General features: G+C 61.9%; 100 protein-coding genes, 4 tRNA genes and 1 pseudogene (1 of these 105 only partly in view). 19 read left to right on the top strand and 86 right to left on the bottom strand.

Annotation, left to right across the window (positions count from 1 at the left end):
* Both priA and gltX read right to left on the bottom strand, forming a co-directional pair.
* Positions 1-1,646 carry the 5' portion of a primosomal protein N' gene (gene priA / locus CHY22_RS01260; protein WP_089571825.1) on the bottom strand. Its footprint begins 808 nt before the window's first position, so only the first 1,646 of its 2,454 coding nucleotides appear in the window; the start codon lies at positions 1,644-1,646; its stop codon lies beyond the left edge, outside the window.
* Positions 1,647-1,856: 210 nt separating this feature from the next.
* Entirely contained in the window at positions 1,857-3,332 is a 1,476-nt protein-coding gene (gltX, locus tag CHY22_RS01255; RefSeq protein ID WP_089571824.1) for a glutamate--tRNA ligase, read from the bottom strand.
* 286 nt (positions 3,333-3,618) lie between these two features.
* Here gltX and metK point away from each other — a divergent pair, with 286 nt between their 5' ends.
* From metK to CHY22_RS01225, 6 genes are all read left to right on the top strand, one after another.
* Entirely contained in the window at positions 3,619-4,899 is a 1,281-nt protein-coding gene (gene metK / locus CHY22_RS01250; protein ID WP_089571822.1) for a methionine adenosyltransferase, read from the top strand.
* Positions 4,900-5,210: 311 nt separating this feature from the next.
* Positions 5,211-6,818, top strand: coding sequence for an L-serine ammonia-lyase, iron-sulfur-dependent, subunit alpha (sdaAA, locus tag CHY22_RS01245; RefSeq protein ID WP_089571820.1), 1,608 nt, complete (start codon positions 5,211-5,213; stop codon positions 6,816-6,818).
* 149 nt (positions 6,819-6,967) lie between these two features.
* Positions 6,968-8,683 carry a L,D-transpeptidase family protein gene (locus CHY22_RS01240; RefSeq protein WP_158551195.1) on the top strand — a complete coding sequence of 572 codons (1,716 nt, stop codon included), beginning with the start codon at positions 6,968-6,970 and terminating at the stop codon, positions 8,681-8,683.
* A 132-nt stretch (positions 8,684-8,815) separates the two neighbouring features.
* Positions 8,816-10,228, top strand: a complete 1,413-nt coding sequence (locus tag CHY22_RS01235) for an efflux RND transporter periplasmic adaptor subunit (protein ID WP_158551196.1) — start codon at positions 8,816-8,818, stop codon at positions 10,226-10,228.
* Entirely contained in the window at positions 10,228-11,001 is a 774-nt protein-coding gene (locus tag CHY22_RS01230) for an ABC transporter ATP-binding protein (protein ID WP_089571814.1), read from the top strand. The genes CHY22_RS01235 and CHY22_RS01230 overlap by 1 nt, the downstream gene beginning before the upstream one ends.
* A complete protein-coding gene (locus CHY22_RS01225) occupies positions 10,998-12,212 on the top strand; it encodes an ABC transporter permease (protein WP_089571812.1) in 1,215 nt (404 codons plus the stop codon). Before CHY22_RS01230 ends, CHY22_RS01225 begins: the two co-directional genes overlap by 4 nt.
* A gap of 232 nt (positions 12,213-12,444) precedes the next feature.
* On the opposite strand, the gene cobK is transcribed toward CHY22_RS01225, so the two are convergent.
* The 17 genes from cobK to cobM are packed head-to-tail and all read right to left on the bottom strand — an operon-like array spanning position 12,445 to position 28,872.
* Positions 12,445-13,218 carry a precorrin-6A reductase gene (cobK, locus tag CHY22_RS01220; RefSeq protein ID WP_089571810.1) on the bottom strand — a complete coding sequence of 258 codons (774 nt, stop codon included), beginning with the start codon at positions 13,216-13,218 and terminating at the stop codon, positions 12,445-12,447.
* Complete coding sequence (locus tag CHY22_RS01215; RefSeq protein ID WP_089571808.1) at positions 13,215-13,856, bottom strand: precorrin-8X methylmutase; 642 nt, start codon at positions 13,854-13,856, stop codon at positions 13,215-13,217. The genes cobK and CHY22_RS01215 overlap by 4 nt, the downstream gene beginning before the upstream one ends.
* Complete coding sequence (locus tag CHY22_RS01210) at positions 13,857-14,372, bottom strand: cob(I)yrinic acid a,c-diamide adenosyltransferase (protein WP_089571806.1); 516 nt, start codon at positions 14,370-14,372, stop codon at positions 13,857-13,859.
* Positions 14,369-15,868 (bottom strand): cobyric acid synthase, encoded by a 1,500-nt coding sequence (locus tag CHY22_RS01205; RefSeq protein ID WP_233502852.1) that lies wholly within the window; start codon positions 15,866-15,868, stop codon positions 14,369-14,371. The genes CHY22_RS01210 and CHY22_RS01205 overlap by 4 nt, the downstream gene beginning before the upstream one ends.
* Positions 15,861-17,084: a histidinol-phosphate transaminase gene (locus CHY22_RS01200; RefSeq protein ID WP_158551197.1), complete on the bottom strand. Its 1,224-nt coding sequence runs from the start codon at positions 17,082-17,084 to the stop codon at positions 15,861-15,863. The genes CHY22_RS01205 and CHY22_RS01200 overlap by 8 nt, the downstream gene beginning before the upstream one ends.
* A complete protein-coding gene (gene cbiB, locus CHY22_RS01195; RefSeq protein ID WP_089571800.1) occupies positions 17,081-18,055 on the bottom strand; it encodes an adenosylcobinamide-phosphate synthase CbiB in 975 nt (324 codons plus the stop codon). The genes CHY22_RS01200 and cbiB overlap by 4 nt, the downstream gene beginning before the upstream one ends.
* Positions 18,055-19,056: a histidine phosphatase family protein gene (locus CHY22_RS01190; protein WP_089571798.1), complete on the bottom strand. Its 1,002-nt coding sequence runs from the start codon at positions 19,054-19,056 to the stop codon at positions 18,055-18,057. The genes cbiB and CHY22_RS01190 overlap by 1 nt, the downstream gene beginning before the upstream one ends.
* On the bottom strand, positions 19,053-19,820 hold the full coding sequence (gene cobS / locus CHY22_RS01185) for an adenosylcobinamide-GDP ribazoletransferase (RefSeq protein ID WP_089571795.1): 768 nt from the start codon (positions 19,818-19,820) through the stop codon (positions 19,053-19,055). The genes CHY22_RS01190 and cobS overlap by 4 nt, the downstream gene beginning before the upstream one ends.
* On the bottom strand, positions 19,817-20,365 hold the full coding sequence (locus CHY22_RS01180) for a bifunctional adenosylcobinamide kinase/adenosylcobinamide-phosphate guanylyltransferase (RefSeq protein WP_089571793.1): 549 nt from the start codon (positions 20,363-20,365) through the stop codon (positions 19,817-19,819). Before CHY22_RS01180 ends, cobS begins: the two co-directional genes overlap by 4 nt.
* Positions 20,362-21,504, bottom strand: coding sequence for a nicotinate-nucleotide--dimethylbenzimidazole phosphoribosyltransferase (gene cobT, locus CHY22_RS01175; RefSeq protein ID WP_089571791.1), 1,143 nt, complete (start codon positions 21,502-21,504; stop codon positions 20,362-20,364). The genes CHY22_RS01180 and cobT overlap by 4 nt, the downstream gene beginning before the upstream one ends.
* Complete coding sequence (locus tag CHY22_RS01170) at positions 21,497-22,879, bottom strand: cobyrinate a,c-diamide synthase (protein WP_233502793.1); 1,383 nt, start codon at positions 22,877-22,879, stop codon at positions 21,497-21,499. The genes cobT and CHY22_RS01170 overlap by 8 nt, the downstream gene beginning before the upstream one ends.
* The gene (cbiE, locus tag CHY22_RS01165; RefSeq protein ID WP_089571789.1) at positions 22,876-24,348 is read right to left on the bottom strand and encodes a precorrin-6y C5,15-methyltransferase (decarboxylating) subunit CbiE; all 1,473 of its coding nucleotides are present in this window, start codon (positions 24,346-24,348) and stop codon (positions 22,876-22,878) included. The genes CHY22_RS01170 and cbiE overlap by 4 nt, the downstream gene beginning before the upstream one ends.
* On the bottom strand, positions 24,336-25,079 hold the full coding sequence (gene cobJ, locus CHY22_RS01160) for a precorrin-3B C(17)-methyltransferase (RefSeq protein WP_042435525.1): 744 nt from the start codon (positions 25,077-25,079) through the stop codon (positions 24,336-24,338). Before cobJ ends, cbiE begins: the two co-directional genes overlap by 13 nt.
* On the bottom strand, positions 25,079-26,212 hold the full coding sequence (locus CHY22_RS01155) for a cobalamin biosynthesis protein (protein WP_089571787.1): 1,134 nt from the start codon (positions 26,210-26,212) through the stop codon (positions 25,079-25,081). Before CHY22_RS01155 ends, cobJ begins: the two co-directional genes overlap by 1 nt.
* On the bottom strand, positions 26,213-26,902 hold the full coding sequence (gene cobI / locus CHY22_RS01150) for a precorrin-2 C(20)-methyltransferase (protein ID WP_089571786.1): 690 nt from the start codon (positions 26,900-26,902) through the stop codon (positions 26,213-26,215). It abuts the gene before it with no gap.
* On the bottom strand, positions 26,895-28,079 hold the full coding sequence (cbiD, locus tag CHY22_RS01145; protein ID WP_221696317.1) for a cobalt-precorrin-5B (C(1))-methyltransferase CbiD: 1,185 nt from the start codon (positions 28,077-28,079) through the stop codon (positions 26,895-26,897). The genes cobI and cbiD overlap by 8 nt, the downstream gene beginning before the upstream one ends.
* 1 nt (position 28,080) lies before the next feature.
* Positions 28,081-28,872, bottom strand: coding sequence for a precorrin-4 C(11)-methyltransferase (gene cobM / locus CHY22_RS01140; protein ID WP_089571784.1), 792 nt, complete (start codon positions 28,870-28,872; stop codon positions 28,081-28,083).
* A gap of 511 nt (positions 28,873-29,383) precedes the next feature.
* Here cobM and CHY22_RS01135 point away from each other — a divergent pair.
* From CHY22_RS01135 to CHY22_RS10170, 6 genes and pseudogenes are all read left to right on the top strand, one after another.
* On the top strand, positions 29,384-30,310 hold the full coding sequence (locus CHY22_RS01135) for a sirohydrochlorin cobaltochelatase (RefSeq protein WP_089571781.1): 927 nt from the start codon (positions 29,384-29,386) through the stop codon (positions 30,308-30,310).
* Between the two features lie 144 nt (positions 30,311-30,454).
* Positions 30,455-30,988 carry a hypothetical protein gene (locus CHY22_RS01130; RefSeq protein WP_089571779.1) on the top strand — a complete coding sequence of 178 codons (534 nt, stop codon included), beginning with the start codon at positions 30,455-30,457 and terminating at the stop codon, positions 30,986-30,988.
* Between the two features lie 4 nt (positions 30,989-30,992).
* Entirely contained in the window at positions 30,993-32,564 is a 1,572-nt protein-coding gene (locus CHY22_RS01125; protein WP_143759189.1) for an ABC transporter substrate-binding protein, read from the top strand.
* A 22-nt stretch (positions 32,565-32,586) separates the two neighbouring features.
* Positions 32,587-33,609 carry an iron ABC transporter permease gene (locus tag CHY22_RS01120; protein ID WP_089571773.1) on the top strand — a complete coding sequence of 341 codons (1,023 nt, stop codon included), beginning with the start codon at positions 32,587-32,589 and terminating at the stop codon, positions 33,607-33,609.
* On the top strand, positions 33,610-34,878 hold the full coding sequence (locus CHY22_RS01115; RefSeq protein ID WP_089571770.1) for an ABC transporter ATP-binding protein: 1,269 nt from the start codon (positions 33,610-33,612) through the stop codon (positions 34,876-34,878).
* Positions 34,879-34,955: 77 nt separating this feature from the next.
* Positions 34,956-35,249, top strand: a pseudogene (locus CHY22_RS10170) (DDE-type integrase/transposase/recombinase); the annotation flags it as partial.
* On the opposite strand, the gene CHY22_RS01110 reads toward CHY22_RS10170, so the two are convergent.
* The 10 genes from CHY22_RS01110 to CHY22_RS01065 form a co-directional block, all read right to left on the bottom strand.
* Positions 35,184-35,795 carry a TetR/AcrR family transcriptional regulator gene (locus tag CHY22_RS01110; protein ID WP_055250431.1) on the bottom strand — a complete coding sequence of 204 codons (612 nt, stop codon included), beginning with the start codon at positions 35,793-35,795 and terminating at the stop codon, positions 35,184-35,186. The pseudogene CHY22_RS10170 and the gene CHY22_RS01110 sit on opposite strands and share 66 nt — an antisense overlap.
* A gap of 116 nt (positions 35,796-35,911) precedes the next feature.
* Entirely contained in the window at positions 35,912-37,219 is a 1,308-nt protein-coding gene (locus CHY22_RS01105; RefSeq protein WP_089571768.1) for a lysylphosphatidylglycerol synthase transmembrane domain-containing protein, read from the bottom strand.
* Positions 37,220-37,368: 149 nt separating this feature from the next.
* Positions 37,369-37,445 (bottom strand) — tRNA-Glu (locus tag CHY22_RS01100).
* Positions 37,446-37,467: 22 nt separating this feature from the next.
* Positions 37,468-37,544: transfer RNA gene (locus CHY22_RS01095), tRNA-Glu, on the bottom strand.
* 128 nt (positions 37,545-37,672) lie between these two features.
* Entirely contained in the window at positions 37,673-39,067 is a 1,395-nt protein-coding gene (locus tag CHY22_RS01090; protein WP_089571767.1) for an HD domain-containing protein, read from the bottom strand.
* A 164-nt stretch (positions 39,068-39,231) separates the two neighbouring features.
* A complete protein-coding gene (locus CHY22_RS01085; RefSeq protein ID WP_089571765.1) occupies positions 39,232-40,164 on the bottom strand; it encodes a 1-phosphofructokinase in 933 nt (310 codons plus the stop codon).
* 189 nt (positions 40,165-40,353) lie between these two features.
* The gene (locus CHY22_RS01080; RefSeq protein ID WP_055250439.1) at positions 40,354-41,286 is read right to left on the bottom strand and encodes a 1-phosphofructokinase family hexose kinase; all 933 of its coding nucleotides are present in this window, start codon (positions 41,284-41,286) and stop codon (positions 40,354-40,356) included.
* Between the two features lie 74 nt (positions 41,287-41,360).
* Positions 41,361-43,064 carry a phosphoenolpyruvate--protein phosphotransferase gene (gene ptsP, locus CHY22_RS01075; RefSeq protein ID WP_089571762.1) on the bottom strand — a complete coding sequence of 568 codons (1,704 nt, stop codon included), beginning with the start codon at positions 43,062-43,064 and terminating at the stop codon, positions 41,361-41,363.
* 133 nt (positions 43,065-43,197) lie between these two features.
* The gene (locus tag CHY22_RS01070; RefSeq protein WP_022094575.1) at positions 43,198-43,461 is read right to left on the bottom strand and encodes an HPr family phosphocarrier protein; all 264 of its coding nucleotides are present in this window, start codon (positions 43,459-43,461) and stop codon (positions 43,198-43,200) included.
* A gap of 508 nt (positions 43,462-43,969) precedes the next feature.
* Positions 43,970-45,973 (bottom strand): fructose-specific PTS transporter subunit EIIC, encoded by a 2,004-nt coding sequence (locus tag CHY22_RS01065; RefSeq protein ID WP_089571760.1) that lies wholly within the window; start codon positions 45,971-45,973, stop codon positions 43,970-43,972.
* A 272-nt stretch (positions 45,974-46,245) separates the two neighbouring features.
* Here CHY22_RS01065 and CHY22_RS01060 point away from each other — a divergent pair, with 272 nt between their 5' ends.
* Complete coding sequence (locus tag CHY22_RS01060; protein WP_117806188.1) at positions 46,246-47,103, top strand: MurR/RpiR family transcriptional regulator; 858 nt, start codon at positions 46,246-46,248, stop codon at positions 47,101-47,103.
* A gap of 58 nt (positions 47,104-47,161) precedes the next feature.
* Here the strand turns inward: CHY22_RS01060 and CHY22_RS01055 are convergent, their stop codons facing one another.
* The 14 genes from CHY22_RS01055 to alaS all read right to left on the bottom strand — a co-directional run bounded on the left by CHY22_RS01055 (position 47,162) and on the right by alaS (position 60,281).
* On the bottom strand, positions 47,162-48,790 hold the full coding sequence (locus CHY22_RS01055) for a DNA repair protein RecN (protein ID WP_089571756.1): 1,629 nt from the start codon (positions 48,788-48,790) through the stop codon (positions 47,162-47,164).
* Entirely contained in the window at positions 48,780-49,640 is an 861-nt protein-coding gene (locus CHY22_RS01050) for an NAD(+)/NADH kinase (RefSeq protein WP_035138200.1), read from the bottom strand. The genes CHY22_RS01055 and CHY22_RS01050 overlap by 11 nt, the downstream gene beginning before the upstream one ends.
* Complete coding sequence (locus CHY22_RS01045; RefSeq protein WP_089571953.1) at positions 49,637-50,440, bottom strand: TlyA family RNA methyltransferase; 804 nt, start codon at positions 50,438-50,440, stop codon at positions 49,637-49,639. Before CHY22_RS01045 ends, CHY22_RS01050 begins: the two co-directional genes overlap by 4 nt.
* A gap of 8 nt (positions 50,441-50,448) precedes the next feature.
* The gene (locus CHY22_RS01040) at positions 50,449-50,715 is read right to left on the bottom strand and encodes an exodeoxyribonuclease VII small subunit (RefSeq protein ID WP_089571754.1); all 267 of its coding nucleotides are present in this window, start codon (positions 50,713-50,715) and stop codon (positions 50,449-50,451) included.
* Between the two features lie 2 nt (positions 50,716-50,717).
* Entirely contained in the window at positions 50,718-51,305 is a 588-nt protein-coding gene (gene nusB / locus CHY22_RS01035) for a transcription antitermination factor NusB (protein WP_089571752.1), read from the bottom strand.
* A 3-nt stretch (positions 51,306-51,308) separates the two neighbouring features.
* Positions 51,309-51,671, bottom strand: a complete 363-nt coding sequence (locus CHY22_RS01030) for an Asp23/Gls24 family envelope stress response protein (protein ID WP_006233982.1) — start codon at positions 51,669-51,671, stop codon at positions 51,309-51,311.
* Positions 51,672-51,695: 24 nt separating this feature from the next.
* Positions 51,696-52,259 (bottom strand): elongation factor P, encoded by a 564-nt coding sequence (gene efp, locus CHY22_RS01025; RefSeq protein ID WP_006233983.1) that lies wholly within the window; start codon positions 52,257-52,259, stop codon positions 51,696-51,698.
* A gap of 159 nt (positions 52,260-52,418) precedes the next feature.
* Positions 52,419-53,549, bottom strand: a complete 1,131-nt coding sequence (locus CHY22_RS01020; protein ID WP_089571749.1) for a Xaa-Pro peptidase family protein — start codon at positions 53,547-53,549, stop codon at positions 52,419-52,421.
* 132 nt (positions 53,550-53,681) lie between these two features.
* Entirely contained in the window at positions 53,682-54,791 is a 1,110-nt protein-coding gene (locus tag CHY22_RS01015) for a hypothetical protein (protein ID WP_089571748.1), read from the bottom strand.
* Entirely contained in the window at positions 54,788-55,321 is a 534-nt protein-coding gene (locus CHY22_RS01010) for a shikimate kinase (RefSeq protein ID WP_089571747.1), read from the bottom strand. Before CHY22_RS01010 ends, CHY22_RS01015 begins: the two co-directional genes overlap by 4 nt.
* Positions 55,322-55,329: 8 nt before the next feature.
* Positions 55,330-55,827 (bottom strand): YqeG family HAD IIIA-type phosphatase, encoded by a 498-nt coding sequence (locus CHY22_RS01005; protein WP_089571745.1) that lies wholly within the window; start codon positions 55,825-55,827, stop codon positions 55,330-55,332.
* Between the two features lie 2 nt (positions 55,828-55,829).
* A complete protein-coding gene (mltG, locus tag CHY22_RS01000; protein ID WP_233502794.1) occupies positions 55,830-57,185 on the bottom strand; it encodes an endolytic transglycosylase MltG in 1,356 nt (451 codons plus the stop codon).
* On the bottom strand, positions 57,178-57,606 hold the full coding sequence (ruvX, locus tag CHY22_RS00995) for a Holliday junction resolvase RuvX (protein WP_089571740.1): 429 nt from the start codon (positions 57,604-57,606) through the stop codon (positions 57,178-57,180). The genes mltG and ruvX overlap by 8 nt, the downstream gene beginning before the upstream one ends.
* 17 nt (positions 57,607-57,623) lie before the next feature.
* The gene (alaS, locus tag CHY22_RS00990; protein WP_089571738.1) at positions 57,624-60,281 is read right to left on the bottom strand and encodes an alanine--tRNA ligase; all 2,658 of its coding nucleotides are present in this window, start codon (positions 60,279-60,281) and stop codon (positions 57,624-57,626) included.
* Positions 60,282-60,477: 196 nt separating this feature from the next.
* Between alaS and CHY22_RS00985 the strand changes: the two genes are divergently transcribed.
* Positions 60,478-60,717, top strand: coding sequence for a hypothetical protein (locus tag CHY22_RS00985; RefSeq protein WP_089571736.1), 240 nt, complete (start codon positions 60,478-60,480; stop codon positions 60,715-60,717).
* Between the two features lie 6 nt (positions 60,718-60,723).
* Here the strand turns inward: CHY22_RS00985 and CHY22_RS00980 are convergent, their stop codons facing one another.
* The 11 genes from CHY22_RS00980 to ileS all read right to left on the bottom strand — a co-directional run bounded on the left by CHY22_RS00980 (position 60,724) and on the right by ileS (position 73,180).
* Positions 60,724-62,136, bottom strand: coding sequence for an AI-2E family transporter (locus tag CHY22_RS00980; protein ID WP_089571734.1), 1,413 nt, complete (start codon positions 62,134-62,136; stop codon positions 60,724-60,726).
* On the bottom strand, positions 62,133-62,924 hold the full coding sequence (locus CHY22_RS00975; RefSeq protein WP_089571732.1) for an RNA polymerase sigma factor SigF: 792 nt from the start codon (positions 62,922-62,924) through the stop codon (positions 62,133-62,135). Before CHY22_RS00975 ends, CHY22_RS00980 begins: the two co-directional genes overlap by 4 nt.
* Before the next feature lies 1 nt (position 62,925).
* Entirely contained in the window at positions 62,926-63,303 is a 378-nt protein-coding gene (locus CHY22_RS00970) for an ATP-binding protein (protein WP_089571730.1), read from the bottom strand.
* Entirely contained in the window at positions 63,296-63,883 is a 588-nt protein-coding gene (locus tag CHY22_RS00965; RefSeq protein WP_089571728.1) for a DUF948 domain-containing protein, read from the bottom strand. The genes CHY22_RS00970 and CHY22_RS00965 overlap by 8 nt, the downstream gene beginning before the upstream one ends.
* A gap of 95 nt (positions 63,884-63,978) precedes the next feature.
* On the bottom strand, positions 63,979-65,328 hold the full coding sequence (locus CHY22_RS00960) for a replication-associated recombination protein A (protein WP_168170407.1): 1,350 nt from the start codon (positions 65,326-65,328) through the stop codon (positions 63,979-63,981).
* A gap of 60 nt (positions 65,329-65,388) precedes the next feature.
* The gene (locus CHY22_RS00955) at positions 65,389-66,636 is read right to left on the bottom strand and encodes an HD domain-containing protein (protein ID WP_089571724.1); all 1,248 of its coding nucleotides are present in this window, start codon (positions 66,634-66,636) and stop codon (positions 65,389-65,391) included.
* Between the two features lie 31 nt (positions 66,637-66,667).
* Entirely contained in the window at positions 66,668-67,090 is a 423-nt protein-coding gene (locus CHY22_RS00950; protein ID WP_089571722.1) for a prepilin peptidase, read from the bottom strand.
* An 81-nt stretch (positions 67,091-67,171) separates the two neighbouring features.
* Positions 67,172-68,467 carry a glycosyltransferase family 2 protein gene (locus tag CHY22_RS00945; protein ID WP_089571721.1) on the bottom strand — a complete coding sequence of 432 codons (1,296 nt, stop codon included), beginning with the start codon at positions 68,465-68,467 and terminating at the stop codon, positions 67,172-67,174.
* Positions 68,468-68,549: 82 nt separating this feature from the next.
* The gene (locus CHY22_RS00940) at positions 68,550-69,563 is read right to left on the bottom strand and encodes an RluA family pseudouridine synthase (protein ID WP_089571720.1); all 1,014 of its coding nucleotides are present in this window, start codon (positions 69,561-69,563) and stop codon (positions 68,550-68,552) included.
* Positions 69,563-70,162, bottom strand: coding sequence for a signal peptidase II (lspA, locus tag CHY22_RS00935; protein WP_233502795.1), 600 nt, complete (start codon positions 70,160-70,162; stop codon positions 69,563-69,565). Before lspA ends, CHY22_RS00940 begins: the two co-directional genes overlap by 1 nt.
* 240 nt (positions 70,163-70,402) lie before the next feature.
* Positions 70,403-73,180 (bottom strand): isoleucine--tRNA ligase, encoded by a 2,778-nt coding sequence (gene ileS, locus CHY22_RS00930; RefSeq protein ID WP_221696323.1) that lies wholly within the window; start codon positions 73,178-73,180, stop codon positions 70,403-70,405.
* Positions 73,181-73,689: 509 nt separating this feature from the next.
* Here ileS and CHY22_RS00925 point away from each other — a divergent pair.
* Both CHY22_RS00925 and CHY22_RS00920 read left to right on the top strand, forming a co-directional pair.
* Positions 73,690-74,772 carry an iron-containing alcohol dehydrogenase family protein gene (locus CHY22_RS00925; protein ID WP_089571718.1) on the top strand — a complete coding sequence of 361 codons (1,083 nt, stop codon included), beginning with the start codon at positions 73,690-73,692 and terminating at the stop codon, positions 74,770-74,772.
* Positions 74,773-75,284: 512 nt separating this feature from the next.
* Positions 75,285-75,887 carry a Type 1 glutamine amidotransferase-like domain-containing protein gene (locus CHY22_RS00920; protein ID WP_089571717.1) on the top strand — a complete coding sequence of 201 codons (603 nt, stop codon included), beginning with the start codon at positions 75,285-75,287 and terminating at the stop codon, positions 75,885-75,887.
* Between the two features lie 551 nt (positions 75,888-76,438).
* Here the strand turns inward: CHY22_RS00920 and CHY22_RS00910 are convergent.
* Complete coding sequence (locus CHY22_RS00910) at positions 76,439-76,900, bottom strand: DUF523 domain-containing protein (protein WP_089571715.1); 462 nt, start codon at positions 76,898-76,900, stop codon at positions 76,439-76,441.
* A 76-nt stretch (positions 76,901-76,976) separates the two neighbouring features.
* Positions 76,977-78,869 carry an ATP-dependent zinc metalloprotease FtsH gene (gene ftsH, locus CHY22_RS00905; protein WP_199408706.1) on the bottom strand — a complete coding sequence of 631 codons (1,893 nt, stop codon included), beginning with the start codon at positions 78,867-78,869 and terminating at the stop codon, positions 76,977-76,979.
* A gap of 92 nt (positions 78,870-78,961) precedes the next feature.
* Here ftsH and CHY22_RS00900 point away from each other — a divergent pair, with 92 nt between their 5' ends.
* Complete coding sequence (locus CHY22_RS00900; protein ID WP_089571713.1) at positions 78,962-79,447, top strand: cob(I)yrinic acid a,c-diamide adenosyltransferase; 486 nt, start codon at positions 78,962-78,964, stop codon at positions 79,445-79,447.
* 32 nt (positions 79,448-79,479) lie between these two features.
* On the opposite strand, the gene CHY22_RS00895 is transcribed toward CHY22_RS00900, so the two are convergent.
* The 4 genes from CHY22_RS00895 to thyA form a co-directional block, all read right to left on the bottom strand.
* Positions 79,480-80,829, bottom strand: a complete 1,350-nt coding sequence (locus tag CHY22_RS00895; RefSeq protein WP_089571712.1) for an MATE family efflux transporter — start codon at positions 80,827-80,829, stop codon at positions 79,480-79,482.
* Positions 80,830-80,954: 125 nt separating this feature from the next.
* Positions 80,955-81,869 (bottom strand): RNA methyltransferase, encoded by a 915-nt coding sequence (locus tag CHY22_RS00890; RefSeq protein WP_089571711.1) that lies wholly within the window; start codon positions 81,867-81,869, stop codon positions 80,955-80,957.
* Between the two features lie 109 nt (positions 81,870-81,978).
* Complete coding sequence (locus CHY22_RS00885) at positions 81,979-82,497, bottom strand: dihydrofolate reductase (RefSeq protein ID WP_089571710.1); 519 nt, start codon at positions 82,495-82,497, stop codon at positions 81,979-81,981.
* A gap of 9 nt (positions 82,498-82,506) precedes the next feature.
* Entirely contained in the window at positions 82,507-83,355 is an 849-nt protein-coding gene (gene thyA / locus CHY22_RS00880; RefSeq protein WP_089571709.1) for a thymidylate synthase, read from the bottom strand.
* A gap of 166 nt (positions 83,356-83,521) precedes the next feature.
* On the opposite strand from thyA, the gene CHY22_RS00875 reads away from it, so the two are divergent.
* Complete coding sequence (locus CHY22_RS00875) at positions 83,522-84,286, top strand: DUF134 domain-containing protein (protein ID WP_089571708.1); 765 nt, start codon at positions 83,522-83,524, stop codon at positions 84,284-84,286.
* Positions 84,287-84,406: 120 nt separating this feature from the next.
* Here CHY22_RS00875 and ffh read toward each other — a convergent pair whose 3' ends face one another.
* The 25 genes from ffh to rimP all read right to left on the bottom strand — a co-directional run bounded on the left by ffh (position 84,407) and on the right by rimP (position 111,562).
* Positions 84,407-85,876, bottom strand: coding sequence for a signal recognition particle protein (ffh, locus tag CHY22_RS00870; RefSeq protein WP_089571707.1), 1,470 nt, complete (start codon positions 85,874-85,876; stop codon positions 84,407-84,409).
* A gap of 10 nt (positions 85,877-85,886) precedes the next feature.
* Complete coding sequence (gene ftsY / locus CHY22_RS00865) at positions 85,887-86,804, bottom strand: signal recognition particle-docking protein FtsY (RefSeq protein WP_089571706.1); 918 nt, start codon at positions 86,802-86,804, stop codon at positions 85,887-85,889.
* On the bottom strand, positions 86,804-90,340 hold the full coding sequence (gene smc, locus CHY22_RS00860; RefSeq protein ID WP_089571705.1) for a chromosome segregation protein SMC: 3,537 nt from the start codon (positions 90,338-90,340) through the stop codon (positions 86,804-86,806). Before smc ends, ftsY begins: the two co-directional genes overlap by 1 nt.
* 10 nt (positions 90,341-90,350) lie before the next feature.
* Positions 90,351-91,076 (bottom strand): ribonuclease III, encoded by a 726-nt coding sequence (gene rnc / locus CHY22_RS00855; RefSeq protein WP_089571704.1) that lies wholly within the window; start codon positions 91,074-91,076, stop codon positions 90,351-90,353.
* Between the two features lie 3 nt (positions 91,077-91,079).
* Positions 91,080-91,322, bottom strand: a complete 243-nt coding sequence (locus CHY22_RS00850) for an acyl carrier protein (protein WP_055309519.1) — start codon at positions 91,320-91,322, stop codon at positions 91,080-91,082.
* A 124-nt stretch (positions 91,323-91,446) separates the two neighbouring features.
* On the bottom strand, positions 91,447-92,466 hold the full coding sequence (plsX, locus tag CHY22_RS00845) for a phosphate acyltransferase PlsX (protein WP_089571703.1): 1,020 nt from the start codon (positions 92,464-92,466) through the stop codon (positions 91,447-91,449).
* 87 nt (positions 92,467-92,553) lie between these two features.
* Positions 92,554-92,733: a 50S ribosomal protein L32 gene (gene rpmF / locus CHY22_RS00840; RefSeq protein ID WP_022094017.1), complete on the bottom strand. Its 180-nt coding sequence runs from the start codon at positions 92,731-92,733 to the stop codon at positions 92,554-92,556.
* 64 nt (positions 92,734-92,797) lie between these two features.
* Positions 92,798-93,352 carry a DUF177 domain-containing protein gene (locus tag CHY22_RS00835; protein WP_055309521.1) on the bottom strand — a complete coding sequence of 185 codons (555 nt, stop codon included), beginning with the start codon at positions 93,350-93,352 and terminating at the stop codon, positions 92,798-92,800.
* Positions 93,352-93,849 (bottom strand): ATPase, encoded by a 498-nt coding sequence (locus tag CHY22_RS00830; RefSeq protein WP_040358176.1) that lies wholly within the window; start codon positions 93,847-93,849, stop codon positions 93,352-93,354. Before CHY22_RS00830 ends, CHY22_RS00835 begins: the two co-directional genes overlap by 1 nt.
* Before the next feature lie 68 nt (positions 93,850-93,917).
* Positions 93,918-94,415, bottom strand: coding sequence for a pantetheine-phosphate adenylyltransferase (gene coaD, locus CHY22_RS00825; RefSeq protein ID WP_089571702.1), 498 nt, complete (start codon positions 94,413-94,415; stop codon positions 93,918-93,920).
* Positions 94,408-95,064, bottom strand: coding sequence for a 16S rRNA (guanine(966)-N(2))-methyltransferase RsmD (gene rsmD, locus CHY22_RS00820; RefSeq protein WP_089571701.1), 657 nt, complete (start codon positions 95,062-95,064; stop codon positions 94,408-94,410). Before rsmD ends, coaD begins: the two co-directional genes overlap by 8 nt.
* On the bottom strand, positions 95,061-97,238 hold the full coding sequence (recG, locus tag CHY22_RS00815; protein WP_089571700.1) for an ATP-dependent DNA helicase RecG: 2,178 nt from the start codon (positions 97,236-97,238) through the stop codon (positions 95,061-95,063). The genes rsmD and recG overlap by 4 nt, the downstream gene beginning before the upstream one ends.
* A 10-nt stretch (positions 97,239-97,248) precedes the next feature.
* Positions 97,249-98,910 carry a DAK2 domain-containing protein gene (locus CHY22_RS00810; protein WP_089571699.1) on the bottom strand — a complete coding sequence of 554 codons (1,662 nt, stop codon included), beginning with the start codon at positions 98,908-98,910 and terminating at the stop codon, positions 97,249-97,251.
* Between the two features lie 27 nt (positions 98,911-98,937).
* On the bottom strand, positions 98,938-99,327 hold the full coding sequence (locus CHY22_RS00805; protein WP_187361832.1) for an Asp23/Gls24 family envelope stress response protein: 390 nt from the start codon (positions 99,325-99,327) through the stop codon (positions 98,938-98,940).
* A gap of 161 nt (positions 99,328-99,488) precedes the next feature.
* A tRNA-Asn gene (locus tag CHY22_RS00800) sits at positions 99,489-99,563 on the bottom strand.
* Positions 99,564-99,597: 34 nt separating this feature from the next.
* Positions 99,598-99,672, bottom strand: a tRNA-Asn gene (locus CHY22_RS00795).
* Between the two features lie 369 nt (positions 99,673-100,041).
* Positions 100,042-101,391, bottom strand: coding sequence for an RNA polymerase sigma factor RpoD (gene rpoD, locus CHY22_RS00790; RefSeq protein ID WP_055286388.1), 1,350 nt, complete (start codon positions 101,389-101,391; stop codon positions 100,042-100,044).
* Positions 101,392-101,501: 110 nt separating this feature from the next.
* Positions 101,502-103,610, bottom strand: a complete 2,109-nt coding sequence (dnaG, locus tag CHY22_RS00785) for a DNA primase (RefSeq protein ID WP_089571698.1) — start codon at positions 103,608-103,610, stop codon at positions 101,502-101,504.
* On the bottom strand, positions 103,603-104,610 hold the full coding sequence (gene ribF / locus CHY22_RS00780) for a riboflavin biosynthesis protein RibF (RefSeq protein WP_233502796.1): 1,008 nt from the start codon (positions 104,608-104,610) through the stop codon (positions 103,603-103,605). Before ribF ends, dnaG begins: the two co-directional genes overlap by 8 nt.
* Positions 104,607-105,539, bottom strand: a complete 933-nt coding sequence (gene truB / locus CHY22_RS00775) for a tRNA pseudouridine(55) synthase TruB (protein WP_089571697.1) — start codon at positions 105,537-105,539, stop codon at positions 104,607-104,609. The genes ribF and truB overlap by 4 nt, the downstream gene beginning before the upstream one ends.
* A 15-nt stretch (positions 105,540-105,554) precedes the next feature.
* Positions 105,555-106,598 carry a DHH family phosphoesterase gene (locus tag CHY22_RS00770; protein WP_089571696.1) on the bottom strand — a complete coding sequence of 348 codons (1,044 nt, stop codon included), beginning with the start codon at positions 106,596-106,598 and terminating at the stop codon, positions 105,555-105,557.
* The gene (rbfA, locus tag CHY22_RS00765) at positions 106,591-107,001 is read right to left on the bottom strand and encodes a 30S ribosome-binding factor RbfA (protein WP_006234038.1); all 411 of its coding nucleotides are present in this window, start codon (positions 106,999-107,001) and stop codon (positions 106,591-106,593) included. Before rbfA ends, CHY22_RS00770 begins: the two co-directional genes overlap by 8 nt.
* 11 nt (positions 107,002-107,012) lie before the next feature.
* Positions 107,013-109,727 carry a translation initiation factor IF-2 gene (infB, locus tag CHY22_RS00760; RefSeq protein WP_089571695.1) on the bottom strand — a complete coding sequence of 905 codons (2,715 nt, stop codon included), beginning with the start codon at positions 109,725-109,727 and terminating at the stop codon, positions 107,013-107,015.
* Between the two features lie 91 nt (positions 109,728-109,818).
* Positions 109,819-111,066, bottom strand: a complete 1,248-nt coding sequence (gene nusA / locus CHY22_RS00755) for a transcription termination factor NusA (RefSeq protein WP_006234042.1) — start codon at positions 111,064-111,066, stop codon at positions 109,819-109,821.
* 1 nt (position 111,067) lies between these two features.
* Complete coding sequence (gene rimP / locus CHY22_RS00750) at positions 111,068-111,562, bottom strand: ribosome maturation factor RimP (protein ID WP_089571694.1); 495 nt, start codon at positions 111,560-111,562, stop codon at positions 111,068-111,070.
* A gap of 370 nt (positions 111,563-111,932) precedes the next feature.
* Here rimP and CHY22_RS00745 point away from each other — a divergent pair, with 370 nt between their 5' ends.
* Positions 111,933-112,505, top strand: coding sequence for a hypothetical protein (locus CHY22_RS00745; RefSeq protein WP_089571693.1), 573 nt, complete (start codon positions 111,933-111,935; stop codon positions 112,503-112,505).
* A gap of 104 nt (positions 112,506-112,609) precedes the next feature.
* Here CHY22_RS00745 and leuS read toward each other — a convergent pair whose 3' ends face one another.
* The gene (gene leuS, locus CHY22_RS00740; protein WP_089571692.1) at positions 112,610-115,186 is read right to left on the bottom strand and encodes a leucine--tRNA ligase; all 2,577 of its coding nucleotides are present in this window, start codon (positions 115,184-115,186) and stop codon (positions 112,610-112,612) included.
* Positions 115,187-115,343 lie beyond the last annotated feature (157 nt).

The following is a 115,343-nucleotide window of genomic DNA, read 5'->3' as shown; positions in this document are numbered from 1 at the left end:
GGCGCGGGATACGGCTGCACGCGCCAAGACGAACCGCATGTGTGACACTGCAGCGTGTGTGTGCGCTCGTGATACGTAAGCGCTGTGGAGCAGTGGTTGCAGGTGGGGACGCAGCCGCACTCGCGGCACATCAGGAATGGCGCAAAGCCACGGCGGTTATGCAGCAACACGGCCTTCTCGCGGCGCTCGACCACACGCTCCAATCCCTCCATCAAGGGTTTTGAGAACATGGATCGGCTGCCGTGCGAGAACTCGCGACGCAGGTCAGCAATGCGGACCGTAGGCAGCACGGCGTGTCCGGGGCGCTCGGGCATCTCGACACGCGTCCAGGTGGCACCGTTATACATGCCGCGGCGGCAGCGGTCTAGGGCCTCGGCAGAAGGCGTGGCCGACCCCAGCACGAGCGGGCAGCGATAGCGGCGTGCCATCTCGGCTGCCACCTCGCGCGCATGGTAGCGCGGACTGGACCCCTGCTTGTAGCTGGTCTCGTGTTCCTCGTCGATGATGATGAGACCCAGGTCGCTGAGCGGGCAAAAGAGCGCCGAACGCGCGCCGACGACCACGCGGGCCGAGCCGCTGGCGACCATATCCCACTGGTCCAGGCGCTCGCCAGCAGAAAGACGCGAATGGAACACGGCTACCGTCTCGCCAAAGCGCGAGCGGAAGCGGCCGACGGTCTGGGCTGTCAGCGAAATCTCGGGTACCAGCACGCAGGCAGAGCGGCCAGCCGCGAGCACGCGCTCGATGGCGGATAGATAGACCTCGGTTTTGCCGGAGCCCGTAACACCGTCCACGAGCACCACGTCGCCGTGCGCATCCAGGCGAGCGCGCTCAATCTGCGCGAGCGCTTGCTGCTGACCGTTCGTAAGCGCGACCGGCGGTTTGCCGCTTGCAGAGGACAGCGTAGTCTGCTCGCTGCAACCGCGCCAGGCACGGCGCTCCTCCACCACCACGACGCCGCGTTTTTCGAGCGCCTTGATGGTCGCCGACATACTGTTATAGAGAAGGTTGAGGTCGCGCGTCGTGACAGGACCACACTGGAGCGCCTCGATGAGTTGGCGCTGGCGGACCGCGGTCTTGGGTGGCGTGTAGTCAAAGCCTTCGGGCGTAAGCATCACCCAGCGGTTTTGGATGGGTTTGACGGCTGGACGTTCAACCGTCCACACGCCGTCGTCGCCCTTGACCACACGCGGGCTGCCACCCGGAGGCAAGAACAGGCGCAGGCACTCGGTAAGCGTCGCAACATACTCGCGGCTCATCCAGCGTGCGATGCGGGCAGCCTCGGCGGTAAAGAGCGGTTTGCTGAGGATGGCCTCGATGGGCTTGATGCGCACGGGGTCGAGGGCGTTGTTGCCCGGCAGATCGCCCAGATCAGGCGCAATGTCGACGACATAGCCCGCGGCGGCACGGTTACCAAAGTGGACCAGGACCGTGGATCCGATCTGGACCTCGTTGGCAAGGGACTCGGGGATGCCGTAAACAAACGGTTCCGACAGCGCACGGGTGGGGATGTCGAGGACCACGCTCGCGTAGGCGGCAGGGGGCTCGGGCGCAGGCTTAGACTGAGCCGAGGCAGCGGCAGGCTTGGGCTTCACCGGAGCTTCCTCCGGTTCCGGCGAACCAAACAGCGACAGTTGTTGAGCCATACACCACCTCTAACGAACGGACCTGAAAGGGGTGGGACAAAATAATCAGTAGAGTTTGTCCCATGGCCGATACGAGTGTCGAGCTCGTTGCGTCACTCGAACATGGGACAAACACTACTGATTATTTTGTCCCAGCAACCCACTCATCGGTACAGAAACAAGAGCCCCGCTCGAGGGAACGGGGCTCGGATACATGCGTTTGCGCGTCTACTACAGCGCCATCGTGCGGGCGCGGTCGATGCGCGCCAGGCAATCGTCGCGGCCGACGAGCGCCATGGTCTCGCCCAGCGGAGGGCTCACCATGTTGCCGCAGACGGCGACGCGCACGGCCTGGAACACCACGCGCTTCTTGAGGTCCATCTGCTCGGGCAGCGGCTCAAGCGCAGCGTCGATAGCCTCGGCGGTCCACTCGCCCACACCCTCAAGCGCGGCCTTGGCGGCGTCCAGAATGGCACCCATGCCCTCCTTGGCCAGGCCTTTGTTGACGGACTTCTCGTCATACTCGAGTGTCTCGGCCGTGGCAAAGATGGGGGCGGCGACGGTCACGGCGTCGGCCGGCATCTTGGTGCGCGGCTTAACGATGGCAGCGAGCGCATCGATCCAGTCCTCGCCGTACTCGACGTTGCCCTCGATGAGACCCGCCTCGTGCAGCTCGGGGACCATGATTTCGTCGGCAAACTGAGCATCGGACATGCCGTTGATGTACTCAGCATTGACCCAATCGAGCTTCTTGGGATCGAAGGTCGCCGGGTTCTTGGAGATGCGGTCGAGCGAGAACTTGCTGGCCAGGACATCACGCGGGATGATCGTGGTCTCGCCGTCGAGCGACCAGCCGAGCAGCGCCAGGTAATTGACGAAGGCGTCGGACAGGTAGCCGGCGTCGCGGTACTCCTCCACCGAGGTGGCGCCGTGGCGCTTGGAGAGCTTCTTACCGTCGGCGCCCAGGATCATGGAGATGTGGGCGAACGTGGGCACGGGCGCGCCGAGGGCCTCGTAGACCATGACCTGGCGCGGGGTGTTGGACAGGTGGTCGTCGCCGCGGATGACATGGGTGATCTTCATCATGGCGTCGTCGACGACGGTCGCGAAGTTGTACGTGGGCGTGCCATCGGAGCGGAAGATGACAAAGTCGTCGAGCTCCTTGGCGTCGAAGGTCACCTCACCGTGAACGGCGTCGTGGATGACGACGTCGCCGCGGTCCTCGGGCACCTTGATGCGCAGGACGTAGGACTCGCCGGCCTCGATGCGACGGCGGGCCTCCTCGGGATCAAGATCGCGGCAACGGCGCTGATAGCCCTGGAAGGGGTCCTTGCGCTCCTGCGCGGCCTTGCGATCGGCGTCGAGCTGCTCCTTGGTGCAGAAGCAGGGATAGGCCTTGCCCTCGTCCCAAAGCTTCTGGGCGGCCTGCTTGTACAGGTCCAGGCGCTCGGTCTGGGCATAGGGGCCATAGTCGCCGCCCACCTCGGGACCCTCGTCCCAATCGAGGCCCAGCCAACGCATGGCGCGCAGGATGATCTGCGTATTCTCGTCGGTGGAACGGGTGGGATCGGTGTCGTCGATGCGCAGGATGAACGTGCCGCCGTTTGCGCGGGCGAAAGCCCAGTTATAGATAGCGGTGCGGGCGCCGCCGATGTGCAGCTTGCCCGTCGGTGAGGGTGCAAAGCGGACGCGAACGTCTGATGCCATGGAAATCTCCTCGATTGCAGGATGGATGTCTAACCGCATCAGTATAAAGCAACAAAGCAACCTCCGCACAAAGGGCACCGACCCACTCATTGGGGACAGACTTAAATGACCAGTCGTTGTAGTCATTGGGGACATTCTTGGTTTAAGACTGGTCATTTAAGTCTGTCCCCAATGAGTAGGTGCGGAAAGGGTGTGAATGTTTGATTTACGCGCTATGATGTGCCCTTGCATAGAGAGCCCGGCGGAATGGTAACGGTCGCTGGGACACGTTTTTGAAAGGACAATCATGTCAGAAGAACTTCGTTCCATCCCACCCCAACACGGGTCCTTTGTTTTTACGTCGGAGTCGGTGACCGAAGGTCATCCCGATAAGATCGCTGATCAGATCAGTGACGCCGTCCTCGACGCAATCCTCGCCAAAGAAATAGAGCTGCAGGAGCAGGGCTATATTGCGCCCAACGGTGTGCCCGCCAACGTGGAGAACGTCCGCTGCGCCTGCGAGACCCTCGTGACCACCGGCACGGTCATCGTCGCCGGCGAGATTCGCACCCAGGCCTACGTCGACGTACAGGAAATCGCCCGCGGTGTTATCCGCCGCATCGGCTACAACCGTGCCAAGTTCGGTTTTGACTGCGACACTTGCGGCGTTATGAGCCTCATCCACGAGCAGTCGCCCGATATCGCCCAGGGCGTTGACGAGTCCTTCGAGACCCAGACCGGCGCTACCACCGACCCGATCGACCTGATCGGCGCCGGCGACCAGGGCATGATGTTCGGTTATGCCTCCAACGAAACCAAGACCCTCATGCCCATGCCGCACTACCTGGCGAGCCGCCTGGCCGAGCGCCTGGCCGCCGTGCGTCACGACGGCACCCTCGCCTATCTGCGTCCCGACGGCAAGACCCAGGTCACCGTGCGCTACGAGGAAGGCAAGCCCGTCGAGGTCACGACCATCGTCATCTCCACGCAGCACGCCGCAGAGATCGAGGACATGGGCAAGATCAAGGCCGACCTCATCGAGCACGTCATCACCCCGGTCATGGCTGCCGAGAACATGCCGTGGGACAACGCGGACATCTATGTGAACCCCACCGGTCGCTTTGTCGTAGGCGGCCCCATGGGCGACACGGGCCTCACCGGCCGCAAGATTATCGTCGACACCTATGGCGGCTACGGCCGTCACGGCGGCGGCGCCTTTAGCGGCAAGGACTGCACCAAGGTCGACCGCTCCGCCGCGTATGCCGCGCGCTGGGTCGCCAAGAACGTGGTCGCCGCCGGTCTGGCCGACCGATGCGAAGTCGAGCTTGCCTACGCCATCGGCGTTTCCAAGCCCCTCTCAATCATGGTCGACACCTTCGGTACCGCGCATGTTGCCGAGGACAAGATCGTTGAGGCCGTTGAGAAAACCTTCGACCTGCGCCCGGGCGCAATCATCCGCGACCTAGACCTGCGTCGCCCCATCTACGAAAAGACGGCAGCCTACGGTCACTTCGGCCGCGAAGACGCCGACTTCACCTGGGAGAATACCGACCGAGTCGAAGAACTCAAAGCAGCCTGTGGCCTGTAGGCTTACGAGAAAAGCCACAGCCAAATAGAAACACGCCAAAAAGAGGTACCGGAACAACCGGTACCTCTTTTTTATTAACCGGTGGTGAAGATGAGTCGACATGGGACGCAGAATAGGTTCCCAGCTGATGAATTTTGCAGCAAGCGTGCCCCTACCATGTATCCTAAGTTCCGAGGGCTTTGGTATTTGGTCGATCGCGAGTTCCGCACGAGCCGGAGGCCACTTAATGTGGCCTCCGTGCGAGCCAGGACTGTAGAGCAGGCGACCAAATACCAAAGCCCTCGGAACGACGGGATAGAACAGGAGCTCATATGGCAGGCAAGCCGCAAACACTAGCTACGACCTCGGCATTCGAGATCTTGGGGCCCGTCATGGTCGGCCCCAGCTCATCGCACACCGCCGGCGCCCTGCGCTGCGCCCAAGTTGCCGCCAGCCTGCTGGAAGGCCGCATCACCAAAGTCACCTTTGGCCTGTGGAACTCCTTCGCCCACACCTACCGCGGCCACGGCACCGACCGCGCGCTCGTCGCGGGTATTCTGGGCCTCGACACCGATGACGAGAACATCAAGCAGGCCTTCGACCTCGCAAGCGAGCAGGGCCTCGAATATCACTTTGACATCAAGGGCGACGACGCCTCCATCCATCCCAACACCGTCGACATCGACATGGCCGACGATACGGGCGCCACGGCGCAGGTCCGCGGCGAGAGCCTCGGCGGCGGCAAGATGCGCATCAGCCGCATCAACGGCGTCGGCGTCGATATCTCGGGCATGTATTCCACGCTCTTCGTGGCACACCAGGACGTCCCCGGTGTGCTCGCCGCGCTCACGAACCTGCTCGCCTACGCACATGTAAACATCGCTTTCTGCCGCACCTACCGCACCGAGGTGGGCGGCCAGGCCTACTCCGTCTTCGAGACCGACGGCGCGCCCGACGACACCGTCGTCCCCATGCTCCGCAAACTCGACAATGTCGATTACGCGACCTTTATCGAGCTCCCCGGTTCTGCCTCGTCGCTCTCCCCCGGTGTCTCGGCAAAGGAGATCTTCGACGACGGCGAGCAGCTGCTCGATGCGTGCGCCGAGCTCGGCCTGAATATCGGCGCCGTTATGGCCGTGCGCGAGGCGCGTCTGACCGGCGAGGCCCACGCCGTCGCCGCCATGCGCCGCGTGCTCGACGTCATGCGCGAGGAGACCACGACCCCCATCGTCAATCCGCAACGATCGCTCGGCGGGCTTATCGGCGGCGAGGCTAAACTCGTCGATGCCACCGGCCGCAACGATTTGAGCACGAGCCTGATGGGCACCGTTCAAACCGACGCCGTGGCCCGCGCGATGGCCGTGCTCGAGCGCTCCGCCACGATGGGAGTGATCGTCGCCGCTCCCACGGCAGGCTCCGCGGGTGTCGTGCCCGGCTGCGTGCTGGCGCTCGCCGATCACCTTCAGCTCGACGACGAGCAGGTCATGGACGCGCTCTACTGCGCAGCCGCCATCGGCCTCAACCTCACCACGAGCGCCTGCGTCGCCGGTGCCGAGGGCGGCTGCCAGGCTGAGGTAGGAAGTGCGGCCGCCATGGCAGCCGCCGCGCTGGTGCAGATGCTCGGCGGCACGCCCGGGCAGGCGCTCGACGCCAGTTCCATCGCGCTGAGTAACTTGCTGGGCCTCGTTTGTGACCCCGTCGGCGGCCTCGTGGAGGTACCCTGCCAAAACCGCAACGCCATCGGCGTGGCAGCCGCCTTTAGCTCGGCGCAGCTTGCACTTGCCGGTATCAAGAGCCTGGTGCCGTTTGACCAGATGGCGCACGTCATGCTCTCCGTGGGCCACGCGTTGCCGGCCACGCTGCGCGAGACGGCAAAGGGTGGCATCGCGCAGGCTCCGGCCGCACTTTCGGCCTGTGCAAAATGCGGTGTGTGCGGATAGCGACAAAGAAAGACTCGAAGGTGGGACAAATGTCCCACCTCTTTTGAATGCCACCGTTTCCATACCACAAACAACTAGGTAATCGCTATAATGCAAGCCCAGTAAAAACACGATGAGCCGCAAGGCGAAATTCGAAGGATATGCATACGATGTCGCAAAACGATCGAACTCAACTGATTCCCGATCCGCAGCAGCCGAGCAGGCACACCGGCGGCGTTCAATCGCCGCGTCCTATCGCGCCGAGCCGCGGTCAGCAGCGAGGTGCGGCAAACGTTTCCCAACCTCCGAACAAGCAGCATCAGCAGCGCCAGACAAATGGCAATGCGCCCAAGCAGCCCCCCACGCACGCTCGAGGCGATCGCGGCCCCGCACGCAAACCCGCCGAAAACAATAAGTCGGGCAAAAAGACGACGCTCTTTGTCGTTCTGGGTCTTATCGTCATTGTCTATATCGTAGGCGTCGTAGCGTTTTCGCAGGTAGCCTACCCCAACACCACTATCGCCAGCGTCGATGTCTCGTTCTCCAACGCTTCGTCTGCCGCCACCAAGGTCAACTCGGCTTGGAAGCACTATAAGCTCACCGTGACAGGCGATGACTTTAGCTGGACCTATCAGCCCGAGTCCGATGAGCCCATTGTCGACGGCGAAGCTGCCGCAAAAGAGATTATCAGCCGCAACGAAGCCATTGTATGGCCGGTTCGCCTTGTAGAATCCTTAAGCGGCAAGACCAAAACAACCGCTAGCTCCAACGAAGTCGATCTTGATCAAGACGTCGACCTGTCCATGCTCTCCGACACCTTTGACCAAAAGCAGTTTGAGAAGGATCTGGGCGCCGCCATCGACGAGTTTAACGAGGGGCGTTCGGGCGCGTTCGAGGCCAATAGCTCCTATGACGAGCAGGCCGGCAAGTTTACCGTCGAGAAGGCGCGCTCCAACGAAAAACTCAACCGCGAGCATGTCATTAAGTATGCCGAGCTCGAGCTTGCCTCGCTGGCCGAGACCGTAGATCTTTCCAAGCTCGGCAACGATGCCTATGAGCCGCTCAATGGAACGCTGACCGATGATCAGATTCAGTCTGCATGCGATGCCGCCAACAACTTCTTGGGCGTCAACGTGACCCTCAAGCTCAACGGCGAGGATGCCGGCAAGGTTGATGGCAGCTCCGTGTTGCAGTGGATCAGCTTTGCCGATCCGGCCAACCCCACGCTCGATACGTCGCAGATCAGCAGCTGGGCAGCCGAGCTCGCCAACGGCTTTAATACCGTGGGCTCCACTCGCTGGTGGACGCGCGCCGATGGCAAGCAGTGCGCCGTCGAAGGCGGCGACTTTGGTTGGTCCATCGACAGCAGCTCGCTCGCCAAGCAGGTCGAGGACGCCATCAACAACAAGCAGACCGGCGAAATCGAGATCAAGTACTCCCAGAAGGCCGACACATTTACCGCCAAGGGCGAGCCCGACTGGAAGGCCTATATCGACGTCGACCTGTCCGAGCAGCATGCGCGCTACTACGACGAGAGCGGCAACATCGTGTGGGAGGCCAACTTTATTTCTGGCAAACCGGGTGAAGACGCCACCCCCGAGGGCGTATGGCAGATCAACAGCAACGATGGCGCCAGCAAACTCATCGGTGCCAAGGACCCCGAGACCGGCAAGCCCAAATACGAGAGCCCGGTAAGCTACTGGATGCCGTTCGAGGGCAATATGGTCGGATTCCACGACGCCACCTGGCAAAACGATTCGAGTTTCGATAACGCCGAATCGTACAAGTGGTGCGGTAGCCACGGTTGTATCAACCTGCGTCTGGCCGATGCCAAGTCGCTCCACGAGCGCATCAAAGTCGGCCTCTGCGTGGTCGTGCACTCGTAACGCAGCTAACGTCTACAACAAGTAAACAGCACGGCGACAAAACTTACAGTACCGTCATCCGCAACTTCTATGCGCCCGCCTATCGCGACGGGCGTATATACTTATCGGAGCCATATCGATAAAGGAGACGCTATGTCCAAGGTCCCCACGATCAATCCGGGTCCTGACGATTCCGATCGCATGCCCCAAGATGCCACCGAGACCCTGCCGATTATCAGCGCTGCAGACACCAAGCAGCCCCAAACGAGTCTCGACGATTCGACCGATATCTCCGATGAAGAAGCCTATGCAAAGCTCAAGGCAAAGCGTGCCGAGCGTCGGCGCAAAAAGCTCATCCGACGCGGTATCGCCGTCGGTGTCGTTGTTGCCATCGCGCTCATTGCCATCATCGCAACGCTGGTCATCAACGCGCAACCCGCAGGCACCAACGGACCGGTGACCGACATGGTCACCGAAGGCACGTTTACCACCACAGTCGAAGCCAAGGGGCAGCTTAAGCCCATCTCGGCATCGGTCGTCTCCCCTTCTGTCGACGGTACGGTTGAAAAGATCAACGTGCAGGCCGGACAGAGCGTCAACGAGGGCGACGTACTCATGACCATTAAGAACGACGCGCTCGATAGCGCTGTTTCCGAGGCGCAGCGCGCGGTCGCGGCCGCCCAGGAAGACCTGAACAATGCAAAGGTGGCACTCGCGGCCGCACAGGCCGCACCGACAACGGACAGTGACGGATCGACCGGCCCATCGGACGCAAACGCCAACGCAAATGCCGTCTCGACCGCCCAGCGCAACCTCGCCTCGGCCCAGGCAACGCTGGAGCAGGCAACTGCAAAAGCGGCCGAGCGCACCGTAAAGGCCCCCAGTTCGGGCAACATCGTCGAGCTCAACGCCAAAGTCGGTGCCACGGCGACCGGAGGCACGATCATGGGCGAAGGCGACACGAGCGGCGGCAAGCAGTGCATGCAAATCGCCGACCTGTCCAAGATGAAGGTGACGGTTCAGGTGGGCGAAAAGGATATCGCCAAAATTGCCGTGGGCCAAAGCGCCAACGTGACCTATCCCGCGTTTCCCGATATCGTGAGCCAGGGCACCGTCACGGCTATCGCCTCGGTGGCAAACTCTGACTCCGGCTCCGGTAGCGGCGGCAGCGTGACCTTTAACGTCGACATCCTCATCGAAGCACCCGACAGTCGCCTTAAGCCGGGTATGACTGCCGAGGTCTCGGTAGTGACCGAGAAGCTCGACGACGTGGTTATGGTGCCGACCATGGCGCTGATGACCGAAGATGGCGAGCACTATTACGTCAATCTGGCCACCGATTCGGAAGGCAAGAAGACGCGCCGCGTGAAGGTGACCGTCGTGACGCAAAACGACAACGAGGCTGTAGTCGGTAAGACGCAGGTCAAGCGCGACGACCAGGGCAACGAGATCAACCCAGACGTCCCGGTTACCAAGTTACGCGACGGCGACACCATCGTGACGGATACCGGCGCAGGCATGACGGCAGACGGCGGCGACAATATGTCTGCCGACGAGGGCAAGTAATGCGTCCCGTCATCGACATCCGCAACGTGCACCGCATCTTTGAGAGCGAGGCCGGTTGCGCCCACATCCTGCACAACGTGAGCCTGGCGGTGAACCCCGGTGAGTTCGTCGCCATCACCGGCCCCTCGGGCTCGGGCAAGTCGACGCTCATGAACATCCTGGGCTGCCTGGACAAGCCGACGGCGGGTGATTATTTCCTGCAAGGGCTCAACGTCGCCGAGCTCGACGATGATGAGCTCACCGAGGTGCGCGCGCTGAGCATCGGCTTTGTCTTTCAGAGTTTTAACTTGCTGCCGCGTCTGACGGTGATCGAAAACGTCATGCTGCCGCTGTCCTACACCAATGTGCCGCGTAGCCAGCGCGAGATGCGCGCCGTGCACGCGCTGCAAGCCGTCACACTGCCGGTCGACCATTGGGACCACCGCATATCGGAACTCTCGGGCGGACAGATGCAGCGCGTCGCCATCGCGCGCGCCCTCGTCAACGACCCGCCCATCATTTTGGCCGACGAGCCAACGGGAAATCTAGACTCGACAACCGGGGCGCTCGTCATGGAAACCTTCCACAAGCTCCAGAAACGCGGCAAGACCATCGTACTCATTACGCATGACCCCGGCATCGCCGCCGAGGCCGATCGAGCCGTAACCATCCGTGACGGGCGAATCCATGACGGCGCATATGTCGCGCATACACCGAATACGTTACGCGGGGCCGTCAAAAACCTGCCCGAGATTTCTGCAACCACCAATCAGCCGAAAGGAGCGAAGGCATGAGCACCCGCGATCTTGTCCAAGAAGCCCTTCACTCGCTCGAGGCCAACAAGGGACGCAGCCTGCTCACCATCCTTGGCATCGTCATTGGCATCGCCTCGGTCATCGCCATGACTTCGCTCATCGGCGGTATCCAAAACAGCCTGGTCAACAGCCTGGGCCTCAATGCAGCCCGCATGGTAGAGATCTATTCGTCCCAAGAACTCACCGATTCGGATGTGGAAAAGCTTCGCAAACTGGTGCCGCAGATTGAGCAGATCGGCATCGTCGATAGCGCCTATTCCGAGTACAAGGTCGGGGATAAAAGCTATACCGTCATGGCACACGGCGTCGATAGCGACATGCTCGATGCCGTGGGCGCCAGCAAGCTCGTTGCGGGACGTGTCTATTCACAGGCAGAGTCTCAATCAGGCTCGCGCGTGGCGCTCATCAGCCGCGGCGGCGCCGATCAGCTTTACGGCAACGAACAGGACGCACTGGGGAAAACCATCAAGGTGTCCAACGGCGAGGTGCAGATTGTAGGCGTGATTGATGGCGGCAGCGACTCCATGGGCTCGCTCACGCTGTATATGCCACGCGAAACCATCTCCGGCCTGTTTGGCGACGAGAATCCTTCATTTCCCAGCGTGACGGCACTTGCCGCCGAGGGCACAGACATGGACGAGCTCTGCAAGACCATCGAGTCTAAGGTGCGCGCGATGAAGGGCATCTCGGAGGATGATGAGTACGACAGCGTATCGACGACCTCCATGAAAAGCGCCATCGATGCACTCAACTCGTTTATGGGCGCCTTCTCGCTCATCATGGGCGCTGTCGCCAGTATCTCACTGCTTGTCGGCGGAATCGGCATTATGAATATGATGCTTACCAACGTGACTGAGCGCATCCGCGAGATCGGTATTCGCCGTGCCTTGGGCGCCAGTCGCCGCGATATCACCGCGCAGTTTTTGGCCGAGTCCTCGGCGCTGTGCGTCACCGGTGGCCTGCTGGGTGTCCTGATTGGCTATCTGCTGGCCTGGGGCCTCGCGATGTTTGCCGCAGGATCAGGGGTTCTCAACGAGCTCGGTGCCAGTGGGGAGATCACACCGAGCTTTTCAATCGCCACGGTGCTGCTGGCCTTCGGCGTCTCCGTCGGCATCGGCGTAATCTTTGGCTTCTACCCCGCTCGCCGCGCGGCAAAGCTCAACCCGGTGGAGTGCCTACGCTACCAGTAAGCCACCACCAGCTACCAGTAAGCCACCACCAACAAGTTGCGGTGAATTAGGGACTGAATATGCTATCTAGCAGCAAAAACAGACACTATTTCACCGCAACTTATTGAAGGGCTGTTTGCGCCAGTTCTGGGCGTCGTCCTCGAGCTATTGATGGATAACGGGCTTGTACGGGTCGAGCTTGCTCGGGACGCTCCTCCTCGCGGGCGGGAGGGCGCGCAGGCGCGGCAAGCGCCTAGCGCGCGAACTCCCGTAAGAGCACGTCTTCCACTTCCCGAAGCGAAAGGGCCCCGCTTCCCTCGGCGGGACGGGTGACCACGATGCAGCGCGCTCCCACGTCGCGCGCGGCGGCGAGCTTCTCGGCCGTGCCGCCTACGATTCCCGAGTCCTTAGTCACAAGCCACTGGGCGCCCACCTGCCGAAGCATCGCCTCGTTGAGCTCGCGGGTGAAGGGCCCCTGCATGCCGATGACGTGCGACGGCGAAAACCCCGCGTCGATGCACTTCGTTATAGCACCGGGCAGCGGGAGCACACGCACGAAGAAGCGCTCCGCGAAATCGGCGACGCTCGTGTAGGGAGCAAGCTCCTTGCTCCCCGTCGTGAGAAGCGCGCGACCCGGGTTCTCGGAGAGAAAGCGCGCCGCGCAGGCGATCGACGCGACCGGCACGACGCCTTTGGGCAGCGCCTCGACCGGGCGCGCAAGGCGCAGGCATCGTGCACCCACGGCGAGCGAAGCGGCCCGGATGTTGCCGCTTGCGAGCGTAGCGAAGGGGTGCGTGGCGTCGACAACGATGCACGCGCCGGAAAGCTCGCGCTCCATGTCGGCATCGTCGAGCCTGCCCGCATGCACCTCGATGCCCGGAAGCTCGCCCAAAAGCTCGCCTCCGTACTCGGTTGCCGCGTAGGCACGGGCGGGGATGCCCGCCCTGCTCGCCCATTCGCACAGAAGGCGGCCCTCGGTGGTGCCGGCGAAGATGCGCAGCGCCGGCGCGGATGCGGGCGCCGTCACTTCGGGCCGCCTGGGCGCGTGATCTGGTAGAGCAGCGCGTTCATAATGGCAGCCGCCACGGTCGAGCCGCCCTTGCGACCCCTCGCGACGATGGCTGGCACGCGTCGTGCGAGTAGCTCCTCTTTCGCCTCGACCACGTTCACAAACCCGACCGGCACCCCAACGACGAGCGCGGGCGCGATCTTCCCCGCGTCCATGAGCTCGGCGAGGCGCAGAAGTGCTGTGGGAGCGTTGCCGACGGCCACGATGAGCGGACCCTCGATGCCGCAAGCTTTGTCCATGCTCGCAACGGCGCGAGTCGTGCCCGCGGCGCGCGCAGCCGCGGCGACATCAGGGTCGGCCATGAAGCACACGGCCTTGCAGCTGAGCTTCGCGAGCGCGGGCTTGCTTATGCCTGCGAGCGCCATGTTCGTGTCGGTGAGCACCGTGGCCCCTGCGCGCAGTGCGTCGAGCGCACAGTGCGCGGCGTCATGGGTAAACACGAGGGAATCGGCGTACGAGAAGTCGGCAGTGGTGTGGATGACGCGCTTCACGACGGGCTCTTCGAGCGGCGGGAACGTGCGGCCGCCGAGCTCTTCGGTGATGATCTCGAAGCTGCGCCGCTCGATGTCGCCGGGCGCCATCTCCTTGGAATCCATCTAGTACTCCACTCCTTCCCTTGCACATATCCCCTGCTCGTAGGGATGTTTCTTGCACCGCATCTCGGTTATGTAGTCGGCCTTCTCCACGATCTTGCGGGAAGGCGCGCGCCCGGTGAGCGCTACTTCGACGCCGCGCGCGGACATATCGAGCGCGCGGTCCACGAGCGCCTCGTCGACAAGCCCCTTCGAAAGCGCGTCGAGCGCCTCGTCGAGCACGAGCAGTCCCTCTTGCGCGCCCTCGAGCTCGGCAAGCGCGGAAGCGAGGTTCCCATCGTGCAGCTCGCACGTCGCGGCAAGTTCTTCCGACGTCATCGACCAGGTAAACTTGTCCGACACCTTCCCCGCGAACACGGGCACGCCGAAATGCTCGGCGAGCAGGCGCACCTCCCCGCTTTCGCCGTCTTTCAGGAACTGCACGACGACGACGCGGCGGCCTGCAGCGAGCATGCGAAGGGCGAGGCCCATCGCCGCCGTGGTCTTGCCTTTGCCGTCGCCATGATACACGTGGATCATACGCCCTCCTCGATAATGCGGTAGACATACTCCATGTCGAGCGCCCCGCGCACGACGTCGGCCAGGCGGTCGAACTCGCGCGCACGGTGATCGGCCGCGGACGCCGCGCCCGCAGCACCCACGACGTTCTCGGGCAGGCCGCGCATGCGCGCGAGCGAGCGCGCGAGGGCGAGCGCCACCCCCGGTTCGTCGAACAGGCCGTGGAGATAGGTTCCGAACACGTTTCCGCAGGCCGCGCCTTCTGGTTTGCCGCCAATCGTGCCCGCAGGAGCGCAGGAGACGGTCGTTTCGCCGTCGTGAATCTCGTACCCGCGCGCCATCATGCCGTTCCACGCCGAGAACGCGCCTTGGGCGCCCGTGATGCGCAGCTCCGACTGGGCGAGGCGCTTTTCCTCCTTGAACACCGTACTTGCAGGGATGAGCCCGAGCCCGCGCGCGGTGCCAGCGCCTTCCCTGCCGTGCGGGTCGGAAAGCTCGTCTCCCAAAAGCTGGTAGCCTCCGCATATGCCGAGCACCGGCGTGCCCGTGCCCGAAAGCGCGCGTACACAGGCCCCGATGCCGCTAGCCGCAAGCCAGCGCGCGTCGTCGAGCGTAGTCTTCGAGCCGGGAAGCACCACCAGGTCGGGTCGGCCCAGATCGGTCGTCGAGGAAACGTAGCGCACGCCCACGCCGGGCACGCGCGAAAGCGGGTCGAAGTCGGTGAAGTTCGACAGATGCGGAAGACGCACGACGGCGACGTCGATGACGCCGCGCGCCTCGCGGGCAGATAGGCGCGGCGCGAGCGAGTCCTCGTCGTCCAGGTCGAGCGTAAGATACGGCACGACCCCCACGACGGGAACCCCGCACATTTTCTCGAGCGGGGCCAAACCCGGGCGCAGGATTTCCACATCGCCGCGGAACTTGTTCACCACAAGCCCCCGCAAAAGCGCGCGGTCCTCGGGCGCAAGGAGAGCGACCGTGCCGTAGAGCTGGGCAAACACCCCGCCTGGGTCGATGTCGCCCACGAGCAGCACGGGGGAGGACACGGCGCGCGCGAGCCCCATGTTGACGATGTCGTTTTCGGCAAGGTTGATTTCGGCGGGGCTGCCGGCGCCCTCGATGACGATGACGTCGTTATCCTCCGCGAGCGAATCGAACGCCTCCAAAATCTGCGGCATGAGCGCCTTCTTTCGCGCGAAGTAGTCCCTCGCAGCGAAGGCTCCCTGCGCCTTGCCGGCCACGATGAGCTGGCTTCGGTGGCCGCTTTCGGGCTTGAGCAGGATGGGGTTCATGCGCACGTCGGGCGCGATGCCGCACGCCTCGGCCTGCATGATCTGGGCGCGCCCCATCTCGAGCCCGTCGGCCGTGACACCGCTGTTGAGTGCCATGTTCTGGCTCTTGAAGGGAGTCACGCGCAGGCCGTCCTGCGAAAGTACGCGGCACAGCCCCGCCGCAAGCAGGCTCTTCCCCGCGTTCGACATGGTGCCCTGGATCATGATGGGCTTCGCCCTACCCACGGGTATCGACCTCCTTCGCCGAGCCTCGGCCATCCGCGCCCGCCATAGCGCCGCTGAAAGAAGCGCCGCCCCGTTCGTCGGGTTCGCCTTCGCCCGATGCACCTTCCACCCGAAGCACGCGGCTGAACGCCATCGCAAGCCGGGCATTCTCCTTGCGCGTGCGCACCGCGACGCGGCACCAGAAACGGGACAGTACCGAAAACGAGTCGCACGTGCGGACCAAAACCCCCTGTTTATACAGGCGCTCAGGGATGTCTTTCGCCGGCGTGCGGACTAAAAGGAAGTTCGCATCCGACGGCACGACGGAAAGCCCGAGCGAGGAGAGCTCGTGGGAAAGCCACGCTCGCTCGCCCGCCAATACATCGCGCGTGCGCGAGACGTATTCAATGTCTTCCAGGGCGGCGATGCCCGCGGCCTCGGCGACCGAGGAGACGGGCCACGCCTGCCCCGCCCGGCGAATCCCCTCGATGAGTTGGGCGTTTCCGCTGATCAGATATCCCAACCGCAACCCCGCCATTCCGTAGAGCTTGGTGAACGCGGAGAGCACGGCCACATGGCGCGAACACGCGGCGCGTGCGGCCACGCTCCTTTCGCAGGCGTCAGGCGCAAATCCGAGGAAGCACTCGTCCACGACGAGCAGCGCGCCCACCTGCTCGCAGCGGCAAGCCGCGGCATCGATCACGCTGGGGTCGACGAGGCGCCCCGTAGGGTTGTTCGGATTGCAGAGGTACGCCACGTCTCCCGGCCCCTCAATCGCGCGGGCGAAGGAGGCGGGCACGTCGAAGTCGTCCGCTTCAGAGAGCGGGAACTCCTGCACGCATGCGCCGTAGTACGATGCCGCCTCCGCATATTCAGAGAACGTCGGCGCGCACACGACGATGCGTTTCGGGCGCACCGCCGCGGCGAGCCGCCAGATGATGTCGGACGCGCCCGCGCCGCAGACGATAGTATCTTCGGGAATGCCCTGGTCGCGCGCTAGGGCGCGAACGAGGGCGAGGCTTTCCCTATCGGGGTAGGCGTCGATTCGAGAAAGCGCCTTGCAAGCTGCGGCGACGGCGCGCGGCGAGGGGCCTGCCGGATTCACGTTCACCGAGAAGTCAATGAGGTCGGAGGCACCCCCTTCGCAAGCGATGCCGAGCGATTGCGCGCTGCCCCCATGCGTGCGGGCGCGCAGGATTCCCCCGGCAGCCCGGGGCGCGGCGTGGTCTTTCCTCATGCCATCGCCCCCACGGCGAGCACGACCGCCGCGCGCGCGGCGCCGAAGAGGACGAGCGCGCATACGGACGCGGCGAGCATGAGCCTTGTCGCCCGGGCGATGTCGCCCCACTCGATTTCGCGGGACGCGTCGCCTATCGTCGGTTTCTCAACGAGCTTGCCGAAATACACCGCGGGTCCTGCCAGGCGCAGTCCGAGCGCACCCGCGCACGCCGACTCGGTCTGCGCCGCGTTCGGGCTCGCATGGCGACGCCTGTCGCGGCGCCAGATGCGCGCCGCCCCGCGCGCGTCGAGCCCGACGATCGGGCACACGGCGATCATGAGCAGGGCCGATAAGCGCGAGGGAATCCAGTTCACCGCATCGTCGAGGCGCGCCGAGGCGCAGCCGAAGTCGATGTAGCGCTCGTTTTTGTAGCCCACCATGCTGTCGAGCGTGTTCACCGCCTTGTACGCCATGCCCAAGGGCGCACCCCCGATCATAAGGTAGAAAAGCGGCGCGATGACACCGTCGCTCGCGTTCTCCGCCACCGTTTCCACGGCGGCGCGCGCGACGCCCTGCTCGTCGAGAACAGACGTGTCACGTCCCACGATGAGCCCGACGGCTTCGCGCGCCGCGACAAGGCCGCCCTTCGAGAACGCGCGGGCAACGGCCAGGCTCTGGCGGCGCAGCTCGCATGCCGCGAGAATCTGATAGCTCGCCCATGCCTCGGCCACGAAGCGCAAGCCGGAGTGAACCATGCCGCAAACATGCAGGATTCCCCAGGTCAAAAGCCCACACGTAAGCGGAAGCGCCACGGCGAGCACAAGCCCTGCGGCGCGCGTGCCCGCGGACGTTTGCGGGAATGCGCCCCGCAGGCGGCCTTCGGCCCACGTGATCGCGCGCCCCATGGCGACGACGGGATGGGGAAGCCTGCGCGGGTCGCCGAAGGCAAGGTCGGCCGCGAACCCGGCGGCGACGGCAAGAATCGTCATCACCGGGCATCGCCCCCCGAAGCGGGGCGAACGTCGCGAAGGCAGCGCCCATCCCAGGTGGCGGCCCATGCGCCGCCCGGCTCGGTATGCACGTCGAAGTATCCCATTTTCGGGACAGCTAGCTCGGAGAGCAGCGCTTTCACGGTACCCGCGTGAACGACGAAGACGGCGCGCCCACTCCCCTGGGCGCGCTCCGATTTGCATGCCTCCCGAAACGCCGCGACGACGCGGCGGGTGAAATCGCTCTTGCCCTCGCCATGCGGGCAGCGCGTCTCGCACCAGGAGTCCACCCAGGCGCGGTAGCGCGCATCCTCTTTAAGCTCGGCGGCGCTTCGCCCCTCGAAGTCGCCGAAATCCATCTCGCGCAGACCGGGGCACGCCATAAGCTCCGCGTTCGGGAAGAGGATGCGCGCCGTCTGGTCGGTGCGGGCCATGCCGCTCGTGATAACACGGAACACGTCACGATCGCACGCGAGGTCGCGCAAAGCGCGCTCGCCCGCGCTCGACAGGGGCTCGTCGGTGCCCGCCCCGCTGTAGCGATGGTCTTCCGTGCCCGCCGTGGCACCATGGCGCACGAAGACGACTTCCAAAGGCGCGCCCGCGCCCTGCGTCCCTCGAGGCGCATCGGCAAGGTTTCCTTTGATGACCTGGGGAATCCCGCACGTCATGCGCACGACGACGTCGGCGCGCGCAGCGAGCGCGCATCCCAGGCGCCCCGCGCGCTCGCGCCATTGGGCGTCTTCCGCACGCATGGGGACGACCCCCGAGCCGACCAAGGGCAGAATCACTGCGTCGAAGCCGATCAGCCGCTCGAGCGCCCGGTCAGCGTCGAGCGCGCGTACGAGTTCCTCAGCACGGTATGCGACGCGGCCGGCAAAAGCCGCGGGCACGCCGCCCTCCGCAAGCTGCGCCGCGTCGACGAAATCGTCCGCCGCGAACCCGAGCTTTTCACGCACGAAGGTCCTCTTCCCCGAATGCGCGCCACCTACCACGAGCATCATAGGAGCATGCCCCCCGCCACCAGCATGGCAAGCATCGCGAGCTCGGCCCATTGCAGAAACCATCCGGCCAAATCCCCCGTCACCCCGCCGAAGCGGGACAGGGCAACATGGCGGTACCACGCGAGCGCCAAAAGCCCCGCCACCGCCATAAGGGCGCCGACGGCCTGAGCGCACGCGACCATCCCTGCAGCCGAAGCCGCAGCGAAAGCGCAAAGCGGCACGACGATCGCCGCGCGCTTCTTCGCAGGCGAGAGCCCCGCGGCCATGCCGTCCGCCCGCGCGGCAGGCCAGCATTCAACGGCGAGTCCCGAAAGCGCGCGGGAGAACACGAGCGAGCACAGAAGCGCGAGGAACGCCCCCGCCGTAAGCGGCAGCGCGGTGAACAGGGAAAACTGCAGAATAAGGTACACAACAACACCGATAACCCCGAAGGCGCCCGCCCGCGGATCGTGCATGATCTCGAGCTTTCGCTCGCGCGGGGCCCAACTTGCAAGCGCATCGGAGGTGTCGCAGAGCCCGTCTAGGTGGATGCCTCCCGTCACCGCCACAGGCAGCGCCACGAGCACGGCCGCGACGATGGTCGCGGGCACGCCGAGCAGGTTCGCAACGTGTCCCCACGCCGTCATGAGGAACCCTTCCGCAAGGCCCACCAGGGGAAACGCGGCAAGCGCATGGGTTGACCCGAAATCGGTCCAGGCCGATTTCGGGACGGGGATGCGCGAGAACGTTCCGAACGCCGCGCCGATTGCCTCTGCTATCTTCACCTTGTAGGTCCTTCACCTTTCATCCACACGGGAATCCCGCATACCACTTCGACTGCGCGGTCGGCCAGCGCCGCCACGCCCGCGTTCACGCGCGCGAGCGCGCGCCTCCATGCCTCGGTCCCCTCATCGTAGCGCATCCCATCGGCGAACACGTCGACGGTGACCACCACCGTATACGCAGCGGCCTGAGCGAGCCGTTCGATGCCTCCGAGCACCTCGCGCGCCGCAGCGTCGGGGTCACGTGGGGACAAGCCGCCTTCCGCGAAAAGCTCGTTCGCAACCAGGTTGCCCACGTCCTCCAAAAGAAGCGTGCAGCCGCGCGGAAGCCCGGGCACTGCGGCGCCCACGTCACGCGTGCGCTCGAGGGTGGAAAACCCCTTGCCCTCGCGCAGCGCCCGATGGCGCGCGATGCGGCGGGCGCCATCTTCCCCGAAGGGCTCCATCGTTGCCAGGTACACGCGAGGGCCGTCGTGCCCGAGGCACAGGGACTCGGCGTAGGCGCTCTTGCCGCTCGCGGCGGCGCCGATGACGAGCGTCACCGTCATTTCCCGGCCTCGAAATGCTCGTAAGCAGCCATGCCAGTCGCCGTGAACGTCTTCCCATCCCGGTACACGCGCAGCGCCGAATCCAGAAGGGGCAGATACGCCATGGCGCCCGCGCCCTCGCCCAAGTGCATGCCTGCGTCGAGGGGCGCCTTTATGCCGAGCTCGCGAAGGAGCTCCCGGCTTGCGGGTTCGCTTGATGCGTGGGTGCCCACGAGGTAGCCCAAGGCGTTGGGGCACAGGCGCGCCGCGCACAGGGCCGCCGTGCAGGATATGACCCCGTCGAGGAGCGCCGGCGCCTTCGAGACCGCGGCCCCCAGGTAGAAGCCGCACATCGCAGCGATGTCGAAGCCGCCCACCTTCGAGAGCACGTCGATCGGGTCGGCGGGATCGGGCGAGTTCGCGTCGATAGCGCGCTCGACCACGTCGCGCTTGCGCGCGAGCGAGGCGTCCGAGAGCCCCGCGCCGCGCCCGACAAGGCTCCGCGCGTCCGCCCGGATGAGCACTGCGGCCACCGCCGCCGAGGTGGTCGTGTTGCCGATGCCCATCTCGCCCGCGGCGAGAAGGCGCACGCCGGCGCGGGCAAGCCCGCACGCGACGGCGATTCCGACCTCGATCGCGCGCACGGCCCCATCGCGAGACATAGCGGAGCCGTGAGCGATGTTGCCGCTCCCCCGCCGCACGTTCGCGCGCACCATGCGCGCGTCTTCTATGCCCCGGGCCATACCCACGTCGACGGGCACGACCTCGGCACCCGCGAACGCCGCCATGCGGCAGGCGCCCGCGGCCCCCTCGCACATGTTGCGCGCGACGGCTCGCGTCACATCTTGCCCGCTTTGCGACACGCCTTCGGCAACGACCCCGTTGTCGGAGAAGAATACCGCGAGCGCACGGGGAAACTCGGCCACCTCGGCGCTCCCCTGAGCTGCGGCGATACACGCGACGGCGTCTTCAAAGTCGCCCAATCCCCCCAAGGGGTGCGCGATGGAGTCCCACGCGGCGTACGCGGCGGCACGGGCGCACTCGTCTGCGGGCGCGATCCGGGAAAGCGCGGCTTCGAGCACGGCGCCCGGCGCCGACGAGAACGCGCGCTCGACTTCCTCGCGGATGCAGGCAAGCGCGGTTTCGGTTGCTTCAGCCATGCCGCCTCCTCTCTGCGAACGACGCTGCGGCAGACGCGAACGCGCGCGCAACGTCGGGGTTCGCAGGATAGTACACATGCGGGAAGCCCGCCACCAGGGACGGGGTGGTCGTCATGCACGGCCAGCCCTTGTCGCGCCGGGGCTTCTGCGCCCAAAAGTCGCCGCCCGGGCAGGTGGACTGCCAGTAGTGGAACTCGTGCGCGCGGATGCGTGTGCCGCGCGGCCCGTAGAGCCCGTCGCGTTGGGAAGTAAGCTCCACGTACCCGAAATGGGACAGCCTTCCCCCGTTCTCGCTTGCGCCCTCAAGGGCGCCCGCAACAGGCCAGCGCCACCCCTCGCTATCGGCGATTTCGCGCTGCAGGTACAGAAACCCACCGCATTCGGCGACCGTCGGCATGCCGGATTCCACCGCGCGCCGCACCGCCTCGCGCATCGACACGTTCTCGGAGAGCTGCCGCGCATGGAGCTCCGGGTAGCCGCCCCCCAGATAGAGGGCGCTTGTCCCCCGGGGCAACTCGCTATCACACAGGGGGCTGAAAAAGGCCAGCTCGCAACCCAGGTCCTCGAGCGCGCGCAGATTCTCCTCGTAATAGAACGAGAACGCCTCGTCACGCGCGACGGCGACGATGGGCCGCGCTCCCGCGATCGGCTCCAACCGGTAAGGTTCCTCGCGGATATCGGGTGCCGTCGCCGCTATTTCGAGCAAGCGGTCGACGTCGATGCTCTTTTCCACCAGCTCGGCCATCTTGTCGATGCGCGCGGAGAGCTGCTCGACCTCGTCGGCGGTCACAAGCCCCAGATGCCGGCTTTCGAGCGAGAACGCCTCGTCGGCGGGGATAGTCCCCAAAACCGCGACGCCCGTGTGCTTCTCGATCGCAGGCGCCGCGTAGGCGCAGGCAGCGGCGCTCGTCTTGTTCAGCACGACGCCGCGCACGTTCGCACAAGGCAGGAACTCGGCGATGCCGCGGATTACGGCGGCGAGCGATAAAGACGCCCCGCGCCCGTTCACCACTAAAACGACCGGCGTTTCCGTGTCGCGCGCAACCTGGTAGCTGCTCGCGTCGGCCACGCCGGGCGCCATGCCGTCGTAGAAGCCCATGACCCCCTCGAGCACCGCGACATCCGCGCCCGCGGCGCCGCGTGCGAGCAGGGCGCGCAGCGTCGGGGCGTCAGTGAAGAAGCCGTCTAAGTTGCCCGAGCGCGCACCCACGACGCGGCGGTGAAAGAGCGGGTCAATGTAGTCGGGGCCGCATTTGAAGGCCGCGCATGCAAGGCCGCGACGCGCGAGCGCGCGCAGAAGCGCGCACGTGACGACCGTCTTGCCGCTCCCGCTCGAGGGCGCAGCGACCATGAAGCGCGGGATGGACGTGCTCATCTGGCACCGCCTTCCCCACCTGCGTCGTTGCAGTTAGCAAGCGAGACCACCTCAACGGATGGTTTCCCCTCGGTAGAGGGGTCCTCCCCGACAGGCGACTCAGCAAGCGCGCCGACTTCGGCAAGCTCGTCGGCATCCGCGCCCGCACCACGCGCGCTGACGAGGAACACGGGGTTTTGCGCCTTCATAAGATGGTGCGAGCCTACAGCCTCGGCACGGGCGGCCGACACCTGGCACGCCTCGAACCCCTTAAAGCGCGAACCCGAGAGGAGCGCGCACGCCTCGGTGAGCGTCTCAACGGTGACGCATGGCACGCACAGGCGAACCTGCGAGTTCTTCTCGAGCGCCGCCTCCACGATGGAGGGAAGCTCGCCCGCGCTCCCGCCGACAAACACGGCGTCGGGGACGGGCAGTTTCGCGAGCGCTTCGGGGGCGACACCGGGGACCGAATGCACGTTGCCGCACCCGAATGCATCCGCGTTCTCTCGGATGAGCCGCACGCCGGCCGCGTTGCGCTCGACCGCCCATACCGACCCCGCTCGCGCGACGAGCGCCGCCTCGATCGAAACGCTCCCCGTGCCGGCACCGACATCCCACACGGTGTCGGTCGCGGTAAGGCGCAGCTTCGCGAGCGCGACGGCGCGCACCTCCTGCTTGGTCATGGGAACGTCGCCGCGGATGAAGAGCTCGTCGGGAATGCCCGAGGAAGCGTACGGCCAGCGGGAGCTCGCGGCGCGGGATGCGCCCGCAGAGTCCGCCGCGAAAGAAGCCGCCGCGGGCGCAGACGCGCCGGCCGGCGCCTCGGAGGCTGCGCTAGAGCCCGCAGGCGAACCGGCGCAGCCTGCGAACTCGATAAGCATCACGTTCAAGTCGTCGAACGTCTGACCTGCGATTTCACTTGCGGTCGCGCAGGTGATGCGCTCGTCGGGGTACGACAGGCGCTCGGCCACCGTCACGCGCGCGTCCCCGAAGCCCGCCTGCACAAGCTCGCCCGAAAGACGCGAGGGGTCTTCCCCGCCCGACGTGGCGAGGAAGAGCTCACCTGCGCGCTCGGCCTCGGCCACGATGTCGCACGCCACGCCGTGAGCGCTCGCGAAGCGCCAATCCTGCCATGGACGCGCGAGGCGCGCGGCGAGATACGACGCTGAGCTTATGCCGGGAATGACGCGCACGTCCACCCGCGCGTCGCCGGAGAGCGCCTCCACCAGGCGGCGCGCGCCGCTGAACAGCCCCACATCGCCCGTCATCACGACCACGGCGCGCTGCCACGACGCCGCATCAGTGAGCGCGGCGACGATGTCCGCCGTCTTCACGAGCTCGCATCTCACCACGTCGGGCGGCACGTCGATGCCGACAAGCGCGCGATGAGCGCCGATGACCACGTCGGCGATGTCGATCGCGTCGAGCGCCGCACGCGAGAGCAAGTCGGGGTTTCCGGGCCCCGCCCCGATGATCGTTACCTTTCGCATGGAATCTCCCGATACCCGCGCGGCGTGACCATACGGCCGCCTACGCGCTTCGTGTCCGCGTTGCCGACGAACACGGTGGTGAACATGTCGGCGTCGAACTCCCCCAGCTCGGAGAGCCTGCACATGCCCGACTGCTGCCCCTCGCGCCCGATGTTGCGTACCCAGCCGCAGAGCGTGTCGGGGGCCTTCCATTCGAGCATAATCTTCGCCGCGCGCGAGAGCCTGTCGGCGCGCTTTCTGCTGCGCGGGTTGTACAAACAGATGCAGAAGTCGGCGCTCGCCACGGCAGCGAGCCTGCGCTCGATGACCTCCCACGGCGTGAGCAGGTCGGAGAGCGACACGACCGCGAAGTCGTGGGCAAGCGGGGCGCCGAGCACCGCCGACCCGCTCTGAGCCGCGGTGGCCCCGGCGATAACTTCCACGTCTACATCGGGGTAGTCCTCCGCAAGCTCCAGCACGGGGCTCGCCATGCCGTACACGCCCGCGTCACCGCTGCACACGAGCGCCACGGCTTCTCCGCTCTGCGCGCGCGAAAGCGCCAGGCGGCACCGTTCGACCTCGTGCATCATCGGCGTCGCGAGATGCGCCGCGTCGGGCACGGCGGCGAGCGCGAGCTCCACGTATTTCGTGTACCCCACAACGATGTCGGCCGCCTCGAGCGCGCGCCGAGCCGCAATCGTCATGCCGTCGGGGCCGCCCGGGCCGATCCCCACCACGAAGAGCTTTCCCATCACCGCTCCTTAAACGAAAGATCGATAGTTACCTTGGAAAACGCGACGGTCACGCCGCCGTGAGCGAGCTTCGGGAAGATAAGTTTGCCCCCGCCCGCGAGCGCCGCGCGCTCGCACACATTGTCGACCCCCACCGTCGCGCGCACGAAATCAGATGGCGAAACGCTGCCTTCGACCTGCGACAACTCCTCTGCGGAATACGTCGCAAGCGGGATATTGCGCGCGCGGCAGAAGGCGAGCAGACCCTCCTCGTGCGCCTTCACGTCGATCGTCGCCGCCTCGCGCACGGCCGAAGGCGAGATGCCCGCCTGCCCGCACGCGAGAAGAAACGCCTCCCCGATCGCTTCGGCGCACGCACCGCGACGGCACCCTATGCCCGCAACGATGCAGGGCACGACAAGGCGAAGCGACTCGGGCGCAGGCGCCTGCGCCCGCACGCCCGCCGGCTTCCCCGTCACACCGGCGGGTACGACCTCGCCCGTTGTCTCCGCCGCGCGAACGGACGCACCCGCATTCGCGCCAGCGAACGGCGACACGACGATATCGGCCCGAGCGCGGTCGGACGCAATGTCAACCCCTTCAGGCGGCTGTCCCGAAATCGGCATGTCGGAATAGAGTGCCACGCGCCCGCCCGAAAGCAGCCGCGCCGACACTCGCTTGATAGCCTCGGGATTCGAAACGGCGAGCCCCGCACAGCGCGCCCACGTATCCACCGCCCACACGCCGCGGACGTCGGTCGCCGTGGTGATGACGGGGATGGCCCCTGCCGCGCGTGCCACAGTTTGCGCAAGCTCGTTCGCACCGCCCAAATGCCCCGACAAAAGCGGGACGGCAAAGCGCCCCGCCTCGTCGATCACCACAACCGCGGAATCGCTTGCCTTCGAGGCGACATGCGGCGCGATCGCCCGCACGGCGATGCCCGCCGCGCCCACGAACAGAAGCGCGTCCGACGCTTCCCACGCGAGCGCCGTCCATGCGCGCAGGTCGGCCTTCCCCTCGCCGAACCCGCGCGAAACGGAAACGTCCCAGCCAGGGTCATCTTCACCTGTCTGCGCGCAATCGGAAAGCGCGTGTGCGATGCGCTCCGCCAAAGCATACCCCCTCTCAGTGAACGCTATGCAGGAAACCCTCATCTAGCGCACCACCATCGTCGAGAAGTAGCTGCCCCGATCGGGCACATCGTCGAGCGAGCGGTACACGCGCTCGCCCGGAAGCCCACAGTCCTCTACGAGCTCGGCACCGTCGAAGGCGCCCTCCTCGCGAAGGATGCGCTTCGTGTCCGCAAGCGAGCGGCGCGCCTTCATGACCACCTTCGTCCCCGGCCAGCCGATTGCGCGGCGCACGTCGTCGTAGCCGCCGGGCACGATGTGCAGAGGCGACGACATCTCGGGCGTGAGGTCGCGCTCGAGCGCTGCGGCGACCGCGCAGAAGCTCGGCACGCCGGGAATGGCGCGCGCCTCGAACCCGCAGGCGCGAACGTCGGGCGCTATGCGCTGGAAGGTGGCGTAGATGCTCGGGTCCCCCAGGTTCAGCAGCGCGACGTCGCGGACCGCATCCAGGTGCGCGACAAGCTCGCGAACAAGCGAGGCATGCTCGGCCGTGCGGCGCTCGGCGTCGCGCGTCATCGAGAATCGCACGGGGATCACCGTCTTGCCTGTAAGGTCGACGGCGCCGCGCACGATGTCGAGCGCGACCATGGCCCCGTCCGCCGTCTGCGGTGCGGCGATGACCGGACACGATTCGATTGTGCGGACGGCCTTGATCGTGAGCAGCTCGGGGTCGCCAGGCCCCGTGCCCACCCCGTACAGCACGCCTTTACTCATACGTAGCCCCCAATTCCCCGATAACTGCATCGGCGCCCGACGTGCGGAAAAGCTCTCGGCGCTCGGCGTCGAACACGACCGCGGCGATGTCGCATGCGCCCGCCGCGCGGCGGCGCAACCTGTCATCGATTGCCGCAGCGAGCGAGGCGCGCGCAGCGTCCCCCACGCCGGCGGCCTCGATTACCTCGAGCGCCGCCGTGGTCGTGACCGACGACATGATCTCGCGCACGGTCTTCGTGCCCGCGCCGGCCAAGGCCGCGTGGGCGGCCAGAATCTCCGCGCGGCAGTCGGCGGTACGCGAATGGGTGTCCATGATGCCGCCCGCGACCTTCACCAGCTTGCCGATGTGTCCCACAAGAAGGACATTGGTAAATCCCTCGCGAACGCAGCAATCAATCGCATCGCCCACGAAGTTGGAGATGAAGACCACCGGCGCACCGTTTAGGTGGAAATGCCCCGAGATGAACTGTGCGCCGTAGTTGCCGGGCGTGAGCACGACTCCGCGCCGCCCCATAGCCGCATGCTGCCGGATCTCGAGCTCGATGCTGTCGCGCAAGGCAGCGAGGCTGCGCGGCTCGACGATGCCCGTCGTGCCCAGGATGGAGATGCCGTCCTCTATCCCCAGGTGCGGGTTGAAGGTCTTTTCGGCAAGGGCAACACCCTCGGGTACCGAAATCGTCACAGCGATATTTCCAGAAAAGCCGTGCGCGGCGCACACCTCGCGCACCGCCGAAGTGATCATCGCGCGCGGCGTCGCGTTGATGGCGGCCGCCCCCACCGGCTGCTCGAGCCCGGGCAACGTCACGCGCCCCACGCCCACGCCGCCATCGACGGAAACTTCCGATTCGCGCGCGGGCACGCCCTTGCTGCCCGCAGCACCCGTGCCCGACCCCGCATGTTCCACGCGCGCGTACACGAGCACGCCGTCGGTCACATCGGCATCGTCGCCTGCGTCCTTTCGCACGGCGCACTGGGCGCACCCCTCGCCGATACATGCGTCGACCACGTTCGCCTCGACGGGCAGCCCGCCGGGGGTGACGATCGACACGCGGCCGACGGGCTTTCGTGACAAGAGCATCTCGCAGGCCGCCTTCGCCGCGAGCGCGGCGCAGCTCCCCGTGGTGTAGCCGCAGCGCAGGCGGGTCGTCCCGGTATATATGTAGTGCTCGAAGGCCACGCTAGCTGCTCGCCTTCCGATACCCTGTGGCAAACGAAGGGTCGTAAAGCTTGCTGCGCTCGTACGACTCCGCTTGCGCGCCGTTGTGCGCAAGCCCGCCGCGAGCTCCGAGCACGCGGCCCACCACCACGAGCGCCGTGCGGTCGATGCCCTCTCGCGCGCCCGCATCGGCGAGCGTGCCCACTGTGCATCGCACCACGCGCTCCTCAGGCCAGGTCGCCTTGTACACGAGCGCCGCCGGCTCGTCGGAGCTGCGGCCCGCGGCCAAAAGCTCGGCGGAAAGCTCGGCGAGCATACCCGAGCTCAGGAAGATGACCATAGTCGAGCCGCTTTCCGCCATGGTGCGCATGCCCTCGCCCGCGGGCATGGGGGTGCGCCCGGAAAGCCGCGTGATCACGACCGACTGGCTGATTCCCGGCAGCGTGTATTCCTGGCGAAGCGCCGCCGCGGCACCGCAAAAGCTCGACACGCCGGGCACCACCTCGTAGTCCACGCCGCGCGCGTCGAGCGCGTCCATCTGCTCCTGGATGGCGCCGTACAGGCACGGGTCGCCCGTGTGCAGGCGCACCACTTCCTCGCCCCGCGCATCCGCCGCGCACATCACGTCGAGCACTTCCTCCAAGGTCATGTGCGCGCTGTCGTAGACGACGCAGGATTCCTTGCACTCGGCGAGCAGCTCGGGGTTCACAAGGCTCCCCGCCCAAACGACCACGTCGGCCGCGCGCAGAAGACGCGCCCCGCGCAGCGTGATAAGGTCGGCGGCGCCCGAACCTGCGCCAACAATATGAATCATCCGAGCCTTCCCTTCCCGTTTCTCATCGCAACCGTTTACGCCGCCCTTCGCGCAGCAGGCAAGACACGGCGCCCGCAGCGGCAATCGGCGCAAATACGTAGGCAGGAGGCGCAATGCCGCCCGCCCTGGCTTTGACACGCCCACAAACGCCCACTATCATAGTGGTAGTTTCGGCAACGAGCATATGACAATCGAATAAAAGGAAATGACCGGCGCGGCGCCCACACAGCCCGCGCTGGCTTGCGGAGGGAACCAGGTGGGAATCCTGGGCAAGGGACATTACTGTGTAGGACGCGCGGGCGAACCGCCTCGCGCCCCAAGCCAGACTGCTTCGCCTTTTCCTCACGGCATCGCCGTGGCGTTATCTCCTTGTGAACCCCGAGGAGTGCGCTTCCCTTTCGAATGCAAGAAACAGGCGCGCTATCCCTTTGCGGACGAGCGCGCTTTTCTTTCGCTTGTGCCGATAAGCAACTGTCGCCGGGGGACCGGCAAACCGAGGAAAGGGAAAACCATGTCCGACCAGATGTCACGCCGCGGCTTCATGGGCGCCGCAGCAACCGGAGCCGTCGCGCTCGCCGGATTCGCGCTCGCGGGCTGCTCCAGCACCTCCGCGAGTCCCGAGAAATCGAGCGAAAAGGAGAAGGCCGTGAAGCCGGTCATTCTCGTCACGAGCTTCGGCACGAGCTACAACGACTCGCGCCACATCACCATCGGCGCCATCGAAGACGCTATCCGCGAGAAGTACTGGCAGGACTACGACATCCGCCGCGCCTTCACCGCGCAGATCATCATCGACAAGCTGAAGAAGCGCGACGGCATCACGATCGACAACATGACCGAGGCGCTCGACCGCTGCGTGGAAGACGGCGTGAAGGAAATCGTCGTGCAGCCGACGCATCTCATGGCTGGCCTGGAATACGCCGACGTGAAAGACGAGCTCGACAAGTACGCCGACAAGTTCGACAAGATCTCGCTCGGCGACCCGCTGCTCACCTCCGACGACGACTACAAGAAGGTGGCCGCAGCCATTAAGGAGAACATGGCGTCCTTCGACGACGGCAAGACGGCGCTATGCCTCATGGGCCACGGCACCGAAGCCGATTCCAACGCCGACTATGCCAAGATGCAGGAAGTGTTCAAGAACGAGGGCTTGACGCAGTTCTTCGTCGGCACCGTCGAGGCTGAACCGACCTGCGAGGATGTTATCGCCGCTGCGAGCGCCGCAGGGTACAAGAAGGCCGTGCTCGCGCCGTTCATGGTGGTCGCGGGCGACCACGCGAACAACGACATGGCAGACGAGACCGACCCCGACAGCTGGGCTGCGAAGTTCGTGGCCGCCGGCTTCGAAGTGACGTGCCTGCTCCAGGGTCTGGGACAGAACGCCGCGGTCGACGACATCTACGTCTCGCACGTGGACGACGCCATCGCCAAGCTGTAAACTCGCCGCGCACGGGGGCGCCGGTCGCGTCCCCGTGCAACGGGCATGCGCCTTCCCCGACCGACGGCGCATGCCCGTTGCATTCGCATCCCGCCCGCCCACCGCACGGCGCGGGCGGTAGAAGCGATTGAAAGGAACCCCTCCATGTTGAAGAAAACCCTCGTCTTCGCCCTGTCGGCGGCGCTTCTCGCGTTCTCGCTCGCCGGCTGCGCCGGAAATTCAAGCGACAGCGCAAAGGCAAGCAATACCGATTCCCAGGAAAAGACCGAGCAGGCGGCCGATGCGACCGAGGGCGCAAGCGCTGCCCCCATCACCGCCGACAAGGTGGCCGACGGCACCTATCCGATCACCGTAGATTCCAGCTCGAACATGTTCAGGATTGTGGACGCCCAGCTCATCGTGGAAAACGGCTCCATGCACTGCGTGATGACGCTTTCCGGCACGGGCTACGGCAAGCTCTTCATGGGCACGGGCGACGAGGCTGCCGCCGCGAGCGAGGCCGACTTCATCCCCTATGTGGAAAACGCGGAAGGCAAGTACACCTACGACGTGCCCGTTGATGCGCTCGACGAGGACACCGCCTGTGCCGCGTGGAGTATTAGAAAAGAGCAGTGGTACGACCGCACGCTTGTGTTCGAATCCGCCGGCGTCGATCTGCGCGCCGACGCACTGAAGTAACGCCATGCGGTCGATTCTTCCCAAGGGGGAAAACAGGAAGCTCCACAGCATCGCGGCGCGCGCGATCGCCTGCGTTCTCGTCGCCCTGCTCGCGCTTTCCTTCGCGGGGTGCAGTGCGAGCCCGAACGCGACCGGTGGCACGGCGGGCTCTCAGGAATACACTGTGAGTGTCTCGCTTTCCGGCGGGTCAGGGCGCGCAAGCATCGCCTCACCCACCACAATTGTGAAGGATGGCGACACCTACACCGCGACCATCACCTGGTCGAGTTCGAACTACGACAAGATGACCGTCGACGGCGTGGACTACGCGCCCGTAAACGACGGCGGCAACTCCACGTTCGAGATACCCGTCACGCTCAACGATGATATCGCCGTGTCGGCCGAGACCGTCGCCATGTCGACGCCGCACACCATCGACTACACGATCCACTTCGACTCATCCACCATGAAGGAGAAATCGGGCGACGATGCAAGCGGCAGCTCCCCTGCAGGAACGGCTTCAAGCGCCGCGGCCGACTTCCACAACGCCGATTTGGGCTGCGGCTGGGAGCCGACGGGGGCGCTTCAGCTTGAATACGCCGAGCACTTCACTGTCGACGAGTTCGAAGGCGGTCTGCGGCTTATCTGCGTTTCGAATGGGGAGCGTTTCCTCGTGGTGCCGCAAGATGCGAAGGTACCTGATGGGTTGAGCTCCGACATCGCGGTCATAAGGCGCCCCGCCGACAAGGTGTACCTCGTGTCGTCGGCGACGATGTGCCTGGTCGACGCGCTCGATGCGAACGACAATATCATCATGTCGGGCACGAAGGCCGACGATTGCTCGGTCGCGGGCTTCAAAAGCGCGCTCGAAAGTGGGGCGATCGCCTACGGCGGCAAGTACAGCGCGCCCGACTACGAGCGAATATCGGCCTCGGGCTGCACGCTCGCCATCGAGAACACCATGATCAACCACACGCCCGATGTGAAGGAAAAGCTGCAGAAGCTCGGGCTCGTCGTGCTCACCGAACAGTCGTCGAGCGAGCCCGAAGCACTCGGGCGCGTCGAGTGGATTAAGCTTTTCGGCGTCCTGTTCGACAAGGAAGACGAGGCCGCGCACCTGTTCAACGAGCAGAAGGCCCGCGTCGAGCAAACGTCGGGGCTCGCGTCGTCAGGTAAAACCGTGGCGTATTTCTACATTAACTCGAACGGGGCCGCCGTCACGCGGCGGGCGGGCGACTACGTGGCGCAGATGATCGAGCTTGCAGGCGGCAGCTATGCGCTCGATGACGCGCAGACGGCGTCGACGTCAGGTTCGTCAGTAACGCTCGAAATGGAGCGCTTCTACGCGACGGCGAAGGATGCCGACATCATCGTCTACAACGGCACCATCGACGAATCGGTTGCCACCTTGAACGACTTCGTAGGCAAAAACGCGCTATTGTCGCAGTTCAAAGCCGTGAAGAACGGCAACGTCTGGGTCACAAGCGCCGACATGTACCAGCAGATGACTTCTACCGCCGACATTATCGACGAGCTGCACGGGGCGTTCACCGGCGATGACGCGAGCGACTTCCATTATCTGAGGAAGCTCGGTTAGCGCCATGAGAAGCCGGCTTTCCATGGCATACGATGAATCGGGGCGCGCCGCGCGGTGTCGCGTCGTGACGGCGCTGCTCGCTGTTGCCCTCATCGTGCTCGTCGGGGCCAACCTGTGCATCGGGAGCGTGCTCGTGCCCGCAGACCACATCCCCGGCATCCTTTCGGGCGGCGCGGCCAATTCCATGGAAAGCCAGGTCATCTGGGAGATTCGCCTGCCGCGCGTGCTTTCAGCCGTGCTTCTCGGCGGGGCACTTTCGCTTTCCGGGTTCCTGCTGCAGACGTTTTTCAACAACCCCATCGCCGACCCGTTCATCTTGGGCGTCTCCTCGGGCGCAAAGTTCGTCGTCGCGCTTACGATGATCGTACTTCTAGGCGCGAACCAGGCCATGTCCTCGCCGGCCATGGTGGCCGCAGCGTTTCTGGGCTCGCTTATCACCATCGGCTTCGTGCTCCTCATCGCACGGCGCATAAGTTCCATGGCCATGCTCATCGTGGCGGGCGTCATGGTGGGATACATCTGCTCGGCGGCGACGAACTTCCTCATCGCCTTCGCCGACGACCAGTCCATCGTGAACCTGCACAACTGGTCTTTGGGTAGCTTCTCGGGTTCGAGCTGGGACGACATCGCGGTCATCGCGGTCGTGGTGGTCACCGTGAGCGCATGCGTATTCGCGATATCGAAGCCCCTTTCCGCCTTCCAGCTGGGAGAAGCCTACGCGAAAAGCGTCGGCGTGAACGTCGAACGCTTCCGCGTGGTGCTCGTCCTTCTAGCGAGCATGCTCTCCGCCTGCGTGACCGCGTTCGCTGGTCCGGTGTCGTTCGTAGGCATCGCGGTTCCGCATCTCGTGAAGTCGGCGCTAAAGTCGTCGAAGCCCATCCGCGTGATTCCTGCGTGCTTCTTGGGAGGCGCCATCTTCTGCGCGGGCTGCGATTTGATCTCGCGCACGCTGTTCTCTCCCGTCGAGCTTTCCATCAGCGCCGTCACCGCCATCTTCGGCGCTCCGGTGGTTATCGCGCTCATGTTGAAGAAGCGGGTGAGGTAGATGGGGGAATTCGTGCCGCGGCCCAAAACGCTCGGAGGGGACATTCCATGCTTAGACAGTCCTGAGCTCGCACGAAAGCGCCAGAAGGCACTTTCGGCTCGTGCGGAACTGCGCGCGGAACGCCTCCTCCGAGCGGAGCCGAACCTCGAAACTACGGTCGAAACGCAGGCTGACGGAGCGCCGCTTTTCCACATAAGCGACCTGTCGGCGGGCTACGACAAGAAGGTCGTAGTCGAAGGCGTCGATCTGGAGGTTCGCGCGGGCGACGTCGTGGCGCTCATCGGGCCGAACGGCTCGGGCAAGTCGACCATCTTGAAAACCATCACACGCCATCTGGCACCGCTTGCCGGCGCGGTCGAGCTCGACGGGCGGGAGATTTCCCGATGGAAGACGGCGGAGTTTGCAAGGAACCTTGCCGTTATGCTGACAGATCGCCCCCGGACCGAGCTCCTCACCTGCCGCGATGTCGTAGAGGCGGGAAGGCACCCCTACACAGGGCAAATGGGCACACTCTCGCCCGACGACCATAGTCGGGTCGACGAGGCCATGAAAACCGCACATGTGGAAGAGCTCGCCGAGCGCGACTTTATGCAGATAAGCGACGGGCAACGCCAGCGCGTCATGCTCGCACGCGCCATCGCGCAGGATCCGCGTGTGCTCGTGCTCGACGAGCCCACGTCGTATCTCGATATCCGCTACCAGATCGACCTGCTGCGAATACTTCGCCACCTTGCGAAATCGCGGAATGTGGCTGTCATCATGTCCATCCACGAACTCGAGCTCGCGCAGAAAAGCGCCGACAAGGTGATTTGCGTGAAGGACGGCCGGGTCTTCCGCGCCGGCGCACCCGAGGACATATTCACGCGCGAGACGATTGGCGAGCTCTACGGCCTTCAGCATGGCACCTTCAACGAGCGCTTCGGCAGCGTGGAAATTGGGCGCCCGCACGGCGATGCGCACACGTTCGTCATCGCCGGCGCAGGTACGGGGTCGGCTGTGTTTCGCCAGCTCGTCCGGCAGGGCAAGGCGTTCTACGCGGGCGTTCTGCACGAAGGGGACATCGACTGCGAGCTCGCGCGCGACCTGGCAGCGGAATGCGTGGCCGAGCGCGCCTTCGAGCCAATCGGGGATAAAACCATAGCCCGCGCCAAAGAGCTCCTCGTCCACTGCGCGCGCCTTATTGTGTGCCCCGCCGCCTTCGGCACCATAAACGCCCGCAACGCAGAGCTCGTCGAGTTCGCACGCTCGCATGGTATCGAGGTCATGTGAGCGTGCGAAGGCGCATCGGAGGATTCCCAATTGGAGTGGGAAGGATAAACTGGACTTTCTTTTAATGATCCTCAGGCTACAGCTCCTACGCCGGCGAGGTCTACAAGGCGCCGGAGAACCTCGTAAACAGGAATTTCCACGCCGACGAGCCCAACCTGCTGTGGCTCACCGACATCACCGAGTTCAGACTCCCGGGCGGCGAGAAGGTCTACCTGAGCCCGGTCATCGACTGCTTCGGCGGGATGCCCGTCGTCTGGTCGATCGGGCTGCACCCCGACAAGCGCGTCACGAACTCGAGCCTGCGCCTAATCCAAGCGAGATTCCAGACTCGACAGGCCATTGAGAGTCAGGTCGTTGGCGACCTCCGAGACACGCTCGATAGGAACCGAACCGTCAGACAGCGCCCACGTGCGATAGATACCGATAATACCGGACAGCAAAAACGCCAGATAGTAATCGAACATCTCGTCCTTGAGGCCGTGGGGCAGCAAGTCGCGCTCGGCAATCTCGTGCTCGAGCGGCGCACGAAGACGAGCCATAAAATCATCGAGCGGAATGTTCTCGATCAGCTGACGATTGAGCACCAGGTTGTTGCACAGCGCCTCGTTAACGGTTTTAAAGAAGGTCGCCGCCGCGCCCAGGGCGCGTTCATTGGTGTCGCCGTCCATGGAGGCAAGCGTTTTCTCGACCGAGTCGACAATCATCTCCACCACATCGACGGCAATGGCATCGAGCAGGCCGTCAACCGTACCAAAGTGCACGTAGAAGGTTTTACGGTCGACATTGGCCTCGCGCGCGATGGCACTCACCGTAATGTCTGCCAGCGGCTTTTCCATGAGCAAGCGCTCAAAAGCGGAAAGGATGGCATTGCGGCTGCGAACGATACGGCGATCAATACGCGGTTTACTGGTGGCCATGGGTGTGTCCCTTCGATATGCGAGCATTCATCAACAGATGAGAGATAATCTACGTAAGAGGATTATCCCCCATACAGCTCAAATATGCCCCGCATCATGAAGAACGCACGACTGCCCTACCGCGACTTAGGGTGCTTCTTCTTATTGAGCGCCGACGGAGATACGCGGATACCGTCGCCCGTCTGGCGCACATAGGCTTTATGAGCCGGCTTAGCGGTCCCAGAAGCCTTCTGAGCGTGCTTCCTGGGATCAACGGTAACAGCATTCGTGGGGTGCGGCTTAGTGGGCGCAGAGGGCGTCTGAGGCTCGCGGCCGAGCTTGCGCATCACGCGATCCCAGCGCGCATGGATGCTCTCGTTGTGGGCACTCTTAAGGCCCAGCAGGGGCGCAGCCAAAATGGTCGGCGCAATAAATGTAATGAGGCGCCACAGCAGATAGCCGGCGGTCGAAGCCGACCCAAAGAAATGACCCAAGAACAATGCAAAGCCGCCCTCAGCGCCACCAGTTCCACCGGGCAAGGGAACCGCAGAGCTCAGCAGCTGGACAAAGGCGCTCGCGGCCATGACCGAAAAAAAGTCGACCTCGTGGTGGCCAAAAGCAAGCATCAGGAAATATGGAACCAGATAGAAAAACGCGAGCTGCAGCATGGTGATAAACACGGTGAGCAGCATGGAAGAAAAATGTCCGGCCGAAAGCTTGAACTTCTCGGAGAAGGAGTAGATCTCGCCGTCGACAAACGTGCGCCATCCCTCGATCTTAGTGGCCGAGACACCTATGCGCTCGAGCCAATTGATGATGCAATGGGCGACGCGCGTGACGGTCTTAGGCATGAGCGCGACGGCGAAGATACCAAGCAAGATGCAGCAGTGGCCGCCAAAACTAAAGACGCACAGCAGCGTCATGTCGCCATAGCGCTCGGCAAAAAACGGCATGCGAGCAAGCAATAGGATAGCGCCCCAGGCAACAAGGCCAAACTGATACACGATAAAACGCGTGAACTGCGTGGCGCCGGCCTCGCCGACATTTTGGCCCGCTTTGGTCAGGCGGTAGATCTGGGCAGGCGTAGAGCCCATCATCATGGGTGTCAGATTACCAAAGAAGATGCCACTCGCCTCGACCGAAATGAGGTCGCGGATACCGACGGGCGAATTGGGGTCGAGCCAAACGGCAATCGCGTACGCCACGATACCAAAAAAGAGGTATAGAAACATGCAGAAGCATGCAGCGAGGAGCCAGGGCGCCTGGACGCTCGACATAGCAGCCCAGAACTGCCCCATCTGCCCGGTTACCACCAGATAGACGATATAACCCACCAGCACAACGCCGATAAAGATTGCGCCGCGGCGTGCGCTCTTATTGTCATCGCCGCCCGAGGCCTCAACCTCGACCTGGGGCTTAGACGTATGCTGAGAGGACTCCGTCATGAGACTCCTTCTAACAGTCAAAATATCTTGGATATTGTACCCGTAAGGGCCATAGGCAGAACGCAAAGCTCTGGTTCAAACGGGAATTGCAGACGGTTGTTTGAAAATAAAAACCCGGGCTTCCATAGGAAGTCCGGGTATCAGATGCGTGGTAGCCCGTACCAGATTCGAACTGGTGATCTCCGCCTTGAGAGGGCGGCGTCCTAAACCGCTAGACGAACGGGCCATAACCCTCAGCAGAAAAGAAGTGGTAGCCCGTACCAGATTCGAACTGGTGATCTCCGCCTTGAGAGGGCGGCGTCCTAAACCGCTAGACGAACGGGCCACATGACATCTGCACTGCCGTGCTGCGAGGAAATATATTACGGGACAAAAAACATCAGCGCAAGAAGAAATTCCAAATTGCCGAAAAAATTGTCGGCAGGTTATGGAACGCGCAGGTCAACTGGTTAGCTAGTTCAAGTTGAGATGAGCCAGGAGGGCTTCGCGGTTGTTGGGGATGTTGTCCTCGATCACGGCGTCGAGGGCGGCGTTGAGAAGCTGTCCCAGCTCCGGCCCCGGCTTGACGCCGGCGCGGATCAGGTCGCCACCATTGATGGCAAGCATCTTGCGTGTATAGGGCTCCCCCGCCTGCAGCAGATCGTGGGCGAGCGTACGCATCTCCTCGATCGTCTCGACGTAATAGAAGCACGAGGGCGCCTTGCCGAGCGTGTCGGCACGCTTAAGGTCCATGAGCTCGTCCATCAGACGCGGCGTATCGACACCCTCGCCCGAAAGCGCGCGCATCATATTGAGCAGGCAGGAACGCTCGGGGCGTAGCGGCTTGTCATGGTATTTGATCAGCAGGCACACATCGCGCACCAAATCGTGCGAGAGCGCCAGGCGATCCATGATGACACGCGCCTTCTTGGCGCCGAGCTCGGGATGACCGTAGAAGTGGCCGCTGCCGTCGTGATCGACCGTAAAGCACTCGGGTTTGGAAACGTCGTGCAAAAACGCCGCCCACATAAGGCTCGACGAGGGCGCGACGCCGTCGCACAGCGCCAGCTCCCCTGCCACCGTCAGCACGCGGGCGATATGCTCGTAGACGTTAAACGCATGATAGACGCTGCGTTGATCAAACCCGCGAGCGGACGCGAGCTCGGGCACGGCGGCGCAAACAAGCTCGGGGTAGCGCAGCATCGCGTCTCCCCCATGGCCGGTCGAAAGGATACCCTCGAGCTCAATGCCCACGCGCTCGCGCGCCACAGCATCGAGCAGCGGCGCGCACTCGGCAAGCGCCTGTTTAGTCTTAGGCTCGATCATAAAATCCAGACGGCAGGCAAAACGCACCGCGCGCAGCATGCGAAGCGCGTCCTCGTTAAAACGACGCTTGGGATCTCCAACGGCGCGGATGAGCTTGCGGTCTAGGTCGCCCTGACCATCGTAGCGGTCGACAAGACCACGCTCGGGATGCCAGGCCATAGCGTTAACGGTAAAGTCACGACGCGCCAGATCGTCCTCAAGCGACGCCGCACGCTCCACACTCTGGGGATGGCGGCCGTCGGTGTAAAAGCCGTCTAGGCGGTAGGTGGTGACCTCAATGCGCTCATCATCGCAAATAGCCGTGATGCCGCCAAATTTTATGCCCGACTCAACCACGGCAATATCAGCCGCTTCGAGCGCCTCTTTGGACTCCTGCCACAGGCCGCTGCAGCACATGTCAACATCGTGGCTGGGGCGTCCCATCAGGGCATCACGTACCCAACCGCCCACGTACCAAGCTTCAAGACCTGCTGCCTCAAGCGCACGCAGGACACGGATAGAGGCATCGGTCGGCTGCGTACCGTTGAGCGAAACATTGCACATGCCTATGGCCTCCTGCGACTATCAAATTGGCTATCGATTGCGTCTGCAAGAAGTCTAGCAAGAAACAGCCTCCACTGCACACGCAAGTCCGATAAACAAAAACGCATCCGTCCTGGTCTAAGACGGATGCGAAATAATTGAACTATTCAGGCAAGGTGCCGGAACTAGCAAACCAGACGGATTGCAATACCCTTCTGATACTCATCGACCTTGGCAAAATCGCCCAGACCCGGGCACTCGACCACGTTGGCGCCGGTGGCCATCGAGAGGCGCAGGGCATCCTCGACGCGCTCGGGGGCGTCGTGCCACACGGAAAGGAAGGCGGCCAGCGAGGAGTCGCCCGCGCAGACGGTCGACAGCAGCTTGACGTCGAAGGTGCGGTTGGCAAACCAGATGTGCTCGCCGTTGGAGAAGTACGCGCCGTCGCCGCCGAGCGTCAGCAGTACATTCTTAGCGCCCTTGGCGTGCAGCTCGGCCATGGCGCCCTTGATGGACTCGTCGTCGCCACCGCTCACCTTAATGCCAAAGATGTCGAGCAGCTCGTCGTCGTTGGGCTTAATGAGCAACGGCTCCATAGCAATGAGGTCGGCCAGCTGATGGCTCGAGATATCGAGCACGAACTCGGCGCCCTTCGCCTTCACGCGACGCAGGACCTCTGCCAGGAAGCCCTCGGAGGTGTTGGGGGGCAGCGAGCCGCTGATAACCAGGCAGGTCATGTCATCGAGCGAATCGATAAGCTCAAACATCTCCTGCTCGTTGGCTTCGTTGATGGCGGCACCGGCGTTGACCATGTTGTACTCGGTGTCGGGGCCGGCATTGAGGAACACGTTGACGCGCGTGATGCCGTCAGTCCACACGGGCTTGACGGGCACGCCCAGGGCCTCGGCGCCCTTAACGATATACTCCCCCGAGAAGCCTGCGAAGAAGCCCAGGATCGTGGTGTCGACATCGTAGTGGTCGAGCGTAAACGAAACGTTGAGGCCCTTACCGTTGGGCGTGTAGACGGCGTTGCGGGTGCGGGTAACGGTGTTGGCGGACAGGCCATCGCAGGAGATGTTGTAGTCAATAGCGGGATTTGCAGTAAGCGTGTAAATCATGCATGTTCCTTTCACGAAGCAACGTGTTAATGAAAGTATATTCCACGCTTCGGCAAAAGGCTACAACAACTCGGTGAACGGTGTGGAAGCGATGAAGTACGGCAGGACACCTCTCCACCATGGCGGAACAAAAAAGGCGCCCCGACCGAAACCGGAGCGCCGCATGCGCAAGAATATGTCGCGTTTCGCTTACTTGCGATCCAGCTTGCGGACAGCAACGCGCTTGCTGTACTCGTCGACGTGACCAAAGTCGCCGATGCCGACGGACTCAGCAACGTTGGCGCCGGTGGCCATAGCGAGCTTCATGGCCTCCTCGACGTTGTCGCGATCCCTGTACCACTTGTGCAGGAACGCAGCGAGGGTGCAGTCGCCGGCGCAGACGGAAGAGACAAGCTTGATGTTGAACTCACGCTTGGCATACCAGATGTCCTCGCCGTTGGAGAAGTAAGCGTCACCGCGGCTACCACGGGTGAGCAGCACGTTCTGGACGCCGGCCTCGTGAGCCAGCTTCATGGCAACGCGGACCTCGTCGTCGGTGTCGACCGGCACGCCGAAGATAGCCTTCATCTCGTGATGGTTCGGCTTAATGAGCAGCGGCTTCTTGTGAGCGAGCTCCTTGAGCTTGTCGGAGGACAGGTCCAGGACGACGTCGGCGCCACGGGCCTGAGCGTGCTCCATGACCTGAGCCAGGAAGTCGGGCGTAGCTTTGGGAGGCACGGAGCCGGAGACGATCAGGCACTCAAGATCGCCCGCGGTGTCCAGGATGTTGTAGAGCTCCTCCTGGTGCTGCGGCGTGATCGGAGCACCCGGGTTCAGGATGCCGTACTCGTGCTGGCCATCGTTGACGTAGGTGTTGATGCGCGTGATACCGTCGGTCCAGACCGGGCGGCAGAGGCAACCCAGGTTCATGACCTCCTCGACGATGAACTTGCCCGTGAAGCCGGCGAAGAAGCCGAGAGCGACGGTGTCGACGCCCATCTTCTTAAAGGCGAAGGACACGTCGAGGCCCTTGCCGTTAGCCGTGTAGCTGGCCGAGCCGGTGCGGACGTTCTCGTCGGGCTCGAGCGGAGAGCTCGAAACCGTCATGTCGACAGCCGGGTTAGCGGTTAGCGTGTAGAACATTTACAGTACCCCCTGTATATGTGAGGGCCGCGTGGCCGGCCCATTCCAACCACGCGGTTACCTCTGATACCAAATTAGCGAGCTGCGGACTCGAGCAGTGCCTTGACCTCGGCAGCGGTGTTGCAGGCGAGCGCCTTCTCGGCGAGCTCGTCGCACTCGGCCTTGGTCCACTGGCTGATGGTCTTGCGGGCGCGCAGGATGGACGGAGCGCTCATCGAGAACTCCTCCAGGCCCCAGCTGATCAGCAGCGGCTCGAGCAACGGATCGGCAGCGGCCTCGCCGCACATACCGACCATGATGCCGGCCTTCGCGCCGCTCTCGATGATGTTCTTGAGCGAGCGAAGCACGGCGGGATAGTAAACCTGGTACAGGTTGGAGATGGTGTCGTTACCACGGTCGGCGCACATGGTGTAGCCGATCAGGTCGTTAGTGCCGATGGAGAAGAAGTCGGCGACCTCGGCCAGGCGGTCGGCGAGCAGCGAGGCGGCAGGCGTCTCGACCATGATGCCGACCTCGATGTTCTCGTTGAACTTGCGACCCTCTTCGGTCAGCTCGGCCTTGCACTGCTCAACGAGCTCCTTGACAGCCAAGACCTCCTCGACGCAAGTGACGAGCGGGATCATGATCTTGACGTCACCGAAGGCGCTAGCGCGCAGCAAGGCGCGGAGCTGGACCTTGTACTGGTCGGGGTTGGCCAGGCAGTAACGCACGGCGCGGAAGCCCATGAAGGGGTTCTCTTCCTTGACCATGTGCAGGTACGGAATCTCCTTGTCGCCACCAACATCGAGCGTGCGGATGATGACCGGAGCGCCCTTGAGCGCGCTGGCAACCTTGCGGTAGGCGTTAAACTGCTCCTCCTCGGAAGGAAGCTCAGCAGAGTCCATGAACAGGAACTCAGAGCGGAACAGGCCGATAGCCTCGGCGTCGTGATCGAGCGCGTTGGGCACGTCATCGGGGTTGCCGATGTTGCAGGCAATGATCTTCTTGATGCCGTCGGCAGTCACGGACGGCTTGCCTCGGAAGGCCTCGAGAGCAGCCTTCTCGGCAGCGAAAGCCTCGGCCTTGGCAGTGTAAGCGGCGAGCGTCTCCTCATCGGGATCGGCCTCGACGATACCCTTGCCACCGTCGACGACAACGGTCATGCCGTTGCGCAGTGCGGTGCAGCTGTTGGAAACCGAAAGGACAGCCGGGATCTCGAGGGCGCGCGCAATGATTGCGGAGTGCGACGTGCGGCCACCAGTCTCGGTGACGATACCGGCAACGTGCGCCTTATCGATCGTGGCGGTCATGGACGGCGTGAGGTCGTGCACGACAACGACGGTGTTCTCGGGCAGGACGGAGAGGTCGACGACCTCCTTACCCAGCAACTCGGCCAGAATGCCGGTACGGATGTCGGCGATGTCGGCCGCGCGCAGACGGAACATCTCATCGTCCATGGACAGGAACATGTTCTCGAACATGGTCGAGGTGTCCATGAGCGCCTGCTCGGCGCAGGTGCCGCCGTCAATGGCGGCGTTGATGGCGTCGGTCATGCCCGGATCCTGAGCCAGGACAATGTGTCCGCTCATGATCTCGGCCTCGGCCTCGCCCACCGTCTCCTTCATGTGGTCGGCCTGAGCCTGGGTCTTCTCGCAGAAGACCGAAAGAGCGGTCTGATAGCGCTCCTTCTCTGCTGCCGAATCAGCAACCTCGTGCGGCTCAAACGTCAAGTCGGGATCGACGGCGACCATGACGGTGCCGATACCGATGCCCTCGGAAGCGTTGACTCCCTGATACATTCCCATTCCTCTCTCCGTGTCATGTGATAAAGCGTTTTGCCATATCCATGACAAAAGAGCGCAGCTACCTTAAGACAGGTCACTGCGCCCCCAAATATGAACTTAGTTGTTCAACATGCGACCCGTTTGAGTTCTACTCGCCAAGACCGCTCTTGATGAGCTCGATGGCAGCAGCCAGAGCCTCGGCCTCGTCGGCGCCGTCGCACTTGACCTCGACCTCGGTGCCGCAGGGGATACCAGCAGCCATGAGGGCCATCGGGGACTTGCCGTTGACCTCCTTCTCGGGGGTGACGACCGTCACGTCACAGGCGTACTTGCCCATGGTGGAGGCGAACAGACCAGCCGGACGCATGTGCAGACCCTGAGGATTAACGAGGGTAGCCTTCTCAGAAACCATAGTTGACTCCTTTTTTTGTGTTTAACCCCTGTCATGCATGTGGCAGGAGTCAGATTCACGACGTTGTTTATATTAACTCACATCAAACGGTTTTTCATTGTGTTTCGCACGAATTGTTGGACAGATGTCGTTCGCTGTCCGCTCGCCTGCCGGGCGGGGCGGTTAAGTTTGCTGCTCTACAGTCCGGCGCAAGACAGAAAGCACATTAAGTGCTTTCCTTTGCGTGCGGAACTCACGACAAACTTAACCGCCCCGCCCGGCAGGCGAGTTGCGGAAACTCGGATGGTCCAGAGCAATATCGTGCGAAAGGAATTCTGGCTGAATTATTGTTCGCGTGGGTGATTCACTCGATGAGGGCTATTTATGCCCTGTTGGGTACTAAGGAGTGTCCCGGGGTGCCGGCAGAAAAGGAACGTCCCTGAGTGCCGGGTGGTATGAAAAAAGGCGAGGACCCGTAGGGAGTCCTCGCCTTTGTTACAGGGGGCGATGTTATTCGCGTACTGTGGGATTAGACCAGGCGGGCGTTGATCGTCTTGGCGATCTCGGCGGCGTCGGTGGAACCCTTGACGGTGCCACGGAAGTCCTCGTCCATGAGCGCCTCGGCAACCTTGGACAGGATCTTGAGGTGCGTGGTGCCAGCCTGTGCACCAGGGATGAGCAGAGCGATGGCCACGTTGACAGGAGCGCCGTCCATGGTATCCCAACCGGTCACGCCGGACTCGTCCTTAACGACGATGACGGCAGCCTCGGTAATGGCGTCGGACTTGGCATGCGGGATGGCGAAGCCCTCCATCATGCCCGTGGTGCCCTCGGCCTCGCGGGCCAGGAAGGCGTTCATCACGGCGTCGGCGTCGCTGGCGATACCGGCCTTGACAGCCTGGTTGGAAACGAAGCTCAGAGCCTCGTCACGAGAAGCGAAGTCCTCGGCGACAAAGACATTCTCGACCTTCACGAAGTCGGCAGCCTCGGCCTTAGGGGCCTCGACGGCAGCGGCCTTGGGGGCCTCAACCGGCTTGGCTGCAGGAGCGGCCTTCTGATTCTTCTCGAAGTCGTACTTCTTGAAGGCCACGAACAGGATGCCGCCGACCACAGCACCGATGAGGATCGCGAGGACCCACAGCGGACCGTTCTCGACAACGGGCAGGACCAGGAAGCCGCCGTGGGGCGCCGGATCGTGAACGTTGAACATAATGGTCAGGATCGAGGCGATGGAGGAGCCAAGCATCATGATGGGCATGACGGGCCAGATGTTCTTGGTCATGAACGGAATGGCGCCCTCGGTGATGTGGGTGCAACCAAGGATGAGGTTGACGATACCGGCGTCATGATCCTCCTGGCTGAAGTACTTCTTGCCGACGACGACGGCGAAGGTGGTGATCAGCGGCGGAACGATGCAGGCGGCGGAGACGGCAGCCATGAAGTTGGTGCCGAAGTTGTAGGTGTCGGTGCCGACACCGGCGGCCAGGGCCTCGGTGAGCATAGCGGTACCGGTGACGTAAGCAGCCTTGTTGACCGGGCCGCCCATGTCAACGGCGCACATGCAGCCGATGGCAAGGCCCAGGACAATGGCGCCAGAGGCAGACAGACCCTTGAGGAAGTCCATCATGGCGGTGTTGATGGCAGCCATGGGGCCGGAGATGCCGAGCATGACCAGGGCGGCGATGGCGGTCGAGAACAGCGGGTACAGGAAGATAGCCTTGAGGCCGTCCAGATTCTTGGGCAGCTTGGAGAAGACCTTCTCGAGCAGCAGGATGACATAGCCAGCGAGGAAGCCGCCGACGATGCCGCCCAGGAAACCGAAGCCCACGCCGGCGCCGCCGGCGTCGATCATACCGGTCTCGGCGTTAACGGGCAGACCCTGGATGGCGATCATACCGGCAACAAAGCCGGGGACGAGTGCCGGGCGCTTGCCGATAGACTCGGCGATGTAGGCGGAAAGCACGGGAACCATGAGGTTCATGGCGATGCCGCCGATGATCTTGAGCATAGCGGCAAAGCTGTTGTAGTCAGACGCCGTCGAATCGAAGGACGTGATGCCCCACAGGAACGAAACGGCGGTCAGGACACCACCGGCGACGACGAAGACCAGCATGTGGCTGACGCCGTTCATGAGGTGCTTGTAGATGATGTGGCCGATGGACTCCTTCTCCTCGACCTCATCCTCGACATCGGCAGCAGCCGCAACCGAGTCGTCACCCTTGGCGGCGAGCGCGCGGTCGATCAGCTTACCGGCTGCCTCAACGGACAGGGCCTTGGAAACACCAACGGAAACCATGCGCTTGCCGGCGAAACGCTCCGCCTGGACATCCTTATCGGCTGCGACGACGACGGCCTTGGCACCGGCGATCTCGCTCTTGGTGAGCTCGTTCTCGACACCGACCTGGCCATGGGTCTCGACCTTAATGGTCAGACCTCGCTCGGCAGCTGCCTTCTCCAGCGCCTCCTTCGCCATGAAGGTGTGCGCGATGCCGGTCGGGCAACCGGTAGCGGCGATGATGTCAAACTTAGCCATGTGTCCCTCCTTCTTGAGTACTGCGCCCGCAGGCGCTCCCCTACACGCGCATCCTTGCGCGCTTTTCCACAACTGAAAGATACCAACCTACCGTCCACGTGAGAAGAGACAAGGCGCAATTCTCCGGTGAAAGGTTCTTTCATAACCGTAAACGGTAAGTGAAAGTTTACCATCAACACTTGAAACGGCAAGGTGTATCTTGTAATTGAAAATGCCCGTATACTATGGCATTGCAAATCAAGTTAGATTTTCATGCCAACCAGGAGCCATCCATGACCGATAGTAGCAAGAGCGCACTTTCCCTCATTAGTACCCACCAGGGATACAGTGAGTCCGAGCAGCGCATTGTCGACTATATATTGGAGCACCAGTCCGAGGCGCCGCGCCTGACGGCCGCCCAGCTCTCACGAGCCGCCGCAACGTCCGAGGCGACGGTTTCGCGCTTTTGCCGCAAGCTGGGCTTTGGCAGCTTCCGCAGCTTTCAGTTTTCGTTGGCGAGGGATTTGGAAAGCCAGCGCAACGAGGGCCTGACTGACGAGGTCTCGCTCGACAATATGGAGCAGAGCCTCAAGAACATCCTGGCTGCTAAGGTGAGCGAGCTTAATGCGACCATCGACGGGATCGACCACGATACGTTGGCGGCTGTTGTGCATGCCCTTAAGCATGCAGGGGTTATTGAGTTTGCGGCTGTGGGCAATACGAACGCGGTCGCGCTCGATGCGACGTTTAAGTTTTCGCAGCTGGGCCTGCGCTGCATGGCAAGCACCATTAGCGAGACATCTATCGGCTTTGCGCTCACGTTGCGCCCGGGTGACGTCATCGTGCTCATCTCAAACTCCGGCAAGTCGCGCCGACTGAATCGCATGGCAAAAGCGGCTCGCGACTGCGGTGCCACCGTAGTCGTCATCAGCAGCGACAGCAAGTCTCCACTCGCGCGCCTGGCAGACTACACTTTTAATACCGTCAACCATGAAGCGCTGCTGACGACGGGTGACTTTGCGTTCTCCAAGATCAGCGCCACGATGATCATCGAAGTCATCTACAACTTCCTGCTGCCCGAAATCGAGGACGCCCGAGAGCACATCAGCTACTACGAGGAGCTCATCCAACCGGATAAGGTCGTAGAGTAAAACGCGAAGTGGGACAAAATTTCAGTCTATTTTGTCCCACCAACACCGCTGATACGACTTAGCCTCGAGCTTCTTCGAGCATCTGCTTTGCGTGGGCCAAGCTTGCCTCCGACTGATCACCGCTCAACATTCGGGCGATTTCGGCGGTACGCGCTTCGCCGGTTACCTCGTCCAAATGCGTCTGAGGAACATCGCCCAATTCCTTGCTGACAACATAATGCTTGTCGGCCATGACGGCGACCTGCGCCAAGTGGGTTACGACAATCACCTGATGCGTAGCGGAGAGATCTGCCAGCACGCCCGCGAGTGCACGCGCCGTGGAGCCGCCGACACCGGCATCGACCTCGTCAAACACCAGCGTATCGACACCGTCCGCATTACCCAAGACCACCTTGCTCGCCAGCATAACGCGGCTGAGCTCGCCGCCCGACGCAATGCGGCGCAGGGGTCGCGGCGTCAAGCCGGCACCGCTGCGATACAAAAGCTCGTAGCTCGAAGGACCCGCCGGCGTCCACTCGGCGCGCGGAAGATCACGCGACTCCCAAACGAGCTCGGCGGCGCCCATCTCCAAGCGCGCCATCTGGCGGCCGACCTCGTGGCAGAAGCGCGGGGCCGCCGTATTGCGAGCACGCTTAAGTGCCTTGGCAGCAGCGAACAGCTCGCGCTCGGCGCTCCCGAGTGCCTCACGCGCCTTTTTGATCTGTTCATCGCCATCATCGACCAGGGACAGCAGCTCTTGCGAGCGATTGCGCATGGCAAAAACATCGTCCATGGTGGGACCCCACTGACGCAGCAGGCCCTTGAGGTCGGAATACCGCTCGCGCATGCGAGCGAGCTCGCGCGGGTCGAAGGCGACGCCATCGCGATAGGCACGAAGCTCGTTCGCGCTATCCTCAAGGGAGATGCAGGCATCCGAAAGCGCATCGGCAATGTCGCCCAGTTTGCGATCGACGGTAGCCATACGGGAAAGCTCGGCCACGGCGCTGTTCACGGCATCGAGCGCTCCACCTTCGGCGGCAAGCGATGCATGGGCATCGTTAGCTGTGGCAACCAGTACCTCGGCATGTTCGGAGCGCGGCAGCAGTTCCTCGAGTTCCTCATACTCGCCCGGCTTGGGGTCGACCTCGGCGATGCGCTCGAGGGCGAAACGCGCTTCCTCGACGCGACTCCCCTGCGCGCGTGAGGCTTCCTCCACGCGACGGACCTCCTTGGCAGCCGCACGCGACGCCTTGAAGCAGGCACGGTAACGGTCGAGCGCCTCGAGCGCAGAGCGACCAGCCCAGGCATCAACCATGGCAACATGATGCGCCGGATCGAGGAGGCGCTGGTGCTCGTGCTGACCGCAAAGATCCATCATCACGCCGACGCGCTCCGAAAGCTCACGCACGCTGGCGATGCGGCCGTCAATTTTTACGCGGCTGCGGCCCTCGGCAGAAAGGCTACGCTGTACGGTGAACCCCTCCGTGTCGTGCGGACCGTCGAACAGGCGCGCCTCGACGCTCGCCAGCGCCTCGCCCTCGCGCACCGTCGACGAATCCGCGCGCTCGCCCAAAATAAGCTTGAGGGCCGAGAGCAGCGCGGTCTTACCGGCGCCGGTCTCGCCGGTCAGGACAGTCAGGCCCGCACTCGGAACCAACGTCGCCTCGCGGATGAGTGCAATGTTGGAAACCTGCAGCTCATCGATCATGACGCACTCCGTAGAACACGCGGCTCACCGAGTTGTAGAAGCTCTCGGGGCCGTAATCCAGCAGCAGCACATCGCCGGGACCGCGACGCACGGCCACGCTCTCAACCGTGCCATCGCAGGTAATAAACTGTCCGTCGATGGCAATCGCCGGCACGCTCGGGCGATCATCAGACATAAAGATCTCGACGACATCACTCGGCGAGGTCAAAAAAGCGCGAGCCTGAATGGTATGCGGGGCGATGGGCACACAGACCATACCCGTGTAATCGGGGCTGACAATGGGACCGCCGGCGGAAAGCGCGTAGCCGGTGGAGCCGGTCGCCGTCGAAACGACGACACCGTCGCCGCGAAGGCGGTCGATATGATGGCCGGACACCGTGATGTCAAACTCAACCATATCGGACAGGGGGCCGCGCGTAAGTGCCATATCGTTGAGGGCAAACGTGCGCACGACATCCTTCGTGCCGTCTTCGCGCACGGACACGATATCCGCGGCGATGGTGGCGCGGCGGCTCACGTGCAGCTCGCCGGACAGGGCGTCGCTCACGACCTGCAGAATGTCGCGCTCCTCGGGGCTCGCAGCAGTTAAAAAACCCAGGTGACCATAGGAAAGACCAAGGATAGGAATCTCGCGATGGTTGAGAATGCGGGCAGCGCGCAGCAGCGTACCGTCGCCGCCGAGCGTAATGACCAGATCGGAGCCGTCAATATCAGGCGTGCTTTGAATCTTCGATCGCTGGTCGGCAGCCCATGCGACCTCATAGCCCTGGCGCGTCAGCCAAAGCTCGAGCATCAGGCCGCTCTCGACCGCCTCTTGCTTGTAGTAATTGGGAACCAGAAAGACCTTCATAGCGTTGCAGCTTTCTCGCTCAAAACCGATACCTGGGATTGCAGCTCATCGTCGGCGCGCTCCCCGGGGACAAACCTTGTGCCGTACAAGAAAAACTCAACGTTGCCCTTAGCGCCATGGATGGGCGACACGCACACGTCAAGCGGGAACAGGCCCTTGACGGCAAAAAGCTCAATCGCCGCCACGAGCGTATCGCGGCGGACGGCGGGGTCGGTCACGATACCGCCCTCGCTCACCAGCGCTGCCGGAGCCTCAAACTGCGGCTTTACGAGCGTGCAAAACGAACCCATAGGCGTCAGGCACGCCAGCACCGCATCGATGATGTTCGCGATGCTCGTAAACGACACGTCGCACACGGCCAGGTCGATTGCGTCGCCGTAGCCGAGCTCGGGCAGATGCGTCACGTTGGTGCGCTCGTGGAGCGTCACGCGATCGTCTTGGCGCAGCGACCAATCAAACTGGGCACGGCCCACATCGACCGAAACGACCGTGGCGGCACCGCGCTTGAGCAGGCAATCGGTAAAGCCGCCGGTAGAGCAGCCTACGTCCAGGCAGGCAAGGCCCGTGGGATCGATACAAAACGCATCGAGCGCACCCTCGAGTTTAAGGCCGCCGCGCCCAACGTACGGAATGCGTCCCTTAACATGCAGCGGCAGGCCCGGCGTCACCTTGAGCCCCGGAGAGGTCAAACGCTCACCGCCGCTCGAGACCAAGCCGGCCATAAGAGTGCGAAGGGCATCCGCGCGATCGGCGCAGATGCCCTGTGAAATCAGTTCGTCATCGAGACGCACGCGTTTCATGAATGCCATCAACCATTCGTATCCGGGGATGCAGCCTGTCTATCTTGGGACTCGTTTGCCGCATCCTCATCGTATTCCTGCTCGAGCTTGTCGGCCTCACGCGGCGTCAGCTCAAACTTGTCGACCATATCGACCGCACGGGAACCAAGCTCAATCGCCTCGTCAAACAAATCGAGCGAACGCTCCAGGGACGTATCCTTGGAGCGAACGGTGGCGATGATCTGGTCCAGGCGATCCGAGATCTCATCGAAGTTGCGGACGGAACCCTCTGGCATGGCTACTCCTCGACGGAGTCGGCCTCGACGGCCTCAGCAGCGTCCGGATCCTCGGCAAGTACACCGGCGGCAGCCTGAGCGGCAGCGACCTTGGCGGCCGCCTCGGCAGCCTGTGCCTCCTCGCGAGCGCGATCCTCGGTCAGCAGCTCTTGGTACAGGTCCTCGCCCGGCAGCTCCTCGCTGCGAGCAATCTTGCCCAGCACACCGTTGACAAACGATGCGGACTGGTCGGTACCATAGGCTTTGGCGATCTCGACGGCCTCGTTGATCACGATGGCGTCCGAGACCTCCTCGTCGGTGAGGAAGCGCATCTCGTAGACGGCGATACGCAGCAGGTTGCGGTCGGCGCCGGGCATGCGCATAAGATCCCAGTTCTTGGCGACAGCGCGCAGGGCACAGTCGACGCGATCGATATGCTCGTAGGCACCGCGACAAAGCTCCAGCGCATAGGGGTCGAGGGGACCCTTCGAGATCAGGAAATCGCCCTCGAGGACGCGCTCAAGCGGGCTGTCCGTGGCCTCGGCCTGGAACAGCAGCTGCAGCGCCTGACTGCGGGCAAGCGTGCGCCCGCGATAAACCTTAAGGCTCAAAGGTTACTCCTTGGGGAAAACGAGGCCGTCGATGCAAACGTCAACGCGCTCGACCTCGACGCCCACCTGGGCATCGATGGCGGCGACCACGGCTGCGCGAACGGCCTCGGCGAGTTTCTTGAACGGATAGCCAAAGAACACCACGACACGCACGGTGAGTGCGAGCTTGTCGCCGACGACCTCGGCCTCGACCGCCGGCTCGGAAGCCGGGGCCTTGGACGAGAGCATCATGGAGACAAGGTTGGTGGCAAGGTCCTTGACGCCAACGGAGGCGATGCCCTCGACATCCGACACGGCGCGCGAGACGATGGCGGTCAGAACATCGGGCGAAATGCCGATGCCGTCAATCTTGATTTCCTGGGGCATGAGTCCTCCTAGAAGAGTTGGTTGCTAGACGCGGGAGACGAACTTGCCGTCGCGGGTGTCAACCTTGATGACCTCGCCCTCGTTGAGGTACATGGGGACCTGGATGACAGCGCCGGTGTCGATCGTGGCCGGCTTGGTGGAACCCTGGACGGTGTCGCCCTTAAAGCCCGGGTCGGTCTGGACGATGGTGGTCTCGATGAACATCGGCGGGGTCACGCCCATGAGCTCATCGTCGGCGAAGAGCAGCTGGCAGATGTCGTTCTCGCGCAGCCACTTGGAGTTCTCGCCCACCATGTCCTCGGGAACGGGAACCTGCTCATAGGACTCGTTGTCCATAAAGATGTAGTCGGTGCCATCGTTGTAGAGGTACTGGAACTCACGGGTGGTGAGCATGACGCTCTCGAACTTAGTGCCGGCGTTGCAGGTGTTCTCGACGACGCGGCCGCTCTTGATGTCGCGGGTCTTGTAGCGCACAAACGCGCCGCCCTTGCCCGGCTTGACATGCTGGAACTCGACGATGGTGTAGACCTTGTCCTTGATGCGGAGACCGAGGCCGTTCTTGAAGTCGGCGGTAGAAATGGTAGGCATAGCGACCTTTCTTGTTATGGGCAGAACGCACAAGCGTCCAAATTACATACGAGCGAAATTATACACTTGCAGACGGCGCCTGCAGCGAGCGCATAAAAAGAGAACGCGGGGCATCCGAATCGATCCGGACGCCCCGCCCCAAAAATCTATCGAAATGGGCTAACAATCGATGACGTGAAGGTCATGCGGCGTCTTGGTGAAGGGCTCGTAGCCGTTCTCGGTGACCACACCGTAGTCCTCCAGGCGCACGCCACCCACACCGGGCAGGTACACGCCGGGCTCCATGGTGATAACCGAGCCGACCTCGATGATATTCTTGCTGCGGTTGAAGTTGGGCAGCTCGTGGATGTCAATGCCCACGCCGTGGCCCAGACCATGGTTGTAGTAATCGCCATAGCCGGCATCGCCAATGATCTTCTTCGAAAGCTTGAAAATGTCGTTGCCCTCGACGCCCGGATGGATGGCGGCGACGCACTCCTCGTGGGTGCGGCGCACGAGCGCGTACAGGTCGAGCTGTTCGGGCGTGGGCTCGCCCATCACGACGGTACGCGTCATATCGGAGCGATAGTCGCAGTAGCCCGCGCCATAATCCATGAGAACGAAGTCGCCCTTCTCGATCACGCGGTCGCTCGGGACGGCATGCGGGTTGGCGGTATTGGGGCCGCTCGCCACGATGGAGCCGAAGGCCAGGCTGTCTGCTCCGTTGGCGAACATAAAGTTCTCGAGCTCGTTGCGAACCTGCTTCTCGGTCATGCCGGGTTTAATAAATCCGAGCATGTGCTGGAAGGCGGCGTCGGTAATCGACTGCGCATGGCGCATGAGCTCGATCTCCTCGGCGTCCTTGATGGCGCGCATCTTGCGAATGTCGTCATGCATCAGCGGCAGCATGCAGGCGACGGAACGATCCTCCAGGCCACGCTGAATACCCTGGTAGAAGTTGATCTGCATGTCGTCCTCGACAGCGCAGACGCGGCACTTGTTGGCCGTGATCTTGCCGGCGACCCAACCGGGGATGATGCCCTCGTCCATGTCGTAGACCCAGGGGCTGCCGGCGGGCGTGTTCTCCTCAAAGCTGTTGAGGTAGCGCGAGTCAGTATGGAACAGGCACTGGTCAGCCGTAATAAACGCCGCGTGCGGGAACTCGAAGGTGTAATCAAAGACGCCCTTCACGCCCGTAAGCCAACGAAGATTGGCCTCGTCACGAACCACGATAGCGTCGTAGCCGCGCTCAGCCATCAGGGTACGGACACGCTCGATACGACCGGCAGGGCCGGCAGCAAACTCTGACATGCAGATTCCTTTCTTGTTGTCTCTAAAAGTGCGGGACGGGTCTCAACCGAACGACGGAATCGCTTGCGATCCGCGACCGATTGAAAACCCGTCCCTCAACATGATACGAAAGACGATGGATGTCAATAAATCTTAGAGAAGTTCTTTGCGAGAAGCCAAGTAGGCGTGAGCATGGCGCTCAAGAACCTCGTCCTCAACGCTCGTTAGACGAATGGCGCCGAGTGCCGCGGGCAGCGGCAACATGCTGCGGTTCGAGCGGACAAACTGCTGCCTGCGGAACTCCTCGATATATGCAGCAGGCTCCAGATCGAAGGCAAGCTCCTCGATACCAAAGTCCTCCAGGCAGTCATCGACCTCAAAGACGTAATCGATATCAAAGTCGCAGGCATCATGTGCTAGGCGCGCCTCAAAGCGCATGCCCTCGGACAACAGCTGGTAGGCAGGGACCTGCGAAGCGGCATAGCCCAAGCAAGCGCGCAGGGTACGCTCCCCCGTCTTGCCAAAATCGAGCGCATGGCGGGCGCTCGGGTTCGTGGCCATCAGTACGTCCTTACGGGCAGTCTGAGACCACTGAACGGCATTGACGAGCGCGACCTCCTCGCCCGCGAGAATCTCGGGAATGGTCTCGGTAAACTGATTCCAGCGGGACTTGCTGCTCGAAAGCATGGTGCCAACAAGTACCGCATAGCCGAGCTTGAGGTCCTCGGGGTCCGCCTCGCGTACAAGGTCGAGGTCACACACGACCAAGCCCGGCTCGGGACGGAACGCGATAGCGGGAAGCGCATGCGCCGACGAGGCGACAAGCGGCTTCATGGTCGTCGCGACCGTGAGCATGGCGTCGAACGTCATCGGCAGCAATGCGCACTCGGTGCGACCGCACCACTGATTGGCACACCAGCAAACGACCGAGCAGGTCGCCGTGTCGCCGACAGCGACAACGAGATCGTCACAGGTAATGCCGTTAGCCGACAGGGCGCCAAAGACGGTATCGGCATCGGCCAGCGTAGCACCAGCAGGTGAAACCTCGAGGACGAGCAGCGACACGGCAAAACCGGCGTCAACCAGTGCATGCTCGACAGCCTCGCCAAATCGCTCGGATGTGGCGTCGTTCCAAACCACCATCGCGCGCTTGGGCTTCCCCACAGCCGAGGCAAACATGCGCGGCAGCTCCTCGAACGCGCCCAATCCGACGCGGACATCGACGCTGCGGTTTTGGAAATTGATAAGTTGACGGCGAATCATAGCAGTCCACGCTCCAAAAGCATCTCGGCACAAAGGTAGGAAACGTCCTCGAAGGACTTGTTGCGAATATCAAGGGTAATATCGGCGGCCCGGCGATACAGCGGACGGCGATGCTCAAACAGGCGCGCAGCGTGCTCGGGCGAGCGGAAATCGGGCCGGGTATCGGAGCGGCGAATCTGGCGCAACGAGTCCTCAAAGTCACCTTCGAGGTACACACAGGTACCCATCTCGTGCATCAGCTCAATGTTCACCGGCGTCTCGACGATGCCACCCCCGCACGATACCAGCAGGCTGCGCTCGCTTTGAAGCGAACGGAGTGCCGAGGTCTCGAGCTCGCGAAAACGATCCTCGCCCTCGGTCTCAAATATCTCGGTCACCGACTTGCCGCATCGACGCACAACCAAACGATCGGTATCGATGAATCGACGCTTGAACATAGTGCCCACGTTGCGCGCAAGCGTCGACTTGCCCGCGCCCAAAAATCCGATAAAGAAGATATGGTCGCAGCCGTGTTTGATGTGCTGAGACATGGCGAAACCTATTCCTCGCAGGGAAGGTCGCGCAGGGCCCGGCGCTCAAAGATACGGAAGATCTGCGTGTACCACAGGTCCTGGGTTGCCTGCGGCTTGACCAGAATAGTGTCAACGCCGGCAAAGTTACCGCTCCACACGTCCGTGTAAAGCTGGTCACCGATCAGCACGGCCTCGTCGGCCGTGGCGCCCAGACGCTTAAGACCCGCCTTCAGGGCAAACGGGGCGGGCTTCATGGCGTGGCTGATGGCCTCGAGCCCCAGCTCGCGTGCCGATGCCATGACCTGGTCGCGATGCCAGTTATTGGACACCATGCAAAGCTTAAAGCCCTTAGCATGGGCGGCTTCGAGCCAAGCTGAAACCGCAGCGGGAACCTGCTCGGTATCGCGCGGCACCAGGGTGTTATCGCGGTCGAGTAGAATGGCGCGCTTGCCGTCGGCCCACAGGGTATCGAGGTCGACGCGGTCGACTGAGGCAACATATCGTTTGGGGCTAAAAATCCTCATGATCAATTCCAAGACTGTTGGTGCTCTTCGTAGGTCTTCGAGAAATACTCCTCGTCCTGCGTAATGTAGAAATACAGGTCATCGGAGTCGGTCGGCTCAAGGGTGGCCTTGAGCGCCTCGAGCGACGGAGAGCAAATGGGCGTGGGCGGGAGGCCCTCGTGCTTATAGGTGTTATACGGGCTATCGCTCTGCAGGTCGTCGGCGGTAACCTCGCCGCCGGTGACATACATCATGGTCGCATCGCTATTGAGGTAACGCAGGCCATCGAGCTTGCCAGCCAGACGGTTATAGAAAACCGATGCCACATGCGCGCGCTGATCGGCGTTGAGGCCCTCGCGCTCGACGATCGAGGCAAGGTTAACGATGTCGTAATCGGACATCTCCACGCCATAGCGCTCCTTGATCTTGGCCTCGCAGCTCGCAAAGTCAAGCGACTTGTACTCGGTGTTGAACTGGTCAAGCATGGCGCGAATCACATCATCGGCAGAAGGGTCCTTACCCAACGAATAGGTCTTGGGGAATAGGAAGCCCTCGAGTGAATCGTTTGCAGCGTCTTTAAGGAAAGCGTAATCATTCACATAATTGCTCGCCTTGGCCTGGTTAAGGAAATCTTCCTTAGAAATGCTGTCGTATGCCGCGGCCACACGATCGGCGACCTGGTCGACCGTCAGGCCCTCAGGGATAGTCAGTGCATCGGAGCCCGCATTGGGGCCTTCCATGAGCTGCTGAACAACCTTGGTCGCGTCCATGAGCGTGGTAAACGAGTAGGTGCCAGGCTTAAGCGACATATCGGCATTGAGCTTTTTGACCGCCGCGTAATAATCCTTGGGGTCTTCGACGATATGGTTCTCGGAGAGAATCGAAGCGATGGCATCACCCGAGGCGCCATCGGGAATCGTAATAGTAACTTGCTGGCCAGCAGCGACTTTCGCATCCTCGCCGGCAAAGAAGCCCTTGACGGCCGGCACAACAAAGAAAACGATCGCGACAAGCGCAAGCACGGCGATGACGCCACCGATAATCATAGGCACCGGAGAGCTTTTCTTTTGGACGCCACGGCGGGCATGCGTGTTATAGCTCGAGCGCGTGGCCGGAGCAACGCCGTGCGAGCCATGAGCATGATGTGCGTGGGGGCGTGATTGCCGGGCCTGCCCCTGCGTGCGCTGGGCAGGAGCCTGCTGCTTAAAACGAGCGCCGCCAGCGGGCTGCGCGGGACGAGCTGCGGGCTGTTGAGCGGCACGCTGAGCAGGTTGAGCCGAACGCTGCGTCGGCTGCGCCGGGCGCTGGCCAGGCTGAGCAGGGCGCGGCGCAGGCTGCCGTGTACGATTCTGCTGGCGCGGATCGGAAGCGCTAGGCATGCGAAACCTCCTCGTTTTTACGATCGAGCCATGTCTGCAAGAACAGGCTGGCGGCGATCATGTCAATCTTGCCCCTCATCTGCTTTTCGTTGAGTCCCTGCTCGCGCAGGATTCGCTTGGCCTCCTGCGAGGACAGACGCTCGTCCTCAAACTCCAGCGGAAGTTCGAGCTCGTCGGCAATCTTTTGGGCCACTGCGGCGACGCGCTCGGCCTGGGGGCCGGGCTCACCGGCCATGGTCAAGGGACGTCCACTTACCAGGATATCGGGCTCATAGTCCTCGACCAGGTAGCGAAACGTCTTTGCCATACCAGTGACCTCGGCAGCCGGAAGCACCTTGACAGGCATCGCCATCTTGCCATCACGGCTCGAGACGGCAATGCCAATCCTGGTCTCCCCTATGTCCAGTGCGAGCGCGACCACAGCGACTACTTAGGTTCTTAGGCGCCGAGCGCGGTCTTGGCGGCCGCGAGGGCATCGGCGATACCGGCAGCATTCTTGCCACCGGCCTGGGCCATGTTGGGACGACCGCCACCGCGACCATCGACCAGGCCCGCGATCTGCTTGATCACGTTGCCGGCGTGGAAACCGGCCTTCACGGCGTCATCGGAGCCGGCGGCGAGCAGGGCCGGGGTGCCCTTCTCGGTAACGCTGGCAACGACGCAGGCGACGGGGCCGGCAACCTTCTGGTGCACGGTATCCCACACATTGCGCAGGTCAGCAGCCTCAAGACCCTGAAGCTCAGCGACGACGAGCTTGTAGCCGTTCAGCTCGACAGCGCCCTCGATGGCGCCAGAGATAGCGTCGGAGGAGCCACCGGTGAGTGCCTTCTTGAGCTTGTTGGACGTCTCGCGCAGCTCGGCCTGCAGGTTCTCCACGCGGGCGGGAACCTCATCCACACGGCACTTGAGCGCAGCGGCAGCGGCGTCAACGAGCGCCAGGCGGTCGGCCATGTAATCGAGGGCGCCCTTGGAGGTCACGGCCTCGATACGACGGACGTTCGAGCCCGTGGAGGACTCGGAAATAATCTTGAACAGGCCGATCTCGGCAGTGTTGGCGGCATGCGTACCACCGCAGAGCTCACGGGAGAACGGCTGATCCTCGGCGCCCACGGAGACAACGCGGACGACATCGCCGTACTTCTCGCCAAACAGGGCGACAGCACCGGCGGCCTTGGCCTCATCGATGCCCATGACGCGGGTCACGACCGGCTTGGAAGCGAAGATCTGCTGGTTGACCAGGTCCTCGACAGCCTTGAGCTGCTCGGAGGACAGGGCCTCGAAGTGCGTGAAGTCAAAGCGCAGGTGCTCGGGCGTCACCAACGAGCCAGCCTGGGAGACATGCTCGCCCAGGACCTGCTTAAGCGCGGCGTCGAGCAGGTGCGTGGCGGTGTGGTTGCGACGCAGGAAGCCACGGCGCTCGGCGTCGAGCGCGGCGGTCACGGTAGCACCGACGGTCAGCGTGCCCTCGGCGACGTGGGCGACGTGGGCATACAGGCCGTTGTGGTTCTTGGTATCGGAAATGGTCAGCGCAACGCCCTCGGCGGAAAGCTTGCCGGCGTCGCCCTGCTGGCCACCCATCTCGGCATAGAACGGGGTGCGGTCGAGCACGACCTCGACGTCCTCGCCGGCGGCAACGGACTCGACGGACTCGCCGTTGCGAACGATGGCGACAACCTTGGCGCCATCGATGACGTCGTTGTCATAGCCGTCGAACTCGGTCGCGGCAACCTTGTCGGAAAGCTCGACCCACACGTCGTTAAAGCTACCCCAGGCATCGCCCTTAGCGTTGGCGCGGGCACGGGCCTTCTGGTCCTCCATGCAAGCGGTAAAGCCATCCATGTCGACGTCGTGACCGGCGGTGCCGGCGATCTCGACAGTCAGGTCAATGGGGAAACCAAAGGTGTCGTGAAGCTTAAAGGCAACATCGCCCGGAAGGACAGCGCCGTCGGCGAGCGCGGCCAGGGCCTCGTCCAGGTAAACGCGGCCGTTGTCGAGCGTCGTTGAGAAACGCTCCTCCTCGGAGGCGACGATGCCCTTAACGAGCGCGACGTTCTTGAGCAGCTCGGGATAAGCCTCGCCCATCTGAGCGTTGACCTCGTCGATAAACTTGGTCAGGAAGGCGCCCTCGATGCCCAGCAGACGACCGTGGAACACGGCACGACGGAGCAGGCGGCGCAGGACGTACTCGCGGCCCTCGTTACCGGGTAGGATGCCGTCCGAGATCATAAAGTCGACGGCACGGGAGTGGTCGGCGATGATGCGCAGGGAGCGGCTGGCGCCGGAGTAATCGTCGGCGTCATAGGTCTTGCCGCTGATCTCCTCGCCGAGTTTGATGAGGTGCTGCATCAGATCGCCGTCGTAGTTAGCGGTCTTGTGCTGCATGATGGCGGCCATGCGCTCCAGACCCATGCCCGTATCGAGGTTGCGGTGCGGCAGCTCCGGCATGGAGCCGTCCTCCTGGCGGTCGTACTGGGTAAACACGAGGTTCCAGAACTCAAGGAAGCGGTCACAGTCGCAGCCAGGCTTGCAGTCGGGGCTGCCGCAACCGACCTCCTCGCCCATGTCAAAGTAGATCTCGGAGCACGGACCGCAGGGGCCGGTGGGGCCAGCGGCCCAGAAGTTGTCGTCCTCGCCCAGGCGGGAGATGTGATCCTCGGCAACGCCCAGAGAGCGCCACACGTCGTGGGTCTCGTCGTCTTCGGTAAAGACGGTGAAGTACAGGCGGTCGAGCGGCAGCTTGAACTCCTTGGTGATGAGCTCAAAGGCCCAAGCGCAGGCCTGCTGCTTGGAGACGCCGCCAAAGGAGAAGTCGCCGAGCATCTCAAAGAAGGACAGGTGACGGCCGTCCTCGCCGATGCAGTCGATGTCGTTGGTGCGGACACACTTCTGGCAGGAGATCGCGCCGATCTCCTTCATGGTCTTCTTGCCCTGGTAGTACTCCTTAAACTGGTTCATGCCGGCGTTGGCAAGCAGCAGCGAAGGATCGTCGGGGACGAGGGACGAAGAAGGATAGAGCTTAAGACCGCGCTCCTCAAAGAAGTTGAGGAACTTGGAGCGAATCTCGGCCGTAGTCATTGACGGGTAGTCAGCACTCATAGAGGGAATCTCCTCGGTTTCACATCGAAACAGTTCAAACGTAACGATATTACCATCCCACCGCGCCTGTGCAAAAAAGAGGGCCGCCAAACGGCGACCCTCCAGCGAAAGTGCACGTTATTTAGGTCTGTCAAATACTTTGAAAAAAATGATTTCGGTATAATTGCATATAAGAATCGTCCGGAAGGAGCGATCGATGAATAGCAAACGGTTTGTCGTGAATGCACTAACCTCGGTAGCCCTTTTAGCAATCTTCGCTTACTCGAGCTGGTATGTGAACCAGCCGAGATTTGGCTACGCATTGTACGCAGTAACATCTGGCGATAAAGCGTATTACACCCTAAGCGCAATTGACGCCATCTTTTTCTATGTGGCTGGCCCCTTATCAATCGCTTTGATCGCGTTTATTGTTATTTACAACATCAAGAAACGCTAACAGGGCCTATTTGGAATCCGAATCGTCCATGGAGCCGTCGATGCCGGTTTTGGTGTCGTCGTCCGTATTGGAATCGTCATCCTTGGCGAAGGGGTTCTTGAAAAAGCCTGTCGCGTCGGGCTGAAGCCCCGAGAGCTTGATCCAGGGATTATCGAGCTCGGGCTTGGGCATAGCCTTGGCCTCGGGTGCCGTCTCGTTGCCGATGAGCTCGGACTCATAGATGAACGTATCGTCTCCAAGCGCGTCGTAGGCGGCGACCGGGTTGCCCTCGGTATCGCGATACGGCGTGCCCTTAAACACGGCGCCATCGTATGCCACGAGCTGACGCCCGGTCTCGTTCTCAAAGTAGTAGACGAAAATGCCCTTGAGGGCCGCGCACAGCGGAATAGCGATAACCATGCCGATGGGACCCATGAGTGCCGAACCGATAACGAGGGCCGTAAGGCTCATGACGGGATGTACCTGCACCGAGCTCTGCATGACCTTGGGCGAAATGACATTATCGGTGACGTTTTGAGCCACCATGGTCACGACAAGCGTCCATAACGCCAGCATAGGGCTGAACATAAAACCGAGCACCGTGGCGATCGCCGCGCTCACCCAGGGACCGACAACCGGAACCAGGTGCATAATGCCGGTAAAGATAGCCATGAGTGCTGCATACGGATGGCCGATGATCGTAAAACCAATAAAAGCAAGAAAACCGCCACAGATCGATGTGATGACCATGCCACGCATGTAGCCGCCGACCGAACGCGAAAGGATGGCCACCATAAAGCGGTACGAGGTCTCTTTTTCCTGCCCGATGATGGTGCAGACCTCGTGGTGCATGCGGGGATAATCGCAGGCAAGCCAGTAGGCAAGCACCAGACCCAGAAAGATGACGAACAGCTGCGAGGCCGTGTTGGTAATGAGCGGGAACACACCGCGGCCGAGCTCAGCAGCGATTTGCGAGACGTACTTGGACGCTACGGTAACCAGCGAAGAAAGATTGTCGTCCAGATACTCCTTGAGCGGCGTGTTGTTGAGCGTCTTAGCGTGCGAGAGCATCTCGTTGAGATCGCCACCCGCAACACGAAGCTGCTCGGGCAGGCGGCTCAGAACTTCCATGATTTGACCGAGCAAAATAGGCGATAGGATGCAGACGACGCCGACGAGCACGGCAACAACCACAATGAGTGCGATGAGCGAACCGAGGCCACGTCCGACGCCATGATGCTCGAGCCAGTTGGTGATCGGAGACATCACAAAAGCGATGATGGAACCGACAGCGAGAAACTCGATGACCGGTGCCAGGATGCCCATAAGGTTAAAGATGACGGCAGCGATGACAATGCAGCCGACGACGCCCCAAATGCGCAGCGTCAGAATGCGGGTATCGCGAAGCGTGCGGTCGATTTGTTGGGGGTGCTCACTCATGAACGAATCATCACTCCGTCGGGGTCAATCTTATCTTGAATCTTCTTAAGGGTACGGCGCAGCAGGCGCGAGACCTGCACCTGCGAGATGCCAAGCTTCTTGGCAATCTCGATCTGGGTCATGCCCTTAACGAAGCGCAGCTCGATAACCTCGCGCTCGCGCGGCGAGAAATCGCGGATGGCTTCCTCGATTACCAGGCGGTCATCGGTAAAGTCGAGCTCGTTGTCGTCGTCGGCATAGCGATCGAGAATCGAAGGCGCATCATCGGAATCGGACGCACCGGGGGCCTCGATGGGCACCGAGGTGTAGGCCGAGGACGACTCCATGGCTTCGAGCACCTCGTCGACGGTCACGTCCAGGTAATCGGCGATTTCCTCAACCTTGGGCGAACGCTGCAGCTCGTTGGTGAGCTTATCGGTAGCCTGGTTGACCTTGGCCGAGAGCTCCTGCAGACGACGCGGCACGCGCACACTCCAGCCCTTGTCGCGGAAGTGGCGCTTAATCTCGCCCAAGATGGTGGGCGTGGCAAACGTCGTGAACTCGAGCCCGCGCTCAGGGTCAAAGCGGTCGATAGCCTTGAGCAGGCCCAGATAGCCGACCTGCAAAAGGTCATCGAGCGGCTCGCCGCGGTTCTTGAATTTGTTGGCAAGAAACCTTACCAGATTCATATGGGACATGACGAGCTGCTCGCGGGCATCCGGATCACCGGTCTCCTTATAACGACGAAACAGCTCGCGGGTTTTCTCCTTGTCCCAAGCGGTCTTGCCGCTCCGGGAACGTTCGGTCATATTAGATATCCGCCTTGAGGTCGAGGGAAAGCGTTAGGGGCGCCGCAGTCTTTTCGTAGGAATCGCACACGCTTGCAAGAATGAGCTCGGCATACACAGTAGCCTGGTCATCCTCGTCGACGGTGGCCTGTTCCCCAAAGGTAAAGGTCATGCCGACGTGAGATTCGTCCACATCGAAATTGATCGTGATGTCGTCGCAGTCGACCGCGGTGCACCCAAAGATGAAGGCTTCCTCGGCAGCCATGCGGATATCCTCGATGCGATCGACGGACATAGAGCACAGGGCGCCGACGTTGGCGGCCGTCATGCGCACCAAGCGCGCGAGACGAGGATCACCGGCAACGCTCAGCGTGATGGGGCAGGTTGCTTCACTACTCATCGCAGGACTCCTCGGAGGTCTCGGCAGGCGTATAGGTGTAATACTGAGCAGGCTTGGCTGCGGGCTTCTGAACATCATCGTCGTCAGCAGCGGCATCGTCATCGCCAATCAGAACGCGCTCAGTAGGCTGCTCGGCCTCGGCGGCGGCAGCGGCGAGCTTGCGATCGGCGTCGGCTGCAGGAGCCTTCACCTTATTGAAGAGCTTCTGCACGGCGCCAGCAGCAGAATCAGTCACGCTCGATACGGCATTGCTGGCCTCGGCCACGCTGCCCGTGACCTCGGAGATGTCGCGAACGACCGCCTCAACCTCAACGAGGTTAGACGTCAGGGCGTCAACGGCAGTCTTGCTCGACTTGAGGAGCGGCTCCATCTGGGCAAGTGCCGGCGTAAGCTCGTCAACGGCGCCATCGAGCTTTGCCACCACGGGCTGTGCCTCGGCGAGCGTATTATTGAGGTCACTCACCGTCTTGTCGAGCGAGTCGACGACGGTGCGGGTCTTGCGCAGTGTGAGTGCAAGCTCAACGACGGCCCACACGCCGGCAATGGCGAGCACCAGCAGGGCGATTTGAATGGGACTCATACAAGCCTCCCGAAGGAATCGAAATACAGACGTTTTTCATGGTACCCCAAAGAAGGGCAAAGATACCCAAAGGGAATGCGCGAGGCGCCAATGGCCTACTTGGGAGCGTTGCCGCTACGGTCGCGCTCGCTTTGCTCCACACGCCACTCTTCCCAACCGCGGCCGGCAGGCTGCCAGAACGCGCCGCGCTCCAACCCCTCGGGCAAATAGCGCTGATCGACCCAGCCTTCGGGATAATCGTGCGGGTACTTGTATACACCGTACTCGTCGCTGCCGGGACGGTGACGATCGCGCAGGTAGCTGGGCACCTCGCGAAGACCACTGCTGTGGATATCGGCCAGCGCCGCATCGATCGAAGCCTCGCACGCGTTGGATTTAGGCGCCAAGCACACATAGAGTGCAGCCTGAGCCAGGTTAATTCGGCACTCGGGATAGCCAATGACCTCGGCAGATTTAAATGCGGCATGTGCCACCAAAAGCGCCTGCGGGTCGGCGTTGCCAACATCCTCGGAAGCCTGAATCATAATGCGGCGAGCGATAAACTTGGGATCCTCCCCCGCATCGATCATGCGCGCAAGCCAATAAATGGTGGCATCGGGATCGCTGCCTCGCATGGACTTGATGAACGCGCTAATAATGTCGTAGTGCATATCACCGTTTTTGTCATACGAAAACCCACGACGCGGATTGGCGATCTTCACGTCATCCACGGTAATGGGATAGCGTTCCCCCGCCGCCGGCGCTGGCGTTCCCTCAGTATCGGGACGCGTAACGGCAATCTCACTCGCAAGCTCGAGCGTCGTGAGCGCCGAGCGCGCATCACCCGCGGCCAGCGTGCAAATGGTCTTGACTGTATCCTCATCGGCCGAGAACTTACCGTTTAAACCCTGCGGCGCCTCGAGCGCACGCTCAATGAGCATGGCGATATCCTCGTCCTTCAGGTGCTCAAGCTCTACCACACGCCCACGCGAGAGCAATGCCGAGTTGACCTCAAAGTACGGGTTTTCCGTCGTGGCGCCAATCATAATGACGGTGCGGTTCTCGACCGCATGCAGCAGGGCATCTTGCTGCGACTTCGAAAAGCGATGGATCTCATCGATAAACAGAATGGTGCGGCGGTCGTAGGTGTTCAGACGGGTCTTAGCCTCATCGATTACGCGGCGCAGGTCCTTCACAGTGCCCGTCACGGCGCTGACCTCGACAAACTCGCTCTTGGTATGGTTGGCGATAATGTGGGCCAGCGTCGTCTTGCCCGTGCCAGCCGGGCCGTAAAGAATCACGCTCGACAGCACGTCATGCTCAATCGCGGCGCGCAGCCACGAGCCCTTACCGACGGCCTTTTGCTGACCCACATACTCGTCGAGCGAATTGGGGCGCATACGCACCGCAAGCGGCGCATTTTTAAAGGAGCGCTCGCGCGTCGAAGCAGAAAAAAGGTCGTCCATAGCCATCCCGTGCATTAATCAAAATCGTTGTTGACCAACAGTATACCGAAAGGATACGAACTACCGTTCGTTAATATAGGTGCGGTGCGGAAACTTTAGACCTGGGAACAATTTGCTCGTCAGCTCGCAGAAATAACCATCCGTCATGCTTGCGATGTAATCGACGACGGCCTGATCCTTGTCGTCCTGCCAAGCATAGGTGCGATCGTAGTAGGAAAGCTGCTGCTCAATGCGCGAAACATGATGCTTAAAGATGTAAGAGGACTCGTCGCCTTTATTTAGATCCTGCAGGCAACGGTCGTAGAGCTTTTCGAAGGCCTCACGCAACTCTGCCTCGGAATCGCCTTCGATACCGCCCTTGCTATAGATCTTCTCGTAGTTCTCGCGCTTCGCCCGGCGGATCTCCTCAAACAGGTCCTCGCTCATCTCGATACGCGGTTTGCCATAGCTATGCTCAACGATATCGATGGAAGCGTGCGTGAGAATCCAGCTGTTATAGGCGCCGCCCCGACCATCGTCAAAAGCGTCGGGCGACAGCAGGCCCGCCGCAATGGCGTCCTGACGATCACGACCGACGTAGGCGAGGATATCCGAGATACGCACCACACAGCCCTCGAGGGTCATGGGGCGCAGGTGCTCGATCGCGCCATAGCCCGTGGCGATGCAGTCCTCGACGGTACGGTCGAACTGGTCAAACGACGCCATGTCCGAGAGTTCAAAGACACGCTGCTCGTACTCGCCGTTATGGCACAGCACGCCGTCGAGCGTCTGGAGCGACACGTTGCGGCCGTACAGCGCGTCGAGCACGCGGACGGACTGCACGTTATGGAAAAAATAACGACCCGTACGCTCGTGATAGATATCGTTGAGGAAACGCTCGCCGGCATGGCCAAAGGGCGTGTGGCCCAAATCGTGGCCCAGGCCAATCGCCTCGATCAAATCGCAGTTGAGGCCCAGGGCGCGGCCGATATCGCGCGCAATGCGGGAGACAAGCTGCACGTGCAAACCGCGGCGTGACAGATCGTCATTGCTACGGAAGCTAAAGACCTGCGTTTTGCCTGCATAACGAGTGTACGCCGGAAGATGAAGTATCTTTTCGGTATCGCGCATAAACGCCGGACGCATAAGCGTGCCTTTGTCGGAGGCGCGATCAATACGACGAATGACCTGATCGTCGTTGCAACGATACGGGTTAACATAGCCCGAAGCACGATCGGTGGCAATGCGCTCGAAAAGTTCGGGCGACAACGCCGAGGGAATACGGTCCATGCGCGCCTTAATGACGGCCGTTTCTTGATTAGTTGCCATGGCATGCTCCTTAAAAAGGATGCGCAATCGGTTACAATGTCCAGCCCACGACCTCGATTATGGCAAATATCGGCACCAAAAACGGGAGCAATGGCAGGGAGCGCGATTTTGTGAAGAGGCAGGAGAGGGCCAGGACCAGGAGCGCAACGGCAAATGCCACGATGCCGCCCAGAGGGTCGAGCGTGCAAAGCGCGAAAAGCGCCTTGGCATCCCCCATGCCGATGCCGGGGGCCTGGCGGAAACGCCGCCAAAGCGACTCGGTCAGCACAAGGGAAAGGTACACGATAACGGCAGGACCGGCGTGGTCAAGCGCCGTATTCAAGCCCCTGTCCAGCCAAACGCCTGCAAACGCCGCCACGGCGCATGCGGCGGCAAGCGCGTTGGGAAACCGCCGTTCACGGACATCAATCACCGCACCGGCAAAGGCGCAGATCCAAAAGGGAATATAGACCATTGAACACCTCCCGTGGCAGTCACTCAAAAGCAAAAACCACCACAAAGGTGCCTGTCCCCTTCGTGGTGGTTTTGGTGGTGGTTATTTAGCACCCTGCATGACCTCGTCGAGGGTAACGCTGACGGCATGCTGCGTCGGGACCCAGTCGACCTTCAGGAACAACGCAGCCACCGTGATGGGGATATAGCTGAACATAAAGATCGGGAAGGTAAACAGGTTGGTCACCAGGCGCCACTTTTGCGCACAATGAATGTGCTTGTACTCGAAGATGGTCGTAAGTAGCGCCAGGATAAAGAAGGTCTGATACATCATCGCGAAGGTCATAATGAGCGAGGCGGCACAAGCCTGCATCTCAACCTCGGTAGCCAAAAAGCCATGCGAAAGACCACCGACGATCAGGAACGTGGCGTTGGCGAGCATCGAAATCAGCGATAACAGCATACCAGGGGCAATCGTCATAAACATGTCATATGCGGCAAAGCGATGATAGCGGAACGTCGATTTGACCAGATGCTTACCGTAGGTAAAGAACACCTGGTAGAAGCCCTTGGTCCAGCGCATACGCTGCTTCCAGGACGCCTTAAACGTCACCGGCTGCTCGTCAAAAAACTCCGCCGGCGCATAGCCAATACGAATGCCGTGAATAGCGCAGAACGTGGTGAACTGAATATCCTCGGTCAGCGTATGGAACTGCCAGCCGTGCATACCCTCGATAACACTGGCGGAGATGAGGTAGCCCGAACCCGAGACGGCACAGGACGTCTTGCAGATATTACGCGCGTTGTTAAGGAAACGCGCCTCGCGCAGGTACCAAGTGGCGTTGGCAGCCGAGATCCACGAGCTGCCAAAGTTCTTGGAGTTGCGGTAGCTTGTGACCACATGGAAGCCCTGGTCAAAGGCGTCATTCATCTTGGAGACGTAATCGCGGGAGATAACGTTGTCGGCATCGAAGATAAAGTAGCCCTCAAAGGTATCGGGATACTCGTTAAGAATGCGGTCAAAACCAAAGTCCATGACCCAGCTCTTACCCTTGCGGGCCAGGTCGTTGCGCTCATAAACGATGGCGCCCGCCTCGCGCGCGAGCTGCGCCGTATTATCGGTGCAGGCATCGGCGACCACGAAGACCTCGATAAGCTCGGACGGATAATCCTGGTCCTTGATGGAGCGAACGAGGTTGGCGATAACGGCCTCCTCGTTATGCGCCGCGATAAAGAAGGCATAGCGGTGGAGTTTTTTGGCCTTGGGAGGCGCGACCTCGCCACGAAGAGCGCCAATGACAAAGAAGACCACCTGGTACAGAAAGCAGACCGTGAGTAGCGTAACCACAATCTGGTTAAAGATCACGATGGGCGTGTTAGTTTGTAAAAAGGCGAGCATGCAGGCTCCCGAGAACGCGTTACGTAAACAACCGTATATCTTACCGTAGGCTAACCGAGTTCAAGAAACCACCTAATACTGGTTAGGCTTCGAGCAGACCGAGCTGCGGAACGATTTCGTCGCCGGCGGCAGTGCGGCCGAGCGAGCGCGGGGCTAAGTCATCCAGAACGGCGGCGAGATCCCACGGCAGCTCATCGCGGCACTCAATGCGCTCCCCCGTCACGGGATGATCGAACGCCACACGCCAGGAATGGAGGAATTGCCTGGTCAAACCCTGGTCGGCACGCGCATCGCACTTACCGTAGAGCGGATCGCCCACGCAGGCGTGGTTGATATGGCGCATGTGCACGCGAATCTGATGCGTGCGACCCGTAAACAGGTGGCACTCGACGAGCGTATAGCCATCGTCAAAACGCGTGGAATCGAAGCGCTCGAGGACCCTAAAGGTCGTAATGGCCTGGCGCGCGAAAGGATCGTCCGAAACCGCCATCTTGACACGGTCGCGCGTAGAACGGGCAATGCCGGTGTTAATGGTGCCCTCGTCCATGGCAATGTGGCCGTGGACGAGCGTAATGTAGCGGCGGTCGAGCGTGCGCGTGCGGATGAGATTCTGGAGCGCGCGCTGGGTGTCGTCGTCTTTTGCCGCGAGCATAAGGCCCGAGGTGTCACGATCCAGGCGATGCACGATGCCGGGGCGGTCCTCGCCCTGCACGGTGCCCAGATGGTCAATGCCACAGTGATAGACCAAGGCGTTCGCAAGGGTGCCGCTCTCGTGGCCATGGGCGGGATGGCACACCAGACCGCGCTGCTTGGAGAGCACGATGAGGTAGTCGTCCTCGTAGCGGATATCGAGGGGAATGGCCTCGGGAATCACATCGGTGGGATCGTGCGGCTCGGGCAAATCGACCGAAATACGGTCGCCGGAGCGCACGGCATACTTTTTTGACAGGCATGTCTCGCCGTTGACGGCAACGGCACCGCCCTCGATCAGATGCGCGCAGGCAGAGCGCGTAGGGCAGCCGTCATTAGCGCCCAGATAGGCGTCAAGACGCTGACCAGCGGCATCGTCGGCAACAAGGATATGGATGTCGGCCATTAGCGCTCGCTCCTTTCGCGAATCTTGCGGGCACGCTCCCCACGCTGCTGGGCCTTGCGCTTAGCGCGGGCCTCGTCACGGGCGTTGAGTTCGGCGGTCGCGTCGACCTCACGGGCCGCAGGACTCAAGAACATGTAGCCGATGAGGGCAAGCACCACACCGACCGTAATGCCGACATCGGCCACATTGAAGACGGGGAAGTCGATGAAGGTGGTGGCAATAAAATCGGTCACAAAGCCAAAAGCCAGACGGTCGATCGCATTGCCAATGGCGCCGCCCACGACCATAGCCATGCCCACAACCTCAAAGCGAGCAAGCTGGGGCGCGCGAAGCAAGTACACCGCGATCGCAACGATAACGACAAACGCCAGCACGGCAAACGCGAGGCCATGTCCCTCGCCCATGCTAAAGGCAGCACCGATGTTACGCACGAAAAGGAAGTCGATCACACCGGGGATAACAGTCACATGTAGAGCATCGCCGACGGCACGAACCGCAAGCTTGGTCAGCTGGTCAACAAGCAGCACGGCCAACGCCACGCTACCAGCAACACCCAACCGCCAACGCAAGGGCGGCGTCATATCCGCAGAACGACCCAAATCAATCCCCTACCCTCAAAAACATCGAATTACGTTTAACGCAAAGCAATATCTTATATTGACCAGCAACGAAATAGCCGATGATTCATTACCGACAGCGAAAACCCGCCAGAGCGAGCAAGGTGCCTTGAAACGAGGCGGCATTGATCTTTTGATCATGCCGCCGAAGTTGAAAGGCAGATTGCCGCTCTGGCGGGTTTGCAGCGTCAACCGGTTACGCGGTTTGGTAAAACCGCGTAACTACAAGGCATTCGCACACCTCTCGCAGATGTGAGCGTGGCCGTTGTACTCGCCGACGGTGGTGCGGTAGTTCCAGCAACGGTCGCAGCACTCGCCCTCGGCAGCCTCGATGGCAACGGAAAGCTCCTCGCCCTGCGTCAGTTCAACATCGGAGACGATGTAGAACTCGGCCAGGTCGACGGCCTTATCACCGGTCAGCAGCGCGTACATCTCAGCGGGAACGACCGCCTTGACGCGGACCTGCTGGCTCTTGGTGAAGGTGCCAGCGGAGCGGGCATCCTCAAGAGCCTTGGTCACGGCGCTACGGAGCTCGAGCGAAGCCTCGAGCACGCCCTCAAACTCATTGGCCTCGTCAACCGTGATGGGCGACTTGTACCAATCGAGCAGCGCGGCGTACTTCTGGTGATCGACGCAGCCGGCAGGCGCATACGCCATGGCCTCGTCGACGGTGTAGGACAGAATCGGCTGCAGATCGCGCATGAGCATCGAGAAGAGCTCAGCGAGCACGGTCTGGGCGCTGCGGCGCTCGAGCGAACCGGGCTTGTCGCAGTACAGACGATCCTTCAGGGCGTCGAGGTACACGTTGGAAAGCTCGGTAACCACGAAGTCGTAAAGCGCACGGTAAGCGCGCGGGAACTCGTAGCAAGAGTAAGCGTCGTCGACCTCGGCCTGGACCTGGGTCAGACGGGCAACCATGAGCTTGTCGAGCGGCAACAGGTCGGCAAAGGCGACGCCGTCGGTCTCGGGCTCAAACTGACCCTCGAGCTCGGAGAGCAGGAAGCGCAGCGTGTTGCGGAAACGGCGATAGGCATCGGACGTACGAGCGAGAATCTCGTGGTCGATGGAGACGTCGGAGCTTGTGTCGACGGAGGCAACCCACAGACGGATGATGTCAGCGCCCATCTCGTCGCAGACCTTATTGGGGTCGATAACATTGCCGAGCGACTTGGACATCTTGCGGCCCTGGCCGTCGAGGGTGAAGCCCTGCGAGACGACCGCCTTGTACGGAGCGTGGCCGTTGGCGCCCACCGAGGTGAGCAGTGAGCTCTGGAACCAACCGCGGTGCTGGTCAGAGCCCTCGAGGTAGACGTCCGCCGGGTACTCCAGCTCGGGACGGTACTCGCAGACGGCCTTCCAAGACACGCCGGAGTCCCACCACACGTCAAGGATGTCCTTATCAGCCTTGAGGTGATGGCCACCGCACTTGGGGCAGACGCAGGCCTCGCCCAGATAGCTCTCAGGAGCGTCGGTGAACCAGGCGTCGGAGCCCTTCTCGTGGAAGAGTTTGATGACGGCGTCGAGCGTGGCGTCGTTCATGACCTTCTCGCCGCAGTCGGCGCAGGTGTAGCTGGGGATAGGCACACCCCAGTTGCGCTGACGGCTGATGCACCAGTCGGGACGCTGCTCGACCATGGCGCCAATGCGGTTGGCGGCGTGGGCCGGATACCACTTGACGTTCTCGCGGACCTCTTTGCCAGCCTGCTCGCGCAAGCCGGTCTTGTCCATCGAGACGAACCACTGGTCGGTAGCACGGAAGAGCACCGGGTGCTTGCAGCGCCAGCAGTGCGGATAGCTGTGCGTGATCTTCTTCTCGAGGACCAGGGTGCCGCGCTCGCGCAGGAACTCGATAATGTGAGGGTTGGCCTCATCGGTATCCATACCGCTGAAGGGGCCACCGGTACCAAACTCCTCGCCGGTGTAGAACTTACCGTCGTCGTCAACCGGCATGCAGATGTCGGTGATGCCCTCCTTGAGGCAGGCAAAGTAGTCGTCGACGCCGTGGCCGGGCGAGTTGTGGACGATACCGGTACCGTCATCGACGCCGACGTAATCGGCCAGCAGCGCCACGCCCTCAACGCCGTCAAAGATCGGCTGCTTGTAGTGGATGTGGTGGAAAGTCTCAGCGGGAACCACATAGGGCTTGCCGTCGACCAAAACCGGGGTGTACTCCCAGCCAAACTCCTCGCAGCACTTGGGAGCCAGGTCTTCGAGCATGACCTCGGCACGGCCCTCGTGTTCAACGGCGACGTAGGCGGCACCGGGCTTGAGGGAAACGGCCTGGTCGGACGGGATGGTCCACGGCGTGGTCGTCCAGATGATAAAGTCGACCGGGCCGTCGAAGTTCTCGAGGCCGGCGGGCTTGGAGGTCATCTCAAAGCGAACGAAGATGGAGGGGCTCGTCTCGTCGGAGTACTCTATCTCGGCCTCGGCGAGTGCGGTGTGGCAGTGCTTGCACCAGTGGACGGGCTTGTGACCGCGATAGATCATGCCCTTATCGAACATGGCCTTAAAGACCTCGATGTCGGCGGCGTCATGCTGGTGATAGAGCGTCAGGTAGGGGTTGTCCCAGTCGCCGAGCACGCCCAGACGGCGGAAACCGGCCTTCTGCAGCTCGATGTTCTCGACCGCGAACTTGTTGCAGAGCTCGCGGATCTTAGCCGTGGAGGTCTGGTTGAACTTCTCGGTGCCGAGCTTCTCCTCGACCTTATGCTCGATCGGCTGACCATGGCAGTCCCAACCGGGGACATAAGGGACCTCATAGCCCTGCATCATCCAGTAGCGGTTGATCATGTCCTTGGAGATCTTGTTCATGGCATGGCCGATGTGGATCGGGCCGTTGGCGTAAGGAGGGCCGTCGTGCAGCACGAATTTCTTGTGACCCTCGTTCTTCTTCAGAACCTGCTCGTAGACCTTGTTGTCCTGCCAGTCCTTGAGTCGCTTAGGCTCGGACTTGGAAAGACCGGCACGCATGGGAAAACCGGTCTTGGGCAGATTCATCGTCTGCTTGTACTCGTTTGCCACGGTACCCCTTTCATGTCGTGGGCGCGCACGCCCGTTGGGCACCAAAAAAGCGCCCGTCCCTACAAGCTGGGACGAAGCGCCACAAAACGGACTTTGTGCCCGCAAAAGCTCTTCGCTTAACCACCCAGCTTAGATGCCCTCGCCCGCGTTATCGCGCGCTCGCATCCGTTACTCGGCTGGCCTGTATCGACGACCATCTCGGCGATGTCTACTAAGACGTGCCGACACGGCGCGTCCGTTGGGACCGCAGCTCCGGGGTGATTTTCATCGGTCGCATGCACGGGTTCTCAGCGCTCCCCGCTCTCTGTAGCATGCGGACGGCCGACTACTCGTCCCCATCAACGCTTATGCGCTGTATGGTAGCACGGTCAACGCCGACGAAAAACCCTCAACATCGGTTTCATACTTTAGAAACTTCTCGCGTCGCAAGCACTCACTTGGGGCAAAATACCTGAAAGCACTTTATCTAACGAAAGAAGGCTGCTATGCGCACGATTGGAATGAGCGACTACACCGTCGGCGAGGACTGCTTTGACGAGCTGCCAGGCGCGATGGACGAGTACGGAGCGACCAAGGTCGCGATTATCGGTGGTAAACGAGCACTGGCAGCGGCGCTTCCCGGTATCGAAGCGGCGCTGGAGGGCACCGACGTCGAGATTCTGGAGACGCGCGTCTACGGCACCAACAGCACGCGCGCCAATATCGCCAAGGTTGTGAACTCCACTGCCTGCCAAGAAGCCGACGTGCTCATCGCATGCGGCGGCGGCAAGGCGCTCGACACCGTCAAGACAGCGGCCATCGAGCTCAAGAAGATCGTCTTTACGGTACCGACAATCTGCTCCAACTGCTCGGCCGCGACCGCCATTGCCGTTGTCTACAACGACGACGGCTCGCTCGAGGGCTATTCGTACCCAAACCGCCCCGCACACATCTTCATCAACCCCAAGATCATTGCCGAGGCTCCGGCGGAGTACTTCTGGGCCGGCGTGGGCGATGCCCTGTCCAAGCAGCCCGAGGTCGAATACGCCACGAGCGCCGGCAACCTGGAGCACACCGCCGGACTTGGCCTGGCACTCGCGCACACCTGCTCCGAGCCGCTGTTTACCTACGGCGTGCAGGGTCTTGAGGACGTTCGCCAGAACCTGTCGACCGAGGCCGTCAAGCAGATCGCGCTCGATATCGTGGTCAACACGGGCTATGTCTCCAACCTGACCAACCAAAACGATTACTACTACAACTCGAGCGTGGCGCATGCGTTCTACAACGCCACCTGCAGCATTCCGCGCGAGGGCACCTACCTGCATGGCGAGGTCGTGAGCCTGGGCGTGCTCGTGCTGTTTGCCTACACGGGCGATACCGAGAACCTTGAGCGCTACGCAGCCTTTAACAAGCAGATGGGCCTGCCCGTGACGCTAGAGCAGGTCGGGCTTTCCGAGACCGACATCCTGGCCCTGTGCGAGTACGCGCACGCCACCAACGAGTGGAAGCAGGGAAACCCCGAGCCCTTCACCGACGAAAAGTTCGCCGCTGCCATCAAGGCCGCCGACGCTTACGGCCACACGCTCTAGGACTGGCCCAAAACCACCACAAAGGGGACAGGCACCTTTCTGGTGGTTTATTATTGCTCCAGCATTCAGTTCGTACTCGAACCCGATTCTTTACGAGAAAGGGTTCGGGTACGTTTTTTGTTAATCGGAAATTCTGCGGAAGGACTACTCGGAACGGTAAACAGGAACGAACAGAGGCAGGGTATCATCGTGGTGATGGTATCCCGCCTTTTGTTTTGCGGGATCAAGGTCGCTTTATGCGAACTTGATCGCCACTTATATGGGGCATTGATGGCAATTGCATCGTACGTGCATACCGGGAGCCTGTACACCTCTGGCAAGGCGTAAAACACTAGACTTTGTTCCAAAGTCCGTGTGCTAAGGGGGCAGGCCTCTTAGAATTCCTGTGGAGTGTGTACGCACGTACGCAGGAAAACGGCAAAATTTCGCTATATCAGGGCGTTCTTTCATTGGAGAGTATGGTATACACGGCTTAGTTCAACAAATAAGAATATAAATAAAGGAGAATATTGATGAAACTGTTTTTATGTTCTCACTTTTCAAGTGTAGGAAGTCTGATAAAGGAAGAAATTGAAAATAAAAAAGTCGCATTTATTCCAACAGCTTCGCTGCGTGAAGGCTACACCGGTTATGTCGGCTCGGCTCGAAAATTATTCAAAAAGCTGGGAGCAATCGTAACTGAAATTGATATTTCAACGGAGGCTTATTCAACGATACAGTCTCTTTTTGAAGATGCGGATGTGATCTATTTTACCGGCGGAAATTCTTTTTTCCTTATAGACCAGCTCCGTAAAACGGGAACGGATGAGCTGTTGAAGAAAGAATTGGCAAAGGGAAAACTGATGATTGGTGAATCGGCAGGTGCGATTGCATGCGCTCCAAGCATCCAATATATCGAGCAAATGGATGAAAAGCCCGAGGACTACTCACAAGAAGATGATGCAGGGCTTAATTTGATTGATTTCTATGTTCTTCCGCATTTTCTTACAGCACCATTTAAGAAAGTTACCGAGAAAAAAATGACTGAGTTTTCGGATTTGAATCTATGCCCAATTAACAACCGTCAGGGAATTGTAATTGATGGTGAAGGTTCAAAGGTAATTTGCAAAGACTAATTTGAAACTACCAGTTTACTGCACTCGTTCCTAGCAGGGTTTGGGGCAGGCACGCCCCAACAAAAAGCTGTCCCAAAGGGGCAAGAATGGGGACTGCGGACGATTTCTTGGACCGTTACGCGGCCCTTCCCAGCGCGGAGCGGAACTCAGCCGGCGTGCGGCCACCGAGCGCATCGCTGCGCCTCTCCGTATTATATCGACCGATCCAGCCCCCGAGCTCCTCGATGAAGCGGGCGGGGGGTCCAGTCCGACCAGTCCCTGCCGTGCCAGAACTCCTTCTTGAGCAGGCCGAAGAAGCCCTCCATCGCCGCGTTGTCCGGGCTGCAGCCCTTTGCGGACTGGATTGGCTACACTGATGTGGACAGTTCCGGGAGGGGCGCAAGAGACGGGAAGGCCGCGTGCGCGTTCCTGCGCGAGGGCCGCGGGGAGGGGCTGCCTGGGTACGGCGCCTGTCAACTCGGTCTACGTCTTTGATGACAGGGTCGTACTCAAGATCAACTTCACGGATGATGCCAAAACGGTCACCCGTGAGGAAGTGTTGGGTTCGAGTGCTATGGACAATGTTCCAGCATGCTGGGATCGAACTCGCTAGCCGGAATCACACGGTACCCGTGACGCAGCAGCAGATCGACGAAAACGCCGTTGCCCGCGGTGAGCGTACCGCTGAAGGTTCCGTCGTAGATACGGCCTACACCACACGAAGGGCTACGGTCCTGTAAGACGCACGCAGCGATCTCGGACGGGCCGCCCGCCTGCTCGCACATATCGAGCGCGCGCTCTGCACCCAGGCGAAACTCGCGATCGACCGAGATGCCCTCGCAGGTACGAACCTCGCCGTTCACAATCTCGGACGGCTTGCGCGGTGTGGGCAAGCCACCAAAAACCTCGGGGCACACCAAGAGAACCTCGGTCCCCGTTCGCTCGCAGGCCTCGACCAACGCGCGATGGTAATTGTCGAGCCCGTTATATTTGCAGCTCTCTCCCATCAAGCAGGCACTCACCACGATCTTCATATTCAACTCTCCCCACGCAAAACGCCCCATTTGAGATGGACACTCAAATGGGGCGATAGACACTGCGCAACCAGTATTACTGCTGCTTTGGCATCAGCGGATTCTCACGCGTGAGGAGATTCATAAACTCCTCGCCCGTGATGGTCTCCTTCTTGTACAGATAACGAGCCAGCTCGTGGAGCTTAAACTTGTTCTCCTTCAGGATCTGCAGGGCACGATCGTGCGCATCCTCAATCAGCTTGGCGACAATCGCGTCCACGCGCTCGGCCGTACCGGGAGCGCAGGTAAGCGACGTGTCCTGGTTGAGATACGCATTCTGAACGGTACCGAGCGCCATCATGCCAAACTCATCGGACATACCAAAGCGCGTCACCATGTTGCGGGCGAGCTTGGTGGCCTGCTCGATATCGTTGGCCGCGCCGGTCGTCATCTCGCCAAAGATGAGCTCCTCAGCAGCGCGTCCGCCGCAATAGACGGCGAGCTTGTCTAAGACCTCCTGGCGTGTGGTCAGGAAGCGCTCATCCTCCTCGACCTGCATGGTGTAGCCAAGAGCACCGCTCGTGCGCGGCACGATAGTGATCTTCGTGACCGGCGCAGAACCCTTCTGGCGAGCGGCAACGATGGCGTGGCCGATCTCGTGGTAGGAAACGACCTGCTTCTCGTGGTCGGACAGCACCGTGGACTTGCGCTGCTGGCCGGCGATGACGACCTCCACCGACTCCTCAAAATCGTCCTGCGTGGCGCGCTTGCGGCCTTCGCGAACTGCGCGCAGGGCGCCCTCGTTGATGATGTTGGCAAGGTCGGCGCCCGAGGCACCGGGCGTGGCGCGGGCGATCGCGGTCAGATCGATCGGGGGCTGCGTCTTAACGCTCTTGGCATGGAGCTCAAGAATGTTCTTACGTCCGGTCAGGTCGGGCAGCTCAACGGGAATGCGGCGGTCAAAGCGACCGGGGCGCAGCAGGGCCGGGTCAAGGCTGTCGGGACGGTTGGTCGCAGCGAGGACGACGATACCCTTGTGGTTATCGAAGCCGTCCATCTCGGTCAGCAGCTGGTTGAGCGTCTGCTCGCGTTCGTCGTTGCCGCTAAAGCCACCGCCATCGCGCTTCTTGCCGATGGTATCAATCTCATCGATAAAGACGATACACGGGGCCTTTTCCTTGGCCTGCTTAAACAGGTCGCGAACCTTGGCTGCACCGCGGCCGACGAACATCTCCACGAACTCAGAACCCGAAATGCTAAAGAACGGAACGCCCGCCTCACCGGCAACAGCCTTGGCGAGCAGGGTCTTACCGGTGCCCGGAGGGCCAACAAGGAGAGCGCCGCGCGGCAGCTTAGCGCCGATCTCCTCGTAGCGCTGCGGCTTCTCCAGAAAGTCGACGACCTCCTTGAGAGATTCCTTGGCCTCTTCCTGGCCGGCGACGTCCTTAAAGGTCACGCCGACATCCTTGGAGGCAATCACGCGCGCGCCGGACTTGCCCAATCCACTGCCGCCAAAACCACCGCCGCCAAAGTTCATCGAGGGACCGTCATCACCCATGGCCTTCTTCATGCGGCGGTTGAGCCACCAACCGATGAGGAAGAAGATGGCCATGGGAAGGATGAGCGTGAGCAGGTAATAGGTCATCAGACCCGAGTTTTTATCGGGAACGACCGATTCCAGGGACGCACCGGATTCAAGCACGCGATCGGTAAAGCCCGCATCGTTCGGCACACCGGTCGTCTTGTAGGCGATGTTCTCGTCCTCGCCCTTCTTGGTGTAATAAATCGTGTAATCGTCCGTGTTGTACTCGACCTTGTCGACACTCTTCTTATCGAGCGCTTTGACAAACGTCGAATAATCGGTCTTCGTAATCTGCTGCGTGTGACCGATGTTGGGGAACAGAACGGTCGAGAGCACGAGGTAGACGACGAAGGCGATGAGCACGTAGAGGATCATATTCCGTCTACGTTTGTTGTCATCCATCTCCATCTGCTTGAACTCCATCTACTGGGGTTGATAATGCTATCTAGAATACCCAACCCGAACGGCGATAAACCGACGCCGGGCACGAAAGGACAGAGATGGCATCACTGGAAGTCGGCAAGGTTCAGATCTACACGGGCGACGGCAAGGGCAAGACGACGGCTGCGCTGGGGCTCGCGCTGCGCGCCACGGGCTATGGACTTAACGTGCTCATGCTTCAGTTTGCCAAGAAGCTGCACTGCGCCGAACATGACGCAGCACCTCGATTAGGGCTACGCATCGTACAGGCCGACCGCGACACGCCCGAAGCCTGTGCCGCACAGATCATGGAGCTGGCGCGCGAGCAGATTGGCCAGGTCGACGTGCTGATCTTGGATGAACTGGGAGAAGCCATGCGACGGGGCTTTGTGACGCGCGAAGATGTCGAAGCGTTGATCGCGATGAAGCCGACCACCACCGAGCTCGTGCTCACCGGCCGCGGCTTGCTGCCCCTCGCCGACCTTGCCGACCTAGTAACCGAAATGCGCCCCGTCAAACACTGCTTCGACGAAGGCCTCCTAGCCCGCCAAGGCATCGAATACTAAATGATCCGAAGGGGACGGAGGAAAACGGATCATTAGGCGGTGGCGCGGCCGAGCCAGTTGCCGCTGTGGTGGTAGATGGTAAACATCGTGGCCGTGATGAGCCAGGTTACGGGGTAAACCAGCAGCAGGTGCTCAAGCGACGGATCGAACGGCATAATCGCAAACACCCAGATCACCCTGAGCACGACGGTGCCAAAAATCGTGAGCAGCATGGGCTGCAAGCTCACGCCGGCGCCGCGAATGGAGCCCGACGCATTTTCGATAATCGAGAAGATCGCGTAGAACGGCGCGATGAAATGAAGAATCGTCGTGGTGTACGCCGAAATCGAAGCATCGTCGACAAACAGACGCGACAACGGGCCCGAGAACACCATCAGCACGGCAGAGAGGCCACCGATCAGCGCAAACGAAAGCACGAGCGACGTGTGGTAGCCCTTGCGCATGCGCTCGTAATTACGCGCGCCAAAGTTCTGCGCCGAGAACGTAGTGATCGATACGCCGAGCGCCTCGGTCACCATCCAGATAATGCCATCCAGGCGCCCAGATAGACCCCATGCCGTGGTGACATCGGCACCAAACGAGTTGACCGACATCTGGATCAGCACGTTCGAGATCGAATAGGCAGCCGATTGAAAACCGAGTGGCAGACCGCACGAGATCATACTCTTACAAATACCGCGATCGATGCCGAGCTTAGACAGCGAAAGACGCCATGCACCCGGAGCGCGCATCATGCGCAACACGATCATCGTGGCATTGGTGCAGATAGTCAGCGCCACCGCGATGCCGCAGCCCAGCGCTTCCATGTGCAGCACGGCGACAAAGAGAATGTCGAGTGCAACGTTGACAAAGCAGCCGGAGGCAATAATGACCGCCGGACCGCGCGTGTCGCCCACGGCGCGCAACAACGCCGTCCCCATATTGAGCAGCAGCGCCGCAAACATGGCGGCAAAGTAGCAACGGGCATACGCCACACCCTCGGCCAGCAGCTCATGCGGCGTATTCATCAACACAAGCATCGGCTCGACAAACACCATGCCCAGAATGGAAATGACAATGCCGCCCACCAGCGCGAGCGTCATGGCCGTATGGACCGATAGGCTCAAGCGCTCGTCATCGTGCTGACCAAAAAACTGGCCGGTAATAACGGCACAGCCAGCACCAACACCGACGCAAAAACCAATGCAGAGCTCCGTAAGCACCATCGTGGCCTGAATGCCACCCAGCGCTAGCTTGCCGCCAAACTGACCGACGATATAGGTACCGATAAGCGTGTATGCCTGCTGAAAGAACGAACTAAAGAAGATAGGGACGCACAGCGACAGCAGCTGCTGCCAAATAACGCCCTGCGTTACATCGATAGCCGTAGATTTCTTAGCCACACGCCCTCCCCACCAGCGTACGTCAAACAACAAAACGGCAATTTAAGACCAAAGCCAATACCAGCTTAGCACCGACCGACGTCGGCCGAAACGCCCCGAACCAGAGCCCGGTGCGAACTATCTGCCTAGTGATACAGACCCGGCTGGTAGTGGTACTCGTTGCTCACATGCGGGCACAGCTGCCAAAAGGCAACAGCACTTGCCGCGGCCACGTTGAGTGAATCGACCCCATGCGCCATCGGAATACGCACGGCGCGGTCGCAGCCTGCAATGGTCTTGGCGCCCAAGCCAGCACCCTCGGTGCCCATAAAGATTGCCAGGCGGTCAATCTCCTGGAGCGCGGGATCGTCCAGCGAAACGGAATCATCCGTCAACGCCATAGCAGCACACGAAAAGCCGGCATCGTGCAGCGCCGCCAGCCCATCATGCGGCCATAAGCGCACCTCGCTGCCAATGCGCGTCCAGGGCACCTGGAACACCGTGCCCATGCTCACGCGGGCCGAGCGACGGTACAGCGGGTCACAGCAAGTGGGGCTCACCAAAATACCGTCGACGTTCAGCGCAGCCGCCGAGCGGAAAATCGCACCGACGTTGGTGTGGTCGACAATGCCCTCGAGCACGCACAGGCGCACCGGGCGCTCCCCCGCCGCCTCGACGACGCCGCCCAAGAACTCATCAACCGGAATCTGTCGCGGGCGACGAAATGCCGCGAGCGCACCGCGCGTCACGTTAAAGCCCGTCAGCCGCTCCATAAGCTCCATCGAGGCCACGAACACGGGAACCGGACCCGCGCCCTCGCGCACAACCAGGCGCTCAAACAGCGGCATCATCTGATCGAGCCAGCGTTCGCCCAAAAGAAAGCTCACCGGCTGGTATCCAGCGCGCACCGCGCGCTCGATGACCTTGGCACTCTCGGCGATAAAGATGCCCTTTTGCGGCTCCAGCACGCAGCGCAGCTCGCGCTCGGTCAGTCGCACGTAGGCATCGAGCCGCTCGTCCTCGAGCGAATCGATTCGCAGCACCTCAACGGCATCAGTCATAGCAGCCAGCCCGCACCCTTCTTTACAGCACATCTATACCAAACGAGGCGACGCTAAGCGCCGCCCCATGCATTCAAACAACCCGATGATACCGTTCACGCCAGACGATTTACGCATCAACGCGACGATACGTCACGAACTCATAATCGACACCCTCGTCGCCCTCGCCCGAGGCAATCGTGGCAGCACCGCCACGCCGCGCAATCTCCCACGCGGGATCGGCGTCCAAGTCGGGAAAGCACGTGTCCACGGGATGGACGCAGTGGTTATGCGTGACCTCGGCCTCCACGCAGTACGGCAAAAACTGACGATACACCTCGCCACCGCCGATCACCCACGCAACGGGTTCATAGGCCACGGCGGCGAGCGCTTCGTCAACGCTATGCACCACGTCGACGCCCTCGGCAGCAAAGTCCTCATCGCGCGTGAGCACGATATTGCGGCGGTTCTTGAGCGGACGCCCACCGGGAAAACTCAACAGCGTCTTGCGACCCATAATGACCGGACAACCCTTGGTGCATGCCACAAAATGACGCATGTCGGCACGGTTGGACACGACCATGTCGCCCTCGCACCCAATACCCCAGTCATCGCACACGGCGACAATGGCAGAAAGCTTACACGTCATGCGCGTCACCTACACCGCAATGGGGATGTTCTTGACCTGCGGGCCGTGCTCATAGCCCTCGACAATCAGGTCGTCGGTCGTAAACGCATAGAAGTCATGCACATCGGGGTTAAGCGTTACCTTAGGCGCGGCAAACTGCGGACGCTCGATAAGCTCGCGGACGATATCGACATGACGGTCGTAAATGTGGGCATCGGCAATCACATGCAGCAACTCGCCGGGAATCATATCGACCGACTGCGCGACCATCATCAGCAAAATGGCGTACTGGCACACATTCCAGTTGTTCGCAGCCAAAATGTCCTGGCTGCGCTGGTTGAGAATCATGTTGAGCGTCGGTTTATCATCCTGCGGGCGCTGCGTCACGTTATACGTCACGCTGTAGGCGCACGGATACAGGTGCATCTCGGACAGGTCGCTAAACACGTAGGTATTCGTCATAATGCGGCGGCTGTACGGCGTGTTCTTAAGGTCGTACAGCACGCGATCCATCTGATCGAAGTCACCCTCGGCATAATGGCTCTTCTGCCCAATCTGATACCCGTAGGCCTTGCCGATGGAGCCAGTCTCGTCGGCCCACTCATCCCAAATATGGCTGTTGAGGTCATGCACGTTATTGGACTTCTTTTGATAGATCCACAGGATCTCATCCATGGCAGATTTGAGGGCCGTACGACGCAGGGTAAGCGCCGGAAACTCCTCACGCAGGTCGTAGCGTGCCGTGACGCCAAAGTTTTTAATGGTATAGGCAGGGGTGCCGTCCTCCCACACCGGGCGGACCTTTTGGCCCTCGGTGGTGGTGCCATGGTCCAGAATATCGCGGCACATGGCTACAAACTGTTGATCAGCCTTGCTCATTGACCCTCCTGTCAGTCGCCTATAAGCGAGATTCATTGTAGCCCAGGCGCAAGCGGCCCCACAGCCCTAACATAAGCCCTCATTTTCTGACATATGCCAGAAATTCCTTGCGTAAATCCGCACGGTCGTTATTCTATTGTTGACATATGTCAGATATGGAGAGTGTATGGCGGGAAGACGTGAAAAATTGCGCCGCGTCGGGATCATCCCCGAATATCGCGGTTTTACCCCCGATGGCCTTGCCAGCGGAGAGGCCATCGACATGACGGTCGACGAACTCGAGGTCCTGCGGCTATGCGACCTGGAAGGCCTCAATCAGGAGGCCGTCGCAAAGCACATGGGCATCGCGCGCGCCACGGTGGCGGCAATTTGCAGCCGAGCGCATCGCAAGGTGGCAAATGCGCTGGTCAATGGTCGGGCGCTCATCATCGAAGGCGGCAATATCGCGTACTCCCCCATTACCACGGCAACGGCCGTATGGCCAGCAAAGGAGATCGACACCATGAGGGTGGCAACGACGTACGACAACGGCAGCATCTTTATGCACTTTGGCCGCAGCGAGCAGTTCAAGATCTACGACATCCAGGATGGCAAGGTGCTCAACGAACAGGTCGTGGGCACTGGCGGCACCGGTCACGGCGCATTGGCGGGCCTGCTTGCCAACGGCGGCGTCGACACGCTTATCTGCGGCGGTATCGGCGGCGGCGCCATCAACGCACTCACCCAGGCCGGCATCACGGTCTACGCGGGCGCCCAGGGCAGCTGCGACGCCTGCGTCGAGGCCCTTATCGCGGGCACGCTCGCGCAGACCGGCGAGGCCACCTGCGACTGCCATGGTCACGACCACGAGCACGCCCATGAGCATGGCGAGTCCTGCGGCTGCCACGGCCATCACGAGCACAAGGGCCACGAGGGTTGCGGCTGCCACTAGCGGCACGGCACCGCGAGCTCGGGGCGCGACGCTGAACGCAGCCCAACTATCAAAGCCAACAACAAAGGCCACCCGGTAGCTTCCGAGTGGCCTTTGCCATATCAAGCTGGAATTACAGCTCTATTTCTTATTGCGCATCTGCGCTTCCATCTGGCGCAGCAGGTCCATGTCGGACTTGGGGCCACCCATGCCGCCTATACCGCCCAGACCCATGGCATCCAGGCCGGGAATATTGGGCATGCGCATCTTTTTGCCCTTCTTGCCCTTCTTGCCCTTCTTGCCGCCGGCCTGCGCCTGATTGGCCATCGTGCGCATGCGGCCCATCATCTTATTCATCTCGCCCCACTGCTTCATAAGGCTATTGACCTCGGTGGGGGTCACGCCGGCGCCCTTGGCAATGCGAGCACGGCGCTGGCCGTTGATGATGGAGGGGCGCAGGCGTTCCTCCTTGGTCATCGACATGATAATGGCCTCGTTCTTGTCAAAGATGCCCTCGTCCAGGTTTCCACCCATCTGGTTGAGCGCGCGCTGGCCACCGGGAAGCATTCCCAGGATGCCCTTCATGCCGCCCATCTTCTTAACGGCCTTCATCTGGTCGAGCATGTCGTTCATGGTAAAGCCCTCGCGCAGCATGCGCTCGGCGGCCTCGAGCTGCTCGGCATCGGCGGCCTCCTGGGCCTTCTCGATGATGCCGACGACGTCGCCCATGCCCAAGATTCGCTTGGCCATACGGTCGGGGTAGAACGGCTCCAGCGAATCGGGCTTCTCGCCCATGCTCACGAACTTGATGGGCTTGCCGGTCACCTGGCGCACGGAAAGCGCGCCGCCACCACGAGCATCGCCGTCGAGCTTGGAGATGATCACGCCGTCAAAGTCGGTGCGCTCGGCGAAGGTCGAGACGACGTTGACGATATCCTGGCCGGTCATGGCATCGACGACCATCAGCACCTGATCGGGCTTGACGGCCTTCTTAATGTCCACGGCTTCCTGCATCATCTGCTCGTCGATCTGCAAACGACCGGCGGTATCGACGATGACCACGTCACGCAGGTGGTCGACGGCCTCCTGAATAGCGCCCTTGGCGATGTCGACCGGGTGTGCACCGTCGCCACGGAAGACCGGCACGCCGATCTCTCCGCCAAGCGTGGCTAGCTGGTCGGCTGCGGCGGGACGGTAGACGTCGCACGCGGCGAGCAGCGGCGAGCGGCCCTGCTTCTTGAGCAGGTAGGCCAGCTTTACGGCCGCCGTGGTCTTACCGGAGCCCTGCAGGCCCACGAGCATGATGACGTTGGGGATACGGTTGCTAAAGACGAGCTTGCTCTCGGTGGAGCCGAGCATCTCGGTGAGCTCGTCGAGCACGATCTTGACGACGTTTTGCGCCGGCGACAGCGACTCCATGACCTCTGCGGTCATGCAGCGCTCCTTGGTCTTGGCGACGAACTCCTTGACAACCTTAAAGTTGACGTCGGCTTCGAGCAGCGCCATGCGAATATCGCGCATGGCCGAGGTGATGTCGGCCTCGGTCAGCTTACCCTTGCCGCGCAGGCGGTCAAATGTGTCATTGAGGCGATCGCTCAGAGAATCAAACACTAGTCACTCCTTAATTGGACTCGCCCACCAGGGCGCGGCAGAAATCTTTGGCATTGAACTCCTGTAGGTCATCGACCTGCTCGCCCACGCCCACGCGCAGAATCGGGAGCTTGAGCTTCTCGGCCACGGCCATGGCGATGCCGCCCTTTGCCGTACCGTCGAGCTTCGTCATGATGATACCGTCCAGACCCAGCGCCTCGTTAAACTCGAGCGCCTGGTTCAGACCGTTCTGGCCGGTGGCGGCATCGATCACGAGCACGACCGAGACGGGCATGGGGCCGGCGGCCATATTGGCGGCGCGCTTACGCGTCACGTTAACCACTTTGGCAAGCTCGCGCATGAGCTCGGGACTCGTGTGCAGGCGGCCGGCGGTGTCGATCAGCACCAGGTCGCTGCCGCGCTTATCGGCCTCATCGAGCACGTCGTAGCAAACACTTGCCGGGTCGGAGCCGCGATCGCGCTTGATGACGGGGACGCCGGCGCGCTGACCCCACACATCGAGCTGCTCGATGGCGGCGGCGCGGAAGGTATCGGCAGAACCGATCACGACATTCTTGCCGCGGGCGGCCATGGCGCTCGCGATCTTGCCGACCGTCGTGGTCTTGCCGGCGCCGTTAATGCCTACAAACAGCACGCAGCTCGGCGTGTCGGAGAACGGATCGCGCTCGGCGGGCACAAAATGCTGCTCGAGCTGCTCAGCCAGGGCGCGACGGAGCTGCGGGGCGGTCTTGAGGTTCTTCTTGGCGGCCGTCTCGCGCAGATCATCGGAGACCTGAATGGCGACCTCGGCACCCATGTCACCCATAACGAGGGTATCCTCAAGGTCCTCCCAAAAGTCCTCGTCGACCTCGCCGCCAAAGTAGAAGACCTCGTTGAGGGCCTCGCGGCTGCGCTCAAGTCCGCGCGAGAGAGCGTCAAAGAATCCCATTATGCATTCACGACCTTTCCGGTTTCGCGATCGAGTTTTTGCGAGACGACGCGGCTGACGCCGTCGGCTTGCATCGAGACGCCATAGAGAACGTCAGCGTCCTCCATAGTACGGCGCTGATGCGAAATGACCAAGAGCTGCGTATCGGAACGCAACACGTCGAGCGCGCCGATGAGCTTGGACAGGTTGGCGTCGTCAAGTGCCGCCTCGACCTCGTCCAGCACATAGAACGGCACCGTGCGCGTGCGGTACACGGCAAAGAGCAGGGCGAGTGCCGTCAGACTCTTCTCGCCGCCCGACATGAGCATCATCTTGGTGATGCGCTTGCCGCGCGGCTGCGCCACGACCTCGATACCCGTCTCGGCAGGATGCTCAGGATCGGTCATCTCCAGATGAGCCTGGCCACCCGGGAACAGCATAGCGAAGATCTCGCGGAAGTTCGCGTCGACCTTCTCAAACGTCACAAGGAACGCCTTGCGCATCTTGCGATCAATAGCCACCGTGATCTTGGTGAGCGCCTTACGCGCGCTCTCCAGATCGGCCAGCTGCTCCTCGATGTAATCGGCGCGGCGCTTGAGCTGCTTGTACTCCTCCATGGCAACTTGGTTCACGGGACCAAGGTTGTTGATCTGGCGCACAAGCTGGTTGAGCTCGCGCTCGGCGGCATCGCGGTCCGTGGGCGCGGGAAGCATGAGCGCTTCCTCGAGTACCGTGTTGCCATCGGCGGTAATGGCCCTAATGGCGGCCTCTACCTGCACCTCGAGCTTGCCACGCGCAACCTTAAACTCGTTTTGCGTGGCGGTGGCAGTATCGACCTTCTCCTTAGCGCGGGCAACCTCTGCCTTGGCATCCTCGATGGTCTTCTTGAGCGAAGCGGAGTCCGCCTCCTCCAGAGAGGCCTGGTCACGCAGACGCGCTGCCCAATCCGACGCGCGCTCCAGCAGGGCCGAATAGCGCTCGTGCATGGGATCGACGCGCAGGCGCAGCAGCTCGAGTGAGCGCGAGGCCTGGCGTGTTCCGCGGATACGGCGGTCGATGCCCTCCAGGCGATGCTCCAGATCGGGTACTCGGCCCTTCAGAGAACGAAGGCGCTCGCTCGTCTGGGCCAGGCGGACCTTGGCATCGGCGAGCTTGCCGGCGGCCTCGGAATCGTCACGGCGAACGCGGTCGAGTTCGTCGTTGGCTTCGGCAATCTGAAGGCCAAGATCGCTTGCCTGCGCTCGGGCCTCGTCACGCGAGCGGGTGAGCTCGTCCACGCGCGGGCGCGCAGCGCGAACGGCCTCGGCGGCCTGCTCGCGGCGCTTGGAAATGCGCACGCGCTCGACCTCGGCGTTGTTGGCGCTTTGCTCCAGGCGGCCAATCTCGGAGAGCAGCGAGCGGCGCTCGCCCTCAAGACGGGCAATCTCGCCGGCGGCATCGCCCTCAGCGGCACGCGCCTCTTCGACGGCCGCATTTGCCTCGACGACCTGATCCGACACATGCTCAAACACAGCAGTCAGATCGGGCTCCAGGCCCTCCAGCTCGCGAATGCGACGCTTGCGCTCCAAGGCACCCGACGCCTCGCCGGCGTCGAGGCCCACACGCACCAGGCCGCCGCAGGCGACGCGGGCGCCATCGGGGGTTACGTAAGTCACGCCGTCAACGACAGGCGCGGCCAGCGCAGCCGCCAAGTCGTCGACAACGTAATAGCCGCCGAGCAGCGCCTCGACAACCGGGCCATAGCCGGCGCGTACGGACAGGCGATCGACCAGGCGGGAACCGGCAGCGCCCTTAGCGGCAGCAGAGGCGCTCGCACCGCGCGCCACCAGCAGCGCCTCGCCCGAGGCCTTCTTCTGGTCCAGAGCGGCACGACCGGCACGCTCAAGCGCGGACGTATCGTCGAACAGCAGTGCATCGATATCGCCGGCAAGCAGCTGCTCCACCAGGCCCTCGAGCTCACGAGGGGCCTCGAGCACGTCGCCCAGACGACCCGAGACATCATCGCCAAGCGCACCCATCAGACGGCTCACGAGCGGCGAGCTGTCGGCCATGCGGGCATCGAGTTTCTTTTCGCTAGCAAGCTCCGAGCGCACCTCGGACAGTTTGTTGCGCGCCTCGCTCTCGCGGGCACGCAAGTCCTTAAGGGCTGCACGGGCGACCTCGGTAGCCTCGCGCGCATCAATCTGGGCTTGACGGGCCTGATCGAGTGCACCCTCAAGCTCCTCGGCGCGGTAGCGACGGCTCTCGAGTGAGGCCGTGACTTCCTCGAGCTGGTCATCGATCTGCTCCAGGCGCGAGGCATACATGTTGTCCTCGACCTCGGCGTTGCTCAGCGAGTCCTTCACCTTGGCGAGTTCGAGCGCCGCGTTATCGGCCACACGCTGCACATCGCGTTGCTCACGCGTAAGCTGCGAAATCTGATTGTCGAGCGTCACGCGCCGCTCGTGGAGCTCGGCGGCGGCAGGTCCGGCGGCGTCAACGTCCTCCTGGGCCTGCATGTGCGCGCCGGTCACTTCCTCAAGCTGCGCACGCGCGTCCTCGAGCTCCTCTACCACGCGACGACGCTGATGCTCGGAGCTCGAGATCTGGCCGCGCATGTCGGACAGGCGCGACACCATGTTGTGGCCCTTTTCCTCGAGCAGGCGCATATCGGAGTTAATGCGGCCGACCACGTCTTGCATATGGCGGCGCTGCTCGCCCAGATCGCCCACAAACAGGCCCTTTTCCTCGAGCATGACCTGGAGCTTCTCGAGCTCGCGTTCCTTTTCGCCCAAGCGGTACTGCGCAAGCTCCAGCTCGGCGGCACCTTCCTTGGAGCGGCTCTCCAAGTCGTTCCACTGCGACTGCAGCGAACGCAGCTCGTCGACGGCTAGCATCTGCGTAAGCTCGTTCGCGCGCGAGGACAGCTCTTTGTACTTGCGCGCACGATCGACCTGACGCTCCAGAGGTCGCAGCTGACGGGCGATTTCCTTATTGATGTCGCGGGCACGCGTCAGGTGCTCGTCCATCGACTTAATCTTTTTGAGCGCACGCTCCTTGCGGCGTTTGTGCTTGGAAATGCCGGCGGCCTCCTCGATGAGGGCGCGGCGCTCCTCGGGGCGGCTCTGCAAAATGGCGTCGAGCTTGCCCTGGCTGATGATGGAATGCGTATCCTTGCCCAAGCCCGAATCGTGCAGGATGTCCTGAATGTCCATCAGGCGGCACGGACTCGAGTTGATGAGGTACTCGCTTTCGCCCGAGCGATACATACGACGGGTGATGGCGACCTCGTCAAAGTCGACGGGCAGCATATGGTCCGAGTTATCGAGCACCAGCGTGACCTCGGCGACACCCACCGGCTTGCGCGCTGACGAGCCCGAGAAGATGACATCCTCCATGGCCTGGCCGCGCAGCTGCTTGGCGCTCTGCTCGCCCAGGACCCACAGAATCGAGTCAGAGATGTTCGATTTTCCCGAGCCGTTGGGACCGACGATGACGGTCAGGCCCGGCTCAAACGTCATATGGGCGCGGTCGGCAAACGACTTGAACCCTTTGAGCGTGAGGGACTTGAGATACACGGTTCCTCGCTTAAACAGGCTTCTTATTGAGAATCACGCCGTTGGTGGTGTAGCCCATGCGGTCAAGTGCCTCGAGTGCAGCGGCTCCCTCGGCTTCCTTCTTTGAGGAGCCGGAGCCGCGACCCTGGCGAATACCATCGATCAACACCACGGCGGTAAAGGTGGGCGCATGCGCAGGGCCCTCGGAGCCGACCAGCTTGTACGCGGGAGGCTCGTGGCCGTCGGCCTGCACGCACTCCTGCAAATACGACTTGGGGTTCGCAGGGTGCTCGGCACGCTCGGATGCCAAATGTGGCTTAAGCGTACGGTGGATAAACTCCGCCGCGGCATCCCAGCCGGCGTCCAGATACAGCGCGCCCACGAGCGACTCGTAGACGTTCTCGAGCGCCGAGTGCAGGCCGCGCGCGCCGGTACCGGTCTCGGAGGCACCAAAGATGATGATGTCATCGATACCCAGCTCGTGCGACACCTCGGACAGCGTGGCGCCCGAGACAAGGGACACCTTCAGGCGCGTGAGCTTGCCCTCGTCAAACTCCGGATAGGACACAAACAGGGAGCGTGCGACAACGGCGCCCAAAATGGAATCACCCAAGAACTCAAGGCGCTCGTAGCTTGCCGAGACTGGCTGGCCTTCGACGGCCGAAGGATGCGTAAGGGCCGCGCGCAGCAGCACCTTGTCATTGAACTCGTGGCCCAGAATCTCCTGGGCGCGCGTAAGTCGTTCGGATAAAGCCAAGACCTAAGCCTCCCTGGCGTTTTCGATCGCGTCGACGGCGTCGGCGACAGAGTTGAGCGAGAGCAGGGTCTCGTCATCGATCTCGAGATTGAACTCGTCCTCGATAGCCGTAACCAGTTGCAGGCGCTCGAGCGAGTTGGCATCGAGGTCGTCAAAGGTGGTCTCATCGCTAATTTCGGCAACATCGACGCCCAGAACGTCAGCAGCGACCTCGGCGATCTTGTCGAAGATTTCGGAGCGGTCCATAGCGCTTCCTCTCATAGTGCATGAATACCAAAAGAATGGTACCGCCCGGGCGGTACCAAGACACGGTTCTGATTCTACCCCACGAAGCAGGCCGCGAGGCACATAACAGCGCTCTAACTCGCTCTTACAAAACGATGCCGTCCATGGAGTTGGCGACGTTCTCGACCAGCCCCGCGCGCACGGCTTCGGCCGCCGCGAGCGTACCGTTTTTAACAGCCTCGACCGAGGTGGCGCCATGGCCGATTAGGACCACGCCACGCAGGCCCAAAAGAATCGCGCCGCCCTTGGCATCACCAGAGAGCTTGGCCTTAATCCCGCGCATCTGCTTTTTGATGAGCAGCGCGGCGATCTTGGTGCCGAGCGAGGCCATAAAGGCGCCCTTGAGCTCCTGCAGCAAAAACTTGGCAGCGCCCTCGGTGGCCTTGAGCGCAATATTGCCCGACATGCCGTCGGCGACCACGACGTCAAAATTGCCCGACGTAAGATCGGTGCCTTCGCAGTTACCCACAAAGCCGGGAACGGCGGCTTTCATGGCCGGGAAGCAGGCCTTGGTAAAGTTGGAGCCCTTCTCGTCCTCGGTGCCATTGGCGAGCAGACCTACGCGAGGATGGTCAACGCCCAAGACGACGCGGGCATAGGCGCTGCCCATCTGCGCAAAGCGCACCATATCGTCCACCTCAACATCGGGGTTGGCGCCCATATCGCACAGCACCGTCAGACCGCCGACGCGATTGGGTAGCGCATTGGTCAGACAGGGACGTACCGGCTGCTTCTTGCCTTCGGCCTGATACCTAAACGGCGTCACATAGGCGGTGGCAGCAGCAGTCATGGCACCGGTCGAGCCGGCAGAGAAGAACGCGTCCGCATTTCCCTTCTTGATGGCGCGGCAGGCAAGCACGATCGAGGACTTACGCTTGGTCATCACGGCGCGAATGGGATCGTCATCCATGGCGATAACGTCGGGTGCCTCAAGGGCCTCAACACGTGCATGGGAAGCAGCAAAGGGATTAACGATTTCAGCGGGGCCAGCTGCCAAGACCTCGATATCGGAATCGGCGGCAAGTGCAGCCTCGATACCATCGAGAACAACCTGAGGTTTCTCGTCTCCGCCCACAACGTCTACACAAACGCGAACGTTACTCATATACATGCTCCTTATACAAAAATGGCCGACTCATTGAGCCGGCCATTGTGGTTCCATTTGGAACGGCATCGCATCCAGAGTATACCGTTACTCGGTAACGATAACCTCGCGGTCCTTGTAGAAACCGCAGCTGGGGCACACGTGGTGCGGAAGCTTGACAGCGCCGCAACGGGGGCACGTGGACTGAGCCGCAGCCGAGATCTTCATGTTGGCGGAACGACGGGTGTGAGTGCGGATACGACCCTGCTTTTGTTTAGGTACGGGCATAGTGACCTTCCTTATGAACTATCCAGTGTGGCGATTACGCGCAAGTAGCGATACTACCACAGTTTTACTCATCGAGCTTGAGATTCTTCAATGCTGCAAATGGATTTTCCGTGGCAGCGGCCCATTCCGCCTCTGCCTGGGCGGCGCAATCGCATTGCTCGACGTTGAGATTGCAACCGCAAGTGGGGCACAGACCGCGGCAATCGGGCTTGCACAGAACGACAAACGGCGTGTCCATAACGACCGCGTCGTTGATGGGCTCACCCAGATCGACGATGCGGTCCTCACCCAGGAGCTCGTAGCCGTCCTCGTAGGCCTCGGGATCCTCGGGCTCCTCAAAGAGGTAGAACTCCTCGATCTCGCCGGCGATATCAAACGAAGCGGGCTCCAGGCAACGGTCGCACTCGCCGGTGGCGTGCGCGCGGACCATGCCCGTGAGCAAGACACCGGTACCGGCATTGGTAAAGACAACGTCGTAGTCGATGCCGTCCTGTAGCTGGTACTCCTTCTCGCCCACCGTGTAGGTGGCGACATCGACCTTGCCGGTCAGCGGATACGAATCTCCGGGAAACTCAAGCTGCTCGGAAAGATCGACGGTAACGCTCGGGAACTCAGCCATTACCACTGACCATTCTGTTGGGCGGCACCCTCGTTGAGCTGCTGACGGCAACGGGTAACGGTGCCGGTCAGGCTCTTGAGGTTCTCCTCCAGGTGCGTAAAGACCTGCTCTGCGTAGTCCTCGGCAGCATAACGCGTCTCGCGCTCGTACTGCTGGGCACGATCGCGGATGTCGTCGGCCTGCTGCTGGGCTAAGCGGACGATCTCCTGCTCACCGGCAATGGTGAGGGCCTGCTGCTGAGCGTCGGCGATGATGGAATCGGCCTGGGCGGCGGCGGAAGCCATAAGCTCCTCGCGCTCCTTAAGGATACGGCGGGACTTCTGCCACTCCTCGGGATAGCTCATGCGGATCTCGTCGAGGATGTTGAAGAACACGTCGGCGTCGATGACCTTGAACTGAGCGTTCTTGCCGAAAGGCGGCTTGGCTTCCTCGATCAGCCCTTCGAGCTCATCGACCAAGCTGACGATCCTATCGCCAGGAAAATTCTCGCCCGGCATCCGGTCTCCTTTCATAGGTAACATATCATCGTGCTAGTTTACCACATGCCACCAGGCAATAAAAAACGTCACGAAAAGCGATGTCTGAGCGCTTCGACCACGTTGGGCGGGACAAACGTCGATACATCGCTGCCGAGTGAGGCGATCTGGCGAACGACCGAGCTCGAGATATAGCCGTACTGCGGCGCACTCATGACAAAGATGGACTCCAGCTCGTTATCCAAGCGATAGTTGAGATCTGCCTGCTGCAGCTCGTACTCAAAGTCGGTCATGGCGCGCAGGCCCTTGACCACGGCCCCCGCCCCCTGCTCGCGAGCGAAGTCGACCAAGAGGCCGGTAAAGGGCAGGACCTCGACGCCGTCGATATCACCGAGCGCCTCGCGGGCCAGCGCCACGCGCTCATCGAGCATAAACGTGGTACCCACACCGTTTTTACCCTGCGACTCGGCAACAGCGACGATCACACTGGGAAAGATGCGGCGGGCGCGGCGGACGACGTCGATATGGCCAAACGTGATGGGATCGAAGGTGCCCGGGACGATCACGCGGTTGATGGTGTCATTCATGGTCGTCCTCCTGAAACGTCGTGGCATCGTTGTTGTGAGCATCGGTGCCAGCGCAATCTTCCTCACCATCGTCATCGCCGACCCAACGAAGCAGGTCGACCGAGGTAATGCCGTAGCGCTTCTCGCGCACGATCTCAAAGCCTGCCGGATGCGCGCCCGCATCGGCGGCGGCATGCTCAAACAGGGCATAAGCGCCAGGTGCAAGCAGACCCTGCTGAGCCAGCTTCTGCAGCAGCTCCTCGACCGGCTCGGCACCAAAAGCATAGGGCGGGTCGAGCAGGACCAGATCAAAGGGGCCGCCCGGCACACGACCGCGCGAGGCACTCGCCAGCATGTCGCCCGTTACCACGCGCCAACGCGCACGGTCACGGCAGAGCGACTCGATATTCTTGGTAATGAGCCGCGCGGCATTCCGATCGATCTCGAACGTCGTGAGCGAGCGGGCACCACGTGAGAGCATCTCTAACCCTAAGGCACCGGAGCCGCCAAAGGCGTCCAGCACGCGGACCTCGTCCAGATCGAAGTCGAATGCCGACATGACCATAGATGCGCATGCCTCGCGCACGCGATCGGTCGTGGGGCGGGTGACATCGCGACCACGGGGCTCCTCGATCTTACGACCGCGCCATTCGCCGCCGATGATTCTCATCCTCCGCTGACCTCCTTAAAAATGTGTCGATATCGCATGGCGACCGCATCGCGCAGGGGGCGCGTCGCCACGGAGTCAAGGTTGCAAGCATACCGCAAGAGCTCAACCGCGTCCAAATGGGCCCACTCGATCAGCTCCTCGTCGGCATCCAGGTCGACAAAGCGCAGGGTCACTCCGCCATGCTGGCGGTACCCCAGGATTTCGCCCTCGTGGCGCAGACGCAGGTCCATCTGGGCGAGCGTAAAGCCATCCGAGGTTTTTTCGAGCGATTGCAGGCGATCTTGTGCTGCCGAAGCGCCGCCGTTGCCCTTGGAGTGCGTCATGACCAGGCACGTGCCCGACACGCTGCCACGGCCCACGCGACCGCGCAGCTGGTGCAGCGCCGCCAAACCAAAGCGCTCGCCGTTCTCGATGACCATGACGGTGGCGTTAGGCACGTCGACGCCCACCTCGACCACCGTAGTCGAGACGAGCACGTCAATCTCGCCACGCTTAAAGGCATCGATAACCTGGTCCTTCTCCCCCGCTGGCATGCGGCCGTGAAGGCGCTCGATGGCAAGACCCGGCAACGCCAGACGCAGGCGATCGAGCTCGGTCGCCGTATCGTGCAGCGGCACGGGGACCGTCACGCGGCCCTCGTCGTCGCGGACGATACCGGGCACGTCCTCCAGATCATCGGCCGAGTCACTCGGCTCCACGAGCGGGCAAATCACGTAGGCCTGCTGACCCTTTTCATGCGCCTCGCGGATGGCGCCATAGGCAAGGTCGCGACTCGACTCGGTAAGCACGCGTGTCGTCACGCCAGCGCCAGGGACGGGCCGATGGCGGATGATACTCGTGTCCAGATCGCCGTAGACCGAAAGCGCCAGCGTACGCGGGATGGGCGTTGCCGTCATAACGAGCAGATCGGCACCGGGGCCCTTCGCGCGCAAGGCATTGCGTTGGCCGACGCCAAACCGGTGCTGCTCATCGATGACTACGAGCGACAGATACTTAAACGCCACGTTATCCGAAAGGACCGCATGGGTTCCAAAGAGGACGTCGAGCTCTCCGGATTCCAGCTGTGCATGGATGCGCTCGCGCTCTGCGGCCGGCGTGGCACCCGTCAGAAGCGCCCAAGACATGCCGGCCTGCGAGAGCAGAGGGCCGGTCTTATCGGCATATTGACGCGCCAGCACGCCCGTGGGCGCCATAACGCAGGCCTGTGTGCCGCTATCGGCAGCCACAGCCAGCGCGCAGGCGGCAACGGCGGTCTTACCGGTACCGACATCGCCCAGCAGCAGGCGGTTCATCACGCGCCCGCCATCGCACATATCGCGCAGGATGTCTTGGAACGCGGCCTCCTGCTCGTCGCTCAGCGAAAACGGCAGGGCCTGCTTGAGCGCGGCCAGGTGCTCGCCCGCGGCGTGGGCGTAGGGAGCGACTTCGACCAAGCCACCGTCGTTGCGCAGGCGCAGCGCCAGCTGCAGGTAGAGGCACTCCTCGTAGGCAAGCCGTGCGCGCGCGATATCGCGCTCAGCCATGCTCGAGGGAAAGTGGATCGATCGAAGGGCACGGGCATGGCTCATCAGGCGACGTTTAACGCGTAAGCGTGCCGGAATGGGATCAAAGGGATTGCCGACGACCTCGAGCGCGCCACTTACGATACGGCGCATCCATGCCTGACTCACGCCGTCACTCACGTAATGGACCGGCAGGATAGTGCCCGCGGCGCGCCCTTCCTCAAGCTTTTCAAAGTGCGGCGAGGCCATCTGCTTAAAGCCGTAGGCAAACTCGACCTTACCCATTACGGCCAGGCGGTCGCCCTGCTTAAGCTGCTGGGCAATCCAGGGCTGGCGGAAAAAGGCGACCTGCAGCACGCCCGTCTCGTCAACGAGTGAGACCTCGGTCACCTGCATGTGCGGACGAGGCTGCTTTTGGACGATACGGTCGACCGTGGCGATGATGGTACACACGGTACCGATGGGCGCCATCTCGATGGACCAGGAGCGCGTAAAGTCCAGGTATCGATGAGGGATATGGAGAAGGAGGTCCCCCACCGTCCGAATTCCCAGACGGCGAAGGGCCTCCTCACGTTTACCCGAAACATATTTGAGTCGCGCGATATCCTCGTCGAGCGCATTGCTCTGGGCAAAGCGCTCCGAGACGCGCGGCACGGAGCACAGTTCGGACATGGGCAGTTGCCTACTCGATCGAGAAGATCACGGGATAGAGCGGCTGCTCGCCACGATGGGCGTCAATCTCCAGATCGGGCTGAGCCTCCTCAATGGCATCGACAATCTCCTGGAAGGCCTCATTGGACAGTTCCTCGCCTGCCAGAATCGTCAGCGCGTCGCCCTCCTCTTCCTCCTGCATACGGTTAATGCAATCGAGCGTGACCTGCTTCACGTCGGAGCCGACCACGTCGATGGAGCCGGCAATGATGCCCATGACGTCACCGGAGTGAATTGGCGAACCGTCGGAGGCACTGGAGTCGCGCACGGCGCGGGTGACCTCGCCATCGCGGACCTCGCTGATGGCGTCGACCATAGCGGCGACGGCATCCTCGAGCTCGGAATCGGGCAGGACCGCGAACAGCGCGGAGAAGGCCTGCGGAACGGTCTTGGTGGGAACGACGGCGACCTTCTTGTCGGTGCAGGCAGAGGCAGCGGCCTCGGCGGCCATGCGGATGTTGCCGTTGTTGGGCAGAATGATGACCGAGGTCGCGTTGACCTGGTCGACGGCGCCCAGCAGGTCTGCAGTCGAGGGATTCATGGTCTGGCCACCGGACACGATCACGTCAACGCCGAGGGACTTGAGGATGTCTGCCTCGCCGGAACCGGCGGCAACGGCGACAAAGCCCAGGGCCTTCGCGGGCTCGGCGGCCTTCTCCTGGTCCTCGTGGATCTTGGCGGTACGGTCGTGGGCCTCCATCTCCATGTTGTGGATAAAGACCTCGTAGATCTGGCCAAGCTGCAGCATGTGCTCGAGCACCAGGTTCGGGGTGTTGGAGTGCACGTGGATCTTGTAGTCGGGATATGCGCCCACGAGCAGCTCACAGTCGCCCATGGAACCCAGGAACTTAAGGCACTCGTCCTCGTCAAACGGGGCGTCGGCCTTAAAGAGGAACTCGTTGCAGTAGCGGAACTCCGAGCCCTCCCAATCGTCGTTGGCCTCGATCTCAACGCGGCCAAGAGCGGCATCGCGTGCAGAGCCAGCGGAATCGAACGTAGCGGAGAAATCCTCGACAACGGTGCTGCGACCAAGTGCTGCAGCCACAAAGTTCTCCAAGAAGATGGCAAAGCCGAAGGCGCCGGAGTCGACCACGCCGTTCTCTTTGAGGACGGGCAGCAGGTCGGGCGTGCGAGCGACGGACTGGTAGGCCTCGACGACGATGGCATCGAGCGCGTCCTCGGCCGAGAACTTCTTCTTTTCGCACTCGTCGGCCTTGGTCGAGACATCGCGCAGCACCGTGAGAATCGTGCCCTCGATGGGCTTACGGACGGCCTGGAAGGCGACCTTGACGGCGCGGCGGAAGGCGAAGGCGATGTTGGCGGACGTAATGGGCTCGTCGGCGGAGACAAGGCCCTCGGCCACACCGCGCAGGATCTGCGAGGTAATGACGCCGGAGTTACCGCGGGCGCCCATCAGGGAGCCGTGGGTGATGGCGCCGGCAATGGCCTCCATGTCGGCATCGGCGGGAAGGGCGGAGAGCTCCTTGGTCACCGAGGCGAGCGTGAGCGACATGTTGGTGCCGGTGTCGCCGTCGGGTACGGGGAAGACGTTGAGCTTATTGATCTCCTCGGCCTTGTCAGAAACGGCAGCCGCAGCGATCGGAAAACAGGTGCGAATGGTCTTTGCAATCATGGGTATTTGAATCTCCGTTTTCGGATGCTAGTTCAGACGGCTCTTGAGCGCGTCGATATGGATGCCGATCTTAAGGCTGGCGGGATCGATTTGGGCAATCTCCTGCAGGGTGAAGGCAACGGAGCTCGAAAGATTGTGGCAGACGGACTTCATGTTGACGCCGTTCTCGAGCACGACGTGAAGATCGACCGTAAGGCCGTTCTCGTCGGCGGAGACAAGCACGCCCTTGCGAAGGCGCTGACCGGCAAGCAGGCGCACGCTCTCGGCGCCTTGGAGCTGCTCAGCCATACCGACGACGCCATAGCACGTCATCGCGGCATAACCGGCAATATCGGCAATAACGTCGTTCGAGACGCTCAGGCTGCCGTTAATGGTCTCAGACACAAGAATCTCCTTATCTGGTGCTCGCGGCACCATGTCGTGGGAGCAATCATTGCAATATTCTACAACGACCGCGCCATGTTGAGGTGGTGGGTCGCGGGATTACATCCTCGACACGAAATGTTGATATGGCAACGTTCGAGTCAAGTGGTCGCGGCATGAAAAAACCCGCCGCATAAGCGACGGGTTTTACAACCTGGCTCCCCGGGTAGGACTCGAACCTACAACAGCGCGGTTAACAGCCGCGTGCTCTACCATTGAGCTACCGAGGAATTTAAAAGCCCAGCGGAATGGGCTGAGAAATTCTGGCTCCCCGGGTAGGACTCGAACCTACAACAGCGCGGTTAACAGCCGCGTGCTCTACCATTGAGCTACCGAGGAATAGGTGCGTGCTCTCAAGCAACGAAATTTATTATACGGACGAATCAGCTTAGGGCAAGAACTTTTTTGAGATTTTTTCCGACCTAGTCATTGGGGACGTTCTTAAACGACTAGTCATTCAAGAACGTCCCCAACGACTACTCATTTAAGTCTGTCCCCAATAACCACCCCCAAACTGTCGCACAACTGACAGCCATAGCAACGCCGCAGATAGAGGACGGACAGCGAAAACCCGCCAGAGCGAGCAAGGTGCCTTGAAACAAGGCGGCATTGATCTTTTGATCATGCCGCCGAAGTTGAAAGGCAGATTGCCGCTCTGGCGGGTTTGCAGCGTCGGCCAGTTACGGCGTTCGGTAGAACGCCGTAACCCTAAGACTCGATGTAGTCTTTGAGCTTGCTGCTGCGGCTGGGGTGGCGGAGCTTGGCCAAAGTCTTGGACTCGATCTGGCGGATACGCTCGCGCGTGACGCCAAACTCGCGACCGACCTCCTCGAGCGTGCGGGGATGCCCGTCGACAAGGCCAAAGCGCAGCTCGATAACCTTGCGCTCACGATCGGCAAGCGAGTCGAGCACCTGGGTGAGCTGCTCCTGCAGCATGGAGAAGCTGGCAGCATCGGGCGGAACGATAGCCTGGGAGTCCTCGATGAAGTCGCCCAGCTGGGAATCCTCTTCCTCGCCGATGGGGGTCTCGAGCGACACGGGCTCCTGCGAGATCTTCTGGATCTCGCGGACGCGGTCGGCGCTCATGTCCATCTCGGCACCGATCTCCTCGGGGGTCGGGTCGCGACCCAGATCCTGAAGGAGCTGGCGCTGCACGCGGACGAGCTTGTTGATAGTCTCGACCATATGCACGGGAATACGGATTGTACGGGCCTGGTCGGCGATAGCGCGCGTAATGGCCTGACGGATCCACCACGTGGCGTACGTGGAGAACTTGAAGCCCTTCTGGTAGTCGAACTTCTCGACGGCGCGAATCAGACCGAGGTTGCCCTCCTGGATCAGGTCAAGGAACAGCATGCCGCGGCCGACATAGCGCTTGGCGATGGAGACGACCAGACGCAGGTTTGCGCTGATGAGCGCCTGCTTGGCTTCGAGGCCAACGTTCTCAATGCGCGTAAGACGACGCATCTCGGCACGCGTGAGCTCGAGCTCACCGGCATCGGCAGCCTCGAGCTTCTCGGTGGCCTCGAGACCGGCCTCGATCTTCATGGCCAGATCGACCTCTTCGGAGGCGGTCAGCAGGTCGACCTTGCCGATCTCCTTGAGGTACATACGAACCGGATCGCCGGTCAGCATCACCGTGGAGGCATCGATGCCACGCACGCGGGAGCGTGAACGGGACGTGCGCACGGTGCGCTTCTTCTTGCTCTTGGAAGAACCCATCTCGGCATCGGCCTGACGGGCCATCTTGAGCTCGTGATCGTCGAGCGAGCCGGAATCGTGCTCGTCGTCGTCATCGAAATCGTCGGTATCGGTATCGTTATCGTCATCGTCGACGTCCATGGGGGCGTCGTCGTTACCGCTCGCGGAGATAATCTGGATGCCGCTGTTGCGCAGCGCGGAATACACCGCGGTGAGCTGCTCGTCAGAAACATCGATATCCTTCAGGGCGACCTGAATCTCGTCCTCGGTTACCGAAGTCCTGTTTGAGCCGTTGCCCATGAGCTTTGCAACGTAGGATTCCAGCCCAGTACCCGTGCTCTCAGTCTTTTTTGGCACAGATTCTCCCTTCATAGTCCACAGGACTCAATACTTTAGCACACACATTGACGTCTATACCCAAAAAGAGGACTGGATATAGGCGAGAATACGCTGGTTGACCACAACATCTAGGCTTGCTCGGTGCCCGCGGCCTCCAGGCCGATCAAACGGAACGGGTCCGCCACGCCGCCGATCGACTTTTGCAGCTCGCGTTGACGCTGCGAATCCTGCGCGGCCTGCACGGTCAGCGCGCGACGGGCCTCATCGTCGAGCGAACGGTCTTGGCGCAGCTTGGCCTGCGCGGCACGCATACGGCGCTTGATGGTGTAGAGCTCGAGCGTATCGAGCATGAACACGATGTTCGTCTCGGTAGGGTGTTTGCTCGTCGCCGAGATGCGCCCGGCGCTCACAAGCGTTGCCGCCTCGGGACACACCGAGCGCGCCGCATCCATGCAGGCTGCAGGATCGGTTCCCGGCGGCGTTGCCAGCACGGCCCATGCGATGGACTCGTGACGTGGGTCAACCCACTCGATGGAGCAGATGCGGTCGGCATACGTGCGGAACAGGTCGGGGTAGCTCGTGAGCATCGTCAACAGCTCGCGCTCCCCTGCCAAGGACTTGCGCTCAAGATCGGTAAGAACCATCGGCGCCGCCGCAGCCGGTGCGCCCGAACCATCAGCCACAGGAACAGCGCCCATACCATCAGGCACGTCGATCGGCGGCAGATCGTCGACGACCTCCACGGGCGCGGCGCCGTAGGCATCGAGCGGGACATAGTCGTACGGCTCCTCCTCGACCGGCGCGAACACCGGCGACGTCGCGCCCGATGCCCAAGCACCGCGAGATGCCCCCTGCGAACCAGACGTCCGACCGCCCGCGCTACCAGAGCGCTCGGCTTGCGCCCGCTGGCGTTCATAGTTCTGCTCACGACGTCGTTCCGCATCTTCGCGCTTGGCGACATCGCGAAACACGCGACCCGAACTCGCGCGAACCGTCTCCAGATCCAAACCCAGCAGATCGGCAATCTGGATAAAGTATGTGTCGATCATATAGCTATCGCGCAGCGGATAGATAAGCGTCAGCGCATCTTCCAGCGCCTTGGCACGACCGCCCGGCGTGGTGATGTCACTCGACTCCTGCAGCGAACGGTAGACAAAGTCCATAAGCGGCTCGGCAGCGTCGATGCGCGCCTGCAGCTCCTGTCCACCATGCGCCGTGATGAACTCCATGGGGTCGTTGCCGTCGGGCAGCACCACGCAGCGCAGATCCATCGAATCCTGCTCGATAAACTGAATCGCGCGGCGGGCGGCCTTCTGTCCCGCCGCATCGCCGTCGAACATGTACACGATGCGCTTAGCAAAGCGGGTGAGCGTCTTGACGTGATGCTCCGTGAGCGCGGTGCCCAGCGTAGCGACAACGTTTTTAATCCCCGCCTCCCAACAGGCGATGCAGTCGGTATAGCCCTCTACCACGATGGCGGTATCCTGCGCGACGATAAACTCCTTGGCCCAATTAAAGCCGTAGAGGTTTCGCTTTTTATGAAACACGCTCGTCTCGGCGGTGTTGAGGTACTTGGGTTGGCCGTCACCCATGATGCGACCGCCAAAGGCGATGTTGTGACCCTGCTCGTCAAAGATGGGGAACATCACGCGGTCGTAGAAGCGGTCGGCAAGCTGCCCGCGCCCTCGACTCACGGCAACGTTGGCGTCGATCATCTCCTGCGGAGTAAAGCCCGCCTGCGACAGATGAGCCACCAGCATATTACGACCCGGCGCAAAGCCCAGGCAGTAGCGGCGGCAGACGTCGCCGCCCATGCCGCGGCTGGCAAAGTACTCACGTGGACGGCCATCCTTACCGCGCATAAGCATGGTGTGGTAGAACTGGGCGGTCTCGGCACACAGATCGTAGATGCGGGCACGCTTGGTACCGCGCTCGCGGCGATCTCCGGTGTCGTGCAGCTCAATACCTGCACGATCGGCCAAATAACGGATTGACTCGGGAAAGCTCAGGTTCTCGCGCTTCATGATATAGGTGAAGACGTCGCCACCCTCGCCGCAGCCAAAGCAATGCCACACCTGTGTGGCGGGGATAATGTGGAAGGACGGCGTCTTTTCGCCATGAAAGGGGCAGCAACCCCAAAACTCATGGCCGCGGGGCTTGAGCTCAACCGTTTCCTGCACGATGGCAACTAGGTCGGACGCAGCGCGTACCTGGTCTTTTTCATCATCGCTAATCACGGATACTCACCCCCTGCTCGCCCAAGTTGTGACGAATATCCTCGATATTACCCTCGACGGTCGAGATCAACTCATCCAGCGATTCGAACACACGCGAGGGACGCAGCCAGCGCGTAAACGCCAGCGAAACGGAAGCGCCGTACAGGTCGCCCGTATAACCAATTAAGTTAGCCTCGAGATGCGATGAAGCGGCATCGTCGGCATACGTCGGCGGCAGGCCGACGTTAACGGCAGCAGGCCATACGGTGTCATCGACGAGCACCAGGCCCTCATACACGCCATCGGCAGGCACCTGAATGCCGTCGGAAACCTGCAGGTTTGCCGTGGGAAAGCCCATGCCAGAGCCCTCGTGACGGCCGCGAACAACACCGCCGCGCAGCATATACGGGCGGCCGAGCAACTCAGCAGCCAGCTCCACATGGCCCTGTCCCAGCTCATGACGGATGCGGGTGGCGCAAATGGCCTCACCGCCCTCGCAAAGCAGATCGTGACCATACACGTCAACGCCGTGCTCGGAACCCCAGACGCGCATCTCGGCAACACCAGAAGCACCGCCACGACCCAGCCTAAAATCGCTGCCAACGCGAATCGAACGAATGTCGACCACGCGTGACAACAGTGTGAGAAAACCAACATGGTCGAGTGCCGCAACCTCAGGCGTAAAGGGAACGGCCACCACTGCGTCGACCCCGGTCTGAGCCAAGGCATGTAGACGGTCGGCCGTCGTCATCAGTTTTTGAGCGGGCGAAGGACTCACCACAACGTCCGGATCGGGATCGAAAGTGACCACGACCGCCTTGCAGCCATGGGCACGGGCATCACGGACAAGCGCTTCGATGAGTTCCTGGTGTCCACGGTGCACACCATCGAACACGCCGATGGCAATCGATGCAGCACCCAAGTGCTCGCACTCATCAAACGCATCGGCAGTGACGATGCGGGCCTCGTCCGACTCGCCCTCGAAAAAGATACGCGCGAGCTCACGAGCGGGCAACATCATCGAACACCGCCGATTGCCTGCGGAAACACGTGCTCCATGACAAAGCGGCCACTCTCAATGCGGGCAAGCGCCTTGAGTCCCCCATCGAGCACCAACGCAAAAGGCGCCTTCGCGGAATCGAAATCGGCAAGCGCACGCTCAACGGGAATGCGTCGGCCGCAGAGCAGGTCGTCGGCAAGATTGCCCGGCAAGTCAACACGCGTGGCGCCCAAGGCCGCAATGGGATCCAGGGCAAAGCCAGCCGCGGACTCGGGAGAAAGCTCCTCGACCGCATGACAAGCGCCAATGGAAACAACACCGGAGGCCGTGCGGCGCAGCGCGGAAATGTGCGCGGCGCTCTCGCAGGCGCGGCCCAAATCGCGAGCGAGCGCACGGATATAGGTACCCTTGCTCACTGAGAACGCCACGGTCCACACACACGTATCACCTTCGCCTCCCACGGCGATCAGGTCGGCGGCATAGACCTCGACGGGGCGCGGAGGTAGGTCCACCGCATTGCCCTCGCGAGCAGACTTGTAGGCGCGAACGCCATTGACCGAGATAGCCGAAAACGCCGGCGGCACCTGCATCTGCGGACCCAGCATAGCGGCCAAGCGCTCACGGGCATAGGCAGGATCGCGGAGCTCGTTGGCAACAGCCACCGTGCGGACCGCCTCGCCCTCCGCATCATCGGTATTGGTCTCGGCGCCAAACGAAATGTCGGCGACATAGCTTTTGGTATCGAGGGTTAGCATGCCCAGCAGACGGGTGGCCTGGCCCACACCCACCACCATGACACCCGATGCCATGGGGTCGAGCGTGCCGGCATGGCCGACGCGCCGCTCATGGAGGGCGCGTCGGCATTTCGAAACCACATCGTGGGACGTGCAGCCCACCGGCTTATCGACGGCGAGCAGCATATTCAGTTGAGAAGGCGTACGACGAGCCATGTACCATCCAAAAAGTTAAAGCTCGACGGTCACCGAAGCGGGATCCTCCCCCACCAGCTCGGCCAGCATGGGAAGTGCCACGGTAAGCGTCTCGAGAATCGTTCCGTTGTTGGAGAAACCGGCGGCAGCGGGATGTCCGCCTCCGCCAAAGGCAGCAGCGATCTCGGACACGTTGAGGTCGCCCTTGGAGCGCAGGTTGCCGCGCACCTTGGTATCGCCCTCAATGCCCTTCAGGAACAGACAGACCTCGACGCCCATCACCGAGCGCACCACGTCAACCAGACCGTCGCACTCGTCCGAGGTGACACCGCAGGCCTCAAGGTCACTCTGGTACGCGTAGCTATACGCGACGCGCCCGTGGGCCACCGTCTTAATGCGGCCCATAACGATGGACTTGAGGTGCAAAAACTCAACGCGCATGCTCTGGTAAACCTCGAGTGCCACACGCGCCGGATCGGCACCGTGGGCAACCAGACGCGAGGCTGCATGGAACGCGGCTGCATCGGCGTTTTGGTACTGAAAACGGCCGGTATCGGTAACCAAGCCACACAGCAGGCAGGTCGCAACGCCATCACGTGCGACAATGCCGCAATTGTCCAAGAAGCGGTCGATGATCATGGCGCAGGCTGCAGCTTCGACGCGCCTCAGGCTGAGCTCGGCAAACTCCTCGCGCGCCGGATGGTGATCGAAGCACACCACATGCTTGGAGCGACGAAGCACCTCGGCGGAATTATTGAGACGCTCGACGACCGGCACGTCCACCGAGATGAACAGGTCCGGATTGCCGGTATACGCAGATGCCGGTACCAGGCGATCGGAGCCTTCCATAAAGCGGTAGATGCGCGGAACCGGATCATCGTCTGCCAGCAGCAGGGCAATGTCCTTGTTAGGGAAAAACTTCATAAGCGAGAGGCCCAGACCCAACACGGAGCCCAGGGCGTCGCCATCGGGAGAAGTGTGTCCCGAAATCGCAATGGAGGACGCATCCTCGATGAGCTCGAGGATGCGTCGCTGAATATCTGCAGACTCGCACGAGGCGAGGTCGGCGGAATTAGTCATCTAAAGCTGCCTCCTGGGCGGCATCCGCTATCGGATAGCCGTCCTCGTCCTTTTCGATCGCAAGCGTGGCGGGAACGTTTTCCAGCGCACGCGTGATGCGCTCGGCCTCATCGGTCGAGCGATCGATGCGAAAATCGAGCTCGGGCGTAACACGCCAATCGAGCGAGCGAGCCAACAGGCTGCGAATACGGCCCTTGGCGCTTGCGAGCGCCTCCATGACCTCGTCGTAGCGGCTCGCATCGCACGACACGTACACACGCGCGAACGAACGGTCCACCGCGACCTCAACCGCGGTCAAAGTAACCAGGTCGAGACGCGGATCGGAAACCTCAAAGAGCAGGATATAACCAAGCTTCTCGCGAAGCTGCTCGCCCAGACGGCGGGTTGCCTGCGTTTGCTTCATAGCGCTACCCCCTACTCGGTACGGGCAACCTGGTCGATGCGGTAACCCTCGATCTGGTCGCCGGGCTTGATGTCCTGGAAGTTCTCCAGGCCAATGCCGCCCTCGGAACCGCTCTTGAGGCTCTTGGCCTCGTCCTTGTAGTGGCGCATCGAGGCGATCTTGCCGTTGAAGACCACGATGCCGTCGCGCACCAGGCGCACGGAATCGGTCGCGGCGATCTCGCCCTCTTCGACGCGGACACCGGCGGCGATACCGACTTTGGGCACCTTGAAGGTGTCCAGAACGGTCGCGGTACCCGTGGAGACCTCGACCTCGGTGGGCTTGAGCATGCCGATACGGGCAGCGTCGAGCTCCTCGAGGCACTTGTAGATGACGTCGTAGCAACGGATCTCGACGCCCTCGCGCTCGGCGGCGGAGCGGGCCTTACCGTCGGGACGGACGCCAAAGCCGATGATGATGGCATTGGAGGCGTCGGCCAGGACGACGTCGGTCTCGTTGATGGCACCAACGGCGGAGTGGATCGTGTTGATGCGGACCTCGGACTGATCCATCTTGTCGAGCGAATCCTGAAGGGCCTCGATGGAACCCTGGACGTCGGCCTTGATGATCAGGTTGAGCTCCTTGACCTCGGCGTCGGCAATGGTCTCGAAGAGGTTCTCGAGCGTGACGTGCTTGACGCGGCTCTGCTCCTCGATACGGGCCTTGAGCGAACGCTCGTCGGCGAGGGCACGAGCCTCGCGCTCGTCCTCGAACACGCGGAACTCGTCACCGGCGTTGGGCACGGACTGCAGGCCCAGGATCTCGACGGCGTCGGAGGGACCGGCCTCGGTGACGGCGCGACCCTTGGGGTCGAGCATAGCACGGACGCGGCCGTAGGTAAGGCCGGCGACCAGCGTATCGCCCACGTGCAAGGTACCGCGGGTCACGAGCACGGTAGCGACCGAGCCGCGGCCCTTGTCGAGCTTGGCCTCGAGGACGTTGCCGGAGGCAAAGGTGTCCGGGTTGGCCTTGAGCTCGAGCACGTCTGCCTGGAGCAGCACGGTCTCCAGAAGGTCGTCGATACCGATCTTCTGCTTGGCCGAGATGTTGACGAACATGTTCTGTCCGCCCCACTCCTCGGGGATGACGCCGTACTCGGTGAGCTCCTGGCGCACGCGGTCGGGGTTGGCACCCGGCTTATCGATCTTGTTGACGGCGACGACGATGGGTACGCCGGCGGCCTTGGCGTGGTTGATCGACTCGACCGTCTGGGGCATGACGCCGTCGTCGGCAGCCACGATCAGAATAACGATGTCGGTCACCTTGGCACCACGGGCACGCATGGCCGTAAAGGTAGCGTGACCCGGGGTATCGATGAAGGTGATCTTGCGGTCGTTGATCATAACCTGCGAAGCACCGATGGCCTGCGTGATGCCGCCCGCCTCGCCGGCAGCGACGCCGGTGTGACGGATGGCGTCGAGGAGGCTCGTCTTGCCGTGGTCGACGTGGCCCATGACGGTGACGACCGGTGCGCGCGGCTTAAGGTCGGCGGGATCGTCGTAGAACGAGAAGGTGTTCTCCTCCTCGGGGGTGATGATCTTGATCTGACGGCCCAGGTCGTCGGCAACGAGCTCGACGAGGTCGTCGGACATGGACTGTGTCATGGTGAGCGGCGTACCCAGCAGGAACAGGCGCTTGATGATGTCGTTGGCCGGAACGTCGAGAGCCTCGGCAAGCTCCTGGACCGTAACACCCTGGGAGACCTTGATGGCATCGAGTTCCTCGGGGTTCACGCCCTGGGCCAATGCCTCCTCTATCTTGCGCTCCTCCTGAGCCTTGGCAGCCTCGCGCTCACGCTTCTCCTTGCGCTTCTTGCGGCGACCGGTGGACTCACGAGAGGCCTCCTCGACGGCGGCACGAGCCTCCTCGAGCACCTTCTCGCGGCTGTACTCCTCGGCCTCGCGAGCCATGCGGCTGTAGTGGTCCTCTTCGTTGTTGTGACCGCCCTTGCGCTTCTTGCCCTTGCCCTGCTTATCGGGGTTGGGGAAGTCCATGCCGGCAGCGACGTTGTTGCTGGCGTTGGTGCGATGGCTGTGCGGACGGCTCTCGGAGGCGTTGCGCTCGGAGTTGTTGTCGGAAGCGTTGCGATCGTTACGACGGCCACCGCGGCGGTCGTTGTTGCCGCCACGACGGTTACCGCGCTCGGCGGCGCGCTCGGCCTTGGCCTTGTCCTCGGCGTCCTTCTTCTCCTTGAGCACGGTCTCCTGTGCGGCGATCTGGTCGAGCAGCGAACGGAAGCGCGAACCGGAGTCGGAAGCGGGAACGGCGCGGCGCTGGGCCTCGCGGGCAGCCTCCTCCTTCTCGCGGGCAAGGCGCTCCTGCTCGGCCTTCTTCTTGGCCTCGGCCTCGGCGCGGGCAGCCTCCTCGGCAGCCTGGGCTGCGGCAAACTGGCGGCGCTCCTCCTCGCGGGCCTTCTCGGCGGCGATGCGCTCGCGCTCGGCCTCGGCGGCGCGTGCGGCCTCCTCGGCGGCAGCTGCCTGCTCCTCGGCCTGCTTGGCGGCCTCGACTTCCTGAGCGCGGGCCTCGATCACCGAGGCGAGCTGCTTGCGGACCATGGCGACATAGGCGTCCTCCAAGGTGGAGGAAGCGGACTTAGCGGGAATCTTCATATCGGCGAGATGACCCATCAGTTCCTTGGAGGTCATGCCGAACTCTTTGGCCAGGGTGGACACACGGACTTTTGCCATATGACTTCACCTACCCTTTCTGGCACCTTGGGTGCCTAGAGACTGAACGAGCGTTGGAGACGCGCCGGGACCCGCCCGGCGCGACCGCGCGCTAGATCAGGTCCTCCGCATCATCGAAGGCGTCGGTGTCGTGGACACCGCAGAAACGGGAGCCGGGACGAGCCTGGTTGCGGCACTGGATGCCGTCCTCGGACACGTACTCGCAGCGGCGGACGTCCTCGTCCTCCTCGTCACCGATCAGGTCGGCGGCGGGCTCCTCGTGAACGGGAACGTTCTTGAGGATGTCGGCGGCAAGCGTCTCGGACTTGATGTCAATGTGCCAGCCGGTCAGGCGCGCGGCGAGGCGGGCGTTCTGGCCCTCCTTGCCGATGGCGAGGGACAGCTGGTCGTCGGGCACGATGACGCCGGCGTAGGCCTTCTCCTCGTCGATGAGGACGCGGGTGACCTTAGCGGGCGAAAGGGCGTTGGCGACGTAGACGGCAGGATCGGCATCCCACAGGATGACGTCGACGCGCTCGCCACGGAGCTCGCCCACGACAGCGCGAACACGGCTGCCCTTGGGGCCGACGCAGGCACCCACGGGATCCAGACGGTCGTCAAGCGAGTGGACGGCGACCTTGGAACGCTGGCCGGGCTCGCGGGCGATTGACTTGATCTGGACGGTGCCCTCATAGATCTCGGGCACCTCCTGCTCAAACAGACGACGCATGAGCTCGGGGTGGGTACGGGAGATGACAATCGGCGGACGGCTGTGCTCGCCACGAACCGGCTGCAGGTTGGAGTTGGGGTCGCGAACGTCGATGATCACGGCCTTGATATGCTGGTTGTGCAGGTAGCGCTCGCCCATCGGACGCTCGTTGCGCTCGTTCTCGTAACGGCGCTGATCAAAGTGCGGAAGCTCGGCCTCGACGCCTTCGCGAATCTTGACGATCGTGAAGTCGGGCGTGGACTGCAGCACGGTACCACTGATGAGGTCACCGATGCGGCCGGAGAACTCCTCATAGATCTGCTCGCGGGCGGAGTTGCGCACGATGGCGTTGATCTCGGCCTTGGCGTGCTGGGCAGCGATGCGGCTCGTGTTCTTGGGGGTGACGTCGATCTCCTCGAACTCGGTGAAGTTGCCCTCCTCGTCCATGGAATCGTCGATCGGCTCCAGGCGGTAGACGTAGATCTTGCCGGTGGTGCGGTCGATGGTCACCTTGGCGCCCCACTCAAGATGCAGGATCTCGGCATAGCTCTTGGCGAGCGACTGCTCCAGGCGGTCGATCAGGTAGAGCTGGTCGATGTGCTTCTCCTGGCAAAGCTCCATCAGGGCGGACATCATGTCGGATGCTGCCATCTTACTTTCCTTCCTTCGCGGGCTTGAAGTCGTAGGTGGGCTTCAACTTGCACTTTTTTACATCAGAGAAATCGAGGGTGACGGACTCGCCGTCCTCGAGCTCGAGGGTCACGTCGGTCTCGGTCGCAGCGGCAATCTTGCCGGCGTACTTGCGACGGCCCTCGGTAGCGGTGGAGGTGAGCTCACAGTTCTCGCCCACAAAGCGGGCAAAGTCACTCGGGCGGCGCAGCGGGCGCGCCATACCCGGGCTCGACACCTCGAGCGTATAGCTCGAAGAGATAGGGTCGAGCTCCTCAATCACATCGCCGACCCACTTGGTGTTGGCCGTGACGTCGTTGAGAGACAGGCTCTGACCCTCGGCACCCTCGATACGCACGCGCACGCAGGGGGCCTTGGTGGCGCCCACGAGCTCGACGTCGACGATGTCGACATCGTGCTGGGGAGCGACGGCCTCGAGCGCGTCGATGATCGCCTGCTCGGTCTTGGTCTTGACCATTGCGGCACCTCCATCCATACAAAAAAGAAGCGGGGCCGAAACCCCACTTCTTTCAATTACAACTTCATTTGCAAGCAAACTATACCAATAGCTGCGGAAACGCGCAAGCACAGTACGAATCTGCAGGTCAGCGTGCGCACAGGTTCTCCACAAGAATAGGACAATTGACCGAGGAGCCCCATGCGGCGCACCCTCAACAGCCCCAAAACGGGCCATGCGTCCCAGAGCGCCGACTGAATCGGGCCCTATGGGCATTCCATCCCTGGGCGCACATCGGCCAGACTAAAGCTGAGAGGCATTCTGTAGCGAGAAAGCCTGCCGCACGCATTGACCACACAACCTTCCAGTATCTCCACGGCAAGGAGGATCCATGGAACGCCTAGGCACCCTCTGCGCGACCGCGCTCGTCGTAGCTGCCTGTTCGTTCGCTCTGACGGCCTGCAACAACATCGATGGCAAAACCGGACCATGCGAACCGGATCTCGGCAGCACAAAAGCCATCGAGAAAACGACGTCATCGGAGAGCTTCGACAAAATTAACGAAGACATCGTCGATCCCCAGGGCCTGGGTCCCGATTCCCAAGAACAGTTCCCCATCGACCTTGAGGCAGACGAGAACGTCCATGTTACCTGCGTGGGCAAGGACACGGATGGCTACGGCGACGCCGTGTTGATCTTTGCGGTGACAAACAACACCGATGTCGACATGATGTTTGGCGATGTGGACTCCTATGCCTACGTCAACGGCGTGGTCCGCGATGTGCGCATGCGCCAGCAGGTCGCAGCGGGCGAGGAAACGCGCGCCATGCTCACCTTTGTAGGCACCTTCGACGACCCGGACTTTGATGTGAACAACGACCTCAACGACATCTACCTCAACATTTGGATGTTCGAAGAGGCAACGGGCAACGTTTACTTTAGGGACCTGGTACACATCCCGTAGAAGACGGTGCGACGCACTGACTAAGCAGGGCAGACAACACAAAACGAGGGACGACCCAACCGGACCGTCCCTCGTTTATTGCATGTCAGCTTTACGCGCAGCGCTTACTTGACCACCAGGTTGACCAGCTTGCCGGGCACGCAGATGGCCTTGACGACCGTCTTGCCCTCGAGCCACTTGGCGACGGCTTCCTCAGCGGCAGCTTGCATCTCCTCGTTGGAGGCGTCGCGGGCGACGTCGATGCGGCCACGGACCTTGCCGAGCACCTGGACGACGATCTGCACCGTATCCTCGATGGACTCGGCCAGGTCGAACTCGGGCCAGGCGGCGGTGTAGGCGTTGCCCTCGCAGCCGAGGGCCTCGTGCCACAGTTCGTCGGCCCAGAACGGGCAGATGGGGGCAAGGACGCTCACGATATCCTTAGCCACGCCGTAGCACAGCGCCTTGTCGCGGGCGGCACCCTCGGTGGCGTTGAGGTAGGCGCTCGCCGCGTTGACGAGCTCCATGACGGCCGAGATGGCGGTGTTGAACTGGCCACGATCGAAGTCCTCGGTGCACTTGGCGATGGTGCGGTGACGCTCGCGATAGAGCTTCATCGCGACCTCGTCGAGCGCGGACTTGTCGAAGGCCACGTTGGCGTCGCCGGACTGGACGAGCTGCCAAACGATACGCCAGGCGCGCTTGATGAAGCGGTTGGCGCCCTCGACGGCCTTGGGATCCCAGTCGAAGTCCTTCTCGGGCGGGGCGATAAACAGGATCGCCAGACGCATGGTGTCGGCGCCGTAGGGCTCGATGACCGAGCTCGGGGGCACGACATTACCCTTGGACTTGGACATGGTATCGCCGTTCTCGTCCTTGACCATGCCCTGGCACAGCAGGTTGGTGAAGGGCTCGTCCACGCTCAGCAGGCCCAGGTCGCGCAGCGCCTTGGTAAAGAAGCGGCTGTAGAGCAGGTGCAGAATGGCGTGCTCGATGCCGCCGATGTAGTTATCGACGGGCATCCAACGGTCGGCGGCCTCGCGGGAGAAGGGCAGCTCGGTGTTGTGCGGGTCTGTATAGCGCAGGTAATACCAGCTGGAGCAAGTGAAGGTGTCCATGGTATCGGTCTCGCGCTTGGCCGGGCGGCCGCAGACCGGGCAGGTGGTCTCGTAGAACTCCTTGCACTCGGCGAGGGTCTCGCCGGCGCCCAGGTCCAGGTTCTCGGGCAGCGTTACCGGCAGCTGGTCCTCGGGCACGGGCACGATGCCGCAGTGCTCGCAGTGGATGGCCGGGATGGGGTTGCCCCAATAGCGCTGGCGGGAAATGAGCCAGTCGCGCAGACGGAACTCGACCTTACGACGACCGCAGCCCATGGCCTCGAGGTCAGCAACGATTGCAGCCTCGCCCTCGGAGTGCTTGCCGCCGCGCATACCGGTGTACTTGCCGGACTGGACGAGCGTGCCCTCGGCAGCATGGGCGCAATCCCAGTCGACGGTCTCGGCATGGAAGGTATCGATGGTCTCGCCGCTGGCCTCGACGGCTGCGCGGTCGTCATCGTCCAGGATGATCGGCACGATCGGCAAATCATACTTGCGTGCGAACTCAAAGTCGCGCTGGTCACCGCAGGGAACGGCCATGACGGCGCCGGTGCCGTAGTCGGCAACAACGTAGTCGGCAACCCACACGGGGACCTTCTCGCCGTTGACCGGGTTCACCACGTAGCGGCCGGTAAAGGCACCGTGCTTCTCGAGGGTGCCCTGGGCACGCTCGACGGCGGAGATATGCTTGGAGTCCTCGACGATCTTGGTCACGGCCTCCTCGTACTCCGTACCAGCGACGAGCTCGTGCAGACGCGCGTACTCGGGAGCCAGGACAAAGAAGGAGACACCGAAGAGCGTATCGGCACGCGTGGTGAAGACGGTGATCTTGCCCTCGTCGCCCTCGATGGGCTCGCCATCCTGGTCGCACAGGGTAAAGTCGACCTCGGCGCCCTCGGAACGACCGATCCAGTTGGCCTGCATCTGCTTGACGCGCTCGGGCCAGCCGGGGAGCTTCTCCAGGTCATCGAGCAGCTCCTGAGAGTACTCGGTAATCTTGAAGTACCACTGCTCCAGGTCGCGCTTCTCGGGCTCGGTGCCGCAGCGCCAGCACTTGCCCTCGGTGACCTGCTCGTTGGCCAGAACGGTCTTGCAGGTGGGGCACCAGTTGACCGGGTTCTTCTTGCGGTAAACCAGGCCCTTTTCCCACAACTTCTCAAAGATCCACTGGCCCCAACGGTAATAATCGGGGCTGCAGGTCTTGACCATGCGATCCAGATCGTAGGAGAAGCCCATGCGCTTCATCGTGGCGAGAGCCTGGTCCATGTTCTTATACGTCCAGGCGGCAGCCTGCGTATTGTGCTTGATGGCGGCGTTCTCGGCAGGCAGGCCAAAGGCGTCAAAGCCGATGGGGTGCAGCACATCGTAGCCGCGCATGCGGGCCTGACGGGCCACGGCATCGCCGATGGTATAGTTGCGCGCGTGGCCCATGTGCAGGTCGCCCGACGGATACGGAAACATCTCGAGCACGTACTTCTTGGGCTTGCTGTCGTCGGTGTCGACGGCAAAGAGGTTGGAGTCCTCCCAGGCCTTCATCCACTTGGACTCAATGGCCTGCGCGTCGTAGGCAGGGATCTCATCCTTATGATCTGTGCAATCGCACATATCAGCTCCTTTAATCTTTAATGGGGTCGGTCGGCTTAGCTTTATTCGCTACTGCGGACAGTCCTGCGCAAGACGAAGAGCACATTAAGTGCTCTTCTTTGCGTGCGGAACTTGTAGCGAACAAAGCTAAGCCGCCCGACCCTAAGGTTGACTCGCA

Source organism: Collinsella sp. TF06-26, assembly GCF_002232035.1.
Lineage (GTDB): Bacteria > Actinomycetota > Coriobacteriia > Coriobacteriales > Coriobacteriaceae > Collinsella.
Note: the sequence above shows the minus strand (reverse complement) of the source record. Positions and strands in the feature narration are given on the sequence as shown.

Coding starts and splice junctions, on each gene's coding strand:
- gltX (WP_089571824.1), bottom strand. CDS start 3,332: ATGGCATCAGACGTTCGCGTCCGCTTTGCACCCTCACCGACGGGCAAG.
- metK (WP_089571822.1), top strand. CDS start 3,619: ATGTCAGAAGAACTTCGTTCCATCCCACCCCAACACGGGTCCTTTGTT.
- sdaAA (WP_089571820.1), top strand. CDS start 5,211: ATGGCAGGCAAGCCGCAAACACTAGCTACGACCTCGGCATTCGAGATC.
- CHY22_RS01240 (WP_158551195.1), top strand. CDS start 6,968: ATGTCGCAAAACGATCGAACTCAACTGATTCCCGATCCGCAGCAGCCG.
- CHY22_RS01235 (WP_158551196.1), top strand. CDS start 8,816: ATGTCCAAGGTCCCCACGATCAATCCGGGTCCTGACGATTCCGATCGC.
- CHY22_RS01230 (WP_089571814.1), top strand. CDS start 10,228: ATGCGTCCCGTCATCGACATCCGCAACGTGCACCGCATCTTTGAGAGC.
- CHY22_RS01225 (WP_089571812.1), top strand. CDS start 10,998: ATGAGCACCCGCGATCTTGTCCAAGAAGCCCTTCACTCGCTCGAGGCC.
- CHY22_RS01215 (WP_089571808.1), bottom strand. CDS start 13,856: ATGGATTCCAAGGAGATGGCGCCCGGCGACATCGAGCGGCGCAGCTTC.
- CHY22_RS01210 (WP_089571806.1), bottom strand. CDS start 14,372: ATGATCCACGTGTATCATGGCGACGGCAAAGGCAAGACCACGGCGGCG.
- CHY22_RS01200 (WP_158551197.1), bottom strand. CDS start 17,084: ATGAGGAAAGACCACGCCGCGCCCCGGGCTGCCGGGGGAATCCTGCGC.
- cbiB (WP_089571800.1), bottom strand. CDS start 18,055: ATGACGATTCTTGCCGTCGCCGCCGGGTTCGCGGCCGACCTTGCCTTC.
- CHY22_RS01190 (WP_089571798.1), bottom strand. CDS start 19,056: ATGATGCTCGTGGTAGGTGGCGCGCATTCGGGGAAGAGGACCTTCGTG.
- CHY22_RS01180 (WP_089571793.1), bottom strand. CDS start 20,365: ATGACGGTGACGCTCGTCATCGGCGCCGCCGCGAGCGGCAAGAGCGCC.
- cobT (WP_089571791.1), bottom strand. CDS start 21,504: ATGGCTGAAGCAACCGAAACCGCGCTTGCCTGCATCCGCGAGGAAGTC.
- CHY22_RS01170 (WP_233502793.1), bottom strand. CDS start 22,879: ATGAGCACGTCCATCCCGCGCTTCATGGTCGCTGCGCCCTCGAGCGGG.
- cbiE (WP_089571789.1), bottom strand. CDS start 24,348: ATGCGAAAGGTAACGATCATCGGGGCGGGGCCCGGAAACCCCGACTTG.
- cobJ (WP_042435525.1), bottom strand. CDS start 25,079: ATGGGAAAGCTCTTCGTGGTGGGGATCGGCCCGGGCGGCCCCGACGGC.
- CHY22_RS01155 (WP_089571787.1), bottom strand. CDS start 26,212: ATGAGGGTTTCCTGCATAGCGTTCACTGAGAGGGGGTATGCTTTGGCG.
- cobI (WP_089571786.1), bottom strand. CDS start 26,902: ATGAGTAAAGGCGTGCTGTACGGGGTGGGCACGGGGCCTGGCGACCCC.
- cobM (WP_089571784.1), bottom strand. CDS start 28,872: ATGATTCATATTGTTGGCGCAGGTTCGGGCGCCGCCGACCTTATCACG.
- CHY22_RS01135 (WP_089571781.1), top strand. CDS start 29,384: ATGTCCGACCAGATGTCACGCCGCGGCTTCATGGGCGCCGCAGCAACC.
- CHY22_RS01130 (WP_089571779.1), top strand. CDS start 30,455: ATGTTGAAGAAAACCCTCGTCTTCGCCCTGTCGGCGGCGCTTCTCGCG.
- CHY22_RS01125 (WP_143759189.1), top strand. CDS start 30,993: ATGCGGTCGATTCTTCCCAAGGGGGAAAACAGGAAGCTCCACAGCATC.
- CHY22_RS01120 (WP_089571773.1), top strand. CDS start 32,587: ATGGCATACGATGAATCGGGGCGCGCCGCGCGGTGTCGCGTCGTGACG.
- CHY22_RS01115 (WP_089571770.1), top strand. CDS start 33,610: ATGGGGGAATTCGTGCCGCGGCCCAAAACGCTCGGAGGGGACATTCCA.
- CHY22_RS01110 (WP_055250431.1), bottom strand. CDS start 35,795: ATGGCCACCAGTAAACCGCGTATTGATCGCCGTATCGTTCGCAGCCGC.
- CHY22_RS01105 (WP_089571768.1), bottom strand. CDS start 37,219: ATGACGGAGTCCTCTCAGCATACGTCTAAGCCCCAGGTCGAGGTTGAG.
- CHY22_RS01090 (WP_089571767.1), bottom strand. CDS start 39,067: ATGTGCAATGTTTCGCTCAACGGTACGCAGCCGACCGATGCCTCTATC.
- CHY22_RS01085 (WP_089571765.1), bottom strand. CDS start 40,164: ATGATTTACACGCTTACTGCAAATCCCGCTATTGACTACAACATCTCC.
- CHY22_RS01080 (WP_055250439.1), bottom strand. CDS start 41,286: ATGTTCTACACGCTAACCGCTAACCCGGCTGTCGACATGACGGTTTCG.
- ptsP (WP_089571762.1), bottom strand. CDS start 43,064: ATGTATCAGGGAGTCAACGCTTCCGAGGGCATCGGTATCGGCACCGTC.
- CHY22_RS01070 (WP_022094575.1), bottom strand. CDS start 43,461: ATGGTTTCTGAGAAGGCTACCCTCGTTAATCCTCAGGGTCTGCACATG.
- CHY22_RS01065 (WP_089571760.1), bottom strand. CDS start 45,973: ATGGCTAAGTTTGACATCATCGCCGCTACCGGTTGCCCGACCGGCATC.
- CHY22_RS01060 (WP_117806188.1), top strand. CDS start 46,246: ATGACCGATAGTAGCAAGAGCGCACTTTCCCTCATTAGTACCCACCAG.
- CHY22_RS01055 (WP_089571756.1), bottom strand. CDS start 48,790: ATGATCGATGAGCTGCAGGTTTCCAACATTGCACTCATCCGCGAGGCG.
- CHY22_RS01050 (WP_035138200.1), bottom strand. CDS start 49,640: ATGAAGGTCTTTCTGGTTCCCAATTACTACAAGCAAGAGGCGGTCGAG.
- CHY22_RS01045 (WP_089571953.1), bottom strand. CDS start 50,440: ATGAAACGCGTGCGTCTCGATGACGAACTGATTTCACAGGGCATCTGC.
- CHY22_RS01040 (WP_089571754.1), bottom strand. CDS start 50,715: ATGCCAGAGGGTTCCGTCCGCAACTTCGATGAGATCTCGGATCGCCTG.
- CHY22_RS01030 (WP_006233982.1), bottom strand. CDS start 51,671: ATGCCCCAGGAAATCAAGATTGACGGCATCGGCATTTCGCCCGATGTT.
- efp (WP_006233983.1), bottom strand. CDS start 52,259: ATGCCTACCATTTCTACCGCCGACTTCAAGAACGGCCTCGGTCTCCGC.
- CHY22_RS01020 (WP_089571749.1), bottom strand. CDS start 53,549: ATGTCAGAGTTTGCTGCCGGCCCTGCCGGTCGTATCGAGCGTGTCCGT.
- CHY22_RS01015 (WP_089571748.1), bottom strand. CDS start 54,791: ATGATTCGCCGTCAACTTATCAATTTCCAAAACCGCAGCGTCGATGTC.
- CHY22_RS01010 (WP_089571747.1), bottom strand. CDS start 55,321: ATGTCTCAGCACATCAAACACGGCTGCGACCATATCTTCTTTATCGGA.
- CHY22_RS01005 (WP_089571745.1), bottom strand. CDS start 55,827: ATGAGGATTTTTAGCCCCAAACGATATGTTGCCTCAGTCGACCGCGTC.
- mltG (WP_233502794.1), bottom strand. CDS start 57,185: ATGCCTAGCGCTTCCGATCCGCGCCAGCAGAATCGTACACGGCAGCCT.
- alaS (WP_089571738.1), bottom strand. CDS start 60,281: ATGAGTGCTGACTACCCGTCAATGACTACGGCCGAGATTCGCTCCAAG.
- CHY22_RS00985 (WP_089571736.1), top strand. CDS start 60,478: ATGAATAGCAAACGGTTTGTCGTGAATGCACTAACCTCGGTAGCCCTT.
- CHY22_RS00980 (WP_089571734.1), bottom strand. CDS start 62,136: ATGAGTGAGCACCCCCAACAAATCGACCGCACGCTTCGCGATACCCGC.
- CHY22_RS00975 (WP_089571732.1), bottom strand. CDS start 62,924: ATGACCGAACGTTCCCGGAGCGGCAAGACCGCTTGGGACAAGGAGAAA.
- CHY22_RS00970 (WP_089571730.1), bottom strand. CDS start 63,303: ATGAGTAGTGAAGCAACCTGCCCCATCACGCTGAGCGTTGCCGGTGAT.
- CHY22_RS00965 (WP_089571728.1), bottom strand. CDS start 63,883: ATGAGTCCCATTCAAATCGCCCTGCTGGTGCTCGCCATTGCCGGCGTG.
- CHY22_RS00960 (WP_168170407.1), bottom strand. CDS start 65,328: ATGGACGACCTTTTTTCTGCTTCGACGCGCGAGCGCTCCTTTAAAAAT.
- CHY22_RS00955 (WP_089571724.1), bottom strand. CDS start 66,636: ATGGCAACTAATCAAGAAACGGCCGTCATTAAGGCGCGCATGGACCGT.
- CHY22_RS00950 (WP_089571722.1), bottom strand. CDS start 67,090: ATGGTCTATATTCCCTTTTGGATCTGCGCCTTTGCCGGTGCGGTGATT.
- CHY22_RS00945 (WP_089571721.1), bottom strand. CDS start 68,467: ATGCTCGCCTTTTTACAAACTAACACGCCCATCGTGATCTTTAACCAG.
- CHY22_RS00940 (WP_089571720.1), bottom strand. CDS start 69,563: ATGGCCGACATCCATATCCTTGTTGCCGACGATGCCGCTGGTCAGCGT.
- ileS (WP_221696323.1), bottom strand. CDS start 73,180: ATGAATCTGCCCAAGACCGGTTTTCCCATGCGTGCCGGTCTTTCCAAG.
- CHY22_RS00925 (WP_089571718.1), top strand. CDS start 73,690: ATGCGCACGATTGGAATGAGCGACTACACCGTCGGCGAGGACTGCTTT.
- CHY22_RS00920 (WP_089571717.1), top strand. CDS start 75,285: ATGAAACTGTTTTTATGTTCTCACTTTTCAAGTGTAGGAAGTCTGATA.
- CHY22_RS00910 (WP_089571715.1), bottom strand. CDS start 76,900: ATGAAGATCGTGGTGAGTGCCTGCTTGATGGGAGAGAGCTGCAAATAT.
- ftsH (WP_199408706.1), bottom strand. CDS start 78,869: ATGGAGATGGATGACAACAAACGTAGACGGAATATGATCCTCTACGTG.
- CHY22_RS00900 (WP_089571713.1), top strand. CDS start 78,962: ATGGCATCACTGGAAGTCGGCAAGGTTCAGATCTACACGGGCGACGGC.
- CHY22_RS00890 (WP_089571711.1), bottom strand. CDS start 81,869: ATGACTGATGCCGTTGAGGTGCTGCGAATCGATTCGCTCGAGGACGAG.
- CHY22_RS00885 (WP_089571710.1), bottom strand. CDS start 82,497: ATGACGTGTAAGCTTTCTGCCATTGTCGCCGTGTGCGATGACTGGGGT.
- thyA (WP_089571709.1), bottom strand. CDS start 83,355: ATGAGCAAGGCTGATCAACAGTTTGTAGCCATGTGCCGCGATATTCTG.
- CHY22_RS00875 (WP_089571708.1), top strand. CDS start 83,522: ATGGCGGGAAGACGTGAAAAATTGCGCCGCGTCGGGATCATCCCCGAA.
- ftsY (WP_089571706.1), bottom strand. CDS start 86,804: ATGGGATTCTTTGACGCTCTCTCGCGCGGACTTGAGCGCAGCCGCGAG.
- CHY22_RS00850 (WP_055309519.1), bottom strand. CDS start 91,322: ATGGACCGCTCCGAAATCTTCGACAAGATCGCCGAGGTCGCTGCTGAC.
- plsX (WP_089571703.1), bottom strand. CDS start 92,466: ATGAGTAACGTTCGCGTTTGTGTAGACGTTGTGGGCGGAGACGAGAAA.
- rpmF (WP_022094017.1), bottom strand. CDS start 92,733: ATGCCCGTACCTAAACAAAAGCAGGGTCGTATCCGCACTCACACCCGT.
- CHY22_RS00835 (WP_055309521.1), bottom strand. CDS start 93,352: ATGGCTGAGTTCCCGAGCGTTACCGTCGATCTTTCCGAGCAGCTTGAG.
- CHY22_RS00830 (WP_040358176.1), bottom strand. CDS start 93,849: ATGCCGGGCGAGAATTTTCCTGGCGATAGGATCGTCAGCTTGGTCGAT.
- coaD (WP_089571702.1), bottom strand. CDS start 94,415: ATGAATGACACCATCAACCGCGTGATCGTCCCGGGCACCTTCGATCCC.
- rsmD (WP_089571701.1), bottom strand. CDS start 95,064: ATGAGAATCATCGGCGGCGAATGGCGCGGTCGTAAGATCGAGGAGCCC.
- recG (WP_089571700.1), bottom strand. CDS start 97,238: ATGTCCGAACTGTGCTCCGTGCCGCGCGTCTCGGAGCGCTTTGCCCAG.
- CHY22_RS00810 (WP_089571699.1), bottom strand. CDS start 98,910: ATGATTGCAAAGACCATTCGCACCTGTTTTCCGATCGCTGCGGCTGCC.
- CHY22_RS00805 (WP_187361832.1), bottom strand. CDS start 99,327: ATGGTGCCGCGAGCACCAGATAAGGAGATTCTTGTGTCTGAGACCATT.
- ribF (WP_233502796.1), bottom strand. CDS start 104,610: ATGATGTTGCCCGCTCGTGAGCTCGCGCGTATCTTTTTCGAGGGCGAG.
- truB (WP_089571697.1), bottom strand. CDS start 105,539: ATGGCTCGTCGTACGCCTTCTCAACTGAATATGCTGCTCGCCGTCGAT.
- CHY22_RS00770 (WP_089571696.1), bottom strand. CDS start 106,598: ATGACTAATTCCGCCGACCTCGCCTCGTGCGAGTCTGCAGATATTCAG.
- rbfA (WP_006234038.1), bottom strand. CDS start 107,001: ATGAAGCAAACGCAGGCAACCCGCCGTCTGGGCGAGCAGCTTCGCGAG.
- infB (WP_089571695.1), bottom strand. CDS start 109,727: ATGGCAAAAGTCCGTGTGTCCACCCTGGCCAAAGAGTTCGGCATGACC.
- nusA (WP_006234042.1), bottom strand. CDS start 111,066: ATGGCAGCATCCGACATGATGTCCGCCCTGATGGAGCTTTGCCAGGAG.
- rimP (WP_089571694.1), bottom strand. CDS start 111,562: ATGGTCAAGACCAAGACCGAGCAGGCGATCATCGACGCGCTCGAGGCC.
- CHY22_RS00745 (WP_089571693.1), top strand. CDS start 111,933: ATGGAACGCCTAGGCACCCTCTGCGCGACCGCGCTCGTCGTAGCTGCC.
- leuS (WP_089571692.1), bottom strand. CDS start 115,186: ATGTGCGATTGCACAGATCATAAGGATGAGATCCCTGCCTACGACGCG.